Origin of the sequence: Kosakonia sp. (genome assembly GCF_032052965.1) — a bacterium.
In the GTDB taxonomy this organism is placed as follows: Bacteria; Pseudomonadota; Gammaproteobacteria; order Enterobacterales; family Enterobacteriaceae; genus Kosakonia.
This window is the reverse complement of the sequence record NZ_DAMBVN010000001.1, coordinates 1-115,343: the sequence shown is the minus strand read 5'-3', so window position 1 is coordinate 115,343 and position 115,343 is coordinate 1. Positions and strand designations below refer to the sequence as shown.

Annotated in this window: 118 protein-coding genes, 1 tRNA gene and 1 pseudogene (1 of these 120 running past the window's edge); 52 read left to right on the top strand and 68 right to left on the bottom strand. The window is 53.1% G+C overall.

Annotated features, from left to right (window positions below; translation table 11 throughout):
• Nucleotides 1–776, top strand: the 3' portion of a protein-coding gene (locus tag RTX30_RS00595; protein WP_312685773.1) for a CynX/NimT family MFS transporter. It extends 412 nt beyond the left edge of the window; 776 of the gene's 1,188 nt are visible here — the last part of the coding sequence; its start codon lies beyond the left edge, outside the window; the stop codon is at nt 774–776.
• Between the two features lie 37 nt (nt 777–813).
• Here RTX30_RS00595 and RTX30_RS00590 read toward each other — a convergent pair whose 3' ends face one another.
• Complete coding sequence (locus tag RTX30_RS00590) at nt 814–1,521, bottom strand: CTP synthase (protein WP_312685772.1); 708 nt, start codon at nt 1,519–1,521, stop codon at nt 814–816.
• Nucleotides 1,522–1,664: 143 nt separating this feature from the next.
• On the opposite strand from RTX30_RS00590, the gene RTX30_RS00585 reads away from it, so the two are divergent.
• On the top strand, nt 1,665–2,180 hold the full coding sequence (locus tag RTX30_RS00585) for a DUF523 domain-containing protein (RefSeq protein WP_312685771.1): 516 nt from the start codon (nt 1,665–1,667) through the stop codon (nt 2,178–2,180).
• Complete coding sequence (locus RTX30_RS00580; RefSeq protein ID WP_312685769.1) at nt 2,177–2,524, top strand: DUF488 domain-containing protein; 348 nt, start codon at nt 2,177–2,179, stop codon at nt 2,522–2,524. The genes RTX30_RS00585 and RTX30_RS00580 overlap by 4 nt, the downstream gene beginning before the upstream one ends.
• Here the strand turns inward: RTX30_RS00580 and RTX30_RS00575 are convergent.
• A complete protein-coding gene (locus RTX30_RS00575) occupies nt 2,521–2,826 on the bottom strand; it encodes a hypothetical protein (protein WP_312685767.1) in 306 nt (101 codons plus the stop codon). The genes RTX30_RS00580 and RTX30_RS00575 overlap by 4 nt on opposite strands.
• Nucleotides 2,827–2,898: 72 nt before the next feature.
• Nucleotides 2,899–3,144, bottom strand: a complete 246-nt coding sequence (locus tag RTX30_RS00570) for a DUF333 domain-containing protein (RefSeq protein WP_312685765.1) — start codon at nt 3,142–3,144, stop codon at nt 2,899–2,901.
• A 325-nt stretch (nt 3,145–3,469) separates the two neighbouring features.
• Between RTX30_RS00570 and RTX30_RS00565 the strand changes: the two genes are divergently transcribed.
• The 4 genes from RTX30_RS00565 to RTX30_RS00555 all read left to right on the top strand — a co-directional run bounded on the left by RTX30_RS00565 (nt 3,470) and on the right by RTX30_RS00555 (nt 8,389).
• Nucleotides 3,470–4,498: a sensor domain-containing diguanylate cyclase gene (locus RTX30_RS00565; protein ID WP_312685764.1), complete on the top strand. Its 1,029-nt coding sequence runs from the start codon at nt 3,470–3,472 to the stop codon at nt 4,496–4,498.
• Nucleotides 4,499–4,595: 97 nt separating this feature from the next.
• Complete coding sequence (yoaJ, locus tag RTX30_RS22350; RefSeq protein ID WP_134318605.1) at nt 4,596–4,670, top strand: protein YoaJ; 75 nt, start codon at nt 4,596–4,598, stop codon at nt 4,668–4,670.
• Nucleotides 4,671–4,767: 97 nt separating this feature from the next.
• On the top strand, nt 4,768–6,597 hold the full coding sequence (locus RTX30_RS00560; protein WP_312685762.1) for a sensor domain-containing phosphodiesterase: 1,830 nt from the start codon (nt 4,768–4,770) through the stop codon (nt 6,595–6,597).
• A gap of 202 nt (nt 6,598–6,799) precedes the next feature.
• A complete protein-coding gene (locus RTX30_RS00555) occupies nt 6,800–8,389 on the top strand; it encodes a methyl-accepting chemotaxis protein (RefSeq protein ID WP_312685761.1) in 1,590 nt (529 codons plus the stop codon).
• Nucleotides 8,390–8,772: 383 nt separating this feature from the next.
• Here RTX30_RS00555 and RTX30_RS00550 read toward each other — a convergent pair whose 3' ends face one another.
• The gene (locus RTX30_RS00550; RefSeq protein WP_312685759.1) at nt 8,773–9,027 is read right to left on the bottom strand and encodes a hypothetical protein; all 255 of its coding nucleotides are present in this window, start codon (nt 9,025–9,027) and stop codon (nt 8,773–8,775) included.
• A gap of 469 nt (nt 9,028–9,496) precedes the next feature.
• Here RTX30_RS00550 and RTX30_RS00545 point away from each other — a divergent pair, with 469 nt between their 5' ends.
• Both RTX30_RS00545 and RTX30_RS00540 read left to right on the top strand, forming a co-directional pair.
• Nucleotides 9,497–11,041: a methyl-accepting chemotaxis protein gene (locus RTX30_RS00545; RefSeq protein ID WP_312685758.1), complete on the top strand. Its 1,545-nt coding sequence runs from the start codon at nt 9,497–9,499 to the stop codon at nt 11,039–11,041.
• Between the two features lie 89 nt (nt 11,042–11,130).
• On the top strand, nt 11,131–11,445 hold the full coding sequence (locus RTX30_RS00540; RefSeq protein WP_312685757.1) for a PTS cellobiose transporter subunit IIB: 315 nt from the start codon (nt 11,131–11,133) through the stop codon (nt 11,443–11,445).
• A gap of 45 nt (nt 11,446–11,490) precedes the next feature.
• Here RTX30_RS00540 and leuE read toward each other — a convergent pair whose 3' ends face one another.
• Nucleotides 11,491–12,129, bottom strand: a complete 639-nt coding sequence (gene leuE / locus RTX30_RS00535; RefSeq protein ID WP_312685755.1) for a leucine efflux protein LeuE — start codon at nt 12,127–12,129, stop codon at nt 11,491–11,493.
• 209 nt (nt 12,130–12,338) lie between these two features.
• Here leuE and RTX30_RS00530 point away from each other — a divergent pair, with 209 nt between their 5' ends.
• Together RTX30_RS00530 and RTX30_RS00525 are read left to right on the top strand one after the other, a co-directional pair.
• Nucleotides 12,339–12,578, top strand: a complete 240-nt coding sequence (locus RTX30_RS00530; RefSeq protein ID WP_312685753.1) for a DinI family protein — start codon at nt 12,339–12,341, stop codon at nt 12,576–12,578.
• Between the two features lie 477 nt (nt 12,579–13,055).
• Nucleotides 13,056–13,457, top strand: a complete 402-nt coding sequence (locus RTX30_RS00525) for a DUF6515 family protein (protein ID WP_312685751.1) — start codon at nt 13,056–13,058, stop codon at nt 13,455–13,457.
• Nucleotides 13,458–13,645: 188 nt separating this feature from the next.
• Here the strand turns inward: RTX30_RS00525 and RTX30_RS00520 are convergent, their stop codons facing one another.
• From RTX30_RS00520 to RTX30_RS00500, 5 genes are all read right to left on the bottom strand, one after another.
• On the bottom strand, nt 13,646–14,062 hold the full coding sequence (locus RTX30_RS00520) for a hypothetical protein (protein WP_312685749.1): 417 nt from the start codon (nt 14,060–14,062) through the stop codon (nt 13,646–13,648).
• Entirely contained in the window at nt 14,025–14,471 is a 447-nt protein-coding gene (locus RTX30_RS00515; protein WP_312685747.1) for a hypothetical protein, read from the bottom strand. The genes RTX30_RS00520 and RTX30_RS00515 overlap by 38 nt, the downstream gene beginning before the upstream one ends.
• A 976-nt stretch (nt 14,472–15,447) precedes the next feature.
• Nucleotides 15,448–15,870, bottom strand: coding sequence for a hypothetical protein (locus RTX30_RS00510; RefSeq protein ID WP_312685745.1), 423 nt, complete (start codon nt 15,868–15,870; stop codon nt 15,448–15,450).
• Nucleotides 15,871–16,392: 522 nt separating this feature from the next.
• Nucleotides 16,393–16,725 (bottom strand): DUF1493 family protein, encoded by a 333-nt coding sequence (locus tag RTX30_RS00505; protein WP_312685744.1) that lies wholly within the window; start codon nt 16,723–16,725, stop codon nt 16,393–16,395.
• Complete coding sequence (locus tag RTX30_RS00500) at nt 16,719–17,177, bottom strand: STM2901 family protein (RefSeq protein ID WP_312686790.1); 459 nt, start codon at nt 17,175–17,177, stop codon at nt 16,719–16,721. Before RTX30_RS00500 ends, RTX30_RS00505 begins: the two co-directional genes overlap by 7 nt.
• A gap of 154 nt (nt 17,178–17,331) precedes the next feature.
• Here RTX30_RS00500 and RTX30_RS00495 point away from each other — a divergent pair.
• Nucleotides 17,332–17,719: pseudogene (locus tag RTX30_RS00495) on the top strand (integrase); the annotation flags it as partial.
• Here the strand turns inward: RTX30_RS00495 and RTX30_RS00490 are convergent.
• Nucleotides 17,716–18,312: a hypothetical protein gene (locus RTX30_RS00490; RefSeq protein WP_312685743.1), complete on the bottom strand. Its 597-nt coding sequence runs from the start codon at nt 18,310–18,312 to the stop codon at nt 17,716–17,718. The pseudogene RTX30_RS00495 and the gene RTX30_RS00490 sit on opposite strands and share 4 nt — an antisense overlap.
• A 139-nt stretch (nt 18,313–18,451) precedes the next feature.
• Entirely contained in the window at nt 18,452–19,702 is a 1,251-nt protein-coding gene (gene icd / locus RTX30_RS00485; protein WP_312685742.1) for an NADP-dependent isocitrate dehydrogenase, read from the bottom strand.
• A gap of 188 nt (nt 19,703–19,890) precedes the next feature.
• Between icd and rluE the strand changes: the two genes are divergently transcribed.
• The 8 genes from rluE (at nt 19,891) to RTX30_RS00445 (ending at nt 27,855) form a co-directional block, all read left to right on the top strand.
• A complete protein-coding gene (gene rluE / locus RTX30_RS00480) occupies nt 19,891–20,538 on the top strand; it encodes a 23S rRNA pseudouridine(2457) synthase RluE (RefSeq protein WP_312685741.1) in 648 nt (215 codons plus the stop codon).
• 18 nt (nt 20,539–20,556) lie between these two features.
• Nucleotides 20,557–21,009, top strand: a complete 453-nt coding sequence (locus RTX30_RS00475) for an NUDIX hydrolase (protein WP_312685740.1) — start codon at nt 20,557–20,559, stop codon at nt 21,007–21,009.
• Nucleotides 21,010–21,123: 114 nt separating this feature from the next.
• Complete coding sequence (gene mnmA / locus RTX30_RS00470) at nt 21,124–22,236, top strand: tRNA 2-thiouridine(34) synthase MnmA (RefSeq protein WP_312686788.1); 1,113 nt, start codon at nt 21,124–21,126, stop codon at nt 22,234–22,236.
• 71 nt (nt 22,237–22,307) lie between these two features.
• Nucleotides 22,308–22,937 (top strand): high frequency lysogenization protein HflD, encoded by a 630-nt coding sequence (hflD, locus tag RTX30_RS00465; protein ID WP_312685738.1) that lies wholly within the window; start codon nt 22,308–22,310, stop codon nt 22,935–22,937.
• A gap of 19 nt (nt 22,938–22,956) precedes the next feature.
• Complete coding sequence (purB, locus tag RTX30_RS00460; protein WP_312685736.1) at nt 22,957–24,327, top strand: adenylosuccinate lyase; 1,371 nt, start codon at nt 22,957–22,959, stop codon at nt 24,325–24,327.
• A 130-nt stretch (nt 24,328–24,457) separates the two neighbouring features.
• Complete coding sequence (gene phoP, locus RTX30_RS00455; protein WP_312685734.1) at nt 24,458–25,132, top strand: two-component system response regulator PhoP; 675 nt, start codon at nt 24,458–24,460, stop codon at nt 25,130–25,132.
• The gene (gene phoQ, locus RTX30_RS00450) at nt 25,129–26,592 is read left to right on the top strand and encodes a two-component system sensor histidine kinase PhoQ (RefSeq protein ID WP_312685732.1); all 1,464 of its coding nucleotides are present in this window, start codon (nt 25,129–25,131) and stop codon (nt 26,590–26,592) included. The genes phoP and phoQ overlap by 4 nt, the downstream gene beginning before the upstream one ends.
• Before the next feature lie 141 nt (nt 26,593–26,733).
• A complete protein-coding gene (locus tag RTX30_RS00445) occupies nt 26,734–27,855 on the top strand; it encodes a cupin domain-containing protein (protein WP_312685730.1) in 1,122 nt (373 codons plus the stop codon).
• Between the two features lie 95 nt (nt 27,856–27,950).
• Here RTX30_RS00445 and pepT read toward each other — a convergent pair whose 3' ends face one another.
• On the bottom strand, nt 27,951–29,183 hold the full coding sequence (pepT, locus tag RTX30_RS00440) for a peptidase T (protein WP_312685728.1): 1,233 nt from the start codon (nt 29,181–29,183) through the stop codon (nt 27,951–27,953).
• A 272-nt stretch (nt 29,184–29,455) separates the two neighbouring features.
• Between pepT and potA the strand changes: the two genes are divergently transcribed.
• From potA to potD, 4 genes are read left to right on the top strand one after another with little or no spacing between them, the layout of a single operon-like run.
• A complete protein-coding gene (gene potA / locus RTX30_RS00435) occupies nt 29,456–30,592 on the top strand; it encodes a spermidine/putrescine ABC transporter ATP-binding protein PotA (protein WP_312685726.1) in 1,137 nt (378 codons plus the stop codon).
• Nucleotides 30,576–31,433, top strand: a complete 858-nt coding sequence (potB, locus tag RTX30_RS00430; protein WP_312685725.1) for a spermidine/putrescine ABC transporter permease PotB — start codon at nt 30,576–30,578, stop codon at nt 31,431–31,433. The genes potA and potB overlap by 17 nt, the downstream gene beginning before the upstream one ends.
• A complete protein-coding gene (gene potC / locus RTX30_RS00425; RefSeq protein WP_312685723.1) occupies nt 31,430–32,215 on the top strand; it encodes a spermidine/putrescine ABC transporter permease PotC in 786 nt (261 codons plus the stop codon). Before potB ends, potC begins: the two co-directional genes overlap by 4 nt.
• Entirely contained in the window at nt 32,216–33,262 is a 1,047-nt protein-coding gene (potD, locus tag RTX30_RS00420) for a spermidine/putrescine ABC transporter substrate-binding protein PotD (RefSeq protein WP_312685721.1), read from the top strand. It abuts the gene before it with no gap.
• Nucleotides 33,263–33,356: 94 nt separating this feature from the next.
• Here potD and cobB read toward each other — a convergent pair whose 3' ends face one another.
• Genes cobB through lolC form a run of 5 tightly spaced genes read right to left on the bottom strand, consistent with a single transcriptional unit; the run spans nt 33,357 to nt 38,278 of the window.
• Nucleotides 33,357–34,178, bottom strand: a complete 822-nt coding sequence (gene cobB / locus RTX30_RS00415; protein ID WP_312685719.1) for a Sir2 family NAD+-dependent deacetylase — start codon at nt 34,176–34,178, stop codon at nt 33,357–33,359.
• Between the two features lie 9 nt (nt 34,179–34,187).
• A complete protein-coding gene (nagK, locus tag RTX30_RS00410; protein ID WP_312685718.1) occupies nt 34,188–35,105 on the bottom strand; it encodes an N-acetylglucosamine kinase in 918 nt (305 codons plus the stop codon).
• 35 nt (nt 35,106–35,140) lie between these two features.
• Nucleotides 35,141–36,385: a lipoprotein-releasing ABC transporter permease subunit LolE gene (lolE, locus tag RTX30_RS00405; protein ID WP_312685717.1), complete on the bottom strand. Its 1,245-nt coding sequence runs from the start codon at nt 36,383–36,385 to the stop codon at nt 35,141–35,143.
• Nucleotides 36,385–37,086 carry a lipoprotein-releasing ABC transporter ATP-binding protein LolD gene (lolD, locus tag RTX30_RS00400; protein ID WP_312685716.1) on the bottom strand — a complete coding sequence of 234 codons (702 nt, stop codon included), beginning with the start codon at nt 37,084–37,086 and terminating at the stop codon, nt 36,385–36,387. The genes lolE and lolD overlap by 1 nt, the downstream gene beginning before the upstream one ends.
• On the bottom strand, nt 37,079–38,278 hold the full coding sequence (gene lolC, locus RTX30_RS00395) for a lipoprotein-releasing ABC transporter permease subunit LolC (protein WP_312685715.1): 1,200 nt from the start codon (nt 38,276–38,278) through the stop codon (nt 37,079–37,081). Before lolC ends, lolD begins: the two co-directional genes overlap by 8 nt.
• Before the next feature lie 290 nt (nt 38,279–38,568).
• Between lolC and RTX30_RS00390 the strand changes: the two genes are divergently transcribed.
• From RTX30_RS00390 to RTX30_RS00380, 3 genes are all read left to right on the top strand, one after another.
• The gene (locus RTX30_RS00390; RefSeq protein WP_312685714.1) at nt 38,569–39,642 is read left to right on the top strand and encodes an acyltransferase family protein; all 1,074 of its coding nucleotides are present in this window, start codon (nt 38,569–38,571) and stop codon (nt 39,640–39,642) included.
• A gap of 112 nt (nt 39,643–39,754) precedes the next feature.
• Nucleotides 39,755–43,201, top strand: coding sequence for a transcription-repair coupling factor (gene mfd, locus RTX30_RS00385; RefSeq protein ID WP_312685712.1), 3,447 nt, complete (start codon nt 39,755–39,757; stop codon nt 43,199–43,201).
• Between the two features lie 159 nt (nt 43,202–43,360).
• On the top strand, nt 43,361–44,326 hold the full coding sequence (locus tag RTX30_RS00380; RefSeq protein WP_409429786.1) for a L,D-transpeptidase family protein: 966 nt from the start codon (nt 43,361–43,363) through the stop codon (nt 44,324–44,326).
• Nucleotides 44,327–44,409: 83 nt separating this feature from the next.
• On the opposite strand, the gene bhsA is transcribed toward RTX30_RS00380, so the two are convergent.
• The gene (gene bhsA, locus RTX30_RS00375) at nt 44,410–44,667 is read right to left on the bottom strand and encodes a multiple stress resistance protein BhsA (RefSeq protein ID WP_312685708.1); all 258 of its coding nucleotides are present in this window, start codon (nt 44,665–44,667) and stop codon (nt 44,410–44,412) included.
• A gap of 244 nt (nt 44,668–44,911) precedes the next feature.
• Between bhsA and RTX30_RS00370 the strand changes: the two genes are divergently transcribed.
• Entirely contained in the window at nt 44,912–45,547 is a 636-nt protein-coding gene (locus RTX30_RS00370; RefSeq protein WP_312685706.1) for a TetR/AcrR family transcriptional regulator, read from the top strand.
• A 529-nt stretch (nt 45,548–46,076) separates the two neighbouring features.
• On the opposite strand, the gene RTX30_RS00365 is transcribed toward RTX30_RS00370, so the two are convergent.
• From RTX30_RS00365 to hinT, 8 genes are all read right to left on the bottom strand, one after another.
• Complete coding sequence (locus tag RTX30_RS00365) at nt 46,077–46,616, bottom strand: glycine zipper 2TM domain-containing protein (protein WP_312685704.1); 540 nt, start codon at nt 46,614–46,616, stop codon at nt 46,077–46,079.
• Nucleotides 46,617–46,816: 200 nt separating this feature from the next.
• Nucleotides 46,817–48,121 carry an NAD(P)/FAD-dependent oxidoreductase gene (locus tag RTX30_RS00360; RefSeq protein WP_312685702.1) on the bottom strand — a complete coding sequence of 435 codons (1,305 nt, stop codon included), beginning with the start codon at nt 48,119–48,121 and terminating at the stop codon, nt 46,817–46,819.
• Between the two features lie 275 nt (nt 48,122–48,396).
• Entirely contained in the window at nt 48,397–48,939 is a 543-nt protein-coding gene (gene ycfP / locus RTX30_RS00355; RefSeq protein WP_312685701.1) for an alpha/beta hydrolase YcfP, read from the bottom strand.
• Between the two features lie 36 nt (nt 48,940–48,975).
• Nucleotides 48,976–50,001, bottom strand: a complete 1,026-nt coding sequence (nagZ, locus tag RTX30_RS00350) for a beta-N-acetylhexosaminidase (RefSeq protein ID WP_312686786.1) — start codon at nt 49,999–50,001, stop codon at nt 48,976–48,978.
• A 2-nt stretch (nt 50,002–50,003) separates the two neighbouring features.
• Nucleotides 50,004–50,828 (bottom strand): thiamine kinase, encoded by an 825-nt coding sequence (thiK, locus tag RTX30_RS00345; protein ID WP_312685700.1) that lies wholly within the window; start codon nt 50,826–50,828, stop codon nt 50,004–50,006.
• Entirely contained in the window at nt 50,809–51,468 is a 660-nt protein-coding gene (gene lpoB / locus RTX30_RS00340; RefSeq protein ID WP_312685698.1) for a penicillin-binding protein activator LpoB, read from the bottom strand. The genes thiK and lpoB overlap by 20 nt, the downstream gene beginning before the upstream one ends.
• Before the next feature lie 10 nt (nt 51,469–51,478).
• Nucleotides 51,479–51,853, bottom strand: coding sequence for a YcfL family protein (locus tag RTX30_RS00335; RefSeq protein WP_312685697.1), 375 nt, complete (start codon nt 51,851–51,853; stop codon nt 51,479–51,481).
• 1 nt (nt 51,854) lies between these two features.
• Nucleotides 51,855–52,214 (bottom strand): purine nucleoside phosphoramidase, encoded by a 360-nt coding sequence (gene hinT, locus RTX30_RS00330; RefSeq protein ID WP_312685695.1) that lies wholly within the window; start codon nt 52,212–52,214, stop codon nt 51,855–51,857.
• Nucleotides 52,215–52,554: 340 nt separating this feature from the next.
• On the opposite strand from hinT, the gene fhuE reads away from it, so the two are divergent.
• Nucleotides 52,555–54,747 carry a ferric-rhodotorulic acid/ferric-coprogen receptor FhuE gene (gene fhuE / locus RTX30_RS00325; RefSeq protein ID WP_312685693.1) on the top strand — a complete coding sequence of 731 codons (2,193 nt, stop codon included), beginning with the start codon at nt 52,555–52,557 and terminating at the stop codon, nt 54,745–54,747.
• Nucleotides 54,748–54,927: 180 nt separating this feature from the next.
• Here the strand turns inward: fhuE and ptsG are convergent, their stop codons facing one another.
• From ptsG to yceD, 14 genes are all read right to left on the bottom strand, one after another.
• Nucleotides 54,928–56,361, bottom strand: coding sequence for a PTS glucose transporter subunit IIBC (gene ptsG, locus RTX30_RS00320; RefSeq protein WP_312685691.1), 1,434 nt, complete (start codon nt 56,359–56,361; stop codon nt 54,928–54,930).
• Between the two features lie 298 nt (nt 56,362–56,659).
• Nucleotides 56,660–57,454 carry a metal-dependent hydrolase gene (locus RTX30_RS00315; RefSeq protein WP_312685689.1) on the bottom strand — a complete coding sequence of 265 codons (795 nt, stop codon included), beginning with the start codon at nt 57,452–57,454 and terminating at the stop codon, nt 56,660–56,662.
• Between the two features lie 10 nt (nt 57,455–57,464).
• Entirely contained in the window at nt 57,465–58,469 is a 1,005-nt protein-coding gene (gene holB, locus RTX30_RS00310) for a DNA polymerase III subunit delta' (RefSeq protein ID WP_312685687.1), read from the bottom strand.
• A complete protein-coding gene (gene tmk / locus RTX30_RS00305; RefSeq protein WP_312685685.1) occupies nt 58,466–59,107 on the bottom strand; it encodes a dTMP kinase in 642 nt (213 codons plus the stop codon). Before tmk ends, holB begins: the two co-directional genes overlap by 4 nt.
• Nucleotides 59,097–60,119 (bottom strand): cell division protein YceG, encoded by a 1,023-nt coding sequence (gene yceG / locus RTX30_RS00300; RefSeq protein WP_312685683.1) that lies wholly within the window; start codon nt 60,117–60,119, stop codon nt 59,097–59,099. Before yceG ends, tmk begins: the two co-directional genes overlap by 11 nt.
• Nucleotides 60,116–60,931 carry an aminodeoxychorismate lyase gene (gene pabC / locus RTX30_RS00295; protein ID WP_312685681.1) on the bottom strand — a complete coding sequence of 272 codons (816 nt, stop codon included), beginning with the start codon at nt 60,929–60,931 and terminating at the stop codon, nt 60,116–60,118. The genes yceG and pabC overlap by 4 nt, the downstream gene beginning before the upstream one ends.
• Before the next feature lie 114 nt (nt 60,932–61,045).
• Nucleotides 61,046–62,287 carry a beta-ketoacyl-ACP synthase II gene (fabF, locus tag RTX30_RS00290; RefSeq protein WP_312685679.1) on the bottom strand — a complete coding sequence of 414 codons (1,242 nt, stop codon included), beginning with the start codon at nt 62,285–62,287 and terminating at the stop codon, nt 61,046–61,048.
• Between the two features lie 91 nt (nt 62,288–62,378).
• A complete protein-coding gene (gene acpP / locus RTX30_RS00285) occupies nt 62,379–62,615 on the bottom strand; it encodes an acyl carrier protein (protein ID WP_000103754.1) in 237 nt (78 codons plus the stop codon).
• 154 nt (nt 62,616–62,769) lie between these two features.
• Nucleotides 62,770–63,504 carry a 3-oxoacyl-ACP reductase FabG gene (gene fabG, locus RTX30_RS00280; protein WP_312685677.1) on the bottom strand — a complete coding sequence of 245 codons (735 nt, stop codon included), beginning with the start codon at nt 63,502–63,504 and terminating at the stop codon, nt 62,770–62,772.
• Between the two features lie 12 nt (nt 63,505–63,516).
• Nucleotides 63,517–64,446, bottom strand: a complete 930-nt coding sequence (gene fabD, locus RTX30_RS00275; RefSeq protein WP_312685675.1) for an ACP S-malonyltransferase — start codon at nt 64,444–64,446, stop codon at nt 63,517–63,519.
• A 16-nt stretch (nt 64,447–64,462) separates the two neighbouring features.
• The gene (locus tag RTX30_RS00270) at nt 64,463–65,416 is read right to left on the bottom strand and encodes a beta-ketoacyl-ACP synthase III (protein ID WP_312685673.1); all 954 of its coding nucleotides are present in this window, start codon (nt 65,414–65,416) and stop codon (nt 64,463–64,465) included.
• Nucleotides 65,417–65,422: 6 nt separating this feature from the next.
• On the bottom strand, nt 65,423–66,511 hold the full coding sequence (plsX, locus tag RTX30_RS00265) for a phosphate acyltransferase PlsX (RefSeq protein WP_312685671.1): 1,089 nt from the start codon (nt 66,509–66,511) through the stop codon (nt 65,423–65,425).
• 79 nt (nt 66,512–66,590) lie between these two features.
• Complete coding sequence (gene rpmF, locus RTX30_RS00260; RefSeq protein ID WP_013366685.1) at nt 66,591–66,764, bottom strand: 50S ribosomal protein L32; 174 nt, start codon at nt 66,762–66,764, stop codon at nt 66,591–66,593.
• Nucleotides 66,765–66,780: 16 nt separating this feature from the next.
• A complete protein-coding gene (gene yceD, locus RTX30_RS00255) occupies nt 66,781–67,302 on the bottom strand; it encodes a 23S rRNA accumulation protein YceD (protein WP_312685667.1) in 522 nt (173 codons plus the stop codon).
• Nucleotides 67,303–67,443: 141 nt separating this feature from the next.
• Here yceD and RTX30_RS00250 point away from each other — a divergent pair, with 141 nt between their 5' ends.
• Together RTX30_RS00250 and RTX30_RS00245 are read left to right on the top strand one after the other, a co-directional pair.
• Complete coding sequence (locus tag RTX30_RS00250; protein ID WP_312685665.1) at nt 67,444–68,028, top strand: nucleoside triphosphate pyrophosphatase; 585 nt, start codon at nt 67,444–67,446, stop codon at nt 68,026–68,028.
• 85 nt (nt 68,029–68,113) lie between these two features.
• Complete coding sequence (locus RTX30_RS00245) at nt 68,114–69,265, top strand: alpha/beta fold hydrolase (RefSeq protein WP_312685663.1); 1,152 nt, start codon at nt 68,114–68,116, stop codon at nt 69,263–69,265.
• 40 nt (nt 69,266–69,305) lie between these two features.
• On the opposite strand, the gene rluC is transcribed toward RTX30_RS00245, so the two are convergent.
• On the bottom strand, nt 69,306–70,259 hold the full coding sequence (rluC, locus tag RTX30_RS00240; RefSeq protein WP_312685661.1) for a 23S rRNA pseudouridine(955/2504/2580) synthase RluC: 954 nt from the start codon (nt 70,257–70,259) through the stop codon (nt 69,306–69,308).
• A gap of 572 nt (nt 70,260–70,831) precedes the next feature.
• On the opposite strand from rluC, the gene rne reads away from it, so the two are divergent.
• Nucleotides 70,832–73,981 (top strand): ribonuclease E, encoded by a 3,150-nt coding sequence (gene rne / locus RTX30_RS00235; protein ID WP_312685659.1) that lies wholly within the window; start codon nt 70,832–70,834, stop codon nt 73,979–73,981.
• 39 nt (nt 73,982–74,020) lie between these two features.
• Here rne and RTX30_RS00230 read toward each other — a convergent pair whose 3' ends face one another.
• Nucleotides 74,021–75,049 (bottom strand): LysR family transcriptional regulator, encoded by a 1,029-nt coding sequence (locus RTX30_RS00230; protein WP_409429785.1) that lies wholly within the window; start codon nt 75,047–75,049, stop codon nt 74,021–74,023.
• Nucleotides 75,050–75,100: 51 nt separating this feature from the next.
• On the opposite strand from RTX30_RS00230, the gene RTX30_RS00225 reads away from it, so the two are divergent.
• Nucleotides 75,101–76,312 carry an MFS transporter gene (locus RTX30_RS00225; RefSeq protein WP_312685657.1) on the top strand — a complete coding sequence of 404 codons (1,212 nt, stop codon included), beginning with the start codon at nt 75,101–75,103 and terminating at the stop codon, nt 76,310–76,312.
• An 83-nt stretch (nt 76,313–76,395) separates the two neighbouring features.
• Here RTX30_RS00225 and flgL read toward each other — a convergent pair whose 3' ends face one another.
• From flgL to flgB, 11 genes are all read right to left on the bottom strand, one after another.
• Nucleotides 76,396–77,364, bottom strand: coding sequence for a flagellar hook-associated protein FlgL (flgL, locus tag RTX30_RS00220; protein WP_312685656.1), 969 nt, complete (start codon nt 77,362–77,364; stop codon nt 76,396–76,398).
• Nucleotides 77,365–77,378: 14 nt separating this feature from the next.
• Nucleotides 77,379–79,022 carry a flagellar hook-associated protein FlgK gene (gene flgK / locus RTX30_RS00215; protein ID WP_312685655.1) on the bottom strand — a complete coding sequence of 548 codons (1,644 nt, stop codon included), beginning with the start codon at nt 79,020–79,022 and terminating at the stop codon, nt 77,379–77,381.
• 75 nt (nt 79,023–79,097) lie between these two features.
• Nucleotides 79,098–80,054, bottom strand: a complete 957-nt coding sequence (gene flgJ / locus RTX30_RS00210) for a flagellar assembly peptidoglycan hydrolase FlgJ (protein WP_312685653.1) — start codon at nt 80,052–80,054, stop codon at nt 79,098–79,100.
• Nucleotides 80,054–81,151 (bottom strand): flagellar basal body P-ring protein FlgI, encoded by a 1,098-nt coding sequence (locus RTX30_RS00205; RefSeq protein WP_312685651.1) that lies wholly within the window; start codon nt 81,149–81,151, stop codon nt 80,054–80,056. The genes flgJ and RTX30_RS00205 overlap by 1 nt, the downstream gene beginning before the upstream one ends.
• 12 nt (nt 81,152–81,163) lie before the next feature.
• Nucleotides 81,164–81,862, bottom strand: a complete 699-nt coding sequence (locus tag RTX30_RS00200) for a flagellar basal body L-ring protein FlgH (RefSeq protein WP_312685649.1) — start codon at nt 81,860–81,862, stop codon at nt 81,164–81,166.
• A gap of 57 nt (nt 81,863–81,919) precedes the next feature.
• Complete coding sequence (gene flgG / locus RTX30_RS00195; RefSeq protein WP_312685647.1) at nt 81,920–82,702, bottom strand: flagellar basal-body rod protein FlgG; 783 nt, start codon at nt 82,700–82,702, stop codon at nt 81,920–81,922.
• A gap of 15 nt (nt 82,703–82,717) precedes the next feature.
• On the bottom strand, nt 82,718–83,473 hold the full coding sequence (locus RTX30_RS00190; RefSeq protein WP_312685645.1) for a flagellar basal body rod protein FlgF: 756 nt from the start codon (nt 83,471–83,473) through the stop codon (nt 82,718–82,720).
• A 20-nt stretch (nt 83,474–83,493) separates the two neighbouring features.
• Nucleotides 83,494–84,702: a flagellar hook protein FlgE gene (gene flgE / locus RTX30_RS00185; protein ID WP_312685643.1), complete on the bottom strand. Its 1,209-nt coding sequence runs from the start codon at nt 84,700–84,702 to the stop codon at nt 83,494–83,496.
• A 27-nt stretch (nt 84,703–84,729) separates the two neighbouring features.
• Nucleotides 84,730–85,407, bottom strand: coding sequence for a flagellar hook assembly protein FlgD (flgD, locus tag RTX30_RS00180; protein WP_312685641.1), 678 nt, complete (start codon nt 85,405–85,407; stop codon nt 84,730–84,732).
• Nucleotides 85,408–85,421: 14 nt separating this feature from the next.
• The gene (gene flgC / locus RTX30_RS00175) at nt 85,422–85,826 is read right to left on the bottom strand and encodes a flagellar basal body rod protein FlgC (protein ID WP_312685639.1); all 405 of its coding nucleotides are present in this window, start codon (nt 85,824–85,826) and stop codon (nt 85,422–85,424) included.
• Nucleotides 85,827–85,829: 3 nt separating this feature from the next.
• A complete protein-coding gene (gene flgB, locus RTX30_RS00170) occupies nt 85,830–86,246 on the bottom strand; it encodes a flagellar basal body rod protein FlgB (RefSeq protein ID WP_312685637.1) in 417 nt (138 codons plus the stop codon).
• 158 nt (nt 86,247–86,404) lie between these two features.
• On the opposite strand from flgB, the gene flgA reads away from it, so the two are divergent.
• From flgA to flgN, 3 genes are all read left to right on the top strand, one after another.
• On the top strand, nt 86,405–87,064 hold the full coding sequence (flgA, locus tag RTX30_RS00165; protein ID WP_312685635.1) for a flagellar basal body P-ring formation chaperone FlgA: 660 nt from the start codon (nt 86,405–86,407) through the stop codon (nt 87,062–87,064).
• A gap of 94 nt (nt 87,065–87,158) precedes the next feature.
• A complete protein-coding gene (gene flgM, locus RTX30_RS00160; protein ID WP_312685632.1) occupies nt 87,159–87,452 on the top strand; it encodes a flagellar biosynthesis anti-sigma factor FlgM in 294 nt (97 codons plus the stop codon).
• Nucleotides 87,453–87,457: 5 nt separating this feature from the next.
• On the top strand, nt 87,458–87,880 hold the full coding sequence (flgN, locus tag RTX30_RS00155) for a flagella biosynthesis chaperone FlgN (RefSeq protein ID WP_312685631.1): 423 nt from the start codon (nt 87,458–87,460) through the stop codon (nt 87,878–87,880).
• A gap of 51 nt (nt 87,881–87,931) precedes the next feature.
• Here the strand turns inward: flgN and murJ are convergent, their stop codons facing one another.
• The 4 genes from murJ to rimJ all read right to left on the bottom strand — a co-directional run bounded on the left by murJ (nt 87,932) and on the right by rimJ (nt 91,739).
• Nucleotides 87,932–89,467 (bottom strand): murein biosynthesis integral membrane protein MurJ, encoded by a 1,536-nt coding sequence (murJ, locus tag RTX30_RS00150; RefSeq protein ID WP_312685629.1) that lies wholly within the window; start codon nt 89,465–89,467, stop codon nt 87,932–87,934.
• Nucleotides 89,468–89,574: 107 nt separating this feature from the next.
• On the bottom strand, nt 89,575–90,498 hold the full coding sequence (locus RTX30_RS00145) for a Gfo/Idh/MocA family oxidoreductase (RefSeq protein ID WP_312685627.1): 924 nt from the start codon (nt 90,496–90,498) through the stop codon (nt 89,575–89,577).
• 2 nt (nt 90,499–90,500) lie between these two features.
• Nucleotides 90,501–91,145, bottom strand: coding sequence for a YceH family protein (locus RTX30_RS00140; protein WP_312685625.1), 645 nt, complete (start codon nt 91,143–91,145; stop codon nt 90,501–90,503).
• A 9-nt stretch (nt 91,146–91,154) separates the two neighbouring features.
• Entirely contained in the window at nt 91,155–91,739 is a 585-nt protein-coding gene (gene rimJ, locus RTX30_RS00135; protein ID WP_312685624.1) for a ribosomal protein S5-alanine N-acetyltransferase, read from the bottom strand.
• 238 nt (nt 91,740–91,977) lie between these two features.
• Between rimJ and mdtH the strand changes: the two genes are divergently transcribed.
• The 10 genes from mdtH to RTX30_RS00085 all read left to right on the top strand — a co-directional run bounded on the left by mdtH (nt 91,978) and on the right by RTX30_RS00085 (nt 99,402).
• Nucleotides 91,978–93,186, top strand: coding sequence for a multidrug efflux MFS transporter MdtH (mdtH, locus tag RTX30_RS00130; RefSeq protein ID WP_312685623.1), 1,209 nt, complete (start codon nt 91,978–91,980; stop codon nt 93,184–93,186).
• Between the two features lie 65 nt (nt 93,187–93,251).
• On the top strand, nt 93,252–93,899 hold the full coding sequence (grxB, locus tag RTX30_RS00125) for a glutaredoxin 2 (RefSeq protein ID WP_312685622.1): 648 nt from the start codon (nt 93,252–93,254) through the stop codon (nt 93,897–93,899).
• Nucleotides 93,900–94,019: 120 nt separating this feature from the next.
• Nucleotides 94,020–94,580, top strand: a complete 561-nt coding sequence (locus tag RTX30_RS00120; protein WP_312685620.1) for a lipoprotein — start codon at nt 94,020–94,022, stop codon at nt 94,578–94,580.
• Nucleotides 94,581–94,696: 116 nt separating this feature from the next.
• Entirely contained in the window at nt 94,697–95,740 is a 1,044-nt protein-coding gene (pyrC, locus tag RTX30_RS00115) for a dihydroorotase (protein ID WP_312685618.1), read from the top strand.
• A gap of 74 nt (nt 95,741–95,814) precedes the next feature.
• Nucleotides 95,815–96,060 carry a DNA damage-inducible protein I gene (gene dinI, locus RTX30_RS00110; protein ID WP_312685617.1) on the top strand — a complete coding sequence of 82 codons (246 nt, stop codon included), beginning with the start codon at nt 95,815–95,817 and terminating at the stop codon, nt 96,058–96,060.
• A 277-nt stretch (nt 96,061–96,337) separates the two neighbouring features.
• A complete protein-coding gene (bssS, locus tag RTX30_RS00105) occupies nt 96,338–96,592 on the top strand; it encodes a biofilm formation regulator BssS (RefSeq protein WP_017456389.1) in 255 nt (84 codons plus the stop codon).
• 117 nt (nt 96,593–96,709) lie between these two features.
• Entirely contained in the window at nt 96,710–97,825 is a 1,116-nt protein-coding gene (gene solA, locus RTX30_RS00100) for an N-methyl-L-tryptophan oxidase (protein ID WP_312685615.1), read from the top strand.
• Nucleotides 97,826–97,881: 56 nt separating this feature from the next.
• On the top strand, nt 97,882–98,001 hold the full coding sequence (locus RTX30_RS00095) for a YceO family protein (RefSeq protein ID WP_312685614.1): 120 nt from the start codon (nt 97,882–97,884) through the stop codon (nt 97,999–98,001).
• Nucleotides 98,002–98,258: 257 nt separating this feature from the next.
• Complete coding sequence (locus RTX30_RS00090; RefSeq protein WP_312685612.1) at nt 98,259–98,825, top strand: cytochrome b; 567 nt, start codon at nt 98,259–98,261, stop codon at nt 98,823–98,825.
• 1 nt (nt 98,826) lies between these two features.
• Nucleotides 98,827–99,402 carry a YceI family protein gene (locus RTX30_RS00085; RefSeq protein WP_312685610.1) on the top strand — a complete coding sequence of 192 codons (576 nt, stop codon included), beginning with the start codon at nt 98,827–98,829 and terminating at the stop codon, nt 99,400–99,402.
• A 36-nt stretch (nt 99,403–99,438) separates the two neighbouring features.
• On the opposite strand, the gene RTX30_RS00080 is transcribed toward RTX30_RS00085, so the two are convergent.
• Complete coding sequence (locus RTX30_RS00080; RefSeq protein WP_312685608.1) at nt 99,439–100,488, bottom strand: rhodanese-related sulfurtransferase; 1,050 nt, start codon at nt 100,486–100,488, stop codon at nt 99,439–99,441.
• Between the two features lie 211 nt (nt 100,489–100,699).
• Here RTX30_RS00080 and RTX30_RS00075 point away from each other — a divergent pair, with 211 nt between their 5' ends.
• From RTX30_RS00075 to RTX30_RS00060, 4 genes are all read left to right on the top strand, one after another.
• Nucleotides 100,700–101,620, top strand: a complete 921-nt coding sequence (locus RTX30_RS00075; RefSeq protein ID WP_312685606.1) for a Kdo(2)-lipid IV(A) acyltransferase — start codon at nt 100,700–100,702, stop codon at nt 101,618–101,620.
• Between the two features lie 150 nt (nt 101,621–101,770).
• On the top strand, nt 101,771–103,033 hold the full coding sequence (gene mdtG, locus RTX30_RS00070) for a multidrug efflux MFS transporter MdtG (protein WP_312685604.1): 1,263 nt from the start codon (nt 101,771–101,773) through the stop codon (nt 103,031–103,033).
• A gap of 164 nt (nt 103,034–103,197) precedes the next feature.
• Complete coding sequence (locus RTX30_RS00065) at nt 103,198–104,580, top strand: glycoside hydrolase family 28 protein (RefSeq protein ID WP_312685603.1); 1,383 nt, start codon at nt 103,198–103,200, stop codon at nt 104,578–104,580.
• A gap of 186 nt (nt 104,581–104,766) precedes the next feature.
• Nucleotides 104,767–105,141 carry a MysB family protein gene (locus tag RTX30_RS00060; protein ID WP_312686781.1) on the top strand — a complete coding sequence of 125 codons (375 nt, stop codon included), beginning with the start codon at nt 104,767–104,769 and terminating at the stop codon, nt 105,139–105,141.
• On the opposite strand, the gene RTX30_RS00055 is transcribed toward RTX30_RS00060, so the two are convergent.
• From RTX30_RS00055 to mdoG, 3 genes are all read right to left on the bottom strand, one after another.
• Nucleotides 105,142–105,369 (bottom strand): YceK/YidQ family lipoprotein, encoded by a 228-nt coding sequence (locus RTX30_RS00055; RefSeq protein ID WP_312685602.1) that lies wholly within the window; start codon nt 105,367–105,369, stop codon nt 105,142–105,144.
• A gap of 70 nt (nt 105,370–105,439) precedes the next feature.
• Nucleotides 105,440–107,968 carry a glucans biosynthesis glucosyltransferase MdoH gene (mdoH, locus tag RTX30_RS00050; RefSeq protein ID WP_312685601.1) on the bottom strand — a complete coding sequence of 843 codons (2,529 nt, stop codon included), beginning with the start codon at nt 107,966–107,968 and terminating at the stop codon, nt 105,440–105,442.
• Complete coding sequence (mdoG, locus tag RTX30_RS00045) at nt 107,961–109,496, bottom strand: glucans biosynthesis protein MdoG (RefSeq protein ID WP_312686779.1); 1,536 nt, start codon at nt 109,494–109,496, stop codon at nt 107,961–107,963. Before mdoG ends, mdoH begins: the two co-directional genes overlap by 8 nt.
• Nucleotides 109,497–109,768: 272 nt before the next feature.
• Between mdoG and mdoC the strand changes: the two genes are divergently transcribed.
• On the top strand, nt 109,769–110,917 hold the full coding sequence (gene mdoC / locus RTX30_RS00040) for a glucans biosynthesis protein MdoC (RefSeq protein ID WP_312685599.1): 1,149 nt from the start codon (nt 109,769–109,771) through the stop codon (nt 110,915–110,917).
• Nucleotides 110,918–110,952: 35 nt separating this feature from the next.
• Here mdoC and ymdB read toward each other — a convergent pair whose 3' ends face one another.
• The 6 genes from ymdB to ghrA form a co-directional block, all read right to left on the bottom strand.
• Complete coding sequence (gene ymdB, locus RTX30_RS00035; protein WP_312685597.1) at nt 110,953–111,495, bottom strand: O-acetyl-ADP-ribose deacetylase; 543 nt, start codon at nt 111,493–111,495, stop codon at nt 110,953–110,955.
• An 83-nt stretch (nt 111,496–111,578) separates the two neighbouring features.
• Nucleotides 111,579–111,761, bottom strand: a complete 183-nt coding sequence (locus tag RTX30_RS00030; RefSeq protein WP_312685595.1) for a hypothetical protein — start codon at nt 111,759–111,761, stop codon at nt 111,579–111,581.
• Nucleotides 111,762–112,035: 274 nt separating this feature from the next.
• A complete protein-coding gene (locus RTX30_RS00025) occupies nt 112,036–112,518 on the bottom strand; it encodes a DUF1097 domain-containing protein (protein ID WP_312685593.1) in 483 nt (160 codons plus the stop codon).
• A 103-nt stretch (nt 112,519–112,621) separates the two neighbouring features.
• Entirely contained in the window at nt 112,622–113,176 is a 555-nt protein-coding gene (locus RTX30_RS00020) for a molecular chaperone (RefSeq protein WP_312685591.1), read from the bottom strand.
• A gap of 19 nt (nt 113,177–113,195) precedes the next feature.
• Nucleotides 113,196–113,933, bottom strand: a complete 738-nt coding sequence (locus RTX30_RS00015) for a phosphatase (RefSeq protein ID WP_312685590.1) — start codon at nt 113,931–113,933, stop codon at nt 113,196–113,198.
• An 84-nt stretch (nt 113,934–114,017) separates the two neighbouring features.
• Nucleotides 114,018–114,956, bottom strand: coding sequence for a glyoxylate/hydroxypyruvate reductase GhrA (gene ghrA, locus RTX30_RS00010; RefSeq protein WP_312685589.1), 939 nt, complete (start codon nt 114,954–114,956; stop codon nt 114,018–114,020).
• 263 nt (nt 114,957–115,219) lie between these two features.
• On the opposite strand from ghrA, the gene RTX30_RS00005 reads away from it, so the two are divergent.
• Nucleotides 115,220–115,307: transfer RNA gene (locus RTX30_RS00005), tRNA-Ser, on the top strand.
• Nucleotides 115,308–115,343: the final 36 nt, after the last annotated feature.

The window sequence follows — 115,343 nt, the reverse complement described above, 5'->3', positions numbered from 1 at the left end:
CGGGGGCTTATTCCCTGACTATGGGCGGGGCGGCGGCACTCGGTTCGGCGGTCATCGTACCGCTGGCGGCGAGTGGCGCAGGCTGGCACGGCGCGCTGCTGATGCTGATGATCTTTCCGTTGCTGGCGCTCGCGCTGTGGCTGCCGTACTTACGGCAGGGAGCCGGTGTCAGCCTGACTTCGTCAGGGGCTATGCACAGCCGTGGTATCTGGCGATCGGCGCTGGCCTGGCAACTGACCCTGTTCCTCGGTATCAACTCGTTGATTTACTACATTGTCATCGGCTGGCTGCCCTCGATTCTGACCACCCTTGGCTTTACCGAGGCACAAGCCGGTTCGCTGCACGGTCTTCTGCAACTGGCCACCGCCGCGCCGGGGTTGTTGGTGCCGCTGATCCTGCACCGGCTGAAAGATCAGCGCGGCATTGCTGCGTTGATGGCGCTGATGTGTACTGTCGGTGCACTGGGATTATGGCTGTTGCCGGAACACGCAATGTTGTGGACCCTCGTTTTTGGTTTCGGATCCGGGGCGACAATGATTCTCGGACTGACCTTTATCGGACTACGCGCCCGCTCAGCCCATCAGGCAGCCGCCCTTTCCGGGATGGCGCAATCGGTCGGTTATCTGCTGGCAGCTTGCGGCCCGCCGTTGATGGGGAAAATCCACGACGCCAGCGGCGACTGGCACATCCCACTGCTGGTATGCGCGCTGTTAGCCGCCGTTATGGCAGCATGCGGAGCGCTGGCAGGTCGCGATAAAGCCGTTACCGCTGAATAATGCAAACTTAAAAAAACAGGCCCGCAGGCCTGTTTTTTTATTCACATGCTGCGCGCAGCATCGCCTGGACCAACGGCACCGGTAGCCCGGCCAACGCCGCACGCTCATGCTGGAACAGGGTGGCGACAAAGAAAGGATGCGTGACCAGTTCCACTGCGCGGATTTCGCCGTCTTCATCCCAGCCGGTCACGCGAAGATTACCGCTTTCCAGTTCGCGGGCAAACTCCGGCGAAACGCCAAAGCTGCAACGGTAGGCCTCTTCGATCATTTCACGTCCATACGCGCGGGCAATCAGCGTATTGGGGCGCAACTCTATCGTGCCGGTCTCATCCACCAGCGCACAGCTTAGCGCGGAGATCACCATCCGCCCTTCGTTGTCGGTTTCGGCATGCGCGGCATCGCCCCAGCCCAACACATTGCGGGCATATTCAATCACTGTATGTTGGAAACCGCCACATGTGCCAAGGAACGGCACCGCATTTTCCCGTGCATACTGAATCGCCAGAAACGCACCGCGAGGGTTGTGATAAGGACTGCCCGGCACCACCCAGATAGCGTCGTAGCCAACCAGATCTTCATAACTGTTTATTTCTCGGGTTGGCAGCCAGTCGTAATCGGCGGTGATTTCCAGCACGGCGGCAGCATCGTCAATGGCGAGCGGGATCGCCTGATGTGCCACGACGTCATGGTTGTAGTCGCCAATCAACGCAATGCGCAGTGTTTTCTTCGGAGGGATGTGCTGCATAGAAGTGTCCTTATGCCGGGGCAGATAATAAGTAACATAAGGAATATCACATTAGTTGTCTTTTAATGGAATCACAACACTTTAAAATCGGGGCTTGTGAAAGCGGCAGACAGCAACAACCAGGTAAACAGGAGTGAATCACCGTGGCGGAACCCGTGCAGCAGACTAAGATCCTTGTCAGCGCCTGCCTGATGGGCTTAAAAGTGCGTTATAACGGCAGTGAAAAAGCGGCATTACAGGCAACTTTGCAACGCTGGCAGCAGGAAAACAGACTGGTTATTCATTGCCCGGAACTCGCCGCAGGGCTTCCGGTGCCACGTCTACCCGCTGAAATTGTTGCGGGTAACGGCGCGGATGTTATGCGTGGCAGGGCGCAAATTATTGAAAATAGCGGTCAGGACGTGACCGCCCATTATCAACTGGCGGCATGGCTGGCTTTGCAGGCGGCGCAACAGGCCGGATGCAGCGCGGCGTTACTGACCGACGGCAGCCCCACTTGCGCAAGCCAGTCTATTTATAACGGTACGTTTAGCGGCACGCGCCAGCCGGGAATGGGCGTTGCCACCGCATTGTTACAACAGCATGGCATCCGCGTCTTTTCCGAACAGCAATTACCGGCGCTGATGGCCTGGGTAAATGAAAGGGAGAAATGTCGATGATCCAATGCAAACGCGTTTATGACACGGCCAAAAAAGAAGATGGTTACCGGGTGCTGGTCGACCGGCTTTGGCCGCGCGGCGTAAAAAAAACCGATCTGCCCTACGATGGCTGGAGCAAAAACCTCGCGCCGTCGACAGAATTGCGGAAAGCATTCCACGGCGAAACGCTTGATTTTCAGGCGTTCAGTGAACAGTATCGGCAGGAGCTGGCCGCGCATAAAGAAGAGGGACAGATACTGGCAGCGCGCAGCAAAAACGGCACCGTCACACTGTTATACGCGGCGAAAGATACACAACATAACCACGCCGAAGTGCTGGCGAAATGGCTGCGCTCGCTGATTTAGTCGAGCACGCGCTCCAGCATATCTTCCGGCAGGCTGTCTGGCATCAGAGGCATCAGGTGTTCCGCACGCACAAAGGCGAAACCTTGCTGACCATCAAACGCGGTGACATCGCCAGTCACCAGCCATAACGCCCGGGCGGCGTTGCGCGGCATATCGGTCACGACACCGTTAACCGGGTTAAGGAAACGCTCTCCGGGCTGACACAGCGCGAACAGCTCAACGGATTTACCAATATTGCACCGTCCGTTGGCGGTTTGGGCGCCGATAATCATCGCCAGGCTGCCCGGTCGTAACTGGAACATACTTCTCTCGTGTGGTCGGTTAAAAATAAGATAATTCTTAAAGAGAAGTGTAACCTGGCAAACCTGCTATTGTCACGATCCTGCTGAAGGATGATCGCGTCGCCATAGCGACCACTCATCGATCACTTCACCACCCGGCAATTTGCACTCCGTCCGGACCCCCTGCGGGCTTTGGACTGGCACACGCTGGCCGCCTTTTTGCATACACCACATCGCTGCAGGGTTCGCTTTACCGATCTGCGGCGGCGTGGGTGCCTCCGGTTTGACGGAGGAACAGGCAGAGAGGATAACAGGGAGAAGCAACAGATAATAACGCATGATCGGGTCTCTATTCAGTGGGTTGCACGCTTCAGAATAATCATCAGCACCAGACATCTCCATGATTTCTTCATCCTTACTGCACTTTCTTTCCCTATAGTTAGCCCCGTTCTCACCCATGACCAGAGAACATCATTCCGTAATCAATGAGTTTTTGCCCCGCTTCATCAACGGGGCTTTTTTTCGTTTTTCCCCGTCAGAAGTTGTCATCTTCCCGCTTTGATATATAAAATTTTTATGGTTCATGCTTTAATTATTCTTACCAAATGTTTCCGCCTGTGTTGTGTATGGCAATGACAGCCCCATGCACTGGAGTCATAAGATAATGTCAGATTTCATTCTCGCCCGTGTCTCAGAAACGCTTTCGAAAGAACAATCCCTTGAAAGCCTCGTTCGCCAGCTGCTGGAAATGCTGGAAATAGTAACGGAGATGGAATCGACATACTTAACCAAAATTGATGACGACGCCGGCCTGCAACACATCCTCTATTCGCGCAACAGTAAAAAACTGGCGATCCCGGAAGGTTTCTCTGTGCCCTGGGGCGACAGTTTATGCAAACGGGCACTGGACGACGGCTGCCCCTACAGCGATAACGTGGCAGAGATGTGGAGTGACTGCGACGCGGCGAAAGCGCTGGGCATTACCACCTATTTAAGTACCCCGGTGCGTCTGGCTGACGGCTCTTTGTACGGCACGCTGTGCGCTGCCAGTAATGCCAGGCGGTCGCTCAGCGTGCGTGGCGAGCAGGTATTGCACCTGTTTGCCGGGCTGATTGCGCAGTACATTGAAAAAGAGCATCTCGTGCAGCAGTTGCGTGAGGCAAACGCGGCATTGATAGCCCACTCTTACACCGACGTTTTAACCGGGCTGCCCAATCGACGGGCGATTTTTGATAATTTGTCCACGCTGTTTTCCCTCGCCCGCCATCTCGATAATTATGTGATTATCGCCTTTATCGATCTGGATAATTTTAAAGTCATCAACGACCAGCTCGGTCATGAAGCGGGCGATCGTTTCCTGGTGGAGGTCGGACAGCGGTTGCTGCAGGATCGCAGTAAAGACGATATTGCCGGGCGTCTGGGTGGCGATGAGTTTCTGATTGCCTGCCTCGGCGGCCCCTTAGACGAACAGCAGCCCCCGGAGCTGGCGTCGCTCAGTCAGAGCCTCAATAAACGCATTACCGGGGAGTATCAGCTCGGCAAAACCCATATTTTTTACCCTGGTGCCAGCGTTGGCGTTGTTCAAATCGACCCTAACCAAACCGATGCTGATGGCGCGTTACGTGCAGCAGACGAAGTCATGTACCAGGTTAAAAATCATAAAGAAAAAAAAGCCTTTCAGCGCCTCGATTAAGCAGATCCAGGCGATTTAGCAGCTTGAGAAAAATCTCATTTTCTTCTATTTCTTATACAATTGATTACTGGCGTTTCTCGCCAGTGAAGGAGTTTTCGTGAGAAAGACAACTATCATTATGCTTATTGTGGCGATCGTTGCCGTTGCCGGAACCCAATTCGGCTGGTGGTAATACTAAGCTAAATTTATTTCGTTTTACCTGCCTGTGCATATGATGGCGTCATCCGAGCAGAACACCGTTGTCTCATTTATTTGGGCAGGAGCTCGCTATGTTCACTGGTCTCAAAAACAGCGAAAGCAAACGGCATGCGGTACTGGAGCTGCTGAGTAAAGAAGATAAACCCCGCGATGCTGCCCTTGCTGAATTTGCAAATCTGGCATGCGAAGTAATGGGCGTCGACGGATGCTTTATTACGACTTTCGACGAAGACTACCAATATATCAAATATGTTAAAAACATTCCGATTGCGCATGTCCAAATTTGTATCGAGCAAACGATGTGCCAATATTGTCTCAAAAGCGGCCAGACCGTTATTTGCTCTGATACCCGTATTGATGAGCGATTTAATTATCAACCGCTGGTAAAAAGCGGCGATATTCTTTTTTACGCCTCCGCGCCAATGATTAATAAAGATGGTGTGATCCTCGGCACATTATGCGTTAGCCACCCGGAAACCTATGTGCCTTCGTCGCGGCAGGTCACCAATTTCCATCGTGTGGCCTCTCTCGCCGCCATCTTTCTTGAATCCTGTTACGCCTCCGGCTTGGTCGATGCGCTGACCGGACTGCCTAACCGGCAGTTTTTAATGAAAGAGATGGAGCGACTGACACACGACAACGTAGGCGGCGACTACGGTCTGGTGATCTTCGACTGTATCGATATGGCGCGCGCGTATGAGCTGTCGCGCTATCTCGGTCAGGAGGCGCTGGAAAAGCTGGTACAAAGCTTCGGGCCGCTGCTGCGTTCACGGCTGAAGCTGAAAGAAAAAGTGATGCTCTATGCCTTTACCACCGGGCGCTACGCTGTACTGGTGGATCTTGCCGATGCGCTGAAGCTGGTGAAACGGGCGGAACGTTTACCCGGCATTCAGGCCAAAGTCGCCGGGGATATCGACATCAATCTGAAGATCCACGCCGGTTATGTGAAATTTTCCCCGCGGGAAGATAACGCTCAGGAACTCGTCCGTCAGGGGATCAGCGCCCTGCATGAAGCGATCCGCCAGGATATCCCCGCACTGCAGTTCAACCCGATCCTCGACCACAAACGCAATAAAGATTTTAAGTTGTTGTACGACCTTAGCGAAGCCATTAAGTCGCCAAATCAACTCTACCTGGTTTACCAGCCAAAAATTTCGTTACGCACCGGCAAAACCGAAGGTGTCGAAGCGTTGTTGCGCTGGAAACACCCGCAACTGGGCAATATCTCTCCGGCGGTGATTGTCGCGCTGGCAGAAAAAACCTCGCTGATGGCGGACATTACCCAATGGGTGATCAAAAAGGTGATCGAACAACTCACCCAATGGAAACAGCGCGGCATTCTGTTACCGATCTCGATTAACGTCACGGTGAGTGACTTTTCACGCCCCGGATTTGCCGAAGAGTTGCACCGCGATGTGCTTGCTGCCGGCTTGTATTCATCCGATGTGCGGATTGAATGCCTGGAAACCGAGAAAGTGCTGGAGAGCGATCCGGCACTGAAAGAGCTGGATAAGCTCAAACTGCTGGGCTTTACCATCCTGCTGGATGACTTTGGCGCAGGTTACAGCAATATCAGCTACTTACGCCGCATTCCTATTGATGTCATCAAACTCGACCGTTCGCTGGTCAGCCAGGTAACCACCGATCCTGGCAGTCGGATCATCGCCCGCAACGTGATTATGATGCTCAAAGAGTTGCAGTATGTGGTGCTGGCCGAAGGGATAGAAGACCTGGAAACAGCGCGCATGCTGGAAGAGTACGGCTGCGATGAAGCCCAGGGGTATTTTTTTTCCCGGCCCCTTTCGCCGGATGAAATCCCCGAGTGGATGGCAGACAGCAAACCCTTTCGTCTGCTGGCCAAAATAGCAGCCAACAGTATCAGCACCATTCGTAGCCGCTAAAAATTAGCCAGACTGTTGTCTTTAGCCGCAGTCTGGCAGTGTCACGAAAATGTCATAAACTCTGAATTATAACCTGCATCAATACGTTATCGCTTTTCTACCCCTTTAGCCGCCATTTCCTCATTAAAGCCACGCTTAAAGATGGTCGATATTGCTGGCATGCGCCTTTCGCGCATCCACAGACTATGGGAAGTATGAAACGATGAAACTCAACCACCTTACTATCGGGCAACGCCTCGGCTGCCTGGCGACCTTGCTGTTGCTGGCAACGCTGTTTATCGGCATACGTGGCTTGTCTATCAACGCCAGCGGATTAGTACAAAACCAGCAGATTATGGCCACGGAGAAGGTGGTTGCGGACAGCATCGACACCGCCCGCAACGCGCAGGTGCAATTTAAAATTCAGGTCCAGGAGTGGAAGAACACCCTGCTACGTGGCACACAAGGCCAGCAGACATTTGATAAATACAAAAACGCGTTTGTAGAACAAAGTCAGAAGACCCAGACATTATTAAAAACCCTCAGTGCGATGCTGCCCGAAATTGGCGTCGATAATAGCGAAGCGATAAAAACGATAAGTTTGCATGCCCGGCTGGAAGAGCAATATCTGGCGGCATTGCAGCAGTACAGCGTACAGGATGCCAGCAGCGCACAGCGCGTTGATCACCTGGTCACCGGGATTGATCGCGAACCCACGCGCATGATCGATGAAATGGTCGCCACCACGCTGAAGCAAGCGACGCTGATCCGTCAGCAGACTGATGCGCGCAACCATGAACACTTTGCGCAGACGCGCCTGATGCTGCTGATCGTGATGGCGATAACCCTGCTGGTGGGGCTGCTTATCACCTGGTGGCTGGTACGCAGCATTACCCATCCTCTGGCGCAGGCCGTCTCAGTCGCCCGCAATGTGGCTTCCGGCGATTTGCAATCTTCGTTTGTGGTTAGTGGCCGCGATGAAACCGCCGAGCTGATGCGTGCGTTGCAGGAGATGAACAGTAACCTGACACGCATTGTTACCGGCGTCCGTTCCGGTACCGAAACTATCGCCGGGGCATCGCAGGAGATCGCCACCGGAAGCCGCGAACTCTCTGCGCGCAATGAGGCACAAGCCAGCGCGCTGGAACAAACCGCCGCGTCAATGGAAGAGTTAACCTCGGTAGTTAAAAATAATGCCGAAAACTCGCGTGTCGCCAGCGATATTACCCGTGAAGCTTTCCGCGTCGCCAATCAGGGCGGCGAAGTGGTGGAGCGCGTGGTGAATACCATGAGCGAAATTAACCAGCTTTCTACTGAGATCAGCAGCATTATCGGCGTCATTGACAGTATCGCCTTCCAGACCAATATCCTCGCGCTGAACGCCGCCGTTGAAGCTGCGCGCGCCGGTACAGAAGGACGCGGCTTTGCTGTTGTCGCCTCCGAAGTGCGGGCGCTGGCGCAACGGTCCGCCACAGCGGCGAAAGAGATCGGTGCATTGATTCAGCGTTCCGTTAACCGCATTGATGAAGGCAACTCGCTGGTAAAAAATGCCGGTAATGCCATGGATGAAATCGTGCAAAGCGTGGAACGTGTCAGCCAGCTTGTCGAAACCATTTCCCTGGCCAGCAAAGAGCAGAGCGTCGGTATCGATCAGGTGCATGTTGCGATAACGCATATGGATGCAGCGACACAGCAGAACGCCACGCTGTCGCAAGAGTCGTCTGCTGCTGCACACGCTATGCAGCAGCAGGCTGAGAACTTACTGGAGATAGTGCAGATTTTTAAACTGCGCACACAACACAACGCGGTGTAAAACCGCCGTGCCCTGCTCCGGCGTTTGTTGCCGGAGAGGGCAAACTTGCGACCTGGCGAATTAATACGCTGATCATCAAATTTCTCAATCCATGGGCAGAAAAATTTGCGTTTGATTCAATTCGGGCGGCAGGTTATAAAGTACGCAAGTGACGGATATACGATTTAACAAGCCTTAAATTCTTCGCTGGCAGTTTTGGTGTCGAAACTGCCATCTTTTATTTTCTTCTTTGCACTTTGCTGGCTTACAGCCCGATGACTGCGACTGTCGCAGACGGTTTATCCCTTGTTTACACCATTTTTATTAATGCAGCACACCTTCCCCGCTTATTGCACGGCATAAAAAAGCAAAGCGCTCAGAACAAGCGCTTTGGCATCAGATAATTAATGAGTACGCAGGAGCATGCTAATTGCATCCTGTTCAGACAATCCGTATCCCTTAATGAAAACTTCCATCGATTCATCTTGCGTTTGATTAAATAACGTTTCGCCACCGCTGGACTGCAAATTGCCGGACAGGACATCCCCCATTTCGACATCGTACTTTCCGAGCAGCTCAGCAATAGCAAACTCGCCCTTTTCGTCGCGAATAACAATGAAACCTATGCGGTGTTCGTGATGAACGACAGTACCTTTCATAAGACAATTCCTTTCACTGTTGGGATTTCAGATTAGCTGAATATCGCGGCCACGAAAATGTTCAGCAACGGTTTTAGTGAGCCAGTAAACAATCCACCCGCGACTTTTTGATCATCGCCACAAATATTACCCGCACCCACCACAACGGGCATTCGAGTCACCGCCGTGGAGCTCTCCACAAAAATCTGGCATAAAATTAATTTTTCACCACAGACAATAATAAAAACATCTACATTATATAGAGTTATCTTTGCCTACTATTTTTCGCACTATGGCGAAAGCGCCTGATCACCCTAATTGAATTCAGGCAAGTTCAACTAAAGTAAAATTTCCAGTTTTTTCCATAATATATTTCTCATCAGTTCAGCAAAGATAACGTACTAAAAATAATGTAGGCAGGGTTAGCGACTCAACAGATATAACCCGTTTAACGCCCTTATCGCTCCTGACTTTTTTGAGAAGACTCACTATGCGTAACAACGAACCCGTCACCCAGCAAGAGTACGTTTTCGATAATGATGCCACCTTGATGTCCACCACGGATCCGGCCAGTTATATCAATTACGCCAACGATGCGTTTATTCAAGTCAGTGGTTTTACCCTGCATGAAGTTAAAGGGCAGCCGCACAACCTGGTCCGCCACCCGGATATGCCGAAAGAGGCCTTCGCCGATATGTGGGCGACGTTAAAACAGGGCGAGCCCTGGAGCGCACTGGTGAAGAATCGCCGCAAAAATGGCGATCATTACTGGGTACGTGCCAACGCGATTCCGGTGATCCGCGCCGGAAACATCAAGGGGTATATGTCGGTACGAACCCGCCCGACGGCCGAAGAAGTGGCGCAAACCGAGGCGTTATACCAACAGTTCCGTGACGGTCAGGCAAAAGGCAGGCGCTTCCATAAGGGCCTGATTATCCGCACCGGCCTGATGCGCTGGCGGTCACTGTTTGTCACCATGCCCTTACGCTGGCGATTACGTTCCGCACTGATTGTGACGTTACTGCTCAGTATGCTCGCTGCCTGGCGCAGTGCAGTCACGCCCGGACACTGGGCGTTATTCTCCGCTGTGATGGCATTACTGTTGCTGGTCTGCGGCGTGTGGCTGGAACACCAGATTGTCCGCCCGGTGGAGCGCCTGTGCCGCCAGGCTTTACAGGTCGCCAGCGGGGAAACTCACCAGGTCGATCAGCCTCATCGCGTGGATGAAGTCGGCGTGACGCTGCGCGCGATTAATCAGCTTGGTTTGATGTTCCGCTGGCTGGTGAATGATGTCAGCGGTCAGGCGCAAACGGTGCTGCAGGCCTCGGAGTCCCTGCGTGCCGGGAATGACTCGCTCAGCCGGCAGACGGAACAGGCCGCTTCCAATGTGCAGCAAACCGCCGCGACGATGAATGAAATGACTGCGACGGTAAAAAGCAATCGTGAAACGGCCGCGGAAGTGACACGCCTCTCTGAAGGCATGCGTGACGCCGCCCAGCAAGGCGGCGAAGTAATGAGCCAGATGATCACCATGATGGCGGCCATAGACGACAGTTCTCAGCAAATCGCCAGTATCACCAGCATTATCGATAGCATTGCTTTTCAGACCAACATTCTGGCACTGAACGCTGCCGTTGAGGCCGCACGTGCGGGCGAGCAGGGAAAAGGGTTTGCCGTCGTCGCAGGTGAAGTGCGCAGCCTTGCCCAGCGCAGCGCCCGCGCAGCCAGCGAAATTAAAGCGCTAATTGAGAACAGCGTGAATCATGTGAATTCCGGCAACCTGCTCGCCGATGACGCTGGTAAAACGATGCAGCAAATCGTCGACCAGGTCCAGAACGTCACGACGCTAATTGCGCAGATTAGCGCCGCCACCGCCGAACAAGCCACCGCGCTCAGCGAAGTGAGCCTGGCAGTGGAAGATCTGGACAAAATAACGCACCAGAACGCCGAGCGCGTGCTGGAGGGGGCGGAGGCTTCCGGGCGTATGAATCAGCAAGCGATACGTCTGGCAGAAGCCATCTCTGTCTTTCAGTAAACGGAGATGTTGCAATTTTGCCACCGGCAGCACATTTTCCTGGCGTCCGGCGGAGCAAATATAGCCACAACGTTTAAGGGGGTATTCCTGTGAAAAAGTTATTGATCTGTTGTCTGTTCGGCAATACCGCCAACGCGCTGGCCAGAAAGATGCAAAAAGCCGCCAGAGCGCAGGGTCATCAGATGTTGATTAGCGCTATTGGCGTTTCTAATTTTGCCAGTGTCGCTCCGGCTTTTGACTGTTATCTGGTCGCACCACATATTCAGTACAAGCTGGACGAACTGAAAGAAGCGATTGATGATTCCGCGCCGATTGCGGTTATTGAGAGTTACCCTTTCGCCGCGATGGATGGCGAGAAGGTTCTGGCGTTTGTCATGGAACGTATGCCGGCGTTAGCGGAGTAATAAGCCAAAAGGTTCCGGCCAGCTTGCGGAACCTTTTTTACGCGGTCAGGATTGCAATGTGGCCAGGCGGGCCGCGAACCCGACAAAAATCAGACCAATCAGAGAATTACCAATACGGGTGATCTTCTTGCGAGTTTTCACCCACTGCGTCACATATGAGCCAGAAATCACCAGAAAGCTGAAATAGCAAACGCTGATGGCTTCGAGGGTGCTGGCAAGAATAAAGAAAGCCGTACCCGGACTGGCATAGTTAATGTCGATAAACTGCACAAAAAACGACACATAAAACAGAATCGCTTTCGGGTTAGTGAGACTTAAAACCAGCGCGCGGCGAAAAACATCGCCTTTGTGGATCTCCTGTTCATTCTGCTGCCGGGTCTTCTGTACAAAGGTGCTGTAGAGCATTTTGCAACCCAGGTAAAGCAAATAAAACGCGCCAAGATAGCGAACGATATTAAACAGCAGAGGCGTGGTTTTAATCAGCGTCGCAACACCCGCGTAGGCCAGAAACATCAGCACCGCATCGCCAATAAAGACGGCGCTGGCCGCCACATAGCCGTTTTTTAGCCCGCCGGCGATACTGCTCTTCAAGACAAAAAAAGTGTTCGGCCCCGGCACTAAAATGATGAAAATCGCGCCAATAAGATAAGACCAGTAACTGATAACTCCATACTCGGCAAACACACATCCTCCTGAAGGTACAACCAATACAACGAACCGGGCGCTAACATACGCCATATACTGCTGAATATAAAGCCACTCGTCCCTTCCCCCCCCAACCTGCCAGGGCGGTTTCTACAGACCAGGGGGGGATTTCTTCCCTTCAGGCTTGAATACTGACTATGCATACAGTATAAACACAGGGAAAATTAACCAGCAAAAAGGAATGCCTTATGTTTGTTGAGCTTATCTATGACAAGCGTAATGTTGAAGGTTTACCGGGCGCCAGAGAGATAATCCTCAACGAGCTGACCAGGCGCGTGCAGCGTCTCTTTCCGGAGGCCGACGTGCGTGTAAAACCGATGCAGGCTAACGGTTTAAACAGCGATGCCAGCAAAAGTGACCGTGAGAAATTAAACCGTATGCTTGAAGAGATGTTCGAGGAAGCGGACATGTGGCTTGTTCAGGAGTGAACCTCTCTGCCCTTCGCATCTGTGCCGATAACATCGCGCCCTCTGTAAAATTCTGACCAGGACGTCAACGGTTCCCATTACCGCAGCCTGGTTTCACGCCAGTTTGCGGTAAGCTGGCGGGGGCGTTGAAAACGCGCATACCGTGCAGATACTGCCAGCGTTTGGCTGTAATGAAGGCCAGGAATACGCTTTTTTCGGGCGAGCCCGCGAAAAAACAACGCCCGTCTGGCGGGCCCTGCGCGAGAAAATAATCACAGGGTCGTTATAAACGAGACAGGTGTATGGGTTACCAGGGCCTGGAACTGCCGCGCTACGTTCTCTGCCGCCATGTTTTTTAACGGCGGGTTACAACTTTTATGCCAATACCCGGCTGGCCTTACACTCCTTCATGCGTGTTTCACTTTTTCTGCACATTTATGCCGCATTATAGCGAAGCCCCCCGGCGAGGAATCAGCCTCAGCGGGAAAGGATGATGAGATGAAACTGATAAACAAACTGGCGATGGCCATCACCTTATTCGCAGCAGGCGCCAGCACTGTGCTTGCTCAGCCTGGTTTCCACCCGCATGGCGGGCCGGGTTATCCCAATGGCGGTCACCGCGACGATATCCCACGCCCAGGTGACAGGTTTAGCATTCTTCCGGATATCGCAACCACAGTGCTACTTGGGGGATTAACCTACTATCTGGTGAACGGGATTTATTACCAGAGACAAGGTACCCAGTATGTGGTGGTGGAAAAACCCTCTGCGTCACCTTCACCTTCCGGCGCACAGGTGCTGGACTTTAACGGGAAGCGGTATTACCTGCGCGATGGCCATTACTATGCGCGCGACATTGACGGCAATTATTTTGAAGTCCCGCGCCCCGACGGGCTCTGAAGAAAAGCTAAGGGTGTCATTACCGGCACCCTTGCCTGTAATAATTGCCGTAAACGCTGAACGTGTACCCTTGTCGCGGTAGTTACGCAGGCGAAGGGAAGACAAGCTCCCATGTAAATGGGACGAAATAGCGCATCAGGTCTTTCTGTGACTTATCCCCCCCACACACACTCATTCAGCGCGCTTTTTTAGGGATTCGTGTATTCAAGGATTTCTTCGCCCATCAGGGTGCAGTCAGCCAGGAAAATTAACCGCATGCGATATTTTCCTTTGTAGAGATAGCCCCACACTTGTAAAACATCGAAATATTGCGCCTGATTTTGCGGATTTTTCATTTTCATCAGAGGCGTCACCTCGCTATCAATCTCCATTCTGTCATCGTTGTCGCGATAAAAAGCCAGCAATTTCTTCGCCTCGGTAATCGCCTGAGCGTTGCACGTTTCGGCAGATTTTTTGCCAGCTGCGCATGCGTGAAAAGAGAAGCTGAACAATAACAGCGCGGTAAGAACCCCAAAATATCCTGATTTAAAACGATATAGTCCTGACATGGCATCACGCTCCGTGCGTTCAGTCGTAACAACTAAAATGGAGAAGAAAGCGACCATACTGGGAATCAAAAACGAATTCATCCCAGTTCGATGCATACCAGACCGGAGGGGTGGTAATGAGTTCAAATACCCTGAACTTTCCCATCATTTCATTTATTTTGTCGTGAAAGTCTGCCAGCAGATTACTTTTAATATTTTCCGGCAACGTCGTCATGGCGGAATGTTCAAAAAACCAGGCTGCGGCAACACGTTCTGAATGCTGCCAGGTTGTTTCACTAAAGACGGGATGCCAGTACTCGGGTGGATGTTTCTCGGATTGCTGACGATGATACTCCGCCACAGCAGCGCGCAGGGTATCTCCTTCCTCAAGCTTGACCATAAAATAGTGAGATCCACGGTTGATATCACGGTTCATGGTGCCCAACGCATCCATAAATCCGTTCAAATTTTCAACATATTTATCCATAGATTTTCCTGAGCAACCGGGGCTGTGCATTACTGGCGGTGCCACATTGCCAGAGAGGGATCGGCATAGCAAATCAATTTCAAGGAGAGGGAATGATGAAAGGCAATGATAAGCTTTGTTATAATTTATGGGCAAGTGATGTATCAGCCAAACACATTCCTCACTGTCATGGAGACAGAGCGAATTTTGAACGCTGTCTTCTCGAAAGACCACCCGGTGAGACTCGCTAATTATGGCTGGTTTTTATACAGAGCGACTGTCCAGAATACGATTCAGGCTAGCCACTTAACCCATTACACCGTGGCAATATGCTGCAGTGTAACAAAACAGCAAATTTTGTCGTTAGTTAAGCACATTCCCATTACGGATTACCGCAGCCCGTGTTTTACTTACATAAAGCCATAAACCGTTTATTTCAGCAAAAGAAGCCGCACACTGCTTTGCCTCTTCAGGGACTTTTATAACGATTTCGTCTTTTTAATGCTTGTAACGCCATACAAGAAATAAAGTAGTATGAAGCTCCGGGGCTTCATGTTGATAATCAGACAGGATCCAGACAATCGTATTGCCTGTATCAGATATTAAATCAGCATTTTTCGATAGCCCAATAAATAAACCAACATCTTTCCAAACATATAATTGCCGATTAATTTTCTGTCTTTACGGGCAATGCATCTCAGCTGCAAGGGTACTGTATGAAAGAACAAAAAAAAGCGGCATATTTATTATTTGGGTTTTCTCCCTACGCTGAGCGCGATGGAAATAGAGAGTATGTTGATGAACTGGCTTAGATTCAGAAATGAGATGCCCCACGCGATCAGTCGTTCTTTTTACCTATGTTAAAGCTTCAACAGGCTGACCAATTTACAACGAGCCCTGGATAAATATCGACGTCTTGTTGGAAGTATTATTCAGCTCGTCCTTAATCCGGAACGGTGCCAATCCATAGCCTCCGTTCGATCAAACCGATGCAATGTTATTCTTGTGCTGCTTTTTCTGCTGCTCGCTTGATTTCGCGACAAAGCGCGTCCTGTTTTACGGGGCATAACTGTGATGCCTGATTCCGGATTTTATCAAGATCTTTAGCATCAAGTGTTGAATCAATATGTCGAAGTACGTAATTCTTTAGCGCAGGATTTTTACTGATCTGGGTTGTTAAATCCGGCAAGGTATCCCAGTGGTCGACCAAAAGCCGCGCAACCGATTCGGAAATACCTTCCGCAATGTCACCCTCATCACAGTGGCCAAATTTTACCCGATATTGGTTAACAGCACTCCAGGTATTTAATGAATCTACCACCACATCAGCGGCTTCAGCATCCGAAGGGGCACATGTTTTTGCCAACGCTATATTGGCGGTCATTAATCCAATCAGCATCAGTACTCTTATTTTTTGCATTGTGAAAATTTCCCTGTAGTGGCGACCATGGCGCGACTGATATTAATTTTTATAGCCACACAACCAGAATAAAAGCCCGGTGCGGTGTGGCCAGGAACCGAGAAGCGAAGGATATCATACAAACTGTGTGGGTATAAGGATATTAGCAGTAGATACATAGAGATAGCATTTAATGAAGGTTTCCATATGCAGAGCGAGCATCAAAATCAAACTACATCATTGAAACCATATGTAATGACATGCTCGCCTCTAATAACAGAAAGTAATGTTAACAGCGCCCATTTTTGGTATAAAGCGTCTTTTATGACAGGCATTAACATGGCGTTTGAGGGGACAGGTTCAAACCCACTCAATTCAACCGAAATTATTCAATTAAATCAGTTGGTTTGAGCTATTTAATGTTTCTCATTTGTACACGGTAAAATAACGTTAGGACCCTGAAGCTTTACCCTTCTAGTAGCAGCCATCTGCGATACACTCTTACGAGGTGATATTAACAGCCCTAAGACAATCTGGATATTGTCAGTTATACAACCAACGCCCAGCTTTGGCCGATTGAATAAACATATCAATAGTTAATTCTTGAATATCAACAGGTTCTGGCTTCTTAAAGGGATTCCATGAGAAATTGACCGGCGGGTAATATTTTTCAAGATGAAAATCACTCATATCCACATTAAATTCTTTGGAATACTCGTCAACGAGCTCCTCGACATCGTCCTGGTCTAATCTCACGTCGAAATGGATACTCGATTCTTTTGTGTAAGTGTCATATTTCTTTTTTCTAAATATATATACACCACTTCGAACAGTGATCATTTCGATTACACGTTTTTCAATATCATCGTTCACCATATCTTATCATTGCCCCGCGCTATCATGTTGTATTCTCTAACTGAATTATAAATAATCTGCGAGACATCAGCAGCGAGAATTATCTCACCTACAACAGGAATAGTGCGGCCTACCCATGTTCCAATCTTCCTGACCATTCTGCGTTTTACTGTCCAGGGCGTATAACCGCCAATCCATGTAGGCATTTTTAAACCAAATGGGAACATTCTGTCTCCAAACACTCGTCTCATCCCTTTTGATAGTCTGGATGTACCAGGCAAAGCATCTTTAGGCTTAGTACGTGTAAGTTGATCATTCCTACCAGCGTAAAGGGCATAGATTGAAACTATATCTTTAACACCGAACTGATCCGCAGTGTTAAAGATAAAGACCATAAAAAAAAGCTCAGTTGCAGTCAGGTTCGAGCATCCTGCGTAGTAGTAGGTACCATTAAGTTCTTCAACGGTGTCCATCATATTCGTCCTGTAGAGCGTATGAACCAGGAAAGCATGGCCGAAATTTTTACCCTTGTCTATTAGCAGCCGTCTGACTTCGTTCAGGGCATAATAGCTGGTCTGTGCATTGATTAATGCATACATTGCCCGATGGCTGGCCCAGCCTCCGTTCATTGTCCAGGGGAAAACCGCGAGTAAAATCGCCATTCCCTTAGCGCTGGGTTTAAACGCAATCAACTGGAGCTTGCGTGAAGTAATTGCGCGGTGCCAGGATTATGCAGTAAGTTCGTATCTGGTGTATTTCTTGCAGGCGACTTCGCAGTCTGAATGCGGGAATCAAGGGAAAATCGAACATCATTACAATGAATTTCCATAAAGCGAGGGATAAAGTACAAATTGACTGATGGGATGGCACGCCAACTGATTTCCATGAACAACGCCCCTTAGCAGAGCGTCTTTACGATACGCAAAAACTTCCTGGACACAGATCACCTAATCAAACTGCCCGCTATCACGATGATCGAGGTAAAGAATGGTCAAAAATTAGTGTCATCAGTTAAATCATGGAATCTAGATTTAATACAATGCGTGGAGATTTTACAGTAGAAAAACATATTTTTGCATCGTCTTCTCTTCCCCACCACCGATTGATATCAAAATACATTGTACCAAGAGATAAGTAATAACCATCGTTGATTTTGCTATCGCTATTTACACTCGAGAAAACGACCGCTGAGCAAAGGGCATATATTATCGTATCTGGCATTATTATACTTTGCTTAGACAAAACTACTTTTCTTAGATTCGGATCGGTAGTGAATTCAATATCAAACCCATCAGGTAATTCGTTACCATGAGCGAAATTACATCTAAAAATCTCATAAAGTACTTCTGATAAATGTGCCTCTCTTTTTTTCAAAGAAATATTTTTAAAAATTGTTTCCTCAATATTTATTCCGGAGGCGAACATTGGTTCAATAGCCCATTGATAACGCTGGAATGTATTAACAAAAACATTATGGCTCCCAATGGATCTATCAAAAATTTTATTTCCGGTTCCTTCTAAAGCAAAACATGCATGCATTAACGCTGATTGAGGTTTTCCTGAATTTGCATCATCGATAGCATATTGCACACGATCAGAAATTTTCATTTTTTCCCCCATTATGGCCAAGTCGGTCAGGATACTCCTGGCATACAAATTTGATAACTTGTTTGGATAACCGTTCGAATACTAATAATAAAAAACGGGAACCAAGCGGCTCCCGTTTTTGTTTAACCCGTGAGGCGGATTACATGTTCGCGATAATCGCGTCGCCAAACTCTGAGCATTTCAGCAGCTTAGCGCCTTCCATCAGACGTTCGAAATCGTAGGTTACGGTTTTGGCAGCGATTGCGCCTTCCATACCTTTCACGATCAGGTCTGCGGCTTCGAACCATTCCATATGACGCAACATCATCTCTGCAGAGAGGATCACGGAACCCGGGTTCACTTTATCCTGGCCTGCATATTTCGGCGCAGTACCATGGGTCGCTTCAAACAGAGCGCACTCGTCGCCAATGTTTGCACCCGGGGCAATACCAATACCGCCAACCTGTGCCGCCAGGGCGTCAGAAATGTAGTCACCGTTCAGGTTCATACAAGCGATAACGTCATATTCAGCCGGACGCAGCAGGATCTGCTGCAGGAACGCATCGGCGATCACATCTTTAATGATGATTTCTTTGCCGGTTTTCGGGTTTTTGATTTTCTGCCATGGGCCACCGTCGATCAGTTCGCCGCCGAACTCTTCGCGTGCCAGCTGGTAACCCCAGTCTTTGAACGCGCCTTCGGTGAACTTCATGATGTTACCTTTGTGCACCAGCGTAACGGAATCACGGTCGTTGGTGATGGCGTATTCAATCGCTGCACGAACCAGGCGCTTGGTGCCCTCTTCGGAGCACGGCTTAATGCCGATACCGCAATGTTCCGGGAAGCGAATTTTCTTCACGCCCATCTCTTCGCGCAGGAATTTGATCACTTTTTCCGCGTCGGCAGAGTCAGCTTTCCACTCAATGCCAGCGTAAATGTCTTCGGAGTTTTCACGGAAGATGACCATGTCTGTCAGTTCCGGGTGTTTTACCGGGCTTGGCGTACCCTGGTAGTAACGTACCGGACGCAGGCAAATATAGAGATCCAGTTCCTGGCGCAGCGCAACGTTCAGAGAACGGATGCCACCGCCAACCGGCGTGGTCAGAGGGCCTTTGATAGCAACACGGTAATCACGGATCAGATCAAGCGTTTCAGGCGGCAGCCAGACATCCTGGCCATAAACGTGGGTAGATTTTTCACCGGTATAAATTTCCATCCAGGAAATCTTACGCTCGCCCTTATAGGCTTTTTCCACAGCGGCATCGACCACTTTCAGCATCGCCGGCGTAACATCAACACCAATCCCATCCCCTTCAATGAACGGGATAATCGGGTTATTCGGAACGTTGAGTTTGCCATTTTGCAGGGTGATCTTGTTACCTTCCGCCGGAACAACTACTTTGCTTTCCATTCACCTCTCCTTCGAGCGCTTCTGGTTGTTTTGCTCGCTGACTTCATGCCGGGGCGCTCAGACTGCGTCCGCTCACCTGTTACGTGAATCACACAGAGCAAACCGTTTTTTTGTTAATGAATTGTAATGAGCCCATCAATACTAACCGATAGTTGGGTTCCATGAAAGGCAATCGTGATTCGGTTATAATGCGGCAATTGATAACCAGTGAAAATACCATGAAGAAAAGTTCTTTTAGAAATCACCGGGTTGAGCGATTCAGCTCACAACAAGCTACTCAGTCTGAACGTAAAAGCCAGCCAAAACGTGTGATTTTGTTCAATAAACCCTACGATGTTTTGCCGCAGTTCACTGATGAAGCCGGGCGCAGCACACTGAAGGATTATATTCCTGTTCAGGGGGTGTATGCGGCTGGTCGCCTCGATCGCGACAGCGAAGGGTTGCTGGTGTTAACCAATGATGGGGGTTTGCAGGCACAGTTGACCCAGCCGGGCAAACGCACCGGCAAGATTTACTATGTTCAGGTTGAAGGCGAACCAACCGACGAAGCCATTAACGCCCTGCGTAATGGCATCACCCTGAATGATGGCCCCACGCTGCCCGCAGGTGTCGAGCGGGTCAGCGAGCCAGAGTGGCTATGGCCGCGTAATCCGCCCATTCGTGAACGCAAGTCCATTCCCACCGGTTGGCTGCAAATCACTTTATATGAAGGACGTAACCGCCAGGTGCGGCGCATGACGGCGCATGTTGGCTTCCCTACCCTGCGACTTATCCGTTACGCTATGGGAACTTACACGCTGGATAACCTCGCTAATGGCGAGTGGCGAGACGCTTAATACGCAACGGAGGTACCCATGTTTAAACCCCACGTAACCGTTGCCTGTGTGGTGCATGCACAGGGTAAATTCCTGGTGGTCGAAGAAACGATTCGCGGAAAAACCCTTTGGAACCAACCTGCAGGTCATCTCGAAGCCAACGAAACCCTGGTACAGGCTGCAAAGCGTGAACTCTGGGAAGAAACCGGCATTGACGCCGCACCGCAGCAGTTTATTCGCATGCATCACTGGATTGCGCCAGACAAAACCCCGTTTTTACGTTTCCTGTTTGCCATTGAGCTTAACGAAATGTGCGCCACTGAGCCGCACGATAGGGATATTGATCGCTGCCTTTGGGTGAGCGCTGAAGAGATTTTGCAGGCGTCGAATTTACGCTCGCCACTGGTGGCAGAGAGCATCCGTAGCTGGCAGCGCGGGGAGCGTTATCCGCTGGCGCTGGTGGGCGAGTTTAACTGGCCATTTACAGCGTAAGCCAGAGCATGGCGACGAAAAGCAACGCATCGGCAACCTGAGAGGGGCAACAAAGGATGCCTGCGTCGCCAGCCCGTGCTAGAATACGCCGCCCTGAAGTTCTACGTCGTGAGTATTCTTATGTCAGATAGCCCAAAAAAAGTGATCGTCGGTATGTCCGGCGGTGTTGACTCTTCCGTTTCCGCTTACCTGTTGCAACAACAGGGCTACAAGGTGGAAGGCCTGTTCATGAAGAACTGGGAAGAGGATGACGGCGAAGAATACTGCACAGCGGCCGCGGATTTGGCAGACGCGCAAGCTGTTTGCGACAAGCTCGGCATTGAGCTTCACACCGTCAATTTTGCCGCAGAATACTGGGATAACGTGTTCGAACACTTCCTGGCCGAGTACAAAGCCGGGCGTACGCCGAACCCGGATATTCTGTGCAACAAAGAGATCAAATTTAAAGCGTTCCTTGAGTTTGCCGCCGAAGATCTGGGTGCGGATTTCATCGCCACCGGTCACTATGTGCGCCGTGCAGATGTGGATGGCAAAAGCCGCCTTCTGCGCGGTCTGGATGGCAACAAAGATCAGAGCTATTTCCTTTATACACTGGGCCATGAACAGATTGCGCAAAGCCTGTTCCCGGTTGGCGAGCTGGAAAAACCGCAGGTCCGTAAGATTGCTGAAGACCTGGGGCTGGCCACCGCGAAGAAAAAAGACTCTACTGGCATCTGTTTTATCGGCGAACGTAAATTCCGTGAGTTCCTTGGCCGCTACCTCCCTGCCCAGCCGGGCAAAATCCTCACTGTTGACGGTGAAGAGATCGGCGAGCACCAGGGGCTGATGTACCATACGCTCGGGCAGCGCAAAGGCCTTGGCATTGGCGGTACAAAAGAAGGCAGCGAAGAGCCGTGGTATGTCGTCGACAAAGACGTGGAAAACAACATCCTTATCGTCGCACAAGGCCATGAACACCCGCGCCTGATGTCCGTCGGGCTGATTGCCCAGCAACTACACTGGGTCGATCGTGAGCCGCTGCAGGGCTCATTGCGCTGCACGGTGAAAACCCGTTATCGTCAGGAAGATATTCCCTGCACGGTAACCGTACTGGACGCGGAACGCATTGAAGTGCGTTTTGACGATCCGGTAGCTGCTGTGACACCGGGCCAGTCGGCTGTGTTCTACAGCGGCGAAGTGTGCCTTGGCGGCGGCATTATTGAGCAGCGTTTGCCGCTGCCTCTGTAAACACGATCTCACAAGACCGGACTGACGAAAGCCCGCGCTGTGGCTAAGAGGCGGGCGCAAAAGGAGCGAGAGTGGCGAAGAACTATTACGACATTACCCTGGCGCTGGCAGGCATTTGCCAGTCGGCACGTCTGGTGCAACAACTGGCGCACCAGGGGCATTGTGACAGCGACGCGCTGCATGTTTCACTGAACAGTGTTATCGATCTCAATCCTGACTCAACGCTCAGCGTCTTCGGCGGCAGCGAAACCAACCTGCGCACCGGGCTGGAAACCCTGCTCGGTGTACTCAATGCCAGCAGCCGCCAGGGGCTTAATGCCGAGCTGACCCGCTACACGCTAAGTATGATGGTGCTGGAGCGTAAACTTGCCGGCAACAAAGGAGCCATGGATACGCTTGGCAACCGTATTGCCGGTTTACAGCGCCAGCTGGAGCATTTTGATCTACAGTCAGACACACTGCTGAGCGCGATGGCCGCCATTTATGTTGATGTGATTAGCCCGCTCGGGCCGCGTATCCAGGTAACGGGTTCGCCTGCGGTATTGCAAAGCCCGCAAGTGCAGGCGAAAGTCCGCGCTACCCTGCTAGCCGGGATCCGCGCCGCGGTGCTGTGGCACCAGGTCGGCGGCGGTCGCCTGCAATTAATGTTGTCCCGAAATCGCCTGACGACCCAGGCCAAACAAATTCTTGCTCATTGTTAACCTCCCGGAGTTGTGACTTATGGAATTATCCTCACTGACCGCCGTTTCCCCTGTCGATGGACGCTACGGCGATAAAGTCAGCGCGCTGCGCGGGATCTTCAGCGAATACGGTTTGCTGAAATTTCGCGTTCAGGTAGAAGTGCGCTGGCTGCAAAAACTGGCGGCACACGCGGCGATCAAGGAAGTTCCTGCTTTTGCTGTCCACGCAAACGGTTTCCTCGATAAAATCGTCGAAGACTTCAGTGAAGAAGACGCAGCACGTATTAAAACCATCGAGCGCACCACCAACCACGATGTAAAAGCGGTTGAATACTTTCTGAAAGAGAAAGTGGCGGACATTCCGGAACTGCACGCCGTTTCTGAATTTATCCACTTCGCCTGCACGTCAGAAGATATCAATAACCTGTCGCACGCGCTGATGCTGAAAACCGCCCGCGACGAGGTGATCCTGCCTTACTGGCGCAAGCTTATCGACGGGGTTAAAGAACTGGCGGTGCAATATCGCGATATTCCCCTGCTCTCCCGCACCCACGGTCAGCCGGCAACGCCGTCCACCATCGGTAAAGAGATGGCCAACGTCGCCTACCGCATGGATCGCCAGTTCCGTCAGTTAAATCAGGTCGAAATCCTGGGCAAAATCAACGGTGCGGTGGGTAACTATAACGCTCACATCGCCGCCTATCCGGAAGTCGACTGGCATCTGTTCAGCGAAGAGTTCGTCACCTCTCTGGACATTCAATGGAATCCGTACACCACGCAGATAGAGCCGCACGATTATATTGCGGAGCTGTTTGACTGCATGGCGCGCTTCAATACCATCCTGATCGATTTCGATCGTGATGTCTGGGGCTATATTGCGCTGAACCACTTTAAGCAGAAAACCATCGCAGGAGAAATTGGCTCCTCTACCATGCCGCACAAGGTCAACCCGATTGATTTTGAGAACTCCGAAGGCAATCTCGGCCTGTCCAACGCGGTGTTGCAGCATCTGGCCAGTAAACTGCCGGTCTCCCGCTGGCAGCGCGATCTTACCGATTCTACGGTGCTGCGTAACCTCGGCGTCGGTGTCGGTTATGCGTTGATTGCTTACCAGTCAACCCTGAAAGGCGTGAGCAAACTCGAAGTGAACCGCGATCGTCTGCTCGACGAGCTGGATCACAACTGGGAAGTGCTGGCCGAACCTATCCAGACGGTTATGCGTCGTTACGGCATTGAAAAGCCGTATGAAAAACTGAAAGAGCTGACGCGCGGCAAACGTGTCGATGCCGAAGGCATGAAACAGTTTATCGATGGTCTGGCGCTGCCGGAAGAAGAGAAAACCCGCCTGAAAGCCATGACGCCAGCCAATTATATTGGTCGTGCCATCACTCTGGTTGACGAACTGAAGTAATTGCCTCATCACACCCTCTTTCGCCATGAAAGAGGGTTTCTCTCCTCTGCGGTTTAATAAATGTTTATCCCTTCTGCACCACAATCAGCGTTAGACTAGATGTATCAAATTATTATGGAGAGTTCTGACCATGCGCATACTGGTTGTGGAGGACAATGCTCTGCTGCGTCACCATTTAAAAGTTCAGTTGCAGGAGCTGGGACATCAGGTAGATGCGGCGGAAGATGCAAAGGAAGCCGATTACTTTCTTAACGAACATATCCCGGATGTTGCCATCGTTGATCTCGGCCTGCCAGATGAAGATGGGTTGTCGTTGATCCGCCGCTGGCGCAGTCATGACGTCACGCTGCCGGTGCTGGTGCTGACCGCCCGTGAAGGCTGGCAGGACAAAGTTGAAGTGCTGAGCGCCGGGGCCGACGATTACGTCACCAAGCCGTTCCATATTGAAGAAGTGATGGCCCGTATTCAGGCATTGATGCGCCGCAATAGTGGCCTTGCTTCACAGCTGATCTCTATGCCGCCGTTTCAGGTTGATCTCTCCCGTCGCGAACTCTCCGTGAATGACGATGTGATCAAACTGACCGCCTTCGAATACACCATTATGGAAACGCTGATCCGCAACAGCGGTAAAGTGGTCAGTAAAGATTCACTGATGCTACAGCTGTATCCTGATGCGGAACTGCGCGAAAGCCATACCATTGATGTACTGATGGGGCGTTTACGTAAAAAAATTCAGGCACAATATCCGGGCGATGTGATCACCACAGTGCGTGGCCAGGGCTATTTATTCGAACTGCCTAAATGAGACGCGTGTTACGACATTTTTTTCCGCTCTCGCTGCGGGTACGTTTTTTACTCGCCACCGCAGCCGTGGTGATGGTGCTCTCCCTCGCCTATGGCATGGTCGCGCTGGTGGGTTATAGCGTCAGCTTTGACAAAACCACTTTCCGTTTGCTGCGCGGCGAAAGCAACCTGTTCTACACGCTGGCGAAGTGGGAAAACAACGCGCTGAATGTTGATCTGCCGGAAAATCTCAATCTGCAAAGCCCAACCGTGGCGCTTATTTACGATCAGCAAGGCAAGCTGATCTGGTCACAACGCGATGTACCGTGGCTACAGCAACGCATAGAACCCGACTGGCTGAAAACCAATGGGTTTCATGAAATCGAAGCCGATGTGGGTGCCAGCAGTACGCTGGTCGACGATGATCATTCCGTCGCCCGGCAGTTAAAAGAGATCCGCGAAGACGACAGCAGTTCAGAAATGACCCACTCGGTCGCGGTCAATATTTACCCCGCAACCGCGCGGATGCCACAGCTCACCATTGTAGTGGTCGATACTATTCCTATTGAATTGAAACGTTCTTACATGGTGTGGAGCTGGTTTGTCTACGTGCTGGCCGCCAACCTGCTACTGGTGGTGCCGCTGTTATGGCTGGCCGCATGGTGGAGCCTGCGCCCCATCGAAGCACTGGCGCGGGAAGTTCGTGAACTGGAAGAGCACCACCGCGAGCTGTTAAACCCGGAAACGACCCGCGAGCTGACCAGCCTGGTGAGTAACCTCAACCGTCTGCTAAAAAGCGAACGTGAACGCTACGATAAATACCGCACTACGCTCACGGATCTGACGCACAGTCTGAAAACGCCGCTGGCGGTTTTGCAAAGTACGCTTCGCTCGCTGCGCGGTGAGAAGCTGAGCGTGGGCGAGGCCGAACCTATAATGCTGGAACAAATCAGCCGTATTTCTCAGCAGATTGGCTATTACCTGCATCGAGCCACCATGCGCGGCAGCAGTGGCCTGCTCAGCCGGGAACTGCACCCGGTTGCCCCCCTGCTCGACAGCCTGACCTCCGCGCTGAACAAGGTGTACCAACGTAAAGGGGTGAACATCACCCTGGATATCTCACCGGAGATCAGTTTCGTTGGCGAAAAAAATGATTTTATGGAAGTTATGGGCAATCTGCTGGATAACGCCTGTAAATATTGCCTTGAATTTGTTGAAATTTCAGCCCAACAAACAGACGATACGCTACATATTATTGTTGAGGATGATGGCCCTGGCATTCCTGCTGCCAAGCGCGAAATGGTGTTCGATCGCGGGCAACGCGCCGACACGTTACGGCCAGGACAGGGCGTTGGGCTTTCGGTGGCGCGCGACATTGTCGATCAGTATGAAGGCCAGATCCTGACGCAAGAAAGCCTGCTCGGCGGTGCAAAAATGGAAGTGGTGTTTGGCCGCCAGCAGACCGTGGTTGCCGTGGACTGAGTCAATAACACACAGAGACAAATACTCTGGGGCCATCGTGGCCCCTTTTTCTTGCCTGTTCGCGCCGTTACGCAGGACAAAATGCCCTGGCAGCATTACTATGATCCATTACTCAGCCCTGATTAATTGCCGGAAACGCATATGGAATATCACGTAGACATAAACTGGCCAGACTTTATTCAACGCTACTGGCAAAAACGCCCGGTCGTGCTGAAACGCGGAATTAAAAATTTTGTCGATCCTATCAGCCCGGATGAGCTGGCTGGTCTGGCAATGGAAAATGAAGTCGATAGCCGCCTGGTCAGCCACCTTGACGGTAAATGGCAGGTGGGTCACGGCCCTTTTGAGAGCTTTGATCATCTGGGTGAAAGCAACTGGTCGTTGCTGGTGCAGGCCGTTAACCACTGGCATCAGCCAGCCGCCGCGCTGATGCGGCCATTCCGCGCCCTGCCCGACTGGCGTACCGATGATTTGATGATCTCTTTCTCGGTGCCGGGCGGTGGCGTTGGGCCACACCTTGATCAGTACGATGTGTTTATTATTCAGGGCACCGGACGTCGCCGCTGGCGCGTAGGCGAAAAAACGCCGATGAAGCAACATTGTCCGCACCCGGATTTACTGCAAGTGGATCCGTTCGAGGCCATTATCGACGAAGAACTGGAGCCGGGCGATATTCTCTATATTCCGCCAGGGTTCCCGCATGAGGGATATTCGCTGGAAAACTCGCTGAACTATTCCGTCGGTTTCCGTGCTCCAAGCGGTCGCGAGCTGATTAGCGGCTTTGCCGATTATATTCTGCAACGTGAACTGGGTAGCCATCGTTACACCGATCCGGACGTCCCACCGCGTGAACACCCGGCAGATATTCTGCCGGAAGAGCAGGATAAATTACGCGAGATGATGCTCGATTTGATCAACCAACCCGCGCAGTTTAGCGAGTGGCTGGGTGAATTTATTTCGCAGACGCGCCATGAACTGGATATCGCACCGCCGGAGCCGCCTTATCAGCCAGATGAGATCTATGACGCGCTGCAACAGGGCGACAAACTGGTGCGTCTTGGCGGGCTGCGCGTGTTGCGCATCGGGGAAGATGTTTTCGCCAATGGTGAGCGAATCAATTCGCCGCACCGACCGGCGCTGACAGCACTGGCAAGCCATATTGTGCTGACCGGGGAGATGTTTGGCGATGCCCTGGACGATCCGTCGTTCCTGGCCATGCTCGCCGCACTGGTCAATAGCGGCTATTGGTTCTTCGAAGATTAATACCTGATAACCCAGCCTGTGCCGGATAGCGGTTTACCCTATCCGGCACAGGCTAAATCGCCGCTCAGTTCAACTGCGCGAAGCACCACCAGGCATTACAACGACGCTTGCTGCGCGGTCAGCTCGGCGATACGCACAATCACCTGTACGGCTTTTTCCATTCCTTCCAGCGTCACGAATTCATGTTTGCCGTGATAGTTATACCCACCGGTAAACAGGTTCGGGCAGGGCAGCCCCATAAAGGAGAGTTGCGCCCCGTCGGTGCCGCCCCGGATTGGTTTCATGTCCGGTTCAATCTCGCAATCGTGCATCGCCTGTCGGGCAATATCGACAATGTGCGGATGGGCGATCACTTTCTCGCGCATATTGTAATAACTGTCTTCAATCACCAGTTCGATATAACAGTCCGGGTGCAGTCCTTTCCCCACTTTTTTGGCAATTTCCATCATCTTGCGCTTGCGTGCTTCAAACGCCTTGCGGTCAAAATCGCGGATGATGTAATGCATGTCGGCACGTTCAACCGTGCCTTTAATGCTGGTGAGATGATAAAAACCTTCGTAGCCCTCGGTATGTTCCGGGCTCTCTTCTTCCGGCACCAGCGCATGAATACGGCTGGCCAGCGTCAGGGCATTGACCATTACTCCCTTTGCCGTGCCGGGGTGCACATTATTACCCACGATCTTGATGTTGACCGAGGCGGCATTAAAGTTTTCAAACTCCAGTTCACCCACTCCGCCGCCATCAACGGTGTAAGCCCACTGTGCACCAAAGCGTTCCACGTCAAAATGTTTCGCGCCTTTACCCACCTCTTCATCCGGTGTAAACGCGACACAAATATCGCCGTGGGGAATATTCTTTTTCTTCAGCACCGCCAGCGCGGTCATGATTTCGGCCACGCCAGCTTTATCGTCTGCGCCAAGCAGCGTTTTGCCGTCGGTAGTGATGAGGGTCTGACCAAGCAACTGATGCAAAACCGGAAACATCACCGGCGAGAGGATTTCATCGCCAACGCCCAGCGCAATATCGCCGCCGCGGTAATTCTCCAGAATTTGAGGATTGACATTCTTACCGCTGCAATCTGGCGAGGTATCAACATGGGAGATAAACCCAATGGCAGGCACCGGTTTTGACACGTTCGACGGCAGCACCGCCATGACCGTGCCTTTATCGCTCAGCGTGACCTTTTCCAGCCCCATCTCCGTAAGCTGGTTTTGCAGCAGACGCAGGAGTTTCCACTGTCCTTCCGTGCTTGGCACCTGACGGACGCCGGGCTTTGATTGAGTATCCAGAGAAACGTACTGCAAAAAACGCTCTAATAATTTGTCCATAAAGCCACCCCCACAAAATGTCTCAACATTATCAATAAGCGCGAAAAGACAAATATTGCGTCAGGTCACTTTTACCCCGTAAACGAGAATATTTTCAAAATTGCCTCCCGCGTAATAAACGTAGCTGAGAAAAGCCGCACCTGGCAGGCTTACAAAGAACAACGATTGGCGATTTCATGGCTTTGCCGTAGAATGCCAGCCCTTAAATCGTGCACAACCCAAAGGTGGTTAACCACAAACCCCGCATCTGATAAGCCTTTCGATGCGTCGACATGGGACAGAGTAAAAAATTGAACACACAACCGCGTTCGCGTTCACCGCTTGTGCAACTGGCCGGTATTCGCAAAAGCTTTGATGGCAAAAATGTCATTTCTGATTTCAATCTCACCATCAATAACGGCGAATTTCTGACGCTGCTCGGGCCTTCCGGCTGCGGTAAAACCACGGTTCTGCGACTGATTGCCGGGCTGGAAAACGTCGATTCTGGCCATATCCACCTCGATGCTGACGATATCACCCACGTTGCGGCGGAGCATCGTCATGTGAATACCGTCTTTCAAAGCTATGCGCTTTTCCCACATATGACCGTCTTCGATAACGTGGCCTTTGGCCTGCGGATGCAAAAAACACCTTCGCAAGAGATCACACCGCGGGTGATGGACGCGCTGCGCATGGTGCAACTGGAAACGTTCGCACAGCGCAAACCGCATCAACTCTCCGGTGGTCAACAACAACGTGTTGCCATTGCTCGTGCCGTGGTCAATAAACCCCGCTTACTGCTGCTGGATGAGTCGCTTTCCGCACTCGACTATAAACTGCGTAAGCAGATGCAGAATGAACTCAAAGCACTGCAACGTAAGCTCGGTATCACCTTTGTTTTCGTCACCCACGATCAGGAAGAAGCGCTAACCATGTCGGATCGCATTGTAGTGATGCGTGAAGGCCGCATTGAGCAGGACGGCTCCCCACGGGAGATTTACGAAGAGCCGAAAAACCTGTTCGTCGCCAGTTTTATTGGTGAAATCAATATCTTCAGCGCGACAGTGATCGAACGTCTGGACGACAGCCGCGTGCGCGCGAATGTCGAAGGTCGCGAATGCAATATTTACGTCAACTTTGCCGTGGAAAAAGGCCAGCGGCTTAATGTACTGCTGCGTCCGGAAGATTTGCGCGTCGAGGAAATTCACGATGTTGCCGGGGTTGAAGGCCTGATTGGTTATGTGCGCGAGCGCAACTATAAAGGCATGACGCTGGAGTCAATGGTTGAACTGGAAAACGGCAAAATGGTGATGGTCAGCGAATTCTTTAATGAAGATGATCCGGATTTTGACCACTCGCTGGACCAGAAAATGGCCATTAACTGGGTAGAGAGTTGGGAGGTCGTACTGGCTGATGAAGAGGACAAGTAAATTCCAGAATGGGGTGATTGCTACTGTCGTCGGTTGGCTTGTACTGTTCGTTTTCCTGCCCAATTTGATGATTATTGCCACCAGCTTTTTAACCCGTGATGATGCCCATTTCGTCAAACTGGTGTTCACGCTGGATAACTATACCCGCCTGCTGGATCCGCTCTATCTCGACGTGCTGCTGCACTCGTTGAATATGGCGGCGATAGCCACGCTGGCTTGCCTGGTGCTGGGGTATCCCTTCGCCTGGTTTCTGGCAAAGCTGCCTGCCAAAGTGCGCCCGTTGTTGCTGTTTTTGTTGATAGTGCCTTTCTGGACAAACTCCCTAATCCGCATTTACGGACTAAAGATTTTCCTCAGCACCAAAGGCTATCTTAACGAATGCCTGCTGTGGCTCGGCATTATCGACACGCCGCTGCGCATCATGTTTACGCCAGGGGCGGTGATTATTGGGCTGGTTTATATTCTGTTGCCGTTCATGGTCATGCCACTCTATTCGAGTATTGAAAAGCTCGATAAGCCCTTGCTGGAAGCAGCAAAAGATCTGGGTGCCAGTAAGCTACAAACGTTTGTTCGCATTATTATTCCGCTGACCATGCCGGGGATTGTTGCCGGTTGCCTGTTGGTAATGCTGCCGGCTATGGGGCTGTTTTACGTCTCCGATTTGATGGGTGGCGCAAAGAATCTGTTGATCGGTAACGTCATCAAAAGCCAGTTCCTGAACATTCGTGACTGGCCGTTTGGATCAGCCACCAGTATCACCCTGACGCTGGTCATGGGGCTAATGCTGCTCGTGTACTGGCGTGCGGCGCGTTTGCTGAATAAGAAGGTGGAGCTGGAATGATCGGTCGACTGCTGCGCGGCGGATTTATGACCGCCATTTATGCTTATCTGTATATTCCGATCATTATCCTGATCGTCAATTCGTTCAACAGCTCGCGCTTTGGCATTAACTGGCAGGGCTTTTCGACTCAGTGGTACAGCCTGCTGGTGAACAACGACAGTTTGCTGCAGGCAGCGCAACACTCGCTGACCATGGCGGTGCTGTCGGCCTCATTCGCCACCTTGATTGGCGCCCTGACAGCGGTGGCGCTTTATCGTTACCGTTTTCGCGGCAAACCGTTTGTCAGCGGCATGTTATTTGTGGTGATGATGTCGCCCGATATCGTGATGGCTATTTCGCTGCTGGTGTTATTTATGCTGCTTGGCGTGCAACTGGGGTTCTGGTCGCTGCTGTTCTCGCATATCACCTTCTGCCTGCCTTTTGTGGTGGTGACGGTTTTTTCGCGTCTGAAAGGCTTCGATGTGCGCATGCTGGAAGCGGCGAAAGATCTGGGCGCCAGCGAGATTACCATCCTGCGCAAAATCATCCTGCCGCTGGCAATGCCTGCCGTTGCCGCAGGCTGGTTGCTCAGTTTTACCCTGTCGATGGACGATGTGGTGGTTTCTTCCTTCGTCACTGGCCCGGGGTATGAAATTCTGCCATTGAAGATCTATTCCATGGTCAAAGTCGGCGTGTCGCCAGAAGTTAACGCGCTGGCCACCATTCTGTTGGTTCTGTCGCTGGTGCTGGTGATTGCCAGCCAGCTTATTGCTCGTGATAAAACAAAAACTCAGGGGACGTAAATGAAAAACTGGTCACGCCACCTGCTCGCAGCAGGTGTTCTCGCCATTGGGATGAGCGTCGCGCATGCGGACGACAACAAAACGATCTATTTCTATAACTGGACCGAGTATGTGCCGCCAGGGCTGCTGGAGCAGTTCACCAAAGAGACCGGAATTAAGGTTATTTATTCGACCTATGAGTCGAATGAAACCATGTACGCCAAGCTAAAAACGTACAAAGACGGTGCCTATGATCTGGTGGTGCCTTCCACCTATTACGTCGATAAGATGCGTAAAGAGGGCATGATCCAGAAGATAGATAAAAGCAGGCTGTCCAACTTTCACAATCTCGACCCGCAAATGCTGAATAAGCCTTTCGATCCCAATAATGATTACTCCATTCCTTATATCTGGGGAGCGACGGCAATCGGCGTGAACAGCGAAGCGATGGATCCGAAAACGGTTACGGGTTGGGCGGATTTATGGAAGCCAGAATATAAAAGCAGCCTGCTCCTGACCGACGATGCCCGCGAAGTATTCCAGATTGCGCTGCGCAAGCTCGGATATTCCGGCAATACCACCGACCCGAAAGAGATTGAGGCCGCGTATAAAGAGTTGCAAAAACTGATGCCTAACGTCGCGGCCTTCAACTCGGATAACCCGGCTAATCCCTATATGGAAGGCGAAGTGAATCTGGGCATGGTGTGGAACGGCTCAGCGTATGTGGCGCGCCAGGCGGGAACGCCACTGGAGGTTGTTTGGCCGAAAGAAGGCGGTATTTTCTGGATGGACAGCCTGTCCATTCCGGCAAACGCAAAAAACGTGGAGGGTGCTCTGAAGCTGATTAACTTCCTGCTGCGTCCGGAGATTGCCAGACAAGTCGCGGAAACCATCGGCTACCCGACGCCCAACCTCGCCGCACGTAAGTTACTGAAACCAGATGTGGCGAACGATAAATCCCTCTACCCGGACGCGGAGACCATTAATAAAGGGGAATGGCAAAACGACGTTGGCAGCACCAGCGCCCTTTACGAAGAGTATTACCAGAAACTAAAAGCAGGACGTTAATCGCAACCGGATGGCGACGGCTTTTCAGGCTGCGCCATCCTGCTGGCAAAACGGTAAACGCCATCCGTGACACAGGCCGGATGGCAACCGAAGGCTAGAGCCCTTTCAGCAGTTTTTCTACATATTCCGGCACCACTGCACTCGCCAGACCGTAATGTTTCTCTTCAAACTCACTGCCTACCTGGCTCGGCTCGAGATTCAGCTCTACGGTATGCGCCCCCTGCAGCTTCGCCTCATGTACAAACCCGGCTGCGGGGTAAACATGGCCAGACGTGCCGATGGCAATAAAGACGTCTGCCATCGCCAGCGCACTGTAGATCTCATCCATCCCCAGCGGCATTTCACCAAACCACACCACATGCGGGCGCAGCGGCGCCGGGAACTGGCAGCAGTGGCATTTGTCGTCCTGGTTAACATCGTGTGCCCAGTTCAGCACCTGACCGCTCTGCGAACAGCGCACTTTCAGCAGTTCGCCATGCATATGGATGATGTTGTGATTACCGGCGCGTTCATGCAGGTTATCGATATTCTGCGTGATCAGCAGAAAACGGTCGCCCAGCGCCTGCTCCAGTTTTGCCAGCGCCAGATGGGCGGCGTTAGGCACGATTTCCGGCTGCTGCAACTGCCGACGGCGATCGTTATAAAAACGTTGCACCAGTTGCGGGTTGCGGGCAAAGCCTTCCGGCGTTGCCACATCTTCCACATGATGCTCTTCCCATAACCCATCTGCCGCACGGAAGGTGCGGATCCCGGACTCGGCGGAAATCCCCGCCCCGGTCAGAACAACGACTCTTGGTTTTTCCATTACTTCAGGCACCATTGCGTCACGGAAAAAAATTCGCTGGCGTAAGCGTTCGCGCAGGCGGCGCTTGTTACGGCGAAAACGGCTGAGACGATGTGAACGTCGCGATTGCATGGCATCCTCTCAGGACGGGTCAGTAAGATGAAGAAACGCAGCGCCGCGCATACCACCCGCGTCGCCGTGGCGTGCACGCTCAATACGCGGCACCTCGCCCGCTGGCAGCAAATGCGGACGGATACGTGCCGGCAGCAGTTGCGTCAACGCGCTGAAATTTGATAACCCACCGCCAATCACCAGCAGATCCGGGTCAATTATCGTCAGGATATTGCCCAGGCAGACCGCCAGCAAATCCACATAGCGCTCGACATGGGATTGTGCTTTTGCCTCACCCTGTTCCCAGCGCGTGATGATTTCCGGTGCGGACAGTGATTGATGGTAGAAGTGTTTATACAACCATGCAAAACCACGACCGGAAAGGTAGTTTTCAATACAACCGATTTTGCCGCAGCCGCAGCGGGTCAGCGGAAAGTCAAACCCCATCAACCCAAGCGCATCAACAGGCAGACGAATATGACCAAATTCGCCGGTAATAAACCGGTGCCCGCTCACGGATTTGCCGTTGATCACCAGCCCACCCCCCACGCCTGTGCCGAGGATCAGCCCCATCACCAGCGGATACTGGCGGAACTCATCATCCCAGGCTTCAGAGAGGGTAAAGCAGTTGGCGTCATTGTCTATGCGAACGTCCCTGCCCAACAGCGCGCAGAGATCGCGTCGCAGCGGCAGCCCGCTGGCAGCAGGGAGATTGGCGGCGTATAACGTACCATCGGCGGTTTCCGGCATCCCCGGAATACCTATACCGACGCTGCCTTTCACGCCAAAGCGTGCATCCGCTTCAGCCACCAGTTGTGCAATGGCGCGCAGGAAAGACGTATAGCTGTCGTGGGGCGTGGCCACGCGCGTTTCCCATTGTATACGCCGCCCGGCATCAAAGACGCCTAACGCGATTTTACTGCCGCCAATATCAAACCCGTAATGCATCGCCACTCCTTGGTTGTGGCCTGTCGATGTCGGCGTTATTGCCCGCTCAGGACTCGTGCAGGATCAATATTGCTCGCCCGTCGGGCCGGGTACCAGCTCGCCAGCAGGCTGAGCAACAGTGCGGTTGCCAGCACGTATACCACATCCAGCGGATGCAATTCCGATGGCAGAAAGTCGATGAAGTAGATATCGCCCGACAAAAACGGATGGCCAATCATCTTCTCAATCACACTGATAATAGCGGTCAGCTGTAATGAAGCCGCCACGCCAATCACCACACCGCACACGCTGCCCAACAGGCCCGCCAGCAAGCCGTACCAGACAAAAACCGCACGGATAAGACCGTCTTTCGCCCCGAGCGTACGCAGTACGGCAATATCGCCGCTTTTGTCTTTTACTGCCATCACCAGCGTCGAAACAATGTTAAAACAGGCTACGCCAATGACCAGGACCATCGCCAGATACATAATGGCGCGGATCATCTGAATGTCGCGGTACATGTATCCGTATTTGCCGATCCAGCTTTTGATATAAACATAGCTGTTGGTCACTTCACCCGCGTCGCGCACCAGTTTATTGGCATTGAACACATCGTTCACTTTAATGTCGATGCCCGTCACGCTACCGCCCATGTCCAGATACTGCTGGGCATCCGGCATGGGGATCATGGCAAAACCGTGGTCAAGCTGCCCGCTCAGTTGCAAAATACCTGTCACATGCAGCCGCACGCGTTTTGGCTGCAGCAGTTTGTGCGCATCGTCAGAGTTAGGGATCATAATTGAAACCCAGTCGCCCTGTTTCACTTTCAACGCATCGGCAACCCCTTTACCGAGAATGATTTGCTGCTCGCCGGCTTTAAAATTCTGCCAGGCATTCCCCTGCACATACTTCGGTAACGCGCTCAGATCCGTTTCCTGAACCGGATCCACACCTTTGACCTGAATGGCCCGCAGATTGGCACCACTCTCCACCAGGCCGGTAAAATTGATGTATGGCGCAGCGGCGGCGATGCCAGGCACTTTTTTCACTTTTGCCAGCGCGTCGTTCCAGTTATTCCACGGCTGGTTGACCGGCTCGATCTCACCATGCGGCACCACCGCCAGAATGCGATTATTCAGCTCCCGCTCGAAGCCGTTCATCGCACTCAGTCCCACAATCAACACGGCAACGCCCAGCGCAATGCCTACGGTGGAAATCACTGAAATCAGCGACACCATACCGCCCCGCCGACGACCGCGACTAAAGCGCAGGGCAATCAGTAACGAAAGAGGCGATGCCATTACTCGGCCCCCATCAGGGAGAGTTCTGCGTTCAGGCGGCCGTCGCGCATCTCAAGCTGGCGGTTCATTCGCTTCGCCAGTTGCAGATCATGGGTTACGACGAGGAACGCCGTGCCCTGCGAACGATTTAATTCACCCAACAGCTGAAAAATGCTGTCTGCGTTGCGGGCATCAAGGTTGCCGGTGGGCTCGTCCGCCAGTACCAGGCGCGGGTTATTCACCAGCGCACGGGCAATCGCCACACGCTGGCGTTCACCGCCGGAAAGCTCCGAAGGACGATGGCGTGCGCGGTGCTCAAGACCCACAGCTGCCAGCATTTCGCGGGCGCGGGTTTCGATCTCTGCCGGTTTCTTTTTACCAATCAACAGTGGCATCGCCACGTTTTCCAGCGCGGTAAAATCTGGCAGCAGGTGATGAAACTGGTAGATAAAGCCCAGCTCGCGGTTACGCAGCTCTGCCTTGGCCGCAGACGAGAGTTTACTCATCGGCTGATCGCGAAAAATCACGTCGCCAGAGGTCGGAGTATCCAGCCCGCCCAACAGATGCAACAACGTACTTTTACCGGAACCGGAACTGCCGACAATGGCCATCAGTTCCCCTTCCGCCACGCTGAAGCTGACATCGTGCAGCACATCAGTTTGCACGGAGCCTTCCTGATAGCGTTTGCACAGGTTGTCGCATTGCAACAGGATCTTATTCATAACGTAAAGCCTCAGCGGGTTGAGTGGCGGCGGCGCGCCAGGAAGGATAAAGCGTAGAAAGCAGCGCAATGGCCATCGCCACCAGCGCAATCGTGATGACCTGCAACGGTTCAATGGCCACCGGCAGCGCCGCACCGTCAAGCAATGCACCGATGATCGGCATCAGGTTATTCAACTGGCTGGCCAGCAACGCCCCGAGCACGGCACCGAGCAACGCACCGATAATACCGGCGCTGGCACCCTGCACCATAAACACCGCCATGATCTGGCGCGGCGTCAGCCCCTGGGTTTGCAGGATGGCCACTTCGCCCTGTTTCTCCATCACCATCAGGCCAAGGGAGGTAATGATGTTAAATGCCGCCACGGCCACAATCAGGCTCAACAGCAGCCCCATCATGTTTTTTTCCATGCGTACCGCCTGGAATAACTCCCCTTTGCGATCGCGCCAGTCCTGCCATTTGGTGCCTGTGGGCAGCGCCTGTTGGCTGAGCACATCGACTTTCAGCGGCTCATTAAGCCACAACCGCCAGCCGGTGATATTGCCCGCCGGGTAACGCATCAGGCGCGAGGCATCGTCAATATTGACCAGCATCTGGTATTCATCGACTTCGCTATTGGCAGCGAAAGTCCCAATGACGGTAAACAGGCGCTGGCTTGGCAAACGCCCCATCGGCGTAAACTGGCTTGCGGAAGGCACCATGACACGGATTTGATCGCCCCGGTTAACGCCCAACTGCCCGGCCAGTTGCTCACCCAGGATAATGTTGTATTGCCCCGCCTGCAGTTCGCTCTGCTTGACGTTAACCAGGTAGCGGGTCAGCGGATCGTTCTGCGTCGGGTCAATCCCCATCATTACCCCCACCGCCACACTGCGCGCACTTTGCAGCACGACATCGCCAGTGGTCAGCGGCGCAATACGCGTCACCCCCTGCAGTTTCAGCTGATTCGCGGGTAACTGCTGCGGGTTCAACGAGCCGTTTTGGGTGGTCAGGGTTGCCTGCGGCATTAGCCCCAGGATGTTGTTTTGCAGCTCGCGCTCAAAGCCATTCATCACCGATAACACCGTGACCAGCGCCATAACGCCGAGGGTGATGCCAATGGTCGAGAGCCAGGAGACAAAGCGACCGAAGCGGTCCGCTGCACGCCCACGCATATAGCGCAGACCGATGAAAAGAGTGACAGGCTGGTACATGAAATCCGTCTGATTGCTGATAGCAGATTGAGAAGTATATAAGCGAAAGCGCAGAGCGTAAATGAGTGAAACCGTAAGAATTCGTCATCAAGTTTCAAAAAAATACCGAAAAATCAATTTGCTAATTACGCGTCGCCCTGGGTAAACACGCTATTGTTCACCCATTTCATCATTCCCGTCCGTCGACATAATCCGAAAATGAACAAATACAGACACTTCCTCATTACAGCCCCGACCCTGCTCACCAGGATCAGTAGTCGAAATTTTGGCAATAACAGGCAACGACGCTAATGAAAAAGAAAGCATTATGGATTAATCAGATCAAAGGGTTATGTATTTGCCTGGTGGTAATATATCACTCAGTAATTACTTTTTACCCGCATTTGGATCTTTTCCAACACCAATGGTCACAAACGCTGGCAAAGTGTTGGGTCTATTTTAATCTTTACCTCGCCCCATTCCGTATGCCGGTCTTCTTCTTTATCTCTGGCTATTTGATCCGCCGCTACATTGACGATGTGCCGTGGAAAGAGACACTCGATAAACGCATCTGGAGCATTGTTTACGTACTGGCACTCTGGGGCGTGCTGCAATGGGTCGGCTTAAGCCACATTAACGACTGGCTGGCACCGGATCGCGATCTCAGCAATGCCTCCAATGCCGCTTACGCCGACAACTGGCACGAGTTTTTAGCGGGTATGCTCACGGCCAGCACCAGTTTGTGGTACCTCTATGCACTGGTGGTCTATTTCACACTGTGTAAATTGTTGAGCAGATGGAAAGTACCGGTGCTGGGACTGATGGTCCTCGCCAGCCTCGCCATTAATTTCCTGCCGCTGCCGTGGTGGGGAATGAACAGCGTTGTGCGTAATATGATTTTTTACAGTCTGGGGGCCTGGTACGGCAACGCCTTAATGGAGTGGGTTAAAACGGTACCCCTTCGCCGCTACGCCCTGTTGTTCGCCGTTGCCGTGGCGGTCGCATTCGGTTTATGGATGTTCAATATGCCCCTGCCGCTGTGCCTGCTGTCAATTGTCGGGATTATGCGGCTCTTCTGGGCGCTGGAGCAGCGCTTTCCGCCCAGTGAAAATAGCCTGCTGAATGTGGTGGGCTCCAATACGCTGGCGATTTACACCACCCACCGTATTTTGATTGAAGGGTTAAGCCTTGCGTTGCTTAAACCCCTGAATGCCGGTGCCTGGCCGCCAAAAGTCGAGCTGGCGCTGCTGATGGTCTATCCCTTTGCGGCACTGTTGATTTGCACCCTGGTCGGGCTGCTGGTGCGTAAACTCTCCAGCGCGCTGTTTGCCGATCTCTTTTTCACCCCGCCTGCGAAGCTGCGCCCGGCTGCTGCGACGCGCTAATCCTGCGCCTTCGGCTTGGCTAAAACGGCGCAATCGCAGATAATAAAGGGATTGCGTATCAGTGGTATGCCCCCATATGGGGGTATATCCTTCAGAGACCCCGATACTGTCTATGCCTGAACAATACCGTTATTCCCTGCCGACGAAAGCCGGTGACCAGCGCCAGTTGGGTGAACTCACTGGTGCTGCCTGTGCAACTGAAGTGGCTGAGATCATTGAGCGTCATCCCGGCCCGGTGGTGTTGATCGCCCCCGATATGCAGAACGCTCTGCGTTTGCAGGATGAGATCGCGCAGTTTACCGATAACCTGGTCATCAATCTTGCCGACTGGGAAACGCTGCCTTATGACAGCTTCTCACCGCACCAGGAGATTATCTCATCGCGGCTATCGACGTTATATCAATTGCCCTCAATGCAGCGCGGCGTTTTAATTATTCCCGTTAATACGTTGATGCAGCGTGTTTGCCCACATAACTTTCTGAACGGCCACGCGCTGGTGATGAAAAAAGGGCAGCGCCTGTCCCGCGATCAGTTGCGCGAACAGTTAAACAGTGCGGGCTATCGCCATGTTGATCAGGTTATGGAGCACGGCGAATATGCTACCCGCGGTGCATTGCTTGATCTGTATCCCATGGGCAGTGTGCAGCCTTTCCGGCTCGACTTTTTCGATGATGAAATCGACAGCCTGCGTCTTTTTGATGCCGATACCCAGCGCACGCTGGAAGAAGTCGAAGCGATCAATTTGTTACCTGCTCATGAGTTTCCGACGGACAAAACGGCCATTGAACTGTTTCGCAGCCAATGGCGCGATAAATTTGATGTCAAACGCGATGCCGAACACATCTATCAGCAGGTAAGTAAAGGTACGCTGCCTGCGGGCATTGAGTACTGGCAACCGCTGTTTTTCAACGAACCGTTGCCGCCCCTGTTCAGCTACTTCCCGGCCAATACGTTGCTGGTCAACACGGGCGATCTTGAGGCCAGCGCCGAGCGTTTTCAGCAAGAGACGCAAGCACGTTTCGAGAACCGCGGCGTGGATCCCATGCGGCCCTTATTGCCACCGGAAGCGCTGTGGCTGCGTGTCGATGCCCTCTTCAGCGAGCTGAAGAAATGGCCTCGCATTCAACTCAAAAGCGAGCATGTGCCCGAGAAGGCCGGGCACAGCAATCTGGGTTACCAGTCGCTGCCGGATCTGGCCGTGCAGGCGCAGCAAAAATCACCGCTGGATAACCTGCGAAAATTCCTTGAAGCCTTCAACGGCCCGGTGGTGTTTTCCGTTGAGAGTGAAGGCCGTCGTGAAGCGTTGATTGAGCTGCTGGCACGCATTAAAGTCGCGCCGAAACGTATCCGTCGTCTTGACGAGGCCACCTCTGCGGGCAGCTGGTTGATAACAGGCGCGGCGGAGCACGGTTTTATCGATACCCTGCGTAACCGCGCGCTGATTTGTGAAAGCGACTTGCTGGGCGAACGTGTTGCCCGCCGCCGCCAGGATAGCCGTCGGACAATCAATCCGGACACCTTGATCCGTAACCTCGCCGAATTGCATGATGGCCAGCCCGTTGTGCATCTTGAGCATGGGGTTGGGCGTTATGCCGGGATGACCACGCTTGAAACCGGCGGGATCAAAAATGAGTACCTGATGCTGACCTATGCTAACGATGCCAAATTGTATGTTCCGGTGTCGTCACTGCATCTGATCAGCCGCTATGCAGGCGGTGCGGAAGACAATGCCCCGCTGCATAAACTGGGCAGCGATGCCTGGACGCGTGCGCGGCAGAAAGCCGCAGAGAAAGTACGCGACGTGGCAGCTGAATTACTGGATATCTATGCCCAGCGCGCAGCAAAAGCAGGCTTCGCCTTTAAACACGACCGTGAGCAGTATCAGCTGTTTTGCGATGGCTTCCCTTTTGAAACCACGCCGGACCAGGCGCAGGCCATTAACGCCGTGCTCAGCGATATGTGTCAGCCACTGGCGATGGACCGACTGGTATGCGGCGATGTTGGCTTTGGTAAGACCGAAGTGGCAATGCGCGCCGCTTTCCTTGCGGTCGAAAACAATAAGCAGGTCGCCGTGCTGGTGCCCACGACGTTGCTCGCACAGCAGCACTTTGACAATTTCCGCGATCGATTTGCCAACTGGCCGGTTCGTATTGAGCTGCTTTCGCGCTTCCGCAGCGCAAAGGAGCAGGCACAGGTGCTGGAACAGACGGCAGAAGGCAAAGTCGATATCCTGATTGGCACCCATAAGCTGCTGCAAAACGACGTAAAGGTGAAAGATCTCGGTCTGCTGATCGTTGACGAAGAACACCGTTTTGGCGTGCGCCATAAAGAGCGGATTAAAGCCATGCGCGCCGATGTCGACATTCTGACCCTGACAGCGACGCCTATCCCGCGCACGCTGAATATGGCGATGAGCGGCATGCGCGATCTGTCGATTATCGCCACTCCCCCCGCTCGCCGTCTGGCAGTGAAAACCTTTGTACGGGAATACGATAATCTGGTGGTACGTGAAGCCATCCTGCGTGAAGTGTTGCGCGGCGGCCAGGTCTATTATCTGTATAACGATGTGGAAAATATTCAGAAAGCGGCAGACAGGCTGGCGGAACTGGTGCCAGAGGCGCGTATTGCTATCGGTCACGGCCAGATGCGCGAACGCGAACTGGAACGGGTGATGAATGATTTCCATCATCAACGGTTTAATGTGCTGGTCTGCACGACCATTATCGAAACCGGGATTGATATTCCTACCGCGAACACAATCATCATTGAGCGCGCCGACCATTTCGGCCTTGCCCAGCTCCATCAGTTGCGTGGTCGCGTCGGGCGTTCGCACCATCAGGCCTATGCGTGGCTGCTCACGCCACATCCCAAAGCCATGACCACCGATGCGCAGAAGCGTCTGGAAGCCATTGCCTCGCTGGAAGATTTGGGCGCAGGCTTCGCGCTGGCAACCCATGATCTGGAGATCCGTGGCGCTGGCGAACTGCTTGGCGAAGATCAAAGCGGGCAAATGGAAACCATTGGTTTCTCACTCTATATGGAACTGCTGGAGAACGCGGTCGAGGCGTTAAAGGCGGGTCGCGAGCCCTCGCTGGAAGATCTCACCAGCCAGCAAACGGAGGTGGAATTGCGCATGCCATCGCTATTGCCGGATGACTTTATTCCGGATGTAAACACGCGCCTGTCATTCTATAAGCGCATTGCCAGTGCGAAGGATGAAAATGCGCTGGAAGAGATTAAAGTTGAGCTGATTGACCGCTTCGGATTGCTGCCGGATGCCGCCCGCACATTGCTGGATATCGCCCTGCTCCGCCAGCAGGCACAGAAACTCGGTATTCGTAAGCTAGAAGGCAATGAAAAAGGTGGCGTGATTGAATTCAACGAGAAAAATAACGTCAACCCGGGCTGGCTGATCGGCTTGTTGCAAAAACAACCGCAGCATTTCCGCCTTGATGGCCCGACCAGGCTTAAATTCACACAAGATCTGGCGGAACGAAAAACCCGCATGGACTGGGTGCGTAATTTTATGCGCCAGCTTGCCGACAACGCCATCGCCTGATGTCGTCCCAGAGGCCAGCTCATCAGACCTGGCCTTTTCATTTGCGCTAAACATTTACAACATTTTGCATTCGGCCAGGACTTCCCGACATGCTGGCACACCATAATCCCATCACACAGTCCTATAAAAATAACCTTATGATTAACATGGATTATGATCATGATTAAAACGCTCCGCTTCTCCCTCTGGCTTGCGCTTGTAACCGTTGCAATGACGGCGGTGCTTTCATTCCCTACCCGCGCCAATAACTGGCCATTGCCCCCGACGGGAAGCCGCGTGGTCGGTGAAAATCGCTTTCACGTGGTACAAAATGACGGCGGCTCGCTGGAAGCGATCGCCAAAAAATACAATGTCGGTTTTCTGGCATTGCTTCAGGCTAACCCCGGCGTTGACCCCTATGTTCCCCGGGCAGGCAGCGTGTTAACCATTCCCTTGCAAACCCTGCTGCCGGATGCGCCGCGTAAAGGGATTGTCATTAATCTCGCCGAGTTACGTCTTTACTATTATCCCCTCGGAAAAAGTGAAGTGATTGTCTACCCGATCGGCATTGGCCAACTGGGCGGCGATACTCTCACGCCGACAATGGTAACAACGGTTTCGGATAAACGCGCCAATCCTACCTGGACACCGACAGCAAACATTCGCGCGCGTTATAAAGCCCAGAGTATTGATTTACCTGCCGTGGTTCCGGCCGGGCCGGATAACCCGATGGGGCACCACGCGATCCGCCTGGCGGCTTTTGGCGGGGTTTATTTGTTACACGGCACCAATGCCGATTTTGGGATAGGCATGCGTGTCAGTTCCGGCTGTATTCGCCTGCGCGACGGGGATATTTCCGCGCTCTATGCCGCGGTCTCACCCGGTACGCCGGTGAACATTATTAATACGCCGATCAAAGCGTCGGTCGAACCGGACGGCACCCGCCTGGTGGAAGTGCATCAGCCCTTATCCAAAGCGATTGATGACGATCCGAAAACGCTGCCGATCATACTCAACGCCGCCATGCAGGCGTTTAAAGACGATGCGCGCAGTGATGCAGAGGTGATGACACATGCTATGGAGGTCCGCTCCGGCATGCCGGTGGACGTGACCCGTTATCACGACGAAAACGCGCAGATGCTCTGACAATATCGCGCGCACAAAAAAGGCCTGCATCAATGCAGGCCTTTTTTATGGCAGTGGCATAAGGGTCAATGAGGGGGTTGACCTTATTTATAAAGAACCGCAGTACCATGCAGTTTATCAGTACCTGTCACAGACGTAATGCGATAGGATTTTGCGCCCATCTGTTCCGCTTTCTGCGCCAGTTTGTTCTCTACAGAACTCAGGTTAGTACTGGCGGAAACACCCACCGTTGCGAGTTCTTGCTGGCCTGCAGGAGCAGACTGAACTTCAACCGCAGCGAAGCTTGCGAAAGAGAGAGAACTGAGCACAGCAGCAGCAAAAAAAGTTTTTACGTTAGTCATGATGTTATTACCTGTAATGCAGATGAAGGGTATCGTTATCGAATATGTTAACGATCGATAGGTAAATGATAAGTGTGATCTGCATCACGCGTCAACTTATTTTTATAACGCTCGTTATTTAAAAATGTAATTTCTTAAAATTCATAAACATACGATTTAATTATTTGTGCTATTTGTCGCTGGTCACGCTGACGGAATGTTTTTATAATGTACGTTCAACAAACCAACAAAGGTAAGCGGCCCTATGACGACTGAAATGACCAGTTGCACCAAAAAAAGCCGTGGCCGACCGAAAGTGTTCGACAGGGAAGCGGCGCTCGACAAAGCCATGGCGCTGTTCTGGCAGCATGGCTACGAAGCCACATCATTATCCGATCTCGTTGAGGCGACCGGGGCGAAAGCACCGACGCTGTATGCCGAGTTCACCAACAAAGAGGGGCTCTTTCGTGCGGTACTGGATCGCTATATCGCGCGATTTGCCAACCAGCACGAAGCGCCTTTGCACCAGGACGACACACCCGTAGAGCAGGCATTGCTGGCGTACTTCACCGCTGTCGCCAGGTGTTTTACCAGTACCGATACCCCTGCTGGCTGTTTTATGATTAATACTTCGGCGACCCTCGCGGCCTCTTCACATGCCATCGCGGAAACCATTAAATCCCGCCACGCGCAGCAGGAAGAGACGCTGCTACAGTTTATTACCCGTCGCCAGCAGCGGGGAGAGATCCCGGCAAGTGCCGATCCACAAGTGCTGTCGCAGTTCCTTGGTTGTGTTCTGCAGGGCATGTCGGTGAGCGCGCGTGAAGGCGCAAGTTGCGAGAAACTGCTGCAAATCACCCGCACGACACTGCGGCTATGGCCTACCCTTCTTCAGGTTTGACCCCCGTTAACCCGACGGCACGGTGCCGTTCGGGTTCTCTTTTTGTTCGCCGCGGCCTATCTTAATAATAGGTAAAATCTATCAACTATTTTTGCCGCCTTTCCTATGCTTAATTGTGATTATTGCCTTGCTAATGATTAGCTCGAGTGATACGTGAATAATAAGCGTCATGAAGATGCGATAAGCTATGACTTTCCTTTACTCTCGCTCTACAAGCCGTACTGAATTTGTACCGTGAATAAAAGGCATTTCACTGACTTAACACATGCAGAAGGAATATGGAGATGATTTTGCTATTACCATTCATTAAAGTGTTAATAGTAATAACATTGTTATTGGGTCTGTGGATTTTGTGTGGGGGTTCGGTACTTTTTGCTTTTATTTCTGTTCTCATCACCGGTGTACTGGTGGTTCGCCAACACGACTTCATATGACCCATTAAAGCCTTGCAGCAATGTAAGGCTTTTTTAATGAAAAAAGGCTCCCCAGCCTGAGCAATTGGGGAGCCAACATGCAGAGTACATCTGTTTTATGCTTTGTTATTCAAAATAAGCTGACCATTGCTATCCAGCGGAATTTGCGTTCCTGGATCTCTGTCCATACGGATTTTTCCCTGTTGGTCGCCAATTTTGTACGTCACGTCATAACCGATCATTTTTTCTGATTTGTCATACACGGTTTTACAACGTTGCTGGGTCGTGGTGTAAGTATCCCGTTCTTGCAACCCGCCCTGAATCTGATTACCCGCATAGCCGCCACCTAACGCGCCAACAACGGTGGCCACGTCCCGACCGCGTCCGCCGCCGAACTGATGCCCCAGTACGCCGCCGGCCACCGCGCCGAGAACAGAACCGGTGATACGGTTTTCGTCCTGCACGGGGCGACGGTGCGTCATGGTCACATTACGGCACTCTTCACGGGGGGTTTTAATACTCTCTTTGATTGGCGTGGCAGAGACTACCTGCGCATATTGAGGTCCACGGTCGAACACATTCAGGCTGGCAACCGCGGCAACGCCCAGTGCAGCGGCCACGCCAATACCGATACCCGCTAACATTGATTTATTCACAGGATTTCCTCCCTCGTTTGTATTAGTAACAATTTTGCAACTCGGGCAAGCATTAAGCCAATCGGAAAGAGTGGAAAAAATGGGATATATACGGGGTAAACGGGGATATTCAGAGTTCTCCGAACGCTATAACGCTCATCGACAGGAGGAAATAGCGCTCCCGCGACACAACGTCACGAGAGCGCAAAGGCAGACAATGATTAGTGCAGTTTCAAACGTGGACGGATCACGCGGTTAATACTGCCTACCAGCATCATCAGACCGGTTTTGAAATAGCCGTGCAGGGCAATCTGGTGCATGCGGTACAGCGAAATATAGACGAAACGCGCGATACGGCCTTCAATCATCATTGAGCCGCGCATCAGGTTACCCATCAGGCTGCCAACCGTAGAGAAGTTCGACAACGACACCAGCGAACCGTGATCTTTATAGACATAGGCTTTCAGTGGCTTGTCTTTTCTCTGTGCCAGAATGTTATGCAGCGCGAGGCTGGCCATCTGGTGAGCGGCCTGTGCGCGCGGCGGCACGAAGCCCCCTTCCGGACGAGCGCAGGAAGCACAATCGCCAATGGCATAAATATCGGCGTCGCGTGTGGTTTGCAGCGTCGGTTCGACCACCAGTTGATTTATGCGGTTCGTTTCCAGGCCGCCGATCTCTTTCATAAAGTCCGGCGCTTTGATCCCTGCAGCCCAGACCATCAGGTCGGCCTGGATGTATTCACCTTCTTTGGTATGCAGACCGCCTTCATCCGCGCTGGTGACCATGGTCTGGGTCAATACGCGGACGCCCATTTTGGTCAGTTCGTTGTGTGCCGCGCCGGAAATACGCGGCGGCAACGCAGGCAGAATACGCTCACCAGCTTCTACCAGCGTCACGTTCAGTGCATCGTTGGTAAGACCTTTGTAGCCATAGCTGTGCAGCTGTTTCACTGCGTTATGCAGTTCCGCAGACAACTCGACCCCCGTCGCCCCGCCGCCGACAATCGCGATATTCACTTTGCCGTTTGCGCCAAGGTTGGCGGAATACTTCAGGAACAGGTTTAACATTTCCTGGTGGAAGCGACGCGCCTGGTGCGGGTTATCAAGGAAAATGCAGTGCTCTTTAACACCTGGCGTGTTGAAGTCGTTGGAGGTGCTTCCCAACGCCATTACCAGCGTGTCGTAAGCCAGCTTGCGCTCAGGCACCAGCAGTTCACCTTTCTCATCACGCAGTTCAGCCAGCGTAATGGTTTTGCTCTCGCGATTGATGTCTACTACAGAACCGAGCTGGAACTGGAAATGGTGGTTACGCGCATGGGCCAGATAGCTCAGAGCATCGACGCCTTCATCCAGCGATCCTGTCGCCACTTCGTGCAGCAGCGGTTTCCATAAATGACTATGGTTGCGATCCACCAGCGTGATTTTGGCTTTTTTACCACGGCCGAGCTTTTTGCCCAGCTGCGTTGCCAGTTCCAGACCGCCAGCACCACCACCAACAATCACAATCTTTTTCAATGGTGTAGTCAAAGTGACCCCCTAAAATATTAACCAATTGTTAACTAAAAGTTATATAAATAGCCTTTAGTTAACAAAGGGTTACAGGCTTGCAAACCAACATTGCTACTGAGAATATCACGTCAGGTTCATTGGTCATACCAAAATTGATGTACATCAAGTTTTGATGCCTAAAAGATGAACAAGTGTAGACGTCTCACCAAAAAATGAGCGAGGGAATGCGTAAAATCAGCGGTAACAGAAGAAAAGAGAGGGTTTGCCGGCAGAGCGACCCTGCCGGGAGAGACTTAACCGAGGGTTTTAAATGCTTTGATACGCTGAAGATGCGGCGAGATATTTTTAAACTTATGCGACTGCTCTTCGTCCCAGACTATTTCGTAATAGTGATGCAACTCCTCCGACGCCCGCTGATTGTCGAGCGCTTCATCGTTGCGCGATAAAATTACAAGGCAACGATCGCGGTTTTTTTCGCGGAAGTTAGACACGCATTTGGTGGCGATATCAAGATACTCTTCCGGACGATCGATTTTCCCTTCCATGTTCTCGTAGGGGAACAGGTTAGGGTTAAAGATCACCTGGCGGATATCGCACAAAAAGCCGATACGTTCCGCCCAGTAGCCGCCAAGACCGACACCGCAAATAAGCGGACGCTCGTCGACATTAAGTTGCAGCATCTTGTCGACTTCTTTCAGCAGATGCTGCATGTCATGTTTCGGGTGCCGGGTACTGTAACTGATCAGTCGCACATCCGGGTCGATAAACTGCAACTGCAACACTTTTTCATGGTTGCCGGGGCTGTTTGAGTCAAAACCGTGTAAATAGATAATCATGGTATCCTCACCACTTCGACATCGCGTCCGCAGGCATTAATGAGCCGCTTTCTGTTCCTGCCAGCGCTCCTGTAACTGCTCGAGCTGCTGACTGACAGATTTCCAGCGCGCAGAACTCATCAACTCCTGACGAGAATATGAACCTTTATGATACAATTGCGTAACACGTTCTGCATTGATCGGCGACAGGTTATCTAACACACTGACGGCACCTTTACGATTATTGCAGACCAGGATCATATCGCAACCGGCGTCCAGCGATGCCTGACCGCGCTCCGCATAGCTGCCCATAATGGCCGCACCTTCCATCGACAAATCGTCAGAAAAAATCACACCGTCAAAACCCAGTTCCCCACGGAGCACGGTTTTGAGCCAGTAGGGGGAACCGCTGGCAGGACGTGGATCGGCATCAGCATAGATCACGTGGGCGGGCATGATGGCGTCCAGCTTGTTCTGTTCAATCAACTGACGGAACACAGACATGTCTTTCGCCCGGATCTCCGCTTGCGGGCGCGGGTCGCACGGTGTCTCTTTATGCGAGTCCGCCGTCACTGCTCCGTGGCCGGGGAAGTGTTTGCCCGTCGTTTTCATGCCTGCACTGTGCATACCGTCGATAAAGTGTGTCGCCATCGCCAGCGCCTTCTCCGGATCGGCATGGTATGAGCGCTCTCCGATGGCCGCGCTGATATGCCCCACATCGAGCACTGGAGCGAAACTGATATCAATATCCATGGCGATCATCTCGCTGGCCATCAACCAGCCCGCATCCTGCGCCAGTCGCCCACCCTCTTCCAGCCCATGCAGCGCCGCGAAGGCCTGAGCCGCAGGCAGACGGGTAAACCCGTCACGAAAACGCTGCACGCGACCGCCTTCCTGATCGACAGCCACCACCAGACGATGATGCGACGCACTGCGGATCTGACGCACCAGTTCCCGCAGTTGCGCCGGATCGTGATAATTACGGGTAAAGAGGATCAAGCCGCCCACCAGCGGATGCGCCAAAATTTCGCGCTCTTCCGCATCCAGTTCGTACCCTTCCACATCCAACATGACCGGACCCACACTCACCTCTCTCTTCCTTCAGTTTGTAGCTGGCGCCAGATTTCGTTCGCCAGTGCAATAAATTGTTGTTCGCCTGTCTGCTGCCAGCGGCACTCATACCAGCCCGCCATCAACATTAAAACCCAGGGCCGCCAGCGCAAGACCTGCCGCCACAGTAAATTCGGGGGGATCGCGGCCCGTTGCGCGTAATCCTGCACAAGGTGATGGCGTTGCGTTTCGCTTGTCATCCATACAGACGCCAGTTCAAGCGCCACATCGCCATCACCGGCATATTCCCAATCGATAAGCCTCAAGCCTTGAGGCGCGTGCACCAGATTACCGGCATGCACATCCATATGTAACGGCCCCAGCCGCAAGGGTCGCGGTTCTCCCTGTCGACGCAGCCGTTTTAACTGACGCAACCACATAAGCGTGCGGCGAGTGGCTGATGACTGTTGCCAGTAGCCCTCCAGCAACGGCAGCAACGAGATCGGCCAGCCAAAGCAGGGCTGGCTGTGCAACGTATATAGCAACGCTGCCAGCTCGTCACCAGGCGGCAGCTCGCTTCGTGTTTCTCCGGGCAGGTAGTCAATCACCATCCACTCACGGGTATAAAGCCAGCCGCGTGGCGCAATGGCGTGTGGCAGATGTTTAAAGACACGATACTGACGGGAAAATGGCGAAGACGTTGCCTGATGCCGATGGCGCAGCACAAGGTAATGCTGCCCGTCGCTAATAAGACAGCTCCCGCCGCTCAGCCCGGTATTCTGGCTGGCGACGGGAGCGTACTGCGGGAAATAGCGTGACAGAAAGGCGTCACGCGTAAGCTTACTGTTGCTGAACCGCACCTTTACCCGACCAGATGATTTCGCCGGTCTGCACCAGCATCAATTGCATTTGCAGACCTGGGGCATTGGCGTTGCCGGTTGCATTGGAATAGAGCACATACTGCGCCCCGACATTTCGCGCGATACCAATAGCTTTGCTGCGCGTTCCCAGGCTGTCCTGCGGTGACAAGCCCAGTTGCTGCTTCGCCACGCCAAGCTGCTGCGCGGTAATCAGCGTAAATTTGCCGTTGTTCGCCAGCGCATTGCGCACGACTTCGGTCGCTTCACCAGTATTAATGGAACCGTTGGTGCGGTTGTTTACGCTGTCCACCAGCAGCACACTGCCGGCAGTGGCGCCGCTGGCCTGCAGCATTTTGCCGACCATCGGTTGCACCGCGCCATTCCAGTCATAGTGACGTTCACGTGGTACAGGCTGGCCATTTTGCTCCTGATGTTCAATCGGTCCTGGCTGCTGCGTAGGAATCGACGGCACAGACGGTACCGTTGGCACCGGTTGCTGCGGCTGTTGTGGCGTGGGTTGCTGTGTTCCCGCGCCCGCCTGATCGACCGGCGCCGGTTGCTGTTCGCCGCGAATAATACACCCCGAGAGCAACATGGCGAAGCTCGTCAAAAGGGCATAGCGTCCAATAGTTTTAATCAAGTGTCACCCCTTACAGGTAGAGATAAAGTCTGACGTTATGTGCACCCAGATAGTTCGCGCTGCCGTACAACGTCACGGCGGAATTTGCCGGGATAGTCACGCTGCGTGGCGCTTCCAGGGGATGCATTTCCAGACCTCTGGCGTCATACCAGTAAAAACGATAATGCACAGTTACAGGCTGTTTTCTTTCGTTAAACAGCCGGGAGGACGCGGAGGGCTGGAGTTCCTGCGTGTTTAATGTCGGCGGTTCTGCAGTGAGGCCAGCCGCCAGGATACTGGACTCCATTACCAGGGATTGATCGCTGGCCACCGGGATCGCGGGATGCGAAGTGCACCCTGTCAGCGTCAATGCCGCCAGTAATAACGCAACACGCCCTCTTGTCATGTCAGAGACCTTTCTGCGCCAGCATCGGCCCAAGCGCGCGCCCGCCCAGCAGGTGCATATGGATATGATATACCTCCTGCCCGCCATGGCGATTACAGTTCATGATCAAACGGTAACCATCTTCATCAATGCCTTCTGCACGCGCGATCTTCGCCGCCACGGTCAGCATACGGCCAAGCGCTTGTTCATGCGCCTCGGTCACATCATTTACCGTCGGGATCAGGATATTAGGTACGATCAGCACATGCGTTGGAGCCTGCGGAGAGATGTCCCGAAACGCGGTGACAAGTTCATCCTGATACACAATGTCGGAGGGGATTTCACGACGAATAATCTTACTGAAAATGGTTTCTTCGGCCATGACGTTTTCCTTTTATGAGCGCGGGGAATGTGCCCGCGGCCGTCGTCAATTATAGCTCTCAAGTATGATCGAGATACTCTTATCGTTTCAACCATAACGCACTTTTTCTTTCTGGTTTCAGGTACCTCTGGCGCAGGAATAGCCAACAACCTCTTTTCAGTATGCTGAAACGGCATTTCATCACTACTGCTTACATCTGTTTACATCAATGAAGTGAATGCGTATATTTCGCATTTGCATTTCCATGCGCGATTACTATCCAACAAATTAAAACCAACGTCCCCCGCGACAACGTATCGCCGCCGGACACTCCCTTAAACACACCATGAAGGGTTTATTCATGTCTTTCACTCAACACGCCAGGGACGACGCGCGTCCGCTCGCTGCCACACCGTCCCTACTTGCCGTGTGCATTGCCATGGCGCTTGCGCCGGCTGGCGCATTAGCTGACACCACCACATCTGAAGAGACTGTCGTGGTAGAAGGTACTGCGACAAATAGCGGCGACATTACCGCCAGCCAGGATCAGGATTACAGTGTCAAAACCACCACCACTGGCACAAAACTGCTACTGGTGCCACGCGACATTCCACAGTCCGTTAGCGTCGTCAGCCAGCAGCGTATGCAGGATCAGAATCTGCAATCCATTGGCCAGGTGCTGACCAATACCACCGGCGTAACGGCGCAGGTACAGGATAGCGACCGGACGGTGTTCTACTCCCGCGGCTTCTTCGTAAGCAACTACGCCTACGATGATCTGCCGACCTCGATCAGTGAAGTGTGGAACTTTGGCGACACCGCTGCCGATACGGCAATTTATGATCGTATTGAAGTGGTACGTGGTGCCACGGGGTTGATGTCTGGTACCGGGAACCCGTCGGCCTATGTCAACATGGTGCGTAAACATGCTGACAGTAACACCTTTAAAGGTTCTGCCTCAGCAAGCTATGGCAGTTGGGACAAACAGCGCTATGTCCTGGACTTACAAGCCCCGTTGGTTGAATCGGGTAAAGTGCGGGGTCGCCTGATTACCGGCTATCAGGACAATGACAGTTGGGTAGATAACTACCACTATCGCAAAAAATTCCTTTACGGTGTCGTTGATACCGACGTCACCGACAACACCACACTTTCAGTGGGCTATGAATACCAGGAAAGCAACACCGACAGCCCAACATGGGGCGGATTGCCAACCTGGTACAGCGACGGCGCAAAAGCAAAATACGATCGCAGCACCACGGTTGCGCCCGACTGGGCCTACTCCAACAAAGACAACACCAGGCTCTTCGCCAATTTGACCCAGCGCTTTGGCGATGGCTGGGAAGCACACATCAATGGTATGCATGCGAAAACCAATTTCGACAGCAAATTGATGTATATGTACGGCTATGCCGACAGAGATACCGGCGATGGTCTGGTCGGCTATGGCGGCTGGAACCGTGGCGAGCGTAAACAAGATGCCGTTGACGCCTTCCTGCGCGGCGGGTTTGATCTCTTTGGCCGTCAGCATGAAGTGATGTTTGGCGGCAGCTACAGCCGCCAGCGTAACCATTACGACAACTCCCTGCCGCTCCCCGACAGCACGGTTAACGTGGGCAGTTTCACCAATGGCTGGAACAGCAATATCGCCGATCCAACCTGGAGCGCCTGGGCACTCTACAGCAAAGATGATATCCGTCAGTCTTCTGCTTATGCGTCCGCCCGCTTCTCGCTGGCCGATCCGCTACACCTGATCGTCGGCGCACGTTATACCGATTACGATATTCGCTATAACCCGGCCGGTTCGCCGGATACGCGTCTGCACAGCACCAAAGATGATGTGACGCCATATGCCGGGCTGGTTTATGACATCAATGAAGACTGGTCGACTTACGTCAGCTACACCGAGATCTTCCAGCCGCAGGACAAGCGTAATGCCAGCGGTCGTTATCTCGACCCAACCACCGGCAAGAGTTATGAAGCCGGCGTCAAAGCAGACTGGTTCAATACCCGTCTGACCACTTCCATCGCGGTGTTCCGCATTGAGCAGGACGGCGTCGCGAATAACACCTATACCTATATGCCAAGCGGTGAATCGATCTACGAATCGCTGGATGGCGTAGTCAGCAAAGGGATTGAGTTTGAGCTGAACGGTGCGCTGACAGATAACTGGCAATTAACTTTCGGTGCCACCCGTTTTGTGGCAGAAGATAAAGACGGCAAGACGGTCAGTTCCGATCAGCCGCGTACCACCATGAAATTGTTCACCCGTTACCAGTTGCCGATGCTGCCAGACTTGACCATTGGCGGCGGCGTAAACTGGCAGAACAAGACATGGAATGACGCGACTGGCCCTTCCGGCTCTACCGACCGTGCGGTACAAGGCAGCTATGCGCTGGTAAACCTGTTCAGCCGCTACCAGGTCACGAAAAACTTCTCTGTTCAGGCAAACCTCAACAACCTGTTCGACCGGGAATATTACGATTACGTTGGCAGCTACACGGTGTATGGCGCGCCGCGTAACTTCTCGGTGAGTGCGAATTACGATTTCTGATCATCGCTACTCCTGCCCGGGGAGCCTTTAGGCTCCCCTTTTTTATTACCGCATAAGAGGGTGTTGTGTCTGTAGAGGGGCAGCTAAGCCTCAACCCAACTGATTCTTATGCAGCCGGTATTATTTAACAGCAATAAAAAAGGGAGCCATCAGGCTCCCTCAGTCTCCCCAGACTATGGCTTAGTTATTACGGATGTATTCATCCATTTCGGTTTTCAGGTTATCGGATTTGGTACCGAAAATCGCCTGTACACCGGAACCGGCCACAACCACACCCGCAGCGCCCAGTTTCTTCAGGCCAGCCTGATCCACTTTCGCTACGTCAGCTACGCTGACACGCAGACGCGTAATGCACGCATCCAGGTTGGTGATGTTCTCTTTACCGCCAAATGCTGTCACCAGGGCCGGAGCCATTTCGCTGGTCGCGCCCACTTTATTCTCTTCAGTGGTTTCTTCACGACCTGGCGTTTTCAGATCCAGTGCTTTGATCAGCACGCGGAAGATTGTGTAGTACACCACCGCGTAGCAAAGGCCGATAACCGGGAACAGCCACAGTTTGCTGCTGTTGCCGCTCAGCACGATGAAGTCGATCAGACCGTGCGAGAATGACGTACCGTCACGCATACCCAGCAGGATACAGATCGGGAATGCCAGGCCTGCCAGAATCGCGTGGATGACGTACAGGATCGGCGCAACGAACATGAAGGAGAACTCGATCGGCTCGGTAATACCGGTCAGGAACGAGGTCAGCGCGGCGGAGATCATGATACCGCCCACTTTGGCGCGGTTTTCCGGTTTAGCGGAATGCCAGATTGCGATAGCCGCAGCCGGCAGACCGTACATTTTGAACAGGAAGCCACCAGACAGTTTGCCCGCAGTCGGGTCACCGGCCATGTAACGCGGAATATCGCCGTGGAACACCTGACCTGCCGCGTTGGTGAATTCACCAATCTGCATCTGGAAAGGTACGTTCCAGATATGGTGCAGACCAAACGGTACCAGGCAGCGCTCAATGAAGCCGTAGATACCGAACGCCACAACCGGGTTCTGGTAAGCAGCCCACTGAGAGAAGGTCTGGATAGCAGTACCGATCGGCGGCCAAATGAAGGACAGGATCACACCGGTGAAAATCGCGGCCAGACCTGAAATGATAGGAACAAAACGCTTACCGGCAAAGAAGCCCAGGTACTCAGGCAGCTTAATGCGGTAGAAACGGTTGAACATGTACGCTGCGATCGCACCGGAGATGATCCCGCCCAGAACACCGGTATCAGCCAGGTGTTTTGCGGCGATTTCGTCAGCAGGTAAATGCAGGACCAGCGGTGCAACAACAGCCATGGTTTTCACCATGATGCCGTAGGCAACAACTGCAGCCAGAGCCGAAACACCGTCGTTATTGGTGAAGCCCAGCGCAACACCGATAGCGAAGATCAGTGGCATGTTGGCAAAAACGGAACCGCCCGCTTCGGCCATAACATGGGAAACCACTTCTGGCAGCCAGCTGAAGTTTGCAGAACCGACGCCCAGCAGGATACCTGCGATAGGCAGTACGGATACTGGCAGCATCAGCGATTTACCGACCTTCTGCAGGTTAGCAAATGCATTCTTAAACATAATTGAGAGTGCTCCTGAGTATTAGTGCTTTTTTACGCTTTTCGCGCATTGGCGCGGGGGGAGAGCCGCGCCGTGGGAAGGGCATCTAAGCGCCCTTTATTTATTACACAGAGTAAAATAAATCGATTTCGGTTTGTTTGATGGCTATCACGTTTCAGCTAGCACACGCTGCAAAACTCACATTAATTTACAAAAGGCGGGTACCTTCGAATGAAAAGCGAGCGTCACCGCCTTTTTTACGGCGGTGAACTTTACTCTGATCGGTTATTAATTACGAGTACTAAAATAAGCTGCGAGATCAGGCGGATTGCAGGCGGGAGAGGTCAACGTGAAACAAACTGGCAAAGTTTTGCGTGGTCTGTTGCGCCAGTTGTTCAAGGGAAACCCCCTTTAAGACAGCCATATATTCCGCCACATCACGGGTCATCGCAGGCTGGTTCTCTTTACCACGGTGCGGTACCGGCGCAAGGTACGGTGAGTCCGTTTCGACCAGCAAGCGATCGAGGGGCACATAGCGCGCGGCATCACGCAGTTGTTCAGCATTGCGGAAGGTAACAATGCCGGAGAATGAGATAAAAAAGCCCATATCCAACAACTTGCCAGCGGTTTCGCGATCCTCTGTAAAACAGTGTAGAACACCGCCGCAATCTGTCACCTTCTCTTCTTCCAGGATCGCCAGCGTATCAGCGCGGGCATCGCGCGTATGAACAATTACGGGCTTATTCAGCTCGCGGCCAATACGGATATGGTTACGAAAAGATGCCTGCTGGCGGGCTTTCGTCTCCGGCGTATAAAAATAGTCGAGGCCTGTTTCGCCCATGGCGACCACCCCCTCTTCCGCCGCCAGTTGACGCAGCATCTCAACATCATAACTTTCGTCCTGATTGAGAGGATGCACACCGCAGGAGAAGACGACATTATCACGCTCCCCCACCAGCTCGCGCATACTGAGGTAGCCCGGCAAGGTTGTCGCAACGGCAAGGCAAAATTTCACATCACGCGCGGCGGCTTTCGCCAGCACATCGTCTACGTCTTTATGCAAAGCCTGGTAATCAAGGCCATCAAGATGGCAGTGCGAGTCGACTAAAAACATAATGTCTCTCTTAAAGATGGGATACAGGAAGCGCAGTACCGGGTTGCAGGTAGCGTTCCAGATTTAACAGCAGATCGGTCAACAGCAACTCGCGGTTCACACCCACGACGCTGAGAAGTTGTTCACGGCAGATAAATGCCGAATGCAGCAATGCATGCAAGGTTTCACTTCGTAACTGACGAGCAAGATCATGAACCAGGCCGGCACAATCCACATTACTCAGTAAGGTCGCGCCTTGTTGAACTTTTAGCGCATCCAGCCACAACGAAGCCAGCCACTGCAAACGTTCGGCAACCCGCTCATGATTGAGCACGGGCAACATCGCCAGCCAGTCACCGCTTTGCAGCGCCGTCTCCGTGGCCTGGCACAGTTGCTTGCGCTGCGCCCACTGTTCTTCCTGTAACAGCATTTCCGCCGCCCCCGGCGAACCTGCGCTCAGACGTAGCGCAGTCAGGATGGCATCAGGGGATGCTGACACTTCACGCCCCAGCCAGGCACTCGCATAATTCTCGGCCGGTGGTGCCAGATGGTGCAGGCGGCAGCGGCTGCGTAGCGTGGCGAGCAGACGGGCCGGTTCCCGACAGGCAAGGAAAAACCAGGTCTGCGCTGGCGGCTCTTCCAGAGTCTTAAGCAGCGCATTGGCCGCCGCATCGGTCAGCACGGCGGCGTCCTGGATCCAGACTACTTTTGCGCCGCCAAGACGGGCATGTTCATACAATTTTTCACTGACGTCCCGCACGGCATCAATGCCGAGCGTGGTTTTGCCTTTCTCCGGTGCCAACGGGTAATAGTCCGGGTGCGTCCCCGCCTGCATAAGCTGGCAACCGCGGCAGTGGCCGCAGCTTTTGTGCGCCTGCGGCGTCTGGCACAGCAGAAAGCGGCTGATGGCATAGATCAGCGCATCTTCGCCCATTCCCGGCAAGGCATGAATCAGTAACGCGTGGTGCCCACGCCCGGCCTGATAACTGGCGACCAGTTGCTCAAAGTCCGGTCGCAGCCACGGATACCATTTCATGCGCCCTGCTCCTGCACCCACGCGGTCACGGTCTGGCGAATATCGCGGATAACCGCCTCCAATGGCTGCGTCGCATCGACGGTGCGGATCGTTTTATCCTGCGCTGCCAGCTCGAGATAGCGGGCCCGTGTGCGATTAAAGAAATCCAGCGATTCCTGTTCAATGCGATCCAGGTCGCCGCGTGCGCGTGCGCGCTTCAGCCCCACTTCCGGGGTTACATCCAGATAGAGGGTCAAATCCGGGCGAAAGTCCCCGAGGACCGCATCGCGCAGGGTCGCCAGCATCGACTGATCGATACCCCGTCCCCCACCCTGATACGCCTGGGTAGAGAGATCGTGCCGATCGCCAATCACCCATTTGCCCTCTGCCAGCGCAGGTTTAATGACGGTTTCGACTAGCTGTACGCGGGCAGCGTAGAACATCAGGACTTCGGCTTTATCGCAAATAACTTCGTCGCCAACGGAACGAATATCCAGCACCAGACTGCGCAGCTTCTCTGCAAGCAGCGTTCCACCCGGCTCACGCGTGAAGACCATTTCGCCGACATCCAGCGTTTTTAACGTTTCGACGATGACATCACGCGCGGTGGTTTTACCCGCGCCTTCCAGTCCTTCAATGACGATGTATTTACTGCCCATTTTTTTCCTTAAGTACTTTCAGGTATTCCTGCACTGACCGGTTATGGCTGGCGAGATTGGTATTAAAAGTGTGGCCGCCTTTACCATCCGCCACAAAATAGAGATACGGCGTCTTTGCCGGATGCGCTGCTGCTTTCAGCGAGGCTTCGCCCGGCGTCGCAATCGGCCCCGGCGGCATGCCGCTTATCACATAGGTGTTGTAGTCTGTAGGCGCTTCGAGATCCGCGCGCGACAGCTTACCATTATAACGCGCGCCCATCCCGTAGATCACCGTTGGATCGGTCTGCAGCTTCATGCCAACGCGCAAACGGTTAATAAACACCGAGGCCACTTTATCGCGTTCACTGGCCACGGCAGTCTCTTTTTCGATGATGGAGGCCATGGTCACCAGTTGATTCTGGTCTTTATAGGGCAGCCCCTCCATACGCCCTTCCCAGGTTTGCTCAACCACACGCACCATCTTTTGATGTGCGCGTTTCAGTAACGCCACATCGGTCGTGTTCGCGGTGTACATCCAGGTGTCGGGCCAGAACCAACCTTCAACCCACTCCGGATGCTCTAACTTCAGGGCCTGTGCCACGGTGGCATAATCGTCATCTTTCAGCGTATGTTTGATCCACGGCGCCTCACGCAGTTGTTTCAGGTAATCGCTCAGGCGCATGCCTTCTACCAGCCGCAGTGGGAATTGTGCCTCTTTACCGCTTTCAAGCAATTGCAGCATTTCACGTACCGTCATTCCCGGCGTAAAGCGATAGGTACCGGCTTTAAAATGGGAGAGGTCCGGTTCCAGCCGTAACAGCCATTGAAACACGCGCGGGCGATTAATCACCTTTTCGTTATATAACTGTTCGCCCAGCGCCAGACGGCCAGTGCCGGCCTGCAGGGCAAAAATGGTCTCTTCTTTTATGAGGATCTTACTGTCCGCCAGTTGGCGAACTTTCCACATACCTGCGCCCGCAGCGATAACCAATAACGCCAGCAGGAGGATAACGAAACGTAACATTTTCTTCATGACTGATTTATCTGCTCACAAAGGGGGGCTAAAAAGTGGAACAAATCACGCGCTGCCCAGTGGCAATCTTCCCACTGACATACCGGGATCACCGGCATCAACGCGTTACAAATAAGGACTTCATCTGCGTTTGTTAAGGCATCATGATACGCATTCACTTCGACAACGTTAAAATCGGAAGATGCCAGTTGCCGTATGCAATATTGCCGCATAATGCCATTCACACCGGCCTGATCGAGTCGTGGGGTAAACACATCGCCTCCGCAGCGCCAGAAAAGATTGGCCGCGCTGCACTCAGTCAACCAGCCATCGCTATCCAGCACCAGAGCTTCCTCTGCCCCGGTCTTTTCGAGGTTCGCACGAATTAAAACCTGTTCAAGGCGATTAAGATGTTTGATGCCGGCAAGCAGGGGGTTCCGCCCAAGACGCACCGGGCTGAGCGCGAGCGTAATGCCTTTCTGCCGCCAGTGCGCATAATGCGCGGGGCGCGGAGAATGAGACAAGATACGCGTCGGTGCCGTGCAGTTCGCTGCACTGTAACCCCGGCCGCCTGAGCCACGGCTAATGATGACTTTTACTACACCATCGGCATGTGCCGCCGCCAGCGTTTTCATCTCCTGCTCCAGTAAAGACATGTCAGTAAAGGAAATCAGCAGGCGTTCGCATGCCTGCTGTAAGCGCTGGAGATGTGCAGACAAAAATTGGATCTGCCCGTCAATTATCCGTGCCGTGGTAAAGCAACCGTCACCAAATTGTGTTGCCCGGTCAGTGGCGGGAAGCGTGTGCTGCCAGGTGCCATTAATCAAGAACATAGAGGATCCTTATTGCTGTGACGGGACAGTTTGGCAGGATGGACAGTGCAGAACAAGCGGAGAAAACCGAATAGAAAAGGCCCGACAGGCGGGCCTTTACGCAGGCTGAAATAATCAGACTTTTTTGAAGATCAGTGAACCATTGGTACCACCAAAGCCGAAGGAGTTACACAGGGTGTACTCCATACCGCTGACCTGGCGAGCTTCGTGCGGCACGAAGTCGAGATCGCAACCTTCATCCGGGTTATCCAGGTTGATGGTTGGCGGTACAGCCTGATCGCGCAGCGCCAGGATCGAGTAGATAGATTCTACTGCACCTGCTGCACCTAACAGGTGGCCGGTCATAGATTTGGTGGAGCTAACCAGCACGCGGCTCGCTGCTTCACCAAATACGGATTTCACAGCCTGAGCTTCTGCTTTGTCGCCCGCAGGCGTTGAAGTGCCGTGTGCGTTGACATAACCAATCTGACCCGGCTCAATGCCTGCATCACGCAGTGCGTTGACCATCGCCAGGGCGGCGCCAGCGCCGTTTTCCGGAGGAGACGTCATGTGGTAAGCGTCGCTGCTCATGCCAAAACCCACGATCTCAGCATAAATCTTCGCGCCGCGTTTTTTCGCGTGCTCGTACTCTTCAAGCATAATGATGCCGGCGCCATCGCCAAGCACAAAGCCGTCACGGTCTTTGTCCCACGGGCGACTTGCTGCCTGCGGATTGTCATTACGGTTGGAGAGTGCGCGCGCTGCGCCGAAACCACCAACGCCCAGCGGAGTACTGGCTTTCTCTGCACCGCCTGCCAGCATTGCGTCTGCATCGCCGTAAGCGATGATGCGCGCGGCATGGCCGATGTTGTGCACGCCTGACGTACAAGCCGTTGCGATTGAAATACTTGGACCACGCAGACCAAACATAATCGTCAGATGGCCTGCAACCATGTTCACGATCGTGGAAGGCACGAAGAACGGGCTGATTTTACGCGGACCGCCGTTGACAAGGGAACTGTGGTTTTCTTCAATCAGACCGAGACCACCAATGCCGGAGCCAATCGCGGCGCCAATGCGGGTTGCGTTCTCTTCGGTGACCTCGAAACCCGAATCCAGCATGGCCTGTACGCCAGCCACAATTCCATATTGAATGAAATCATCCATCTTGCGCTGTTCTTTACGCGAGATGATGTCTTCACAGTTAAAATCCTTTACTAAGCCAGCAAATTTCGTTGCATAGGCGCTAGTATCGAAATGGTCGATCAGGCTGATGCCACTCTGACCGGCAAGGAGAGCTTTCCAGGTAGACTCTACGGTATTGCCGACAGGAGACAACATGCCCAGTCCGGTCACAACTACACGACGCTTAGACACGTTTGTCCTCCAGGGAGGGATAAATAAAGAGATTCGTGGGATTAAATTAGATAAAACTCAGGCGGTCGAGTGACCGCCTGGAGATGTTCACTTACGCCTGGTGACCGTTGATGTAATCAATGGCTGCCTGAACGGTGGTGATCTTCTCAGCTTCTTCGTCCGGAATCTCAGTATCAAACTCTTCTTCCAGAGCCATTACCAGCTCAACGGTGTCAAGAGAATCAGCGCCCAGGTCTTCAACGAAGGAAGCATTGTTGGTAACTTCTTCCTGCTTAACGCCCAGCTGTTCGCCGATAATTTTCTTAACGCGTTCTTCGATAGTGCTCATACTCTTAAATTTCCTATCAAAACTCGCTTTCGCGATGGTTTTCGTAGTGTATAAAATGTTGAAAAATTTGCAACTAAATCCCGGCAGTTCTTACCACGATTTTACGCTATTTTGAGGCCTTTCGCCCTAATAACGCAAATATATTTCATCGTGGTTAAACCATATACATTCCGCCGTTAACGTGCAGGGTCTCACCAGTGATGTACCCCGCCTCGTCAGAGGCTAAAAATGCAACCGCACTGGCGATTTCCTGAGCGCCGCCAAGACGACCCGCAGGAACCTGCGCCAGAATACCCGCACGCTGATCATCAGACAGCGCACGCGTCATGTCCGTTTCAATAAAACCCGGAGCAACAACGTTCACCGTAATACCGCGGGACGCAACTTCACGCGCCAGCGATTTACTGAAACCGATCAAACCCGCTTTCGCCGCAGCGTAGTTGGCCTGACCAGCATTTCCCATGGTACCAACCACAGAACCGATAGTGATAATACGCCCATGACGCTTTTTCATCATAGCCCGCATTACCGCTTTTGACAGACGGAAAACAGATGAAAGATTGGTATTGAGGATATCGTTCCACTCATCATCTTTCATGCGCATCAACAGGTTGTCACGAGTGATACCGGCATTATTAACCAGAATATCGACCTCGCCAAACTCAGCGCGAATATTTTCCAGAACGGATTCGATAGATGCAGCATCGGTCACATTCAACAGCAAACCTTTACCATTAGCACCCAAATAATCGCTGATCGCCTGAGCACCATTTTCACTGGTGGCAGTGCCGATAACTTTCGCGCCGCGCGCAACCAGGGTCTCTGCAATAGCGCGGCCAATACCGCGGCTTGCACCGGTGACCAGCGCGACTTTTCCTTCAAAACTCATAGGCTTCCTCTTTTATTGCGCAAGTGCCTCTGACATCGCGGTCGGCTCATTGAGCGCAGACGCTGTCAGGGTGTCAACAATACGTTTTGTCAGGCCAGTGAGGACTTTACCTGGACCCACTTCATACAGGTGTTCAACACCCTGTGCTGCCATAAATTCGACGCTCTTCGTCCACTGCACCGGGCTATAAAGCTGGCGAACCAGGGCATCGCGAATCGCTTCAGGCGTTGTCTCGCACTTCACATCCACATTATTGACAACCGGGATCTGCGGCGCGTTAAAAGTAATTGTGCCCAGCTCAGCAGCCAGCTTATCTGCCGCTGGTTTCATCAGCGCACAGTGAGACGGCACACTGACTGGCAGCGGCAGCGCGCGTTTAGCTCCTGCCGCTTTACAAGCGGCGCCTGCACGTTCAACGGCATCTTTATGACCCGCAATCACAACCTGGCCCGGAGAATTGTAGTTCACCGGAGAAACAACCTGCCCTTCGGCAGACTCTTCGCAGGCTTTGGCGATTGAGGCATCATCAAGCCCGATGATTGCAGACATCGCACCCGTACCTTCCGGCACAGCTTCTTGCATAAATTTACCGCGCAGTTCAACCAGGCGCACAGCGTCAGCGAAAGCGATAACACCCGCGCATACTAATGCAGAATATTCGCCAAGGCTGTGACCCGCCATTAGCGCAGGGGTTTTGCCACCCTGCTGCTGCCATACACGCCACAGCGCGACGGAGGCGGTCAGCAGTGCCGGTTGGGTCTGCCAGGTTTTGTTCAGTTCTTCTGCTGGGCCTTGCTGCACCAGCGCCCAGAGATCATAGCCCAGCGCCGCGGAGGCTTCAGCAAAAGTCTCGGTAATAACCGGGTAAGTCGCCGCCATATCAGCCAGCATACCAACGGTTTGAGAGCCCTGCCCGGGGAACACAAATGCGAATTGCGTCATGTTTTTATCCTTGTACTCAGAAACGAACCAGCGCGGAGCCCCAGGTAAACCCGCCGCCGAATGCTTCAAGCAGAACAAGCTGGCCCGGTTTGATACGCCCATCACGGACGGCTTCATCAAGTGCGCTGGGAACGGAAGCCGCAGACGTATTGCCGTGGCGATCCAACGTCACCACCACATTGTCCATCGACATACCGAGTTTTTTCGCCGTTGCGCTAATGATACGCAAGTTAGCCTGGTGCGGCACCAGCCAGTCCAGCTCACTGCGTTCAAGATTATTGGCCGCTAATGTTTCATCAACAATACGCGCCAGTTCGGTAACGGCGACTTTAAAGACTTCATTACCTGCCATTGTCAGATAAGTTGAATTATCCGGCGTCACGCGATCGAGGTTCGGCAGCGTCAGCAACTCACCATAGCTGCCATCGGCATGCAGGTGCGTTGAAATAATACCCGGCTCATCAGAAGCGCTCAGCACCACAGCCCCAGCACCGTCGCCGAACAGAATAATGGTCCCGCGATCTTCTGGATCCAGCGTGCGGGCCAGAACGTCGGAACCAATTACCAGCGCATTTTTCACTGCACCCGACTTGACGTATTGATCGGCAATACTCAGCGCATAGGTAAAACCGGCGCAGGCCGCGGCGACATCAAATGCCGGGCAGCCTTTAATCTCCAGCATATTCTGAATCTGGCAAGCCGCACTCGGAAAGGCATGTGTCGCAGAGGTTGTCGCCACAATGATTAAGCCAATCTGATCTTTATCGATGCCGGCCATTTCCAGCGCGCGTTGCGCAGCCGCATAGCCCATGGTCGAAACAGTTTCGTTTGCAGCGGCGATGCGACGCTCACGGATCCCTGTACGGCTGACAATCCATTCGTCAGAGGTTTCCACCATTTTTTCTAAATCGGCGTTTGTTCGAACCTGCTCGGGCAGAAAGCTGCCGGTACCAATAATCTTCGTATACATGTACGCTCAGTCACTCTTGGGTAATATACGCGCGCTCTGGTGTTCACCTTCTTGCTCTGGCGAAACAGCGCGTGCGTACACAGATTCCAGGCGAGCGGCTATTCGTTGTGGAACCTGCCGCTGCACCGCCTGCACTGCCTGTTCAATCGCTACGCTAAAAGCGCGCTGATTGGCTGCACCATGACTCTTAATCACCGTGCCGCGCAATCCTAACAGACAGGCACCATTATACTGGTCGGGGTTGAGGTGACTGAATCGCCTTGTCAGGCTTTTTTGTAACCAACGCTTTAATAAAATCAGCCACCACGACCTTTTTTGCCCCTCGCCCTGCGATTTCAGCAGCGAAAGGAACATCCTGACAACCCCTTCCATTGTTTTTAATGTGACATTTCCTGTAAAGCCATCACAAACCAGCACATCCGTTTTACCGGTCAGTAATTCGTTCGCTTCCAGGTAACCAATGTAGTTCATTGCAGGAAGCGATTTTAATAATGCCGCTGCATCGCGGATACTGTCATGGCCTTTGGTTTCTTCTTCACCAATATTGAGTAGAGCCACACGCGGATTTGCAATGCCAAGGATCTCTTCCGCCATAACTGCGCCCATCACTGCAAATTGCGCCAGCATCGTGCTATCGCAATCCACATTAGCGCCTAAATCCAGCACGACGGTTTTGCCCTTTTGCTGGTGTGGCAGCACCGTCACCAACGCCGGGCGCTCAATCCCTTCAATTGGTTTGAGCAACATTTTCGCCAGTCCCATCAGCGCACCGGTATTACCTGCGCTGACGCAAGCCTGTGCACGCCCTTCTTTTACCAGCTCAAGCGCAATGCGCATTGAACTACCGCGACTATTACGGATCGCCTGTGCGGCGCGCACATCACTGGCAATAACTGACTGTGCAGGAACAATAAGCAAGCGCGAGCGTTGCTCAAAATCAGCTTTGGTAAGTAATGGCGTGATAGCGTCGGGATCGCCGACTAAAAGAAGGTTGAGTTGCGAATTAGAGTTCAGTGCCTGCAAAGCTGCAGGCACTGTCACGGCCGGGCCTGAATCGCCCCCCATGACATCTAACGCCAGGGTTAGACGTGTCAAGGTATCGTCGCAGCCTGGTTCGGTTTATCCCCGCTTACGCGGGGAAATCCTCACTAAGCTTAATCACGCTTGCGCGTGATTACTTAGCGATGACCTTACGGCCACGGTAGAAACCGTCGGCGGTAATGTGGTGACGCAGGTGGGTTTCACCAGAAGTTTTGTCTACAGACAGGCTGGTGACTGCGGTCAGCGCGTCATGGGAACGACGCATGCCACGTTTGGAACGGGTTGGTTTATTCTGTTGTACGGCCATGGACCTTACTCCTCAATTACTTACGCTTTAAGCTGGCTAATACGGCAAATGGGTTTGGTTTTTGCGCTTCATCAGGCAATTCGCCAAAGACCATGTCCGCCTCGGACACTTCACAGTGTTCAGAATCATGCACCGGAACTACCGGCAAGGAGAGGATGATTTCATCCTCGACCAGCGCCAGCAGATCGATTTCGCCGAATTCGTTAACCTCAATCGGCTCATACGCTTCCGGCAGTGCTTCAGCCTGTTCGTCAGAACGTACAGGACTAAAACAATACGTTGTGTGAACATGATGGGTGAACGGTTTCCCGCAGCGCTGGCACTCGAGCGATACCGTGACCGTTGCTTCGCCGGTTAAGACCGCGAGACGCTGGTTATCGATAGCGAACGACATGGAGCACTCCACATCACTGTCCACGCTGACCACAGACTCGGCGACGCGCTCGGCCTGTTCGGGAGTATAGATACCCTCGTAATCAAGGCGTTTTTGAGCCGTACGAACCGGATCAAGAGTCAGGGGTAATTTTACCTTTTGCATAGGGCGCGCATATTAACTTTGTAACGTCATAGAGTCAAAGAAAAAGGCAGCCTACGGTTGCCTTTTGCCAATAATTCGCACACATTGCGGCCTACAGTTTAAAATGCCTGTCCTTGTTAAGCCATATTTGGTGAAAAAAATATGTCTACTATTATTCTTGCCTCTACTTCTCCTTATCGTCGCGCCCTGTTGGAAAAGCTGGGGGTAACGTTTGAATGCGCAGCGCCAAATACCGATGAAACCCCTCAACCGGGTGAGTCTCCGCGACACCTCGTGCTTCGCCTGGCGCAGGATAAAGCCCAGTCGCTGGCGCAGGCTTACCCCCATCATCTTATTATTGGTTCTGACCAGGTGTGCGTGCTGGACGGTGAGATCACCGGCAAGCCCCATAGCGAAGAAAATGCCCGCCAGCAACTCATGAAAGCCAGCGGTAATATTGTTACTTTTTATACCGGCCTTGCGCTTTTTAATTCCGCCACTGGTCATTTACAAACCGAATGTGAGCCTTTCGATGTGCATTTCCGGCATTTAAGTGAACAGGAAATTGACGATTATGTTCGCAAAGAGCGCCCCTTAAACTGCGCGGGAAGCTTCAAAAGCGAAGGTCTCGGTATTGCCTTGTTTGAGCGCCTGGAAGGGCGGGATCCCAATACACTGGTTGGGTTACCGCTTATTGCCCTGTGCCAGATGCTTCGTCGCGAGCAGTGTAATCCTCTATTAAGTTAATGCCTTAGCGATCACAGATTCTTTTTTAAACAGCCAGTACATTCACCTCAATTATTAAAACAGTGTTTTAATTTAAGGAAAGGTGATGAAAAGTACCCGACAAGTGACATTGATGCTGACGCTGTTGGCTTCTTTCTGCGCGAGCGCGCAAGATTCCTGGCAAACGCAAGGAGTGGTGGAAGGTAATCTTCCTGCAAGCTGGCAGGCCTTAAAAGCGCAAATGCGCTACCCGGACTCCTGGTTATCCGGGAACTTTCACAACTTCTCGCAGTGGCAAAAACAGAGCCGCCAGCATTTTCGCTCTGCCCTGCTTACGCCAGACGCCACTAAACCCTTTGCCCCACAATCGATAACCAAAGAGGATCGTGGCACTTATTTTGCCGAAAAACTGGCGCTTAACATTACGGATGATAACCGTGTATCGGCACTGCTGCTGATGCCTAAATCACCCGGCCCACATCCTGCTATCGTGCTGTTACACGATCACGGTTCAAAATTTGACATCGGCAAAGAGAAGCTGGTTCGCCCCTGGGGTGACAACGAAAAACTGGCCAGTGCTCAGGCGTGGGCAGACAAATTTTTTAGCGGTAAGTTTATTGGCGATGAACTGGCCAGCCGTGGCTACGCTGTGATCGCAATCGACAGCCCAGGCTGGGGCGATCGTGGGCCGATGGTGTACGAACAACAGCAAGCGCTGGCAAGTAATTACTTTAATCTTGGCCGCTCACTGGCCGGCGAAGTGGCTTATGAAGATATGCGCACGGTGGATTTCATTGCCGCCCATGCGGGCGTGGACAAACAGCGTATCGGCGTCGTGGGATTCTCTATGGGGGGATTTCGCGCCTGGCAACTGGCAGCGTTAAGCGACAAAGTCGCGGCGACGGCCGTGATTTCCTGGTTTGGTACTTATAACGGCCTGATGCAACCCGGTAACAATGTGCTAAGAGGCCAGTCCGCTTTTTACATGGTGCATCCCGGCATGCCTGCCAGAATGGATATTCCCGATCTTGCCAGTATCGCCGCGCCGAAACCCATGCTGATTTTCAGCGGTGGCAAAGACAAACTTTTCCCGCCGGAAGCGGTACAGGAGGCGTTTGATAAAGTGCATAAGGTCTGGTCATCGCAACATGCCGACGACAAACTGCTCACTAAAAGCTGGCCAGCGCTGGGCCATGTTTTTTATCAGGAACAACAGGATGAGGTCTTTCCCTGGCTGGATAAATGGCTGAAGCCTTAAGGAGAGAGCCTTTCCCCTCCCATAATGGGAGGGGAAAAGGTTATTTGGCGTTGCGCAGCACTTGCAGGCAATGTTTCAGCGCATTATCAAGCGGGGCTTCAATGCGCAGTGTCTCGCCAGTATGCGGATGGGTGAACTTAAGCGCAGCCGCATGCAGGAACAGGCGCGAAAGCCCCGTGGACGCCAGTTGTTTGTCGAACTCGCGATCGCCATAGCGATCGTCAAACGCAATCGGGTGGCCGGCATGTTGTGTATGAACACGAATCTGGTGCGTGCGACCGGTGACCGGGCTGCAACGAACCAGCGTAGAGAATTCATAACGTTCTTCCACTTTAAAGCGGGTTTCGGAAGGTTTGCCTTCGCTGTTCACGCGCACAATGCGCTCACCGCTTTGCAGAATATTTTTTAGCAGAGGCGCCTGTACAACCTTCACGTGGGACTGCCACTGGCCACGCACCAGTGCCAGATAATCTTTCTGCATATCTTTGCCGCGCAGTTGCTCATGCAGCGAACGCAGCGCAGAACGTTTTTTTGCCACCAGCAACACGCCGGAGGTATCGCGATCGAGACGATGAACCAGTTCAAGGAAACGCGCTTCCGGGCGTAACGCGCGTAAGCCTTCGATCACGCCAAAGCTCAAACCGCTGCCGCCATGGACCGCCGTACCTGAAGGTTTATTCAGTACCAGAATATGGTCGTCTTCATAAAGAATGACGTCGGTTAACTGGGCGACTTTTTGCAGATGTGGCGATACCGCTTCTTCTTCTCTTTCCGCAACGCGCACAGGTGGAATACGGACTTCATCGCCGGCTTCCAGCTTATATTCCGGTTTAATTCGTTTTTTGTTCACCCGTACTTCGCCTTTACGCAAAATACGGTAGATCATGCTTTTCGGCACGCCTTTCAGCTGGGTGCGCAAAAAGTTATCGATGCGTTGCCCTGCTTCGTCAGCAGAAATAGCAACAAATTTTACGGATGGTGTCTCAGTTTTCATGGGAGGCGATTCTAAATAGGCTGCATGATTAGCGCCACTCATTTTTATATGCTTATATTTACTTCTGAGCCTGGCTTGCCGCTTTTTGCACAGTTGATTCGACGGTTATTAAACCGATCTCGGGTCAAAGGTGAAAAAACTGTGAGTAACCGGGTGATAAATGGTAAAAGTCAGCTTGCTATAACAGGGTTCGCAAGGAATAATGTTGCCGTTTTCCGTGTTGAATTTTGCTAAAACAAGTAAATGAGCGGAATGACCAGTTTTGCCTGTCCGATCATACACGCAGCAATGGCGTAAGACGTATTGAACTTTCAGGCAGTTAGCGGGCTGCGGGTTGCAGTCCTTACCGGTAGATGGAATCTTCTCTGGAGAGTTTTTCCCAGGCTGTTCCCCTGATAATTGCGCTGTTTTTTCCACAGGAAATACAGGCAGCCGACACACTGCGCCTCTTAAGCGACCGACAACCGTGAGGTTGGCGACGTGAATAGTCACGAGGCCATCGGTTCTCCCCCGGAAAGGCGTCATCTTGCCCGCAGCTTAGTCGTCAATGTAAGAATAATGAGTAAGTTACGATGAAAAGAATGTTAATCAACGCAACTCAGCAGGAAGAGTTGCGCGTCGCCCTTGTTGATGGGCAGCGCCTGTACGACCTGGATATCGAAAGCCCGGGCCACGAACAGAAAAAAGCGAACATCTACAAAGGTAAAATCACCCGTATCGAACCGAGCCTTGAAGCCGCATTTGTTGATTACGGCGCTGAACGTCACGGTTTCCTCCCCCTCAAAGAAATCGCCCGCGAATACTTCCCTGCCAATTACAACGCGCACGGCCGCCCGAACATCAAGGATGTGCTGCGTGAAGGTCAGGAAGTGATTGTCCAAATTGATAAAGAAGAACGTGGCAACAAAGGTGCCGCGCTGACGACTTTTATCAGCCTCGCAGGCAGTTACCTGGTATTGATGCCAAATAATCCGCGCGCGGGCGGCATCTCTCGTCGCATCGAAGGCGACGACCGCACCGAGTTAAAAGAAGCCCTGTCCAGCCTGGAACTTCCGGACGGGATGGGACTGATCGTGCGCACCGCCGGCGTGGGTAAATCCGCCGAAGCGTTGCAATGGGATTTAAGCTTCCGCCTGAAACACTGGGAAGCGATCCAAAAAGCGGCCGACAGCCGTCCTGCACCTTTCCTGATCCATCAGGAAAGCAACGTTATTGTGCGTGCGTTCCGCGATTACCTGCGTCAGGATATTGGCGAAATTCTGATTGATAATCCTAAAGTGCTTGAGCTGGCCCGCCAGCATATCTCTGCGCTGGGTCGTCCAGATTTCAGCAGCAAAATCAAACTGTACACCGGTGAAATTCCGCTGTTCAGCCACTACCAAATCGAGTCGCAGATTGAATCTGCCTTCCAGCGTGAAGTGCGCCTGCCGTCCGGCGGCTCTATCGTCATTGACTCTACCGAAGCGCTGACCGCCATCGATATCAACTCCGCCCGTGCAACCCGTGGTGGCGACATTGAAGAAACGGCGTTCAACACCAACCTTGAAGCAGCGGATGAAATCGCCCGTCAGTTGCGCCTTCGCGACCTTGGCGGCCTGATTGTTATCGACTTTATCGATATGACCCCGGTACGCCATCAGCGCGCGGTTGAAAATCGTCTACGCGAAGCGGTGCGCCAGGATCGTGCGCGTATCCAGATTAGCCATATTTCCCGCTTCGGCCTGCTCGAAATGTCGCGCCAGCGTCTGAGTCCGTCGCTTGGCGAGTCCAGCCATCACGTGTGCCCGCGCTGTAGCGGTACCGGTACTATCCGTGATAACGAATCGCTCTCTCTCTCTATCCTGCGTTTGATCGAAGAAGAAGCGCTGAAAGAGAACACGCAGGAAGTCCACGCGATTGTTCCGGTACAGGTCGCTTCTTACCTGTTGAACGAAAAACGCGCCGCCGTTAGCGCCATCGAAGCTCGTCAGGGCGGTGTTCGCTGTGTGATCGTCCCGAACGATCAGATGGAAACCCCGCACTACTCCGTGCTGCGTGTCCGTAAAGGCGAAGAGACGCCAACCCTGAGCTATTTGCTGCCGAAACTGCATGAAGAAGCGATGGCCCTGCCATCCGAAGAAGACGTTGCCGAACGTAAACGTCCGGAGCAGCCCGCTCTCGCCACCTTCGTGATGCCGGATGTCCCACCGGTTCCGCAAGCTCCGGCAACGGCCCCCGCAGCAAAAGCCCAGCCAGAAGTCGCCGCGACTGCCCCTGCTGCACCGGGTCTGGTAAGCCGTTTCTTCTCTGCACTGAAAGGCCTGTTTGCCGGTGAAGCAACGCCTGCTCCGGTTGAAGTGAAAGAAGAAGAGAAGAAAGCTGAAAGACAAGATCGTCAGCAAGACCGTCGGAAATCACGCCAGGGCAACCGTCGCGATCGTAATGAGCGCCGTGATAGCCGCAGTGAAGGCAACGAAGCGCGCGAAGGCCGTGAAAACCGCGAGGGTCGCGAAGAGAATCGCCGCAACCGTCGTGAAAAACCACAGCAGAATGCGGAAACCCGTGAAATTCGTCAGCCGGTAGCGGCAGAAGAGTCCGATAAAGCTAAAACCCGTGACGATCAGCAGCCGCGTCGCGAGCGCACTCGCCGCCGCAATGACGATAAACGTCAGGCACAGCAGGAAGTGAAGGAACTGAACCGTGAAGAGCAGCCTGCTCAGGAAACGGAACAGGAAGAGCGTGTACAGGTTATGCCACGCCGTAAGCAGCGCCAATTGAGCCAGAAAGTTCGTATCGGTGAAGCGCCTGCAGAGCAGGTCGAAGAAACCGCAGTACCGGAAGCATCAGCGCCGCGCACAGAAGTGGCGAAGGTTGATCTGCCTGCCGTTGTGGATAATGCCCCTCAGCAGGAGCAGGATGATAACGGTGAAGCACGCGACAACACCATGCCGCGTCGCTCACGTCGTTCTCCGCGTCACTTGCGTGTGAGCGGCCAGCGTCGTCGTCGCTATCGTGATGAGCGTTATCCGCTGCAGTCTGCCATGCCGCTGACCGTGGCCTGTGCTTCACCAGAAATGGCGTCAGGTAAAGTGTGGATTACCTATCCGGTTGTGCGCCCACAGGACAAGCAACAGGTTCAGGATAGCGACATCGAGCAAAACGCCGTTGCCAGTCAGGATGTTGCGCCAGCCATTGCCGAAGCACAATTGCTTGCCAGCCAGCCGGCAGAAGTCATTGAAGCCCCTGCAGAGGCCGCTGACGCTGCCGAACCGGTAGTAGTTGAACCGCACACTCCGGTTGCTGCGCCAGAACCGGTTGCTGTTGAAACCACGCATCCGGAAGTGATTGAAGCGTCTGTTGATCAACAGCCGCAACTGATCGCGGAAGAAGATCGCACCGTTGCGGAAAACGCGAAAGACGTGGCTGAAGAAGTCCAGCCAGCCGCGGAGCCCGAGGCAGTTATTGCACCGGTAACGGCAGGTGAAAACTCAGCCGTACAAGAAACTCAGGAAGAAGAAGCGCAGGAAAATGTTTCCACGCAGGTTAGCGCCGAACCGATGGCTCGTAAAATCGCCACCGCGCCAATGACCAAAGCACCAGCACCTGCCTATGTACCGGAAGCACCGCGTCATAGCGACTGGGTTCGCCCGGACTTCTCCTTCAGCGGTAAAGGCGCTGCGGGCGGCCATAGCGCCACTCACGCCGCAACTGCACCGGCGACAAAACCACACCCTGTAGAGTGATCTGACCGAGTGTAAAAGCCGACCTCCGGGTCGGCTTTTTTATGCCTGCCGCACCGGCTGGCGCATACCGCCAAGGCCGGGCATTACTTCGCGCATCAGTTGTAAAAACTTACGCAACCGTGCGGGATAATAACGCGCCCACGGGTAGACAAGATGAACCGGTAACGGCGCGATCTGCCACTCTGGCAGCAACTCCACCAGCTTACCTTCTCTGATCGCATCTTCTACCGCCCAACTGGATATAACCGCCAGGCCAAGGCCACTCAGTGCCGTGTTGCGCGCCGCATAAAGGCTGTCGGTATACAGCCGCGGCGAAATCGCCACCTGCTCTACGTCACCGTTCTGAGGATGGGTGAGCTGAATTTCATGCTGGTAAAAAGTGCTTAATGCAATCCACGGCAGAACGGAAAGTTGCTGGGGGGTATGAATTGCGGGGAAGCGCGCCAGCAACGCAGGCGAGGCAACCAGACTGCGAGGAACTTCTGCCAGTAGCACGGAAACCGTTGCCGGATCGACCTCCGCTCCAACGCGGATTGCGCAGTCGATATTCGCACTGAGAAAATCGACATTCTTATCGTTCAGCATCCATTCGACAGAAAGTTGCGGATGACGCTCAAGAAAATCGGTTAGCGGCCCCAGTAATTGCTCCTGACCGAAGGCATGCGGTGCACGCACCCGCAATGTGCCCACTGGTTCATCATCCGACTGGCTTAATTCATCCTCCAGCGCAACCCAGGCGTCGGCCACGCGTTTCGCATGCTGATAACAACGCTCGCCATCATCGGTCAGCTTCATTGCATGGGTACTGCGCAACAGCAGTTTTACGCCGAGTAGTGTCTCTAGCGACTGCAAACGGCGACTTACCGTGGCCTGCGTAGTGTCAAGTTGCCGTGCTGCAGCAGATAACGACCCCGCTTCAACGATACGGATCAATGTCCGCATCAGATCTACCCTGTCTATACGCTCCTGGCGCTTCATAACATTAATACCTATACGATACACGTATAACCGTTTTACCACTCCGCTGGCTACCGCGCTATGCCGGCTTAAGCAAAAATGTCTCCACACCGTAGATGAACTACGTAACAGTTAACTCAAAACCTTTCGGGGACACCGCGTATGAACCGTCATTCTTTATCAGCAGATGTTGTTGGCTGGGTCATTTTTGCCCTCGCGCTCGGCGCTGGAACCAGCGTCGCCGCTATTTATTATTCGCAGCCACTGTTGCCCCTGATGGGCAGTGACCTGCACCTTACTGTTAACGGCATGGGGCTGGTGCCCACACTGACTCAGGCAGGCTACGCGCTGGGGATTTTATTCCTGCTGCCGCTTGGCGACCGCCACGATCGTCGTAAATTGATCCTGCTGAAAAGCGCCGCTCTGGCATTGCTCCTGCTGGCGTGCAGCCTTGCCAGCCACCTTCCCTCTCTACTGGTGATCAGCCTGTTGCTGGGCATGGCCGCGACGATGGCGCAGGATATTGTTCCGGCTGCCGCCATCCTGGCGCCGGAGGGTAAACAGGGGAAAATGGTCGGCACGGTGATGACCGGTCTGCTGTTAGGCATTCTTCTTTCGCGCACCGTCAGTGGCTTTGTGGGTGCGGCATTCGGCTGGCGGGTAATGTATCAAATGGCTGCGATCAGTATTGCTCTGGTCGGCGTGCTGCTGTGGTCGGTGTTACCGCGTTTTGCCACTCACTCTACGTTGAGCTACCCGGCGCTGATGAAGTCAATGGCGCACCTGTGGCAGCGTTACCCGGCGTTACGTCGCGCCGCGATGGCACAGGGCTTCTTATCCGTCGCGTTTAGTGCGTTCTGGTCTACGCTGGCATTGATGTTGTTGGAAAAATATCACCTGGGCAGCGCCGTTGCAGGGACATTTGGCATCGCAGGTGCGACCGGTGCACTTGCCGCGCCGCTGGCGGGAGGACTGGCAGACAAAGTCGGCGCAGAGAAAGTTACACAACTTGGTGCCGGCCTGGTAGCCGTCTCTTTTGCGCTGATGTTCCTGCTGCCGGTATTAACGCCGCACGGCCAGTTGGCGCTGATCGCGCTCTCTGCGGTGGGTTTCGATCTTGGGTTGCAATCCAGCCTGGTGGCACATCAGAACCTGGTATACGGCCTGGAGCCACAAGCACGTGGTCGCCTGAATGCACTGCTGTTTACCGGGGTGTTTATAGGTATGGCCGCCGGTTCGGCGCTTGGCAGTAAAATCTACTCTGTTGCCTCATGGCAAGGTGTGGTGGTGCTGGCAACCGTTGCCGGGGTAATTGCACTGCTGATCCGTCTGTTTGATGCGCGTGAGACAGCGCAAGCCGTACAAAAAGCGTGAGATAAAAAAAAAGCCCGCTCCGGGGTGATGGAGCGGGCATACCGAACATGCCCCAGTTTCAAGACATGCTCAAAATGAAAACATTACTTATTCATCTGGAACAACGACATGCCTTGCATATCACTGAACGCTTTGTACGACGCCTGCAGCGCAGCCTGTTGCATAGTGTAAGACGAAATCACTGAGTTCCAGTCCACGTTAATCAAATCGCTTTTCTGCTGATCCAACGCAACAGCACGGTCATCACCCAGCGCATCCAGTGTGTCCAGCTCATTCAACTGCGTACCTAATTCTGCACGCACGGTCGAGACGTTATTCAGCGAGTTCCCCAAACCACGGCTGGTCTTATCAACCACGGCCTGCGCCGCCGTTTTCGCTGTCTCATCACCCGCAACCGGCGTTTTCAGTGCCGTGATCGCAGTGTCGAGCATCTTAAACAGGTCGGTCTCAGATGTGCCCGGCACGCCCGTCACCGGGTCGTTCGGTTCCGGAGTGGCATTACTGGTAATGTGATTAAAGATCTCATTACCCGTGTGGGCAATGACCATAGTACGGGACGCATCAACCTGCTGAGAGATGGCTTGCGAACCGCCGCTATAGGTGCCAGTGGAATCATACGGTGCCGTTGCTGTTTTATAACCGCCAAAAATATAGCGACCGTTACCATCGGTACTGTTCGCCAGGTTCAGCAATTGATCGCGATACCCTTGCAGTTCTGTTGCCAGCGAGGCACGGTCATCATCACTCAGCGCGCCGCTGCCCGCTTTCACGATGGTGGACTGCGCACCCTGAACGGCGAGCGTCACTTGCGACAGTACGCTCTCTTCCAGCGACACTTTCTGTACGGCAAAAGTACGGGCTGTGGCGTACTGGCTGTTTTGCGCCTCCGCCTGCGAAATAACGACCGCTTGTGAAGCGGCAACCGGATCGTCAGATGGGCGATTCACTTTCTGCCCGGTGGCCATTTGCTCACCATAATCGAGCCATTTACTCTGCGCGTTAGTCACACCGCGCATGTTTTGCTCGTACATCATTTGAGTACTGATACGCATCACTCACCCCTTACTTAGCGAATTTCCAGCAGCGCATTAAAGAGCGTGCTTGCGGTCTGCAGAACCTGGGCGTTCGCCAGATAATATTGCTGATAACGCTGCAGGTTGCCGTACTCTTCATCGAGGTTAACCCCGGAGATCGACTGCTGCTGCTTGGTCAGCTGCGTTACCACGTTCGTCTGCGTGGTGCTACTGGTTTTCAGCGTAGAGGTTCTGTTACCTACATCGCTCACCAGGGTGGCATACGCATCGTTAAAGGTTTTGTTGCCGCCGACTTTCTTGGCGCTTTGCAGATTTAACAACGCCTGGCCGTTACGGTTGTCGCTTGCGCCATCGCCGGAAACAGAGGCCAGCGCAATTTTCGACTCATCCGTCACTGCAACGCTCATGTTCACAATCGCGTTGCTGACAGGCTTCACGGTAAAGCTGTCGTTGGCGTTTGCTGTTCCGCCTACGGCCACTTTAAGACCGTCAAAATTCAGCGAACCATCCGTTGAATCCGGTGTGACGGTGAACGACGTATTGTTAGACAACCGCGTCACGTTCCAGTTAGTGCCGTCGTAAGCCACTTTGTAGTCTGTCGCCTGTACAGCGGTGCTATCAGTGACGCTTGGGTTTAACGTGGCGTTACCAGTGTTTTTTGAATTACTTAAGGCAGACGGGCTACCAATGTTAAAGAAGTCTGTGCCCTGTACGCCATCAGCGTCAAAACCCTGGGTGTGCTGTTTGTTAAACGCATCCGCAAAGGACAACGCCAGCTGACCCAGAGTGTTGCGCGTCTGATCCAGATCCTGTGAACGGAACGTCAACAGTCCACCCAGCGAGCCGGTGGTGATCATTTTTTCCGGGATTTCAATATTCCCGGCGGTGTTATCGACATACGCCACCGTGGTGCGGGACGGGTCAGCGCTGGACGAGACAGCTGCCAGCTGACGCGAAGTACTGCCCTGCACAAGGGTGTAACCGTTCGCCACAGTCACGTTATAGGTGTTACCGTCCTGAACGCTGACTTCAACACCAACAATTTTGTTGAGTTCGCTGACCAACTGGTCACGCTGATCGAGCAGATCGTTCGGCGACGCGCCTGCACCCACACCGGTCAGACGAGAAATCTGATCGTTAAGGCTGGCAATCTGTTTGGTGTAGTTGTTAATTTGATCAACGCTGGAACTGATAGACAGGTTCACCTGTTTATCCTGGTCGCGCAGATACTGGTCAGCGACTTTAAACTGGTTTACCAGCCCATCGGCTTTACCCAACAATGCCTGACGGGATGCCGGATCAGACGCGTTGCTCACCAGAGTTTGCATGCTGGAGAAGAAACCCTGCAGGCTACTGGAAAGCGAGTTAGTGGTATCCGACAGCACATCGTCAATTTTCGACATCTGCTGGTAACGCGTGGTCAAACCGCTGTTCTGGTTTTCTGCCGCACGCAGCTGGTTGGTAATAAAGGCATCGTACTCACGCTGAACGCCGGCGACATAGACACCATTTCCAACCCAGCCGCCAGCACCTAATGTGCTGTTCGCGGAAGAAAGCACCGTCGTCTGACGGGTATATCCAGCCACGTTGTAGCTGGAAATGTTGTTACTCGCGGTATTAAGCGCAGCCTGGGCTGCGGCGAGCCCACTCATGGCGCTATTAATCAAACTGGACATGGAGATTCCTTATACACTTTCAGACATGAGTCCTGTTGATAATTATCGGCAACCCAGGGTGAAACTTGAGAAATTTCAGAATAGATTTTCGATGTCACTGTTGTAGGCTTTGCTCACCTTCTCACCCATCGATTTCAGCTGCTGGATCATGCTTGTCAGCTTACGTGCGTAGTTAGGATCGGTTGCATAACCCGCGTTTTGCAGCGCTTGTGCGCCCTGCTCTGCCGTCGCTGCTGTGGTGACTGCCGCATAACGTTTGTTGCGCGTCAGCATACCGACATAGTCGGACAAGGCCTCCAGATACGAGCTGTAAACACGGAATTTGGCTTTCACTTTTACTGCCTCGCCATTTTCATATTCCGTGGTGGTGATTTCCGTGGTCGGGCCTTTCCACCCGGAAGTGGCCTTAACGCCGAAAATGTTATAGCTCGGCTGGCCGTTTTCGCGCGGGATCTGTCGCTGGCCCCAGCCCGATTCCAGTGCCGCTTGCGCCAGAATCAAGTGATGTGGAACACCACTTTGCTGGCTGGCAAGACGCGCTGGCAGCGAAAGCTGAGCCAGGAAGTCTTTGCTGTCGCCGCTTAACGGTTCGTCGTTATCTTCCGGCGCTTTCGGCATCGCTTTACGCACCAGTTGCGTCAGCGCCTGATTCTGATAAGAGGTGACCGTTTCCAGCGGGAACTTCATTGGCACCTGCTGCATTTGATCGGCAGGCTCCACCGGCGCCTGATCGCCAGCCATTTGTTTAACCATCATATCCGCCAGCCCCAGCCCCTTGCCTGCGGTCATCTGCTGGGCAATTTGCTGGTCATACATGCTGGTGTACAGCCGGGTTGAATCGCTACTGAAAATACCGTCTTTCGGCAGGGCTTCACGCATGCTTTTCAGCATCATTTGCACGAACATGCCTTCCACCTGGCGGGCAACAGGGCGCAGGTTTGCCTGCGGATCCTGTCCTGCCTTCGATTTCAGTTCATTCAGTGATTGCGCGTCCCATGCCGCGCTGCTCATCAATCGGCTGTCGGTCAACATTAGATGATCTCCAGTTTCGCACGCAGGCAACCTGCGGTTTGCATGGACTGCAGAATGGACATCAGTTCCATCGGCGAGGCGCCCAGCGCATTAAGTGCGCGAACCACGCTGTTCAGGTTGGCACTGGAGCGTACGCTTTGCAGCGAACCGCCACTCTGGCGCAAATCGATTTGAGTCTGCGGAGTAACCACCGTCTGGCCGCCGCCGAAGGGGGTATTCGGCTGGCTGACGTTAGCCTGCTGATTAACCGTTACCGAGAGATTACCCTGCGCAACGGCACAGTTATCCAGCGCCACTTCGCGGTTCATGACCACTGAGCCGGTACGCGAGTTGATGATTACTTTCGCATCCTGCTGCGTGGTGCCGACTTCCATATTCTGAATATCGGCCAGCAGACGCACCTGCGATGTACCGCCGCTGGACGTGCGAATTTGTACAGTACGGGCGTCCAGCGCGGTTGCGCTACCGTAACCGCGGCTGCGGTTGATGGTATCGGCAATCTGCTGCGCCATGGTGAAGTCTTCCTGGTTCAGTTGCAGGTTAATGGTGTTGCTATTGCCAAACTGTGTTGGCAGTTCACGTTCAATCACCGCGCCACCGGTGATACGACCACCGTTCAGCTGGTTCACCTGCACACTGCTACCACCGGCAGAAGCCCCTGCGCCCCCGACCAGGATGTTACCCTGTGCCAGCGCATAAACCTGACTGTCCACGCCCTTCAGCGGGGTCATCAGCAGCGTCCCGCCGCGCAGACTTTTGGCGTTACCCATGGAAGAGACCACCACATCGATGGTCTGACCCTGACGGGCAAAGGCCGGGAACTGCGCCGTTACCATTACCGCTGCCACGTTTTTCAGCTGCATGTTGGTGCCAGTGGGGACGGTGATCCCCATCTGCGACAGCATGTTATTCAGCGTCTGCGTGGTAAACGGCGTTTGGGTAGTCTGGTCACCCGTGCCGTCGAGGCCGACGACAAGACCATAGCCAATTAAAGAGTTCTCTCGTACGCCCTGTACGCTGGTGAGGTCCCGGATGCGGTCAGCCTGGGCGACAGTCGCCACCAGTACCAACGCAATTCCAGCCAGATATCTAAACATAATTCACCCCGGTTACATCGGCGATAAGTTGAGGAAGAAACGTTGCAGCCAGCCCATGGTCTGCGCTTCGTTAATGTAGCCATTGCCAACATATTCAATGCGCGCATCAGCCACTTGCGTAGACTGAACCGTGTTGCTGCCGCTGATGGTGCGTGGGTTCACGACACCGGAGAAGCGGATGAATTCAGTGCCCTGGTTAATGGCGATCTGTTTTTCACCCACTACATGTAAGTTGCCATTGATCAGCACCTGATCGACCGTAACGGTCAGCGTGCCGCTAAAGGTGTTGCTGGCGTTTGCGCCACCTTTGCCTTCAAACGAATTGCTGCCGGAAGTGCTCAGGTCAGCACGTGCATTGCCAAACAGGCCTTCGAGATAGCGCGGCGTGGTATCAATACCAAAGCTGGATTTCCCATCGCGGCTGGCATTCGCCGACGAGCTTTTACTGGCGCTGACGTTTTCCTGCAGCGTAATGGTCAGCATATCGCCAACGTTACGCGGACGGCGGTCTTCAAACAGTGGCTGATAGCCATAGTTGATCGGCTGCGCGGTCTGATAAATCGAGCCATTCACTACAGGCACCGGACCCGGAATCGGCTGAGCGGAGGTCGCCCCTTCTACTAACGGCTTGGACGGAACCCAGGCACACCCACTGAGGGTTAATGCCAGTAAAGCCATAATCGGATAGCTGCGCGCGGCGTATTTTTGCATTGCATTCATCTTCGAAATCAGGGTTCCGGTGCGGCGGATACCGCACCGGATAACGCCTTAGAGTTGCGTCAGTTTTTGCAGCATCTGGTCGGTCGTCGATACTGCTTTACTGTTAATTTCGTAAGCGCGCTGAACCTGGATCATGTTTACCAGTTCTTCGGCAACGTTTACGTTTGAGGTTTCCACATACCCTTGGTACAGCAGACCCGCACCATTCAATCCCGGCGTGGTGGAGTTTGGCGCGCCAGACGACTGGGTTTCGGTGTACAGGTTCTCACCGATACTTTCCAGACCGGTGTCATTCATAAAGGTGGTCAGGTTTAACTGGCCAACCTGCACCGGCGCGGCCGATCCTTGCTGGGTCACGCTAACCACACCGTCGCGGCCAATCGTGATGCTCAGGGTGTTCGCCGGAATGGTGATAGCAGGCTGAACCTGAAAACCACCCGCCGTGACTAACTGGCCATTCTGGTCAACCTGGAAGGAACCATCGCGGGTATACGCGGCGGTGCCGTCGGGCAGTTGAACTTCAAAGAAGCCCTGGCCTTTAATCGCAACGTCTTTACTGTTGTTGGTCTGAGACAGGTTGCCCTGGCTGTGCAGGCGTTCGGTCGCAACCGGACGAACACCGGTACCGATCTGCAAGCCGGAAGGCAGCACAGTCTGTTCAGAAGATTGTGCACCCGGTTGACGAATCGTCTGGTACATCAAATCTTCAAATACCGCACGCTGACGCTTAAAACCATTGGTACTGACGTTCGCCAGGTTGTTGGCGATAACGTCCATATTGGTTTGCTGGGCGTCGAGGCCGGTTTTCGCGATCCATAATGAACTGATCATAAGTAGTCCTGTTTATTAACCCAGTGACAGCAACTGATTAGCGCGCTGCGCGTTCTCATCGACGCTGCTGATAACTTTCATCTGCATTTCGAAACGACGCGAGCTGGCAATCATGTCGGTCATGGACTGAACGGGCTTAACGTTACTGCCCTCCAGAACGCCCGACATCACACGGATTGACGGATCGGCCTGCAATGCCGTGCCGCGCGTTGCCTGTGCCGCCTGGCTAAGACGGAACAAACCGTCATCGCCACGCACCACTTCTTTACCGTCTGCTTTCACCAGCTTCAGCTTGCCAACAGGCGAAATGGTGTTAGCCGCATCGCCTGGGTTGAGTGCAGAAATGGTCCCGTCGGCAGCGATGGTGATTTGCGAGCCTTCTGGTACAGAAATCGGACCCGCTTCACCAATCACCGGATGGCCCTGAATGGTCAACTGCCCGGTGGGGCTGACCTGGATACTCCCGTTACGGGTGTACCCTTCGGAACCGTCTGCCGTTTGTACTGCCAGCCAACCGTCCTGCTGCAACGCCACATCCAGCGGGCGTGAGGTGTAATCCAGCTGACCTGGCGTCATATCAGCGCCTGGCGTGGAGTCCACCACCAGCGTACGCGTTGGCAGTGAAAGTCCTTCGACCGGCACCGCGCGCATCGCGTTAAGCTGCGCACGGAAGCCCGGTGTTGATGCGTTCGCGAGGTTGCTGGCAGTGACAGCCTGCTGATTCAGCGTCTGGCTGGCGGCGCCCATCGCGGTGTATATTGCGTGATCCATTAAGCCATCCCGTCAGATGATTAACGCAGGTTAACCAGCGTGTTAAGGATCTGATCCTGGGTTTTGATCGTCTGCGCGTTCGACTGGTAGTTACGCTGCGCAACGATCATGTTGACCAGTTCTTTACTCAGATCCACGTTAGAAGCTTCGAGTGCACCGTTGGTCAGTGAACCAAAGTTCCCTGTACCCGCAGTACCTAACAGCGCAACACCGGAAGAAGACGTGGCAGACCACACGTTGTCCCCTTCAGATTGCAGACCTTCTGAGTTGGCGAAGTTCGCCAGCACGATCTGGCCCAGCACCTGCTTCTGTTCGTTGGAGTAGTTACCAACAACCGTACCGTCGTCGTTAATCTGGTAGCTTACCAGGTCGCCCGGCTTGTAACCGTTCTGCGTGGTCGCCACGATGTTGTTGGAACCGGTGTTCTGCTGCATGGAGTTCAGGAAACTCAGCGAGAAGGTCGCCGGGGTCGCGCCATTGATAGTACCGGTAGTGATGTTCGCGCTGGTGCCACCGGTCAGTTTACCGTTGGTATCAAACGTCATGGTGGTCGTCAGCGTTGCGGTGCTGCCAGATACGCTGCTGTCCTGGGTGTAAACGTCCCAGGTGTTGGCCGTTGAGCTTTTCACAAAGTAAACGTTCATGTCATGGGCATTACCCTGACTGTCGTATACGGTGACAGAGCCCTTTTTGTTGTAGCTGTCGGCGTTGGTCGGGTCGAACGTGGCGATGCTCGGCGTCTTGTCTGTGGAGTTCAGGTTGATCTGCATCGTTGCTGTGGTGGTGGTTTTCGCCGCCATCAGCGTGTTCGGAATGGTGATCGCCGTTGGGTTAGCACCGGTCTGAATAGTCGGCGGCGTGCCGGTCGCCGGGTAACCGGTAACCTGCATACCCTGCATGTTCACCAGGTTGCGATCCTCATCCAGTTTAAACTGGCCGTTACGGCTGTAAAACACAGAACCGTTGCTGTCGACCACGCGGAAGAAACCATTCCCGCTGAGTGCCACGTCGAGACCACGACCGGTGTTGGTCGTTGTACCGTCGCTAAAGTCCTGGGTAATACCCGCAACCTTAACACCCAGGCCCACTTTAGAACCGGCGAACATATCAGCGAAGGACGCAGTTCCGGATTTAAAGCCATAAGTGGCGGAGTTGGCAATGTTGTTACCAATGACATCGAGGTTGGTGGCCGCAGCATTCAGGCCGCTGACCGCTTGTGAAAAGGCCATGACTTACTCCTGATAAGTGTTAAGGCTTTAAATAATCTGTCGTACTTCGTCGAGGGTGGTCGTACCGTAGGTACCCAAATCTAACGTGTTCCCGTTGCTATTACGGGTCACACCTTGCACCAGCGCAAACTGCAGCGGTTGAGCAACCAACTGTGTCGAGCCAGTGCTGGCAGCGATAGAGACTTTATAAGAGCCATCCGGCGCTGTTGTTCCATCAGAAAGCTTGCCGTCCCAACTGAAGGTGTGGACGCCCGCTTTCAGCGCGCCGATATCAATGGTGCGCACTACGGTGCCGTCAGAACTGGTCACGGTAGCGGTTACCTTTTCGGCGGCCTGAGTCAGTTCAACGCCAAACGGCGTCGAGGTTTCTTTACCCACCAGAATGGTCTGCCCCGGGATCATCACGCCATGGCCGATCAGGTTGGTTGCCTGCAACGACTGGCTGTTGTCGATCTGGCCGGAAATAGAACCCAGCGTGGTGTTCAGTTTTTCAATCCCGCTTACGGTACTGATCTGCGCAAGCTGCGTGGTCAGTTCGTTGTTCTGCAACGGGTTGGTCGGATCCTGGTTTTTCAACTGCGCGACCAGCAGCGTCAAAAAGCTGCTTTGCAGGTCAGACGCGCTATTTGTCCCGGTGGTGGTTGTCCCCGTTGTGGATGTGACGCCAGTGTTGGTCGGGTCATTCACTTTTACGGCGATAGTCATCTTGCGCGTCTCCTTTACTGGCCGAGGGTGAGCGTTTTGAGCATCATGCTCTTAACGGTATTAAGAACTTCAACGTTTGCCTGGTAGCTACGTGAGGCAGACATGGTGTTAACCATCTCACCCACCACATCCACGTTCGGCATTTTGACGTAGCCACTGGCATCGGCCAGCGGGTTACCCGGTTCGTAAACCAGTTTGTCCGGCGCCTTGCTCTCAACCACATCGGCCACTTTCACGCCGCCGGTTGCCTGACCTGGCGCGGCATCAACCTGGAAAACAACCTGCTTGGCACGGTAGGGTTGACCGTCCGGGCCGGTGACGCTATCGGCGTTCGCCAGGTTACTGGCTGCGACGTTCAGACGCTTGGACTGTGCGGTCAGCGCTGAGCCAGCGACATCAAAGATACTCAGTAAAGCCATGGATTAGTTCCCCCCTTGCAGAACGCTCATCATGCTTTTGATCTGCCCGCCCAGCACCGTTAACCCGGTCTGGTATTTCACGCTATTGTCAGCGAACTGAGTGCGTTCACGATCCATATCCACGGTGTTGCCATCCAACGAGGGCTGGTCCGGGATGCGGTACATCAGATCCATAGACGGCTGGGTCATTGCCTGCGCAGGAATGTGACGTGAAGAAGTCAGCGCCAACGAGACACCGCTTTCTTCAGCACGACCGCGCTCCATGACCTTTTTCAGTTCACTGGCAAAATCGACATCACGCGCCTGATACCCGGGGGTATCGGCGTTGGCAATGTTTGCCGCCAGAATTTCCTGGCGCTGGGCGCTCAGGTTCAGCGCTTCTTGCTGAAAACGTAGTGCGGCATCAAGTTTATCGAGCATGGCTCCCCCACTGATGACAGTTATTTAGCCAACAGCTTAAATCTCCTTACGCGCGCCTTATCGACGGAATAAGCGCAAAATGCGTCGCTATTTATTGCGTTGATAGATTTGCCCTGCGGTTAAAATCTCTCCATCACATCAACAGGCAGGAGTCTGCGATGAACACGTTTAAAAGCGGTTTGGCCGCGCTCTTACTGTTATTGAGCCCGCTTACGCAGGCCACCGACTTGCAGGCGCAGCTGACGTCTCTCTTTGCTCAACGTCTTGCTGGCTTTAGTGACGAGGTAGTGGTAAATATACGCACCCCGCAGAATTTGTTGCCCACCTGTGATCGGCCAGAGCTGAGCGTGGTGGGAAATGCTAAACTGTGGGGGAATCTGAATGTCCTGGCGAATTGCGCGGGCGCAAAGCGCTATTTGCAGGTGGAAGTCCAGGCGACGGGTAACTATGTGGCGGCTGCGCAGGCCGTTGCGCGTGGCAGCACACTGCAGCCCGGCAGCGTCTCACTCGTACGCGGGCGACTCGACCAGTTACCGCCGAGAACCATGCTGGATATTACCCAGGCGCAGGATGCAGTAAGTTTGCGCGATCTCGCCCCCGGGCAACCGATACAGCTGTCGATGCTACGCCAGGCCTGGCGTATTAAAGCGGGTCAGCGGGTACAGGTTGTGGCCACAGGCGACGGCTTTAGTGTGAACGGCGAAGGGCAGGCGATGAACAATGCTGCGGTGGCGCAAAACGCCCGCGTACGCATGTCTTCGGGCCAGATTGTCAGCGGTGTGGTGAACGCTGATGGGAATATTCTGATTAACCTATAATCTTTTTAAAGAATTTACGTCGGCTGCCGATATATAAGCAACGACTAAAGATAGCGGGCCCCAAACGCCGGGGAACCTCAATGAGGACAACACTATGAGCATTGATCGGACATCGCCTCTCAAACCGGTAAGCACTGTACAACAGCGTGAAACCAGTGAAACCCAGACGCAAAAAACACGTCAGGAAAAAGCAGCGGCGACGAACAGCACCAATGTCACCATCAGCGGCGCACAAGCGAAACTGATGCAGGCTGATGCGAAAGACATCAATATGGAACGCGTTGAACAACTGAAAGCGCAGATCCGTAACGGTGAACTGAAGATGGACACCGGCAAAATCGCCGATGCCCTGATTGATGAAGCGAAGAGTTACTTGCAGGGTAAATAAACCGTATGAACCGACTGTCAGACATCCTTGATCAAATGACAGTTATCCTGAGCGCTCTGAAAGACGTGATGGATGCTGAGCAAAAACAGCTTTCCGTTGGCCATATTAATGGCAGCGCGTTGCAGCGTATCACGGAAGAAAAAAGCTCCCTGCTCGCAACCCTGGATTATCTTGAGCAACAACGCCGTTCGACGCAGAAAGCGCAACATAGCGCAAACGACGACATCGCCGATCGCTGGCAAATCATTACGCAGAAAACGCAGCATTTGCGCGATCTCAACCAGCACAATGGATGGCTGCTGGAAGGGCAAATTGAGCGCAATCAACAGGCGCTGGACGTGTTAAGGCCGCATCAGGAGCCTGGTCTTTACGGCGCGAATGGCTACACTTCGACCGCAAGCCGCGGCGGCAAGAAAATCTCCATCTGATCTTTTCTTCTTTTTTTAGCCAGGGGATCCGTCCCCTGGCTGACTTCCTGTTTACGCTGTCCGGCGAGTGAACTCTTTCACTTTGAAACCCAACGCAGCCAGCGTGGCGAAATACGCAATGATGCCCACCAGCACGACCGCCATCAGCCGCAGCAGACGATATAGCATCGTGCCTTGTGACCACTCAGGCATAACATGCAACATGCCGAGCAACGCAACTGCCATTACCACCACCGCTATGACCAGTCGGATCAGGAAACGTGACCAGCCCGGTTGAGGGGTAAAAATTTTCTGTTTGCGCAGTTGCCAGTAGAGCAACCCGGCATTAAGACAAGCCGCAAGCCCAATCGACAGTGACAAACCTGCATGTTTTAGCGGACCAATAAACGCCAGGTTCATGACTTGCGTCAGTAACAAGGTGACGATGGCAATTTTTACCGGCGTTTTAATATCCTGACGCGAGTAGAAACCCGGCGCGAGCACTTTGACCACAATCAGCCCCATCAACCCTACGGAATAGGCGATCAAGGCCCGCTGCGTCATCAACGCATCATAGGCGGTGAATTTACCGTATTGAAACAGCGACACTGTCAGCGGTTTTGCCAACACGCCCAAGGCCACCGCGCTGGGCAACGCCAGTAGAAAACAGAGACGCAGCCCCCAGTCCATCAGGCGGCAGTACTCATCATGATTGCCGCTGGCAAAACTTTTCGACAGCGAAGGCAGCAGAATCGTCCCCAGTGCCACGCCAAGCACACCGGAAGGAAACTCCATCAGACGGTCGGCGTAGTACATCCACGATACGGATCCAGAAACCAGAAAAGAAGCGAAAATAGTATTGATGATCAAGGAAATCTGGCTGACAGAAACCCCTAAAATGGCTGGTCCCATCTGCTTAACCACCCGCATTGAGCCTGCGTCTTTGAAACTGATACGCGGTAGCACAAGCATGCCAATCTTTTTCAGGTGCGGCAGTTGGTAAACCAGTTGCAACACTCCACCCACAGTCACTGCCCACGCCAGCGCCAGCACCGGCGGATGGAAATAAGGCGCACCGAACAGGGCAAAACCAATCATGCTGATATTCAGAAATGTGGGCGCAAAGGCTGGAACCGAAAAACGGTTCCAGGTATTAAGGATTGCACCGGCCAGCGACGCCAGCGAGATCAGCAGAATATAAGGAAAGGTAATGCGCAGCAGCTGCGACGTCAGTGCGAATTTATCTGCGGTATCGGCAAACCCTGGAGCGGTGACAAGAATAACCCAGGGGGCCGCCAGCATCCCGGCAACGGTGACTACCGCCAGCGCCAGTGTCAACAAACCGGAAACATATGCAACAAAGACCTGCGTCGCGTCTTCACCTTGTTTACTTTTATATTCCGCAAGAATGGGAACAAATGCCTGCGAGAAGGCCCCTTCAGCGAAAATACGGCGTAACAGGTTTGGTAGTTTAAACGCCACAAAAAAGGCATCGGTTGCCATACCTGCGCCGAAAACCCGCGCCACAATGGCATCGCGCGCAAAACCCAGCACGCGGGAAAACATGGTCATGGAGCTGACAGCCGCCAGCGATTTTAATAGGTTCATTCTGGTTTCCATAAGACACAACGCCTGCATTGCAGGCGTTGGTGTACAGCGAAGCGCTTAGTCTACAGAGAAAAAGGCGAATTACTATCGTCAGATGTTACAGGCCGTTATTCACTCATCGCCTCGCGCCACAGCTTGTCGACTATACGCTGCGCCAGGATTGCCTGTTCACCGGATGTTTGCGGAACTGTCTGATTTTGCACGCATTCAATAAAGTGATGCGCGCAGCCGACGAAACCGCGCTGTTCCAGTGTGCTTTGCCAGCCCGCCACTGGACGTGCAATGACGCCCTGCCCGCGCTCTTCCCGCCATTCGCGCATATCCGTGATATCAAATAACCCACCGTCAGTGACCGACTGTACCCATTCCCTCTGGCTGCCTGCGCGGCGATGCATGCTGGTGGTGATCTGCAAATGGTCAATGCTGAAATGGTGCTCGGCATAGATCATGGCCCCTTCATCGTTGGTCAGTAGCGTGCCGCTTTTCAACAATGCCGGGCCGCCTGCCAGCCACAAGGCGGTGTCCACAACATGCAGATAATCATCCAGCAGGGTGAAGCGTAAATCATGCGGGCCAACGCTGTCCGCCCGGTGTTTATCCATGCGTAGCGAGGTGGCCTGCGGAATATGCTGTTTCAGTTCCTGGTACAAGGGTGAAAAACGGCGGTTAAAACCGACCATTAAAGTCAGTTTCTTACGTGCGGCAAGTTCAATTAAACGCTCTGCATCTTGCAGATTTTCAGCCAGTGGTTTATCGACGCAGACATGCACGCCAAGGTTAAGTAACTCACTGACTACCGCATAATGCGACGCCGTTGACGTATGAACGAAGACCGCATCGCACTGCGCCGCCAGGCTTGCCAGCGAGTCAGCATAAGGAATGCGCCAGGTTGCACACACACGCTCTGCCTTTTCCCGGGTAGGCGACCAGGCGGCCGCCAGCGTCCACGACGTTGCCGCGCCTAATACGGGTAACCATGCTTTTTGCGCGATACCGCCAAGCCCCACCACACCAATACGTAATATCGCCACGCTTAATCCCCCAAATGGGCCAGTAGCGCCTCAAGACGCTGTTTCAGGTCCGCCACTTCCTGTTCGAGCGCTTCCACACGCGTCGTCAGTGCATCCGCCGGACTGACCGCTTCCACAACATTCACCAGCGTTTGCACGTTGCCGCTAAACAGATGCATAAACCGGCTTTCACGTTTTCCCGGTTCACGGGGCAAGCGCACCAGATAAGGGCCATCTTCACGGCTGGCCAGGTGCTCAAGCGCATTTTCAACTTCGGTCACATCGCGGAAGGCGTGCATGCGCTCCGCGCGCCCACGCAATTCGCCCGGCGTTTGCGGCCCGCGCAACAGCAACGTCGTGACCAGCGCCACCTCTGCGGAGGTCAGCTTTAAATCACCAAATTCGGAATTGCAAAAACGCTGTTCATATTTGGTCACCCGATTGCCAAAACCGCTGACCGTGCGCAAATAGTGACGTTTTACCAGTTCATCCAACACATCCTGCACCTCGGACTCGCTAAGGTTCATTACTGGTTCACGGTTGGTTTTCTGATTACAGGCCGTGACGACGGCATTAATAGAGAGCGGGTATTGCTCCGGGGTGGTGACCTGTTTTTCCAGCAAACAGCCAATAACCCGTGCTTCCACGGCGCTTAACTGATACTTCATCTTTGCTCCTTAACGACCCGGGGTCCAGTCCTGTGCAGTTAATGCGGTTAAGACGTGATCGCGCCATTGCCCGTCGATTAACAGATACAATTTGGCATAGCCCTCTTTTTCAAAGCCGAGCCGCGCCAGAAGATCACCGCTGCGTTTATTGTGCGGCATGTAATTAGCCATTATGCGGTGCATATGTTGCGTGCGTTGCATATAACGGATCGCCGTCGTCAGGGCTTCAAACATTAACCCCTGCCCCTGCCATTTCTGCCCGATGGAGTAGCCCAGGTAACAGGCATGAAACGATCCACGCACCACATTGGAGAAATTGGCTACGCCAATGATTTCTTTCTCTTCAGGATCGAGCAGCGCAAAATAAAATGCCGTCCCCTGTTTATGGAACTCATTGATCATGCCAAGCCGGGCTTGCCAGCCGGAAGGGTAACAATGGCTTTCATCGCGCACGGGTTCCCAGGGTTTTAAAAACTGGCGATTTTCAGCGTAATAATCCGCCAGGCGCCAGGCATCGCGGTCATGGACAAGGCGCACCACCAATCTGTCCGTTACTAAGCGTACTTTCGGCACGTTACTGCGATAGCCAAACATGCATTACCACTCCTTCCGTTTTACAACTTTTTTAACCCCTTCCCTTTACTATACATTTGCATAGCCACTTCAGGAAAACAGCAACAGGGCATTTTCTGCGTCAGGTGCCATTTTCGATGAAAACTCTCAATCAAAGACTGATTTTGATAAAAAAATATTGTCACCATCAATATGGGAAAAGGCCTGGCGAACCCGCAGAATAAGATTGTCTTATCTTTCTTAATTTCCCGGAGGGGAAATGGTGCGCATATCGCAGGCAAGGAGCCTGGGTAAATACTTCCTGCTTGTCGATAATATGCTGGTTGTCCTCGGCTTTTTCGTTGTCTTTCCCCTGATTTCTATTCGCTTTGTTGATCAATTGGGCTGGGCCGCCTTAATGGTGGGGATTGCGCTCGGTTTGCGGCAGTTTATTCAACAAGGGTTGGGCATTTTTGGCGGCGCGATTGCCGATCGTTTTGGCGCGAAACCGCTGATTGTCACCGGCATGTTGATGCGCGCAGGCGGTTTTGTGGCGATGGGCGTGGCCACCGAGCCCTGGCTGTTGTGGCTCTCCTGCCTGCTTTCCGGGCTTGGCGGTACTCTGTTCGATCCGCCCCGTTCGGCGCTGGTGGTCAAACTGGTGCGCCCTCGCCAACGTAGCCGCTTCTTCTCGCTCCTGATGATGCAGGACAGCGCGGGGGCCGTGGTGGGAGCGCTGCTCGGCAGTTGGCTGTTGCAATACGATTTTCGTCTTGTTTGCGTGGTGGGCGCGTTGATGTTTGTGCTCTGTGCGGCATTTAACGCCTGGTTGCTACCCGCGTGGAAACTCTCCACCGTGAAAGCGCCGGTGCGGGAAGGCCTGGGTCGCGTACTGAGCGACAAGCGTTTCGTCACCTATGTTCTGACGCTGACGGGCTACTATATGCTGGCGGTACAAGTGATGCTGATGCTGCCGATTATGGTCAATGATATTGCCGGATCGCCAGCGGCGGTCAAATGGATGTATGCCATCGAAGCATGTCTGTCGCTGACACTGCTCTATCCGATTGCACGCTGGAGCGAAAAACGCTTCCGTCTTGAGCACCGTCTGATGTTTGGCCTGTTGATGATGTCTTTCAGCTTGTTGCCGGTGGGCATGGTCGGCACGCTTCAGCAGTTGTTCACGCTGATTTGCACCTTCTATATCGGTTCGATTATTGCGGAACCGGCGCGAGAAACCCTCGGCGCGCAACTGGCGGATGCCCGCGCACGTGGGAGTTATATGGGTTTCAGCAGGCTTGGTCTTGCCTTTGGCGGCGCGCTGGGTTACGCCGGAGGCGGCTGGCTGTTTGATGCGGGTAAGGCCTTAAATCAGCCGGAGCTGCCTTGGATGATGCTGGCGCTGATTGGTCTTCTCACCTTTTTTGCCCTGCTGTGGCAGTTTGGTCTTAAACGTTTGCACCCCCGCATACTGGAGCCGGGCGCCTGATTTGCGCCTCTCTTTGCTCTCCACCATACTGGTAGCTGATGGATAAGCCAGTATGGAGGAGAAACGTGAAACTCTACATTTATGATCACTGCCCTTTCTGTGTTAAAGCCCGCATGATTTTCGGCCTCAAGAATATCCCCGTCGAACTCAATGTTCTGCTCAACGATGACGAAGCTACACCCACCCGGATGATCGGCCAAAAAATGGCGCCGATTCTGCAAAAAGATGACAGCCGCTATCTGCCTGAAAGCATGGATATCGTCCATTATGTCGATAATCTCGACGGTAAACCGCTACTGACCGGTAAACAGAGCCCGCAACTGGAAGAGTGGTTGCGTAAAGTCAACGGCTATGTCAATAAGCTGCTGATCCCGCGCTTTGCCAAATCCGCGTTTGATGAGTTTTCTACCCCGCAGGCGCGCGCATACTTTGTGGCGAAAAAAGAGGCTGCCATCGGCAATTTTGCCGACCATCTCGCCCATTCTGCCGGGCTGATCAAAAACATCAGCGACGATCTCCGCGCGCTGGATAAATTGATTGCGAAACCAAACGCGGTCAACGGCGAACTCTCCGATGATGATATTCATCTGTTCCCGCTGCTGCGCAACCTCACCCTCGTGGCGGGGATCAACTGGCCGACACGCGTCGCGGATTATCGCGATAACATGGCCAAGCAAACACAAATCAATCTGCTCTCTTCGATGGCCATTTAAGCGGCGAGTGGCGGAAGCCCGCTTCCGCCACTGCATTCGGCTTTTTCCGCTGGTCTTTATGCTTCAGGTACCGCATGCTACGCCCCAGGATTGAAGCATCAGGATCACGTTGAGGAACACATGAAGAGACTCTTTTTTGCCGCGGCCTTACTGTTAAGTGGCGTGCTGGTCGGGTGTAACCAACTCACCCAATATTCCATCAGCGAGCAGGAAATTAACCAGGCGCTGCAAAAACGCAATAATTTTGCCAAAGATATCGGTGTACCCGGGCTTGCCGATGCGCACATTGTGCTGAGCAATCTTTCCAGTGCCATTGGTCGTGAAGAACCCAACAAAGTCACGCTAACGGGCGATGCCAACCTGGATATGACCTCGCTCTTTGGCAACCAGAAAGCGAACATTAAGCTTAAAATGAAAGCCCTGCCAGTGTTCGATAAAGAGAAAGGCGCGATCTATCTCCAGGAGATGGAAGTTGTCGATGCCACGGTAACGCCGGAGAAGATGCAAACCGTCTTGCAGACGCTTATGCCTTATCTTAACCAGTCGCTGCGCAGCTATTTCAATCAGCGACCGGCTTATGTGCTGAAAGATGACAGCAGCAAAGGCGAGGCGCTGGCGAAAAAATTCGCCAAAGGTATTGAGGTGAAACCGGGCGAGATCGTCATTCCCTTTACCGACTGAGTCACCGGGGCGCAAATGCGCCCTTTTTTTTAGGAAAAGAGTGCAAACGAAAACGTTTCCGCATATCCTTTGTGTCCGGCAAAAAACAACTGATCCTCACCAGCCGGAGCACTCCAATGACACAATCCCAGGTTTTGAAAATCCGCCGCCCTGACGACTGGCATGTCCACTTACGCGATGGTGATATGCTGAAAACTGTCGTGCCGTGGACCAGCGAGACTTACGCTCGTGCGATTGTTATGCCTAACCTGGTTCCGCCTGTCACTACTGTCGACGCTGCACGTGCCTATCGCCAGCGTATTCTCGACGCCGTTCCCGCCGGGCATGATTTCACCCCGCTGATGACCTGTTATTTAACCGACACGCTGGACGCAGACGAAGTGGAGCGGGGTTTTAAGGAAAACGTCTTCACTGCAGCAAAACTCTATCCGGCGAATGCCACCACCAACTCCAGCCACGGTGTAACCAGCATCGATGCGATTATGCCGGTACTGGAGCGCATGGAGAAATTAGGCATGCCGCTGCTTGTACACGGTGAAGTGACCCATGCCGACATAGATATCTTTGATCGTGAAGCACGCTTCATTGAAACGGTTATGGAGCCGCTGCGCCAGCGCTTACCGGGGCTGAAAGTGGTGTTTGAGCATATCACTACCAAGGATGCCGCCGACTATGTACGTGACGGTAATGAGTTTCTGGCGGCCACAATTACACCGCAGCATTTGATGTTTAACCGCAATCATATGCTGGTTGGCGGTGTGCGCCCTCACCTCTATTGCCTTCCGATCCTCAAACGTAATATCCACCAGCAGGCCTTGCGCGAACTGGTAGCCAGTGGCTTTGAGCGCGCATTTCTTGGCACCGACTCCGCTCCACATGCCCGGCATCGTAAAGAAGCCAGTTGCGGTTGCGCGGGTTGTTTCAACGCGCCAACGGCCCTGGGCAGTTACGCGACGGTGTTTGAGGAGATGGAGGCGCTCCAGCATTTCGAAGCGTTTACCTCGCTGAATGGCCCGCGTTTCTACGGTTTGCCAGTCAATGAAAGCTTTATTGAACTGGTGCGCGAAGAACAGCCCGTGCCGCAGACCCTTCCTCTGCAGGACGATGCACTGGTACCATTCCTCGCGGGTGAAACGGTACGCTGGCGCGTTAAGCGTTAAAATAATTGCATCCCCTGTTGTAAAGGCCTGATATAAACTGTATATATATACAGTAAATTACACAGGGGGCTATTATGCGCATTGAAGTGACTATCGCCAAAACAACACCCTTACCGCCGGGCGCTATTGATGCACTGGCGGGCGAATTATCCCGTCGACTGAACAACTCCTATCCCGATCGTGAAAATCGCATTACGGTTCGCTATGCCGCAGCAAATAATCTGTCGGTGCTCGGCGGCGCAAAAGAAGATAAAGATCGCATAAGCGAAATTTTGCAGGAAACCTGGGAAAGCGCTGACGACTGGTTTATCACCGATTAATTTTTCCCTGTGATGGGCTTTTTTTGCCGGGTCGCCCCGGCTTTTTTTGTTTCTTTTTTAAGCACGTTACGTTTATTTTCCGTTTGTCATAAAATTCATGCTCAAGATTGCGCTTTCTCCTTCAAAAAAGTGAAAAGAGTGCAAAAAATATGTTGCAGAGTGTTTATTTGTTCGCTCTGAAGGGAAAGTTGTTGGTATACTGAAAAGGCTTCAAAAAAAACACGCATTGAACCTCGAAAGTCGTTGTCTAATTAAACACGCCAAAATGGGGGTTATGATGGTAAAGAATAATGAAGTCATCCAGACCCATCCGCTGGTCGGATGGGACATCAGCACCGTTGATAGCTATGATGCACTGATGCTCCGGTTGCACTACCAGACCCCAAACAGAGCCGCTCAGGAAGAGACTGAAGTTGGCCAGACGTTATGGTTAACCACTGATGTCGCCCGTCAGTTTATATCGATTCTCGAAGCGGGCATTGCCAAGATAGAATCAGGCGATTACCAGGAAGACGAGTACCGCAGGCATTAGAATTAATGCTTTCATGCACTCAAAAGGCACCCTCGCGGTGCCTTCTCTATTTCTGCCCTTGTATAACACCCCCAGGTTATTTACCCTCCTGAAAAAAGCATTCGCCTGGAGAACAACATGAACTACGATCTGATTATTATCGGCAGCGGCTCCGTCGGCGCTGCCGCCGGTTATTACGCCACTCGCGCCGGGTTAAACGTGCTGATGACCGATGCGCATTTACCGCCCCATAAAGAAGGCAGTCACCATGGTGATACACGCTTAATTCGCCACGCTTACGGCGAAGGCGAAAAATATGTTCCGTTAGTACTGCGCGCACAGCAACTGTGGGAGCAACTGGCGGTTGAGAGTGGTGAAGCGGTATTTGAACGTACCGGTGTTGTCAATCTTGGCCCGGCTAATTCCGCGTTCCTCACTAACGTTGCACAGAGCGCCGCACAATGGCAACTGGCGCTAGAAAAGCTCGATGCGCCGTCGCTAATGGCGCGCTGGCCCGAGATCCGGGTGCCCGAGGATTACATAGGCCTGTTTGAAGCTGACTCAGGCGTCCTGCGCAGCGAACTGGCCATCAAAACCTGGATCCGCCTTGCGGAACAAGCGGGCTGTGCCCAATTATTCAACTGCCCCGTAAATGCACTACACCATCACGAGGGCGGGATCAGTATCGACACGCCTGAAGGCACCTTCACCGGCAAGAAAGTGCTGGTCAGCGCCGGGACATGGGTTAAACAACTGGTTCCGGCGCTGCCAGTACAGCCAGTCCGTAAAGTCTTTGCCTGGTTCCAGGCCGACGGGCGCTATAGCACTAAAAATCGTTTTCCGGCGTTTACCGGTGAAATGCCGGATGGCTCGCAATATTATGGTTTCCCGGCCGAAGAGAATGAGCTGAAAATAGGTCGCCATAATGGCGGTCAGCCAATCGACAGCGCCGAACAGCGCACACCGTTTGGTGAAGTCGCCAGCGATGGTTCTGAGTGTTTCCCATTTCTGCGCCAGTTTCTGCCTGGGATCGGCGGCTGTCTGTACGGCGCAGCCTGCACCTATGATAATTCGCCGGATGAAGACTTCATTATTGATACGCTTGCGGAACACCCGGACACTCTGATCATCACAGGCCTTAGTGGCCACGGATTTAAATTTGCTCCTGTGCTGGGCGAAATTGCCGTTGCCTTTGCGCAAGGTGAAAAAACCGCATTTGATTTAACGCCTTTTTCGCTTTCACGTTTTGCGTGATTTTCTTTTCGCGGCCTTATTATAAGGCCGCTTTATTTTGCAATTCCGGAGCGCGTATGCGCCGTCTTTTTCATTACGTAGTTAATAACGTCCGTGAACATTTAATGGCATATATTGTATTGTGGTTATTGATTGCAGCCATCGATATTATCTACATTGTCATCTCATTGCAGTAAAAATTGACAAAACTTGACATCGTCTTTAACAGAGTCAATTTCATGACAGTATATTTGAACCTCTTAAAATTAAGAAAATCCTTATTTCACTTGGTTTTTTTGCTATCACCCCTCTAATAACCTGAACATAGATTGTTCTTATCATTCAAAAATTATGATATAGAAAAAATATCATTCTTATTTGCTAATTTTGAGTTGCAATCTTATTTATCTCACGCCATTTTAAATTAACTCGCTATTAACTTCGGTTAACCACTATGCAATTGCGTAATACCCCATTTCGCTATGGTGCTATTTCTGTTGCCCTCCACTGGCTGGTCGCTGTGGTTGTTTACGGCATGTTTGCTCTGGGTTTATGGATGGTGACATTAAGCTATTACGACGGCTGGTATCACCAGGCGCCGGAGTTACATAAAAGCATTGGCGTTCTGCTAATGCTGGGCCTGGTTATCCGCATCCTGTGGCGTTTTCTTTCTCCGCCACCACCGCCGCTCTCGACCTATTCACGCCTGACGCGCATGGGCGCAGTGATGGCGCATATTGCGCTCTATCTGTTGCTGCTCGGCATCATTTTCAGCGGCTATCTCATCTCGACAGCCGACGGTAAACCTATCAGCGTGTTTGGTCTGTTTGAGGTACCGGCAACTTTTGCCGATGCCGGCTCACAGGCCGATCTGGCCGGTACTGTTCACCTGTGGCTGGCCTGGAGTGTCGTTGTGCTCTCTGTGCTGCATGGCCTTGCCGCTTTTAAACACCACTTCATCGATAAAGACGCCACTCTCAAGCGCATGCTGGGAAAATCGTCACCTGACTCTGGAGCATAATATGAAGAAAATCCTGCCGGGACTCGCTCTCGCATCGCTGCTTTTTGCCACCGGTTCTGCTGTGGCGGCAGATTATAAAATTGATAAGGAAGGGCAGCACGCCTTCGTGAATTTCCGTATTCAGCATCTGGGCTATAGCTGGTTGTACGGTACGTTTAAAGATTTTGATGGCACGTTCAGCTTCGATGAAGCCAACCCGACGGCGGATAAAGTGAATGTGACCATCAACACCAACAGCGTCGATACCAATCACGCTGAGCGTGACAAGCATTTGCGCAGTGCGGAATTCCTCAATGTGGCAAAATTCCCGCAAGCCACATTCACGTCCAGCGAGGTGAAAAAGAACGGTGATGGGCTGGATATAACCGGCAACCTGACACTGAATGGCGTCACTAAACCGGTTACGCTTAATGCAAAACTGATTGGTCAGGGCAACGATCCATGGGGCGGTGTGCGCGCTGGTTTTGAAGCGGCGGGGAAAATCAAACTTAAAGACTTTAACATTACGACCGATCTTGGACCGGCATCGCAGGATGTTGAATTAATTATTTCGGTGGAAGGTGTACGTCAGAAATAATAGCACCAGGAGAGGGTTTGCCCTCTCCTGTTTGACTTATTCCGGGTCGGGTATGCCCAATTTTGTGTTCAGGCGGCCACGGGATTTGTTAAAAATCTTATTGCCATTCTCACGCCCGGCACGGCGTTTACGCTGCTCTTCTTCCGGCAATTCGCGCTCTTCTTTGCACAGCTCACTGCAGCAACCGTGAAACTTCTCGGCACACGCCGGACACTGAATAAACAGCAGATGGCAGCCATCATTCAGACAATTGGTATGGGAATCGCAGGGGGTGCCACACTGGTGGCAATGTGCGATCACATCCTGTGAAATACGCTCACCCATCCGCTCGTCAAAGACAAAGTTTTTACCAATAAAGCGTACCGGCAACCCTTGTTCACGGGCACGGCGTGCGTATTCAATGATCCCGCCTTCAATGTGCCACACTTTATTGAAACCGTTGTGCTTCATCCAGGCGCTGGCTTTTTCACAGCGGATGCCGCCAGTACAGTACATCACAATCTTCTTATCTTTATGCTCCTGCATCATCTCTACCGCTTTCGGCAGTTGCTCGCGGAAAGTATCGGCGGGGATCTCCAGCGCACCATCAAAATGCCCCACTTCGTATTCGTAGTGGTTACGCATATCGATAAAAATCGCTTCGGGATCGTCCAGCATCGCATTCACTTCCGCTGCTTTCAGATAGTCACCGACATCGCTGGCATCGAAACTCGCGTCTTCGATACCGTCCGCCACGATCCTATCGCGCACTTTCATGCGCAATACCCAGAATGATTTACCGTCGTCATCAATGGCGATGTTCAGGCGTAAGCCGTCCAGTGCCGGGTCGAAGCCATACAAAAAATCGCGGAACGCGGCAAAACGACTCTCCGGCACGCTGATTTGCGCATTAATCCCTTCGTGCGCCAGGTAGACGCGGCCAAACACACTCAGCCGGTTAAATGCCTGATACAGCGCATCGCGGGTGGTCTGCGGGTTAACAATGGAGAAATACTTATAAAACGAGACGGTGATGCGCGGCTCAGTCTCCGCAAGCATGCGGGCTTTTAATTCATCATTAGAGATGCGGTTGTGTAACACTGGCATGGTGTACGTATCCTGCAAGAGTAGAAAAACGGCGGCATCATAAAGCAAATACGGATAATTTACATCCTTACATTTTGCGCTACATTTTCCCTCATTCTTATCACGTCATTTCAACAGTTACCCGCAAAACAGGCGTAATGTGCGCTCTGATTTTGGTTAATTTCAAAAAAATGAGATAATACAGGTAATTGTTGCTTAAAAAAGGACAACTATGACGCATTTACCCAAGTTTTCCGCAGCACTCGTGCATCCGCGCCACTGGCTCACCTGGCTGGGGATCGGTGTGCTGTGGCTGGTCGTTCAGCTTCCCTATCCGGTGATTTATCGCCTTGGTTGCGGTCTGGGCCGTCTGGCTAAACTGGTGATGAAGCGCCGCGTAGAGATCGCACGGCGCAATCTGGAACTCTGCTTCCCGCAGATGAACGACACAGAACGCGAGAAGATGGTGGCGGATAATTTCGAGTCCGTTGGTATGGGCGTGATGGAGACGGGCATCGCCTGGTTTTGGTCCGATCGCCGCATGAATAAGTGGATGGAGGTTTCCGGCTTCGAGCATGTGCGTAATGTACAGGCGCAGGGCCGCGGCATTTTATTGATTGGCGTGCACTTTTTGACGCTGGAAATCGGTGCCCGCATGTTTGGCCTGAATGAGCCAGGCATTGGAGTATATCGGCCAAATGACAATCCGCTTATTGACTGGCTGCAAACTCGCGGGCGTATGCGCTCCAACAAAAGCATGATCGATCGTAAAGACCTGAAAGGGATGATCCGTGCATTGAAGGGTGGCGAAGTCGTCTGGTATGCGCCAGACCATGATTACGGCCCGCGTGCCAGTGTGTTTGCGCCTTTTTTTGCCGTTAAGCAGGCAGCTTCCACTTCCGGTACATGGATGCTGGCCCGTATGTCGCAAGCCTGCATTGTTCCTTTTGTTCCGCGCCGTAAACCGGATGGAAAAGGATATGAACTGATCATGCTGGAAGCTGAATGTTCTCCGCCACTGGATGATGCGGAAACCACTGCGGCGTGGATGAATCGCGTTGTCGAGCGCTGCATTATGATGGCACCAGAGCAGTATATGTGGCTGCACCGGCGCTTTAAAACGCGCCCGGAAGGCGAGCCATTCCTCTACTGACCCCTGACAACCCGCATTGCGGGTTGTTTTCTTTTTGTCACACATAAGGTCCGCGATCGATTGCAGCATCTGTAACCCGGGCGCATAATTAGCAGGCTTACGAATAGTCTAATCACTCTCTGCGTCGCACGTGCGCTGTTACGGAAAGTTATGCCATCCTCTGATGTCCCGATAAACTGGAAACGCAATCTTACGGTTGTCTGGCTTGGGTGCTTCCTTACGGGGGCGGCCTTCAGCCTCGTGATGCCGTTTTTGCCGCTGTATGTTGAACAGCTGGGAGTTACCGGGCACGGCGCGCTCAATATATGGTCCGGGCTGGTATTCAGCATCACATTCCTCTTTTCCGCCTTCGCTTCACCCTTCTGGGGTGGGCTTGCCGACCGTAAAGGCCGGAAAATCATGTTGCTCCGCTCTGCTCTCGGGATGGCCATCGCTATGGCGTTGATGGGCGTCGCGCAAAACGTCTGGCAACTACTGATTCTTCGTGCATTGCTGGGCCTGTTAGGCGGCTTTATTCCCAATGCTAACGCGCTGATCGCAACGCAAATGCCGCGCAACAAAAGCGGCTGGGCGTTAGGGACACTCTCTACCGGCGGCGTGGCGGGTGCGCTTCTTGGCCCGCTGGCTGGCGGTCTGCTGGCAGATGCCTGGGGCCTACGCATGGTCTTCTTTATTACTGCCACGGTACTGTTTATCTGTTTCCTGTTAACCCTGTTCGCCATCCGGGAAAACTTCGTCCCGGTGCCGAAACGCGAGATGCTGCATGCCAAAGAGGTCTTCGCCTCGCTAAAAAGCCCGAAACTGGTGCTCGGTCTGTTTGTTACGACCATGATTATTCAGGTTGCCACCGGTTCGATTGCACCGATCCTGACGCTGTATGTACGTGAACTGGCAGGCAACGTCAGTAATATTGCATTTATTAGCGGCATGATTGCTTCTGTACCTGGGGTTGCGGCGCTGCTCAGCGCGCCGCGGCTGGGTAAACTGGGCGACAGGATTGGTCCCGAGAAGATCCTGATCGCGGCGCTGGTCATTTCCGTCCTGTTGCTGATCCCCATGTCGCTGGTGCAAACGCCATTGCAGCTCGGCATCCTGCGTTTTCTGCTCGGCGCTGCGGACGGCGCTTTACTGCCTGCGGTGCAGACGCTGCTGGTGTACAACTCCACCAATCAGATAGCCGGGCGCATTTTCAGCTATAACCAGTCTTTCCGCGATATCGGCAACGTGACCGGGCCGCTGATTGGTGCAGCGGTTTCTGCCAGCTACAGTTTCCGCGCGGTGTTCTGCGTCACCGCAGCCGTGGTGCTGTTTAATGCTGTCTACTCATGGTTTAGTTTGCAACGTCCGGCACGCCGCGTGGTGAGTCAGAACGAGAAAAGATCCCCGCGCGCGCCCGTCCAGGCAGATGAGTAAGAATATGGCAATGGACATGCGCCCGAAACACACCCGTTCTGTTGCACAAAAAAATGCCAACCTTTCAGGCAAATGAACCATAATCTGCAAAGCGTGAAGTCAACCGCACAGAAAAGAACTAACAGTGTTATTTTTTAGAAACACCATTTCAATACGGAGTTTCTATGCGACAACGGATCCTGCTCTCATGCCTCGCGACCAGCGTGGTGACCCTCTCTCCCCTCAGCACGAGTTTCGCCGCCAGCAACGTGGCCTTCCCGGAAAAAATTTGTGATATCACACAATACGGCGCGGAAGGTCACCGTTTGCAAATCGATCTTAATACGTCTGCAATTCAGCGGGCCATTGATGATTGCGCCCAGGCCGGCGGCGGCACAGTCCGGGTTCCGCGGGGTAACTACCTGACAAATCCGCTATTTCTGAAAAGCAACGTGCAGTTAAAGCTGGAAAAAGATGCCACGCTTGTTGCCTCCACCGAGATTGACGCCTATCGCGCCAGTGAGCAGACGAAGTACGCTGAAGCGGAGAATGGCTGGCTGCCGTTTATTAGCATCGCGAATGCCCATAATGTTGCCATTACGGGTGAAGGGACCATCGACGGCCAGGGGGCGGTCTGGTGGGAGCGCTGGCGCGAAAACATTCGCGCGACGGGTAAAAAAGGCGGCACCGACAGGCCGCGCCTGGTCTATATTCGCCAGTCCAGCAATGTACTCGTTGACGGGATCACACTGACACACTCCCCCAGTTTTCATATTGTGATGCGCTACTCCCACGATATCGATATCAACAACACGCGCATTTTATCGCCCTGGCATGCGCCGAATACTGACGCCATCGATCCGATTGATAGCCAGAACATTCGTATTACCAATAACTATATCGACTGTAATGACGACCATATCGCCATTAAGGCCGAGAAACCGGACAGTCGCTTCCCGGACGGCGTTGTCGATAACATCTATATCGCCAACAATACCCTCAAACAGGGGCGCGGTATCTCCATCGGTAGTGAAAGTGCCGGTGGCGTTAATAATGTGCTGGTAGAAAACAATACGTTTGAGGGTTCGATGTACGGTATCCGGATTAAAAGCCCTCGCGGAAAAGGCGGTGAGGTAAAGAATGTGACCTACCGCAATACCACTCTGCATGACGTTGAAGTGCCGCTGGTGTTTTCGGCCTATTACAAAGCGGCGCCCATTGTGCAGGACGAAGTGGATAAAATGCTCAAAGCCGGAGGTTTTACGCTTGGTGAGCAGATTTATCCGCCAGACAGTGATGCAAAGCAGCCTTTCGATAAACACACTACCCCACACTTTAGCAATATTACTGTTGAGAACCTGACCTCAACCGGTAAGAGCAAAGCCGCAGCGTTTATCATTGGCACGCCGGAAGCGCCGCTAAGCGGTTTCCATTTCAGCAATGTTAATATCGCGGCGGAACGCGGTATCCGTGTACGCAATGCGGAACTGGCAACGACCGGGCTAAAAATTGAGGTCGCAGAAGGGCCGGCCATTCTGCAAGAGGCCGGGGCGAAAATCAGCCACTAAATAGTGGGGCGTACTGTGCGTTTAGCAGTACGCCAACCTTCCGCCACCGACTCTTCTCATCATCACTATTCTCCTGAAATCACAGATAACATTGTTAGCGATTTGACGCTGTCAGTGTCAGCGTCTATAGATTTCTGCATGTCTTTTTTCTTCCATGCAAAGGAGTCTGATATGGCCGAACCTAACCTGAATTTTTATTCGACATTGTCTGAAGCGATTGACGCTGCCCGTGAGGAGTTTCTCGCAACTAATCCTGAACTGGATGAAGAAGACGTGAATGTGCAGCAGTTTAATGTGCAAAAGTACATTCTGCAGGATGGCGATATTGCATGGCAGGCAGAATTTTTTGCCAACGAGGAAGAACCGGGAGAGTGTTTGCCCATGCTCAGTGGCGAAGCGGCGCAGAGTGTGTTTGATGGTGATTATGATGAAATCGAAATCACCCAGGAGTGGCAGGAAGAAAATACGTTGCATGAATGGGACGAAGGGGAATTCCAGCTGGAGCCCCCACTCGATACCGAAGAGGGGCAAACCGCCGCTGACGAGTGGGATGAGCGCTGATTACTCATACGGGCCATGATTGGCATCTATCGGCAGCAAGAGGGTGTCGAAAACCAGCGAAAACGGCAGATCCAGTACAGTAATATAGCGCCAGGCTGAGTCACGAACATCCCATTGCACACCCGGGTAGTACTGATTTCCATGGCCCTGCCCGGGTATGGTGCGGCTGATAATGCTCCCGCAACCGCTCAATACGCACGCCATTATAACAATCAAAACAATCCTCACCTGCCACCTCAGCTATGTTGCATGGGTAAAAAAATACCGGCCTGTGGCCGGTATTTTCCTTAATGTCGGCTTACTTCGCCTTTAACGCCAGCGGATTAAGCTTCAGCGTTTCGTAGTAGCTCACCCAGGAGAGGTATCGCTCCGGGGCCGACCACACACGGTAATGCAGGCGTGAAAGCGTGACCGGATCGCTGAGCAGGACCAGACGACGATCGCGATTCAGCTTTTCTGGCGTTTCATTCAGCGCCTGCTCAACGTGACGATCGCGGGCAATTTCCAGGACATGGCTCGCACGGTGACGCGCGGTGGCCATTGCCGTCGCCAGCGCGTTAAAGGACGGGTTAAACACTGCATGCATGAAGCCGTCCTCCAGCGAGCGAGAGCGGTTCAGCTCCAGATATTTGTCCGTCGCCACCAGCACTTCCGGCGGTGAATACTCTTCCGGGATCAGGAACAGTTTCATCCGCTTGGTGCGCAAACCGGTCGTCGCACGGCTGGAAATCACTGATACAAACGGCGACAGGATCAGCGAGAAGACAATCGGCGCAAGCCAGAACAGGAAACGCAAATCCAGCCAGGCCATCCCTACTGCCCACACCAACCCGAGCAATAACTGCGAACCGTGGCGCATAAACGCTTCGCCCCACGGTGTGGAGTCATCATCACGTTGCGGCGAGTTCCAGACCACTTCCCAGCCAAGGAATGCACTGACCACAAACACCGTGTGGAATAGCATACGCACCGGTGCCAGCAGTACCGAGAACAGAACTTCAAGCAACAGCGAGAGAGTCACCCGGAAGAAGCCGCCGTACTCTTTCGGCCCTTTGCACCAGACCAGAATAATACTCAGCAACTTCGGCAGAAACAGCAGGACCATAGTCGATGCGAAAAGCGCTATCGCCAGCTCCGGACGCCACTGTGGCCACACCGGGAACAACTGACGCGGTTGCAGAAAGTACTGCGGTTCCGTCAGTGCATGTACTACCTGCAAGGCCGTTGACAGCGCGAGGAACATAAACCACAGCGGCGCAGACAAATAGGACATCACGCCGGTGAGGAACACCGCCCGGTGCACCGGGTGCATCCCTTTCACCAGGAACAGACGGAAGTTCATCAGGTTACCGTGGCACCAGCGGCGGTCGCGTTTCAGTTCATCCAGCAGGTTTGGCGGCAGCTCTTCATACGAGCCTGGCAGATCATAGGCGATCCACACCCCCCAACCAGCACGGCGCATTAATGCAGCTTCCACAAAGTCATGCGACAGAATAGAGCCGGCAAACGACCCCTCACCCGGCAACGGCGCAAGCGCGCAGTGCTCAATGAAAGGTTTCACGCGGATGATAGCGTTATGCCCCCAGTAGTGGGATTCCCCCAACTGCCAAAAATGCAGGCCGGCAGTGAACAGCGGTCCATACACGCGGGTTGCGAACTGCTGGCAACGCGCATAAAGGGTGTCCATCCCAGACGCTTTCGGCGAAGACTGAATGATCCCGGCATTCGGGTTCGCTTCCATCAGACGCACCAGGCCCGTCAGACACTCGCCGCTCATGACGGAGTCCGCATCCAGCACGACCATATAACTGTACTGGCTGCCCCAACGGCGGCAGAAGTCATCAATGTTGCCGCTCTTACGTTTCACGCGGCGGCGGCGGCGGCGATAGAAGATCTGCCCTTCCCCCTGCACTTCCGCAATCAGTTCCATCCAGGCTTTTTGTTCAGCCACGCAGATATCCGGGTTGTAGCTATCGCTCAGGATATACACGTCGAAGTGCTGTTGCTGCCCGGTGGCTTTTACGGATTCCCAGGTTGCGCGCAAGCCTGCGAAAACGCGATCTACGTCTTCGTTACAAATTGGCATGATGAGCGCAGTACGGTGTTCCGGGTTCAGCGGTTCATCGCCAACTGTCGAGGCCGAGATACTGTATTTATCACGACCAATCAACAGCTGCAGAAAGCCCATCAGCGCCGTCCAGAAACCTGCCGATACCCAGCAGAACAGAACAGCAAAAAGGATCAGGATGCCGGTTTGCAGCACATAAGGCAGCAGCTGCATAAACGAAACCCACAGATCCTGGCCCGCCATATCGGTCGGCGTGATTAACGCCCAGCCCTGATACGGCAGAATGGTTTTCATATACCAGGTGGCGACCACGGTCTGCGCCAGCGTCAGCAGCAACAAGATGTAACGACGGATGGAGCCGACGGTACGCCACTTCTGCTCCTGAACCTGCTCTTCTTTGGTCAGACGCGCAAGGTAGCGCGGCGCCACTTCGCGCCCACGCAGACGATCCCAAAAACGCCCAAGAGGGTTAGTACGCCAGGGATCCGGGAACATAGAAGAGCGCTTCGCCTTCGGCATGGCCTGCAGCTGGGCACGACCTTCGTCATCTTTTAACAACTGACCTTCCGCCAGCGCATCCGGCCAGCTGCCTTGCAGACGCGCCTCGACAGATCCTAACGGCGTGTCATCTTCACGTTTCCAGTCCGTGTGCCCGGTATCCAGCGCCTTATGCACACTCTGGATACTCTCTTTCGGCAGCGCTGCCTTTTCCGCATCCGTGAGCGGCAGCGCGTCGATATACTCGATTGTCTTATTCATTGGCAGGTAGCTGATAGCTCCAGGTTTCACTCAGGGTCTGATCGGCATTGACCAGCGCTGCGCGCATATCCGTCGTTTTCTTCGGATCTTTCACTTTCACGCGCAGCATCAAACGCCAACCTTGCGTAACCGGGTTATAACGAACGGTGTTTTCTACGATTTCACCGTTATCGCCAATGCTGGCTTGCGCTGTGACAGGGGTTTCCTTCGGCAGTTTTTTCATATCCTGGCCGGTGAAATCTACCACGAACGCGAGGGTACCGTCTGGCTGACGGATAAGATTCGACTGCTTAACATCGCCGGTAGAGCGACGCGTCTGCAGAACCCATGCGTTATCTGGCGCATGCAGTTTATCTTCGTCACGGCTAAAGGTGATGGTGTACTTGAAGTTCATCTCTTTACCGGGTTCCGGCAGTTGGTCCGGGGTCCAGTAAGCGACGATATTATCGTTGGTTTCATCGTTGGTTGGAATTTCAACCAGTTCAACTTTGCCTTTGCCCCACTCGCCTTTCGGCGTGACCCACGCGCTCGGGCGCAGATCGTAGCGGTCATCAATATCTTCAAAACGGGAGAACTGACGCCCACGCTGCAACAGGCCAAAGCCCTGCGGGTTTTCCATGGCATAGCTGCTGACAGCCAAATGTTTCGGATTGTTCAGCGGACGCCAAATCCACTCGCCATTGCCTGCCAGCATCGACAAGCCGTTAGAGTCGTGCAGCTCAGGACGGTAGTTTGTCGCCGATGACGGTTGCGTCGGCCCGAACAGGAACATACTGGTCAGCGGTGCCACGCCCAGTTTGCCGACTTTATCACGCAGGTAGACTTTAGACTGAACGTCGACCACGCTGTCACGGCCAGGAATGATCACGAAACGATACGCCCCTGTGGCGCGCGGCGAATCCAGCAACGCATAAATCGTCAGGCGTTTATCGGTCGGTTTAGGACGTTCGATCCAGAACTCGCGAAAGCGTGGGAACTCCTCGCCGGAAGGCAGTGCTGTATCGATCGCCAGACCGCGCGCGGAAAGGCCATAGACCTGTCCTGCGCCAATTACGCGGAAGTAGCTTGCACCCAGCATGCTGACAATTTCATCGTTTTTGTCTTTGCTGTTGATCGGGTAAAGCACTTTAAAACCGGCAAAACCCAGATCTTTAACGGTGTCTTTATCATGCTGAACGTTGCCGAAGTTGAAATAGTCCGGACTGTATTTGATTTGGCGCACGGCGGTGCTGGTCACTTCGTTGATGGTCACCGGCGTGTCGAAGTACATACCCTGATGATAAAACTCAAGCTTAAACGGGGTGTTGGTCGCGTTCCAGTAGGCTTTGTCATGGTTAAACTGGATCTGCTGATAGTCCGCGTATTTCATCTCACGGAACACAGAGGGCAAGTTGCTTTTGGGCGCTTCGTAGCCTTTAGAGGCCAGAGATTGTGCCTGTTTTGCGACATCATCAATAGAAAAAGCCCAGCCAGATGACGTATAAAGTGACAACAGTACAGCTGCACCTACCCAACGCATTTTCATCATTCGTAATTTAGGTTTCATAATAACTAAGCACTTCCCCCTTTGTGTGCTTAAATCGATCCGATCCATTTTAATGGAAACTCAAGCAATCCGACAACTGAATCCCCGCATTGTTCTGTATGCGAGCGCAGCGAATAAGCAAATAAAACTAATCCTTTATCGTTTTGCGAGCTATCCTGGAGACAGCTTCGTAGTCATAGTGTAGGGTTACTTTCGAATGTAATCATTATTTGTCTTATGGATAAGACGAAAAGTCTGAGAATGGACAGAGCGCTATGACCAAAGCCCCTGCACAACGTGAATATTTCCTTGATTCCATACGCGCATGGCTGATGCTGCTTGGGATCCCTTTCCACATATCGCTGATCTATTCCAGCCATATGTGGCATGTCAACAGCGCCTATCCATCATGGTGGCTGACGCTGTTCAATGACGCCATACATGCGTTTCGCATGCAGGTGTTTTTCGTGATTTCCGGTTATTTTTCATACATGCTTTATCTGCGTTACCCGATGAAACGCTGGTGGACAGTGCGCGTTGAACGTGTCGGGATCCCGATGCTAACTGCTATTCCGCTTCTCACCTTGCCGCAATTTATTATGTTGCAATATGTGAAAGACAAAACCAGCGAATGGCATACCCTTTCGACTTATGACAAATTCAACACCCTTGCGTGGGAGCTGATTTCCCATTTATGGTTCTTGCTGGTGCTCGTCATATTAACGACCGTAAGCATGTGGTTGTTTAAAAAAATAAAAAACAATGCCGAACGCTTTTTAGGTTCTATTTCCATGGGCAAGCTGACCCTCTGGTTCCTGCTGTTTGGTATTATCTGGGCAGCGATCCGCCGAATTATTCTTGTTATCTCGCCTGAAATATTACGCGATGCGTTATTTAATTTCACGGTGATGCAGTCTCTGTTCTACATCCCCTTTTTCCTTCTGGGCGCGTTAACCTTCATTAATCCGCGGCTGAAAACCTTGTTTACTACCCCATCAATTGGGTGTGCAGTCGGTTCGCTGTTGGCATTTTCCGCCTATTTGCTTAATCAACGCTACGGCAGCGGAGAGGGCTGGATGTATGAAAACGAAGCCGTAATTACCATGCTGCTGGGGCTGTGGATGGTGAATGTAGTCTTTTCGCTGGGTCACCGGTTACTGAATTTCCAGTCGGCGCGTGTCACCTACTTCGTTAACGCTTCACTGTTTATTTACCTGGTACACCACCCGCTGACGCTGCTGTTCGGCGCGTGGATAACCCCGCATATTCAGTCCAACCTGTTAGGTTTTATTACCGGGCTGGTGTTTGTGGTCGGCATCGCTATTCTGCTGTATGAAGTGCATCTGCGCATTCCGCTGCTGCGGTTCCTTTTTTCTGGCAAACCCCAGGTTACGGACGGGCAGCCTCAGGTTTCAACCCGATAACCGGCTGCCTGCTCCGGTGCGCAGTCGCTCCGGGTTTACCCCGTGGGCTGGTCGCCCAGTTGGGTTATGAGGCGCTGATAGAGATGGGTGTTTTCGTCATCAAAGCAGACAAACCAGACGTGCTGCAACTGAAGGCGTCGGATGAGGTAGTCAGAAACCGTATTCACGGCAATTTCGGCTGCCGCCGCTTTTGGGTAGCCATAAACGCCAGTGCTAATCGCCGGAAAGGCGATGGTGGTGTAACCATTGGCTTCGGCCAGCTGCAGCGAATTCCGATAAGCGTCTTCCAGTAACCGGGCTTCATGTTCATCGCCGCCTCTCCAGACGGGACCAACCGTATGAATCACCGCTTTGGCGCGCAAATTTCCCGCCGTAGTGATCACCGCATGCCCGGGCGGACATTCGCCTTGCTGCTGCCGGACTTGTTTACACGCTTCCATTAGTGCCGGGCCGGCAGCGCGATGGATCGCACCATCCACTCCGCCCCCACCCAGTAACGATGAGTTTGCCGCATTGACTATCACATCAACATCCAGGGTTGTGATATCCCCCTGGATCACCTGTATACGTGGCTGCATATTCGTCCCCTTCAGACTGTCGCCCCTTGAACATCATTAAGTGTATCCTGGCTAACAGGAAATGGCGGAACCCGTCCATGCAATCAGTTATAGGAAACGCCAACCAGCACTTTAGAATATGGCGTATTGAGGTAACGAACCTGCACATTGGCGAGTTGCGAAGCGCCCTGGACCTGTGTGGTGCGCGTCTTAAAATCGATACGCTGATTATCTTCCACACCATCACGCGGGCAGGCAATCGTCAGCGTATGGCTGACTGTCTTCATATTACAGCCGCCCTCAACAATCTTACCGCGTAGCAGGAGTGATCCATCGTTAACCATTGTTGCAGACGCAGCAGAGGCGGCAAGAAAGATGCCAGCGAGAGCCAATATATACACGTTGAAAAGCCGCCTATTCACCTTTGAAACCACCTCATATACTGGTATGACCAGGATTAAAATGGCACAGCGGCGAACGTTTTAAAACCAGTGTTTGTGCAAATTTAAGCTAAGCTGCGGAAATGATGCGTAATAACACGAAAAGACTCGTGATTTGCATTTATAAAGGATTTTTTTCTGAAGACAACAGCGCCGCACGCCGTGATGCCAGCCACAGTCCGCTGTTTTTCATGGCATAGCCAAATAACAGCCCAACCGCCAACGAAGGCACAACCAGTCGCCAGTCGCCCTGCCCCGCAAACGAGGTACAAGCGCCAATAAACGTGCCAGGCACAAACGAGAGCAGAACACTTTTCGCCTGTATGCACATTAAGAAGGCGACAATACCGGTCATCATATACCCGACGATCTCAAAATGCGGTGCCAGCGCTGCGCCGTGAATAATCACCTGTGCCCAGACCACTCCGCTCATTAGGGTACAAGCAGAGATCAGCAACCCCTTCACGCCACCCTGCGGGCAAGCGAAGTACGCGGTACAACCAAGAAAACCGGCCCAGCTCAGTAAGCCAAGTGAAACAGCCACCCAGCCCCACAAGCCAGAGAGGATCCCGGTCGTCAGTGCAAGAGAAAAGAGTATGTTCATGGCGCGCATCATAGCAGATACGCGCCCTCTTTATGTGATAGCAATCAGATTATTTGAAACAGAAATCATTCTGTTGCATTAAAAGCGTGACAATAATCACGCTTTATTCTTCTGACTCTTCCTGCAGCTCATCCCACATGGCGGCGATAGCATCACGGGCCAGCGGCGCCATGGTACGCCAGAACGGTGTAGTGGCATGGGCTTCGACTTTACCGAAGAAGGTACCGCACCAGGGCAGCAAATAGTCGGCAAACAGAGTTTCCAGCGCTTCGCTCTCATCTTCTGCTGATTGATCTTCCAGCCAGGAAGCCGCCAGCAGCAAGGTGCCAATATGATCGGCAGGCACATCCGTCAGTGGCATGCCGCGACTGGATAAGAAGGAACGAATTTCAGCCTCCGTCGCGCCTTCAACCCACGCGCTGCGAAACGGTGAAACACGGCATTCATCACCCACGAACAGCGCGTTGTAATCTGCCGCCAGCGCCTGCGCGTCACAGTTTTTTTGCAAGCGTTCCAGTAATTCGTCCTGCTCCAGCGGCCAGCTTTCCGCCAGTTTCCCCTCACGGATCAGGGTATACAGCGGCACCAGCAGCGGATCTTGCGGCTGGCGATAAAACAGCGAGCCGAGCACGCGGCAGAGGATTGAAAATTCGTTCATTCAGTTATTCCAGTCAGTATTAAAGTTCTTCAAATTCAGTAATAGGTGCCATGCCGCGGGATTCGAGGAAATTCAGCAGGCGGCGAGGAGAGACATTCAGGATTCGGTCTTCCGGGAAGTCGACCTCATCAAGAATTTTTCGGCACTCGCTAAAGTCACCTAATGTGAATGCGGTATGCGAATCCGATCCCAACGCTACCCAACCGCCCGCATCACGGACAGCCGCCGCCACTGCGCGGCAGTTTGCTTCACTTCCCTTACGTGAGTGGATAAACGAGGAGTTATTAATTTCCAGCGCGACCTGATATTTCGCCGCAGCGGCAGCAATGGCCGGGATATCCACCGGGAACTTCGGGTTACCAGGATGGCTAATAATATGCACGTTGCCGCTCGCCATGGTGGCGATCATCGCCCGGGTATGTGTCGCTTCATCCTGTGGCGGAAAAACCGGCTCATGAAATCCGGCAATGATCAGATCCAACGAAGTCAGTATTGGTCCGGTGCAGTCGATGTCACCCTCGACGTTTTTGATGTTGGCCTCAATACCGCGCAGGATCCCCACACCCTCCACCAGCCTTGGCCAGATACGCATATTGACGAAGTGCCAGTAGTGCGGCGCATCTGCCATATCGGGACCGTGATCGGTAATGGCAAACAGTTTAATGCCTTTGCGTTTGGCTTCGGCAATATAGTCATGCAGCGTACTGTAAGCGTGGGTGCTGGCGACGGTATGCATATGCAGGTCAACGGGATACATGGCTCACTCCTGTAGTTATTTCTGCAAGGATAGCAGTTATCGTGGTCTATTTTAATGACAAAACCCGGCGTCGCCGGGCTGCTGTCAGTAACCGCGCTGCCTGTCGACCCTGCCAGTGACCGGCTCGCCACGCTCCAACTGACGAATGGTATGGCTAATAAAAGCAACGGCTTCCGTTTTTCGGGTCGTTGCCGCCATATGCGGGGTAATGCCAACGCGCGGGTGCGCCCATAGCACATTATCCTGCGGTAACGGCTCCTGATGGAAAACATCCAGCATCGCCCCTTTCACTTTTCCATTCTTAAGCGCGAGGAGCAGATCACTTTCCACCACATGAACACCACGTGCCAGGTTCATCACGTAACTCCCATCAGCCAGTTGATTGAGCAAGGACTGATTGATGATTCCTGCTGTTTCCGGCGTATTAGGCAGCAGGTTAATCAACACGCGCGTACCGTGCAGAAAAGCACTCAACTCCGAATTTCCGGCAAAACTCTTTACACCGGGGAGCGACTTGCGGCTACGGCTCCAGCTACGTAGCGGGAATCCCCATGGCAGAAGGCTTTCAGCCACTTTGGCACCCAGAACGCCCGCACCAAGAATACCCACATTGAAGTCGTCTCGCTCATACTCTTCCAGCGGCTGCCATGTGGCTTGCTGTTTCAGGATTTGGTAGTCGTCAAATCGACGGAACCAGTGCAACACCTGGCTTACGGCATACTCCTGCATTTGCAGTCCCATACCCGTATCTTCCAGGCGAAATAGCGGGATTGTTTCTGCCAGCATGTCCGGATGGTTTTTAAGCTGACTGAGAATGGCATCCACCCCGGCCCCAAGCGTAAAGACCCCTTTTAATGCGCGTCCTCTCAGCATCTCAACCGGAGGATGCCATACCAGCGCATAATCTGCGGGTGCGTTATCGCCCGCGCCCCAGACACGGACATTTGCCTGGGGCAAGGCATCGCTCAGGGCGCTAATCCAGTCGTGGCTATCAAACGAGGGGTGATAAAAGAGAATGTCCATATCAACTCCGGCGTTAAATGTGTTGTCTCCGCATGGTCCGCGGAGCTGTTGTGTATGATTTATAAGGGTTAGCAGCATAACAAATTTCTTCCGCGCGGCGCGCAGAAAGTGCCATGACGAGAAAAAAAGCGATTTCAGAACGTTTAAGAAGCATGTTGTTTGAAGTTTGTCTAAACGCGCTGATTTATTGCAAAAGATGATTGACGGCGTTAGCGGTTTTCCCTACATTAGCGCCCGTCCCGACAACATCGGGAAAACAATGTGGTGAGGTGTCCGAGTGGCTGAAGGAGCACGCCTGGAAAGTGTGTATACGGCAACGTATCGGGGGTTCGAATCCCCCCCTCACCGCCATCATTTCAGATAAGAGCCTGTACAAACGTACGGGCT

Coding starts and splice junctions, on each gene's coding strand:
- ycfP (WP_312685701.1), bottom strand. CDS start 48,939: ATGATTATCTATTTACACGGTTTTGACTCAAACAGCCCCGGCAACCAT.
- flgJ (WP_312685653.1), bottom strand. CDS start 80,054: ATGTTGACCGACAGCCGATTGATGAGCAGCGCGGCATGGGACGCGCAA.
- icd (WP_312685742.1), bottom strand. CDS start 19,702: ATGGAAAGCAAAGTAGTTGTTCCGGCGGAAGGTAACAAGATCACCCTG.
- solA (WP_312685615.1), top strand. CDS start 96,710: ATGAACTACGATCTGATTATTATCGGCAGCGGCTCCGTCGGCGCTGCC.
- RTX30_RS00490 (WP_312685743.1), bottom strand. CDS start 18,312: ATGAAAATTTCTGATCGTGTGCAATATGCTATCGATGATGCAAATTCA.
- ptsG (WP_312685691.1), bottom strand. CDS start 56,361: ATGTTTAAGAATGCATTTGCTAACCTGCAGAAGGTCGGTAAATCGCTG.
- fabD (WP_312685675.1), bottom strand. CDS start 64,446: ATGACGCAATTCGCATTTGTGTTCCCCGGGCAGGGCTCTCAAACCGTT.
- flgE (WP_312685643.1), bottom strand. CDS start 84,702: ATGGCCTTTTCACAAGCGGTCAGCGGCCTGAATGCTGCGGCCACCAAC.
- RTX30_RS00545 (WP_312685758.1), top strand. CDS start 9,497: ATGCGTAACAACGAACCCGTCACCCAGCAAGAGTACGTTTTCGATAAT.
- RTX30_RS00225 (WP_312685657.1), top strand. CDS start 75,101: ATGAACCGTCATTCTTTATCAGCAGATGTTGTTGGCTGGGTCATTTTT.
- RTX30_RS00510 (WP_312685745.1), bottom strand. CDS start 15,870: ATGCAAAAAATAAGAGTACTGATGCTGATTGGATTAATGACCGCCAAT.
- RTX30_RS00080 (WP_312685608.1), bottom strand. CDS start 100,488: ATGCCAGTGTTACACAACCGCATCTCTAATGATGAATTAAAAGCCCGC.
- RTX30_RS00525 (WP_312685751.1), top strand. CDS start 13,056: ATGAAACTGATAAACAAACTGGCGATGGCCATCACCTTATTCGCAGCA.
- murJ (WP_312685629.1), bottom strand. CDS start 89,467: ATGAACCTATTAAAATCGCTGGCGGCTGTCAGCTCCATGACCATGTTT.
- RTX30_RS00575 (WP_312685767.1), bottom strand. CDS start 2,826: ATGTTCCAGTTACGACCGGGCAGCCTGGCGATGATTATCGGCGCCCAA.
- pepT (WP_312685728.1), bottom strand. CDS start 29,183: ATGGACAAATTATTAGAGCGTTTTTTGCAGTACGTTTCTCTGGATACT.
- purB (WP_312685736.1), top strand. CDS start 22,957: ATGGAATTATCCTCACTGACCGCCGTTTCCCCTGTCGATGGACGCTAC.
- rluE (WP_312685741.1), top strand. CDS start 19,891: ATGCGGCAATTGATAACCAGTGAAAATACCATGAAGAAAAGTTCTTTT.
- RTX30_RS00500 (WP_312686790.1), bottom strand. CDS start 17,177: ATGGACACCGTTGAAGAACTTAATGGTACCTACTACTACGCAGGATGC.
- phoP (WP_312685734.1), top strand. CDS start 24,458: ATGCGCATACTGGTTGTGGAGGACAATGCTCTGCTGCGTCACCATTTA.
- lolE (WP_312685717.1), bottom strand. CDS start 36,385: ATGGCATCGCCTCTTTCGTTACTGATTGCCCTGCGCTTTAGTCGCGGT.
- mdoH (WP_312685601.1), bottom strand. CDS start 107,968: ATGAATAAGACAATCGAGTATATCGACGCGCTGCCGCTCACGGATGCG.
- flgA (WP_312685635.1), top strand. CDS start 86,405: ATGAACACGTTTAAAAGCGGTTTGGCCGCGCTCTTACTGTTATTGAGC.
- pyrC (WP_312685618.1), top strand. CDS start 94,697: ATGACACAATCCCAGGTTTTGAAAATCCGCCGCCCTGACGACTGGCAT.
- flgN (WP_312685631.1), top strand. CDS start 87,458: ATGAACCGACTGTCAGACATCCTTGATCAAATGACAGTTATCCTGAGC.
- mdoG (WP_312686779.1), bottom strand. CDS start 109,496: ATGATGAAAATGCGTTGGGTAGGTGCAGCTGTACTGTTGTCACTTTAT.
- bhsA (WP_312685708.1), bottom strand. CDS start 44,667: ATGACTAACGTAAAAACTTTTTTTGCTGCTGCTGTGCTCAGTTCTCTC.
- RTX30_RS00190 (WP_312685645.1), bottom strand. CDS start 83,473: ATGGATCACGCAATATACACCGCGATGGGCGCCGCCAGCCAGACGCTG.
- RTX30_RS00530 (WP_312685753.1), top strand. CDS start 12,339: ATGTTTGTTGAGCTTATCTATGACAAGCGTAATGTTGAAGGTTTACCG.
- mfd (WP_312685712.1), top strand. CDS start 39,755: ATGCCTGAACAATACCGTTATTCCCTGCCGACGAAAGCCGGTGACCAG.
- flgK (WP_312685655.1), bottom strand. CDS start 79,022: ATGTCCAGTTTGATTAATAGCGCCATGAGTGGGCTCGCCGCAGCCCAG.
- mdtH (WP_312685623.1), top strand. CDS start 91,978: ATGGTGCGCATATCGCAGGCAAGGAGCCTGGGTAAATACTTCCTGCTT.
- RTX30_RS00205 (WP_312685651.1), bottom strand. CDS start 81,151: ATGTTTAGATATCTGGCTGGAATTGCGTTGGTACTGGTGGCGACTGTC.
- RTX30_RS00370 (WP_312685706.1), top strand. CDS start 44,912: ATGACGACTGAAATGACCAGTTGCACCAAAAAAAGCCGTGGCCGACCG.
- RTX30_RS00075 (WP_312685606.1), top strand. CDS start 100,700: ATGACGCATTTACCCAAGTTTTCCGCAGCACTCGTGCATCCGCGCCAC.
- RTX30_RS00565 (WP_312685764.1), top strand. CDS start 3,470: ATGTCAGATTTCATTCTCGCCCGTGTCTCAGAAACGCTTTCGAAAGAA.
- RTX30_RS00020 (WP_312685591.1), bottom strand. CDS start 113,176: ATGAACGAATTTTCAATCCTCTGCCGCGTGCTCGGCTCGCTGTTTTAT.
- acpP (WP_000103754.1), bottom strand. CDS start 62,615: ATGAGCACTATCGAAGAACGCGTTAAGAAAATTATCGGCGAACAGCTG.
- RTX30_RS00335 (WP_312685697.1), bottom strand. CDS start 51,853: ATGACAAGAGGGCGTGTTGCGTTATTACTGGCGGCATTGACGCTGACA.
- RTX30_RS00560 (WP_312685762.1), top strand. CDS start 4,768: ATGTTCACTGGTCTCAAAAACAGCGAAAGCAAACGGCATGCGGTACTG.
- RTX30_RS00505 (WP_312685744.1), bottom strand. CDS start 16,725: ATGGTGAACGATGATATTGAAAAACGTGTAATCGAAATGATCACTGTT.
- potC (WP_312685723.1), top strand. CDS start 31,430: ATGATCGGTCGACTGCTGCGCGGCGGATTTATGACCGCCATTTATGCT.
- RTX30_RS00550 (WP_312685759.1), bottom strand. CDS start 9,027: ATGAAAGGTACTGTCGTTCATCACGAACACCGCATAGGTTTCATTGTT.
- rimJ (WP_312685624.1), bottom strand. CDS start 91,739: ATGTTTGGCTATCGCAGTAACGTGCCGAAAGTACGCTTAGTAACGGAC.
- RTX30_RS00570 (WP_312685765.1), bottom strand. CDS start 3,144: ATGCGTTATTATCTGTTGCTTCTCCCTGTTATCCTCTCTGCCTGTTCC.
- RTX30_RS00555 (WP_312685761.1), top strand. CDS start 6,800: ATGAAACTCAACCACCTTACTATCGGGCAACGCCTCGGCTGCCTGGCG.
- rluC (WP_312685661.1), bottom strand. CDS start 70,259: ATGAAAACTGAGACACCATCCGTAAAATTTGTTGCTATTTCTGCTGAC.
- RTX30_RS00030 (WP_312685595.1), bottom strand. CDS start 111,761: ATGAAGACAGTCAGCCATACGCTGACGATTGCCTGCCCGCGTGATGGT.
- tmk (WP_312685685.1), bottom strand. CDS start 59,107: ATGGGCAGTAAATACATCGTCATTGAAGGACTGGAAGGCGCGGGTAAA.
- RTX30_RS00380 (WP_409429786.1), top strand. CDS start 43,361: ATGATTAAAACGCTCCGCTTCTCCCTCTGGCTTGCGCTTGTAACCGTT.
- lolC (WP_312685715.1), bottom strand. CDS start 38,278: ATGTACCAGCCTGTCACTCTTTTCATCGGTCTGCGCTATATGCGTGGG.
- pabC (WP_312685681.1), bottom strand. CDS start 60,931: ATGTTCTTGATTAATGGCACCTGGCAGCACACGCTTCCCGCCACTGAC.
- potA (WP_312685726.1), top strand. CDS start 29,456: ATGGGACAGAGTAAAAAATTGAACACACAACCGCGTTCGCGTTCACCG.
- RTX30_RS00245 (WP_312685663.1), top strand. CDS start 68,114: ATGAAAAGTACCCGACAAGTGACATTGATGCTGACGCTGTTGGCTTCT.
- holB (WP_312685687.1), bottom strand. CDS start 58,469: ATGAAATGGTATCCGTGGCTGCGACCGGACTTTGAGCAACTGGTCGCC.
- fabG (WP_312685677.1), bottom strand. CDS start 63,504: ATGAGTTTTGAAGGAAAAGTCGCGCTGGTCACCGGTGCAAGCCGCGGT.
- RTX30_RS00250 (WP_312685665.1), top strand. CDS start 67,444: ATGTCTACTATTATTCTTGCCTCTACTTCTCCTTATCGTCGCGCCCTG.
- ymdB (WP_312685597.1), bottom strand. CDS start 111,495: ATGCAGCCACGTATACAGGTGATCCAGGGGGATATCACAACCCTGGAT.
- ghrA (WP_312685589.1), bottom strand. CDS start 114,956: ATGGACATTCTCTTTTATCACCCCTCGTTTGATAGCCACGACTGGATT.
- RTX30_RS00390 (WP_312685714.1), top strand. CDS start 38,569: ATGAAAAAGAAAGCATTATGGATTAATCAGATCAAAGGGTTATGTATT.
- RTX30_RS00085 (WP_312685610.1), top strand. CDS start 98,827: ATGAAGAAAATCCTGCCGGGACTCGCTCTCGCATCGCTGCTTTTTGCC.
- RTX30_RS00315 (WP_312685689.1), bottom strand. CDS start 57,454: ATGTTTTTAGTCGACTCGCACTGCCATCTTGATGGCCTTGATTACCAG.
- potD (WP_312685721.1), top strand. CDS start 32,216: ATGAAAAACTGGTCACGCCACCTGCTCGCAGCAGGTGTTCTCGCCATT.
- yceG (WP_312685683.1), bottom strand. CDS start 60,119: ATGAAGAAAATGTTACGTTTCGTTATCCTCCTGCTGGCGTTATTGGTT.
- hinT (WP_312685695.1), bottom strand. CDS start 52,214: ATGGCCGAAGAAACCATTTTCAGTAAGATTATTCGTCGTGAAATCCCC.
- cobB (WP_312685719.1), bottom strand. CDS start 34,178: ATGCAATCGCGACGTTCACATCGTCTCAGCCGTTTTCGCCGTAACAAG.
- RTX30_RS00095 (WP_312685614.1), top strand. CDS start 97,882: ATGCGCCGTCTTTTTCATTACGTAGTTAATAACGTCCGTGAACATTTA.
- RTX30_RS00590 (WP_312685772.1), bottom strand. CDS start 1,521: ATGCAGCACATCCCTCCGAAGAAAACACTGCGCATTGCGTTGATTGGC.
- mdtG (WP_312685604.1), top strand. CDS start 101,771: ATGCCATCCTCTGATGTCCCGATAAACTGGAAACGCAATCTTACGGTT.
- RTX30_RS00200 (WP_312685649.1), bottom strand. CDS start 81,862: ATGCAAAAATACGCCGCGCGCAGCTATCCGATTATGGCTTTACTGGCA.
- RTX30_RS00520 (WP_312685749.1), bottom strand. CDS start 14,062: ATGGTCGCTTTCTTCTCCATTTTAGTTGTTACGACTGAACGCACGGAG.
- RTX30_RS00065 (WP_312685603.1), top strand. CDS start 103,198: ATGCGACAACGGATCCTGCTCTCATGCCTCGCGACCAGCGTGGTGACC.
- RTX30_RS00475 (WP_312685740.1), top strand. CDS start 20,557: ATGTTTAAACCCCACGTAACCGTTGCCTGTGTGGTGCATGCACAGGGT.
- lolD (WP_312685716.1), bottom strand. CDS start 37,086: ATGAATAAGATCCTGTTGCAATGCGACAACCTGTGCAAACGCTATCAG.
- flgM (WP_312685632.1), top strand. CDS start 87,159: ATGAGCATTGATCGGACATCGCCTCTCAAACCGGTAAGCACTGTACAA.
- bssS (WP_017456389.1), top strand. CDS start 96,338: ATGGTAAAGAATAATGAAGTCATCCAGACCCATCCGCTGGTCGGATGG.
- nagK (WP_312685718.1), bottom strand. CDS start 35,105: ATGCATTACGGGTTTGATATTGGCGGCAGTAAAATCGCGTTAGGCGTC.
- RTX30_RS00015 (WP_312685590.1), bottom strand. CDS start 113,933: ATGTATCCCGTTGACCTGCATATGCATACCGTCGCCAGCACCCACGCT.
- flgC (WP_312685639.1), bottom strand. CDS start 85,826: ATGGCTTTACTGAGTATCTTTGATGTCGCTGGCTCAGCGCTGACCGCA.
- RTX30_RS00270 (WP_312685673.1), bottom strand. CDS start 65,416: ATGTATACGAAGATTATTGGTACCGGCAGCTTTCTGCCCGAGCAGGTT.
- flgG (WP_312685647.1), bottom strand. CDS start 82,702: ATGATCAGTTCATTATGGATCGCGAAAACCGGCCTCGACGCCCAGCAA.
- mdoC (WP_312685599.1), top strand. CDS start 109,769: ATGACCAAAGCCCCTGCACAACGTGAATATTTCCTTGATTCCATACGC.
- rne (WP_312685659.1), top strand. CDS start 70,832: ATGAAAAGAATGTTAATCAACGCAACTCAGCAGGAAGAGTTGCGCGTC.
- flgL (WP_312685656.1), bottom strand. CDS start 77,364: ATGCGTATCAGTACTCAAATGATGTACGAGCAAAACATGCGCGGTGTG.
- RTX30_RS00445 (WP_312685730.1), top strand. CDS start 26,734: ATGGAATATCACGTAGACATAAACTGGCCAGACTTTATTCAACGCTAC.
- flgD (WP_312685641.1), bottom strand. CDS start 85,407: ATGACTATCGCCGTAAAAGTGAATGACCCGACCAACACTGGCGTCACA.
- RTX30_RS00090 (WP_312685612.1), top strand. CDS start 98,259: ATGCAATTGCGTAATACCCCATTTCGCTATGGTGCTATTTCTGTTGCC.
- RTX30_RS00515 (WP_312685747.1), bottom strand. CDS start 14,471: ATGGATAAATATGTTGAAAATTTGAACGGATTTATGGATGCGTTGGGC.
- dinI (WP_312685617.1), top strand. CDS start 95,815: ATGCGCATTGAAGTGACTATCGCCAAAACAACACCCTTACCGCCGGGC.
- RTX30_RS00580 (WP_312685769.1), top strand. CDS start 2,177: ATGATCCAATGCAAACGCGTTTATGACACGGCCAAAAAAGAAGATGGT.
- RTX30_RS00025 (WP_312685593.1), bottom strand. CDS start 112,518: ATGAACATACTCTTTTCTCTTGCACTGACGACCGGGATCCTCTCTGGC.
- yceD (WP_312685667.1), bottom strand. CDS start 67,302: ATGCAAAAGGTAAAATTACCCCTGACTCTTGATCCGGTTCGTACGGCT.
- fhuE (WP_312685693.1), top strand. CDS start 52,555: ATGTCTTTCACTCAACACGCCAGGGACGACGCGCGTCCGCTCGCTGCC.
- phoQ (WP_312685732.1), top strand. CDS start 25,129: ATGAGACGCGTGTTACGACATTTTTTTCCGCTCTCGCTGCGGGTACGT.
- flgB (WP_312685637.1), bottom strand. CDS start 86,246: ATGCTCGATAAACTTGATGCCGCACTACGTTTTCAGCAAGAAGCGCTG.
- rpmF (WP_013366685.1), bottom strand. CDS start 66,764: ATGGCCGTACAACAGAATAAACCAACCCGTTCCAAACGTGGCATGCGT.
- RTX30_RS00120 (WP_312685620.1), top strand. CDS start 94,020: ATGAAGAGACTCTTTTTTGCCGCGGCCTTACTGTTAAGTGGCGTGCTG.
- RTX30_RS00140 (WP_312685625.1), bottom strand. CDS start 91,145: ATGAAGTATCAGTTAAGCGCCGTGGAAGCACGGGTTATTGGCTGTTTG.
- potB (WP_312685725.1), top strand. CDS start 30,576: ATGAAGAGGACAAGTAAATTCCAGAATGGGGTGATTGCTACTGTCGTC.